Annotated in this window: 107 protein-coding genes, 1 pseudogene and 1 riboswitch (2 of these 109 running past the window's edge); of the genes and pseudogenes, 61 read left to right on the forward strand and 47 right to left on the reverse strand. The window is 67.3% G+C overall.

The window, feature by feature from the left end; genetic code table 11:
* The 3 genes in view from ACM608_RS12055 to rpmF are tightly spaced (at most 29 nt apart) and all read right to left on the reverse strand, a layout consistent with a single transcriptional unit that may run on beyond the window.
* On the reverse strand, positions 1 to 174 hold the 5' portion of the coding sequence (locus ACM608_RS12055) for a beta-ketoacyl-ACP synthase III (RefSeq protein ID WP_419685190.1). Its footprint begins 786 nt before the window's first position; the window shows 174 of its 960 coding nt (coding positions 1–174); its start codon is at positions 172 to 174; its stop codon lies beyond the left edge, outside the window.
* An 11-nt stretch (positions 175 to 185) separates the two neighbouring features.
* Positions 186 to 1232, reverse strand: coding sequence for a phosphate acyltransferase PlsX (plsX, locus tag ACM608_RS12060; protein ID WP_419685192.1), 1047 nt, complete (start codon positions 1230 to 1232; stop codon positions 186 to 188).
* Positions 1233 to 1261: 29 nt separating this feature from the next.
* On the reverse strand, positions 1262 to 1441 hold the full coding sequence (gene rpmF, locus ACM608_RS12065; protein WP_419683459.1) for a 50S ribosomal protein L32: 180 nt from the start codon (positions 1439 to 1441) through the stop codon (positions 1262 to 1264).
* 195 nt (positions 1442 to 1636) lie between these two features.
* Here rpmF and ACM608_RS12070 point away from each other — a divergent pair, with 195 nt between their 5' ends.
* Positions 1637 to 2053 (forward strand): MAPEG family protein, encoded by a 417-nt coding sequence (locus tag ACM608_RS12070; protein ID WP_419683460.1) that lies wholly within the window; start codon positions 1637 to 1639, stop codon positions 2051 to 2053.
* 102 nt (positions 2054 to 2155) lie between these two features.
* Here the strand turns inward: ACM608_RS12070 and ACM608_RS12075 are convergent, their stop codons facing one another.
* A complete protein-coding gene (locus tag ACM608_RS12075; RefSeq protein ID WP_419683461.1) occupies positions 2156 to 2821 on the reverse strand; it encodes an MBL fold metallo-hydrolase in 666 nt (221 codons plus the stop codon).
* Between the two features lie 46 nt (positions 2822 to 2867).
* Here ACM608_RS12075 and pabB point away from each other — a divergent pair, with 46 nt between their 5' ends.
* The 3 genes from pabB to msrA all read left to right on the forward strand — a co-directional run bounded on the left by pabB (position 2868) and on the right by msrA (position 6671).
* Positions 2868 to 4595 (forward strand): aminodeoxychorismate synthase component I, encoded by a 1728-nt coding sequence (gene pabB / locus ACM608_RS12080; protein WP_419683462.1) that lies wholly within the window; start codon positions 2868 to 2870, stop codon positions 4593 to 4595.
* A 36-nt stretch (positions 4596 to 4631) separates the two neighbouring features.
* Positions 4632 to 5834 (forward strand): pyridoxal phosphate-dependent aminotransferase, encoded by a 1203-nt coding sequence (locus tag ACM608_RS12085; RefSeq protein ID WP_419683463.1) that lies wholly within the window; start codon positions 4632 to 4634, stop codon positions 5832 to 5834.
* Between the two features lie 144 nt (positions 5835 to 5978).
* Entirely contained in the window at positions 5979 to 6671 is a 693-nt protein-coding gene (gene msrA, locus ACM608_RS12090; RefSeq protein WP_419683464.1) for a peptide-methionine (S)-S-oxide reductase MsrA, read from the forward strand.
* Positions 6672 to 6675: 4 nt separating this feature from the next.
* Here the strand turns inward: msrA and ACM608_RS12095 are convergent, their stop codons facing one another.
* Complete coding sequence (locus tag ACM608_RS12095) at positions 6676 to 8733, reverse strand: NAD(+) synthase (RefSeq protein ID WP_419683465.1); 2058 nt, start codon at positions 8731 to 8733, stop codon at positions 6676 to 6678.
* Between the two features lie 255 nt (positions 8734 to 8988).
* On the opposite strand from ACM608_RS12095, the gene ACM608_RS12100 reads away from it, so the two are divergent.
* Both ACM608_RS12100 and ACM608_RS12105 read left to right on the forward strand, forming a co-directional pair.
* On the forward strand, positions 8989 to 10353 hold the full coding sequence (locus ACM608_RS12100) for a D-alanyl-D-alanine carboxypeptidase family protein (RefSeq protein ID WP_419683466.1): 1365 nt from the start codon (positions 8989 to 8991) through the stop codon (positions 10351 to 10353).
* A gap of 85 nt (positions 10354 to 10438) precedes the next feature.
* Positions 10439 to 10618, forward strand: coding sequence for a hypothetical protein (locus tag ACM608_RS12105; protein WP_419683467.1), 180 nt, complete (start codon positions 10439 to 10441; stop codon positions 10616 to 10618).
* A gap of 13 nt (positions 10619 to 10631) precedes the next feature.
* Here the strand turns inward: ACM608_RS12105 and ACM608_RS12110 are convergent, their stop codons facing one another.
* Positions 10632 to 11819 carry an MFS transporter gene (locus tag ACM608_RS12110; RefSeq protein WP_419683468.1) on the reverse strand — a complete coding sequence of 396 codons (1188 nt, stop codon included), beginning with the start codon at positions 11817 to 11819 and terminating at the stop codon, positions 10632 to 10634.
* A gap of 99 nt (positions 11820 to 11918) precedes the next feature.
* Here ACM608_RS12110 and ACM608_RS12115 point away from each other — a divergent pair, with 99 nt between their 5' ends.
* The gene (locus tag ACM608_RS12115; protein ID WP_419683469.1) at positions 11919 to 13436 is read left to right on the forward strand and encodes a phospholipase D-like domain-containing protein; all 1518 of its coding nucleotides are present in this window, start codon (positions 11919 to 11921) and stop codon (positions 13434 to 13436) included.
* A 17-nt stretch (positions 13437 to 13453) separates the two neighbouring features.
* Here the strand turns inward: ACM608_RS12115 and ACM608_RS12120 are convergent, their stop codons facing one another.
* Positions 13454 to 13945, reverse strand: coding sequence for a DUF4440 domain-containing protein (locus tag ACM608_RS12120; RefSeq protein ID WP_419683470.1), 492 nt, complete (start codon positions 13943 to 13945; stop codon positions 13454 to 13456).
* Between the two features lie 92 nt (positions 13946 to 14037).
* Positions 14038 to 14733: an endonuclease/exonuclease/phosphatase family protein gene (locus ACM608_RS12125; RefSeq protein ID WP_419683471.1), complete on the reverse strand. Its 696-nt coding sequence runs from the start codon at positions 14731 to 14733 to the stop codon at positions 14038 to 14040.
* Positions 14734 to 15056: 323 nt separating this feature from the next.
* Between ACM608_RS12125 and ACM608_RS12130 the strand changes: the two genes are divergently transcribed.
* Complete coding sequence (locus ACM608_RS12130; RefSeq protein WP_419683472.1) at positions 15057 to 15185, forward strand: entericidin A/B family lipoprotein; 129 nt, start codon at positions 15057 to 15059, stop codon at positions 15183 to 15185.
* A gap of 70 nt (positions 15186 to 15255) precedes the next feature.
* Here the strand turns inward: ACM608_RS12130 and tatC are convergent, their stop codons facing one another.
* The 3 genes from tatC to ACM608_RS12145 are packed head-to-tail and all read right to left on the reverse strand — an operon-like array spanning position 15256 to position 16634.
* On the reverse strand, positions 15256 to 16026 hold the full coding sequence (tatC, locus tag ACM608_RS12135; protein WP_419683473.1) for a twin-arginine translocase subunit TatC: 771 nt from the start codon (positions 16024 to 16026) through the stop codon (positions 15256 to 15258).
* Positions 16023 to 16370 (reverse strand): Sec-independent protein translocase protein TatB, encoded by a 348-nt coding sequence (gene tatB / locus ACM608_RS12140; protein ID WP_419683474.1) that lies wholly within the window; start codon positions 16368 to 16370, stop codon positions 16023 to 16025. Before tatB ends, tatC begins: the two co-directional genes overlap by 4 nt.
* 18 nt (positions 16371 to 16388) lie before the next feature.
* Complete coding sequence (locus ACM608_RS12145; RefSeq protein ID WP_419683475.1) at positions 16389 to 16634, reverse strand: twin-arginine translocase TatA/TatE family subunit; 246 nt, start codon at positions 16632 to 16634, stop codon at positions 16389 to 16391.
* Between the two features lie 100 nt (positions 16635 to 16734).
* Between ACM608_RS12145 and ACM608_RS12150 the strand changes: the two genes are divergently transcribed.
* Positions 16735 to 16965 (forward strand): hypothetical protein, encoded by a 231-nt coding sequence (locus ACM608_RS12150; protein WP_419683476.1) that lies wholly within the window; start codon positions 16735 to 16737, stop codon positions 16963 to 16965.
* Between the two features lie 148 nt (positions 16966 to 17113).
* On the opposite strand, the gene ACM608_RS12155 is transcribed toward ACM608_RS12150, so the two are convergent.
* Positions 17114 to 17818, reverse strand: a complete 705-nt coding sequence (locus tag ACM608_RS12155) for a c-type cytochrome (protein WP_419683477.1) — start codon at positions 17816 to 17818, stop codon at positions 17114 to 17116.
* 171 nt (positions 17819 to 17989) lie between these two features.
* On the opposite strand from ACM608_RS12155, the gene ACM608_RS12160 reads away from it, so the two are divergent.
* The gene (locus ACM608_RS12160) at positions 17990 to 18883 is read left to right on the forward strand and encodes a prephenate dehydratase (RefSeq protein WP_419683478.1); all 894 of its coding nucleotides are present in this window, start codon (positions 17990 to 17992) and stop codon (positions 18881 to 18883) included.
* A gap of 140 nt (positions 18884 to 19023) precedes the next feature.
* On the opposite strand, the gene nudC is transcribed toward ACM608_RS12160, so the two are convergent.
* Together nudC and mutY are read right to left on the reverse strand one after the other, a co-directional pair.
* The gene (nudC, locus tag ACM608_RS12165; protein WP_419683479.1) at positions 19024 to 19878 is read right to left on the reverse strand and encodes an NAD(+) diphosphatase; all 855 of its coding nucleotides are present in this window, start codon (positions 19876 to 19878) and stop codon (positions 19024 to 19026) included.
* A 1-nt stretch (position 19879) separates the two neighbouring features.
* The gene (mutY, locus tag ACM608_RS12170) at positions 19880 to 20932 is read right to left on the reverse strand and encodes an A/G-specific adenine glycosylase (RefSeq protein ID WP_419683480.1); all 1053 of its coding nucleotides are present in this window, start codon (positions 20930 to 20932) and stop codon (positions 19880 to 19882) included.
* Positions 20933 to 20958: 26 nt separating this feature from the next.
* On the opposite strand from mutY, the gene ACM608_RS12175 reads away from it, so the two are divergent.
* From ACM608_RS12175 to ACM608_RS12200, 6 genes are read left to right on the forward strand one after another with little or no spacing between them, the layout of a single operon-like run.
* The gene (locus ACM608_RS12175; RefSeq protein ID WP_419683481.1) at positions 20959 to 21474 is read left to right on the forward strand and encodes a DUF721 domain-containing protein; all 516 of its coding nucleotides are present in this window, start codon (positions 20959 to 20961) and stop codon (positions 21472 to 21474) included.
* On the forward strand, positions 21474 to 22148 hold the full coding sequence (locus ACM608_RS12180) for a thioredoxin domain-containing protein (protein WP_419683482.1): 675 nt from the start codon (positions 21474 to 21476) through the stop codon (positions 22146 to 22148). The genes ACM608_RS12175 and ACM608_RS12180 overlap by 1 nt, the downstream gene beginning before the upstream one ends.
* 11 nt (positions 22149 to 22159) lie before the next feature.
* Positions 22160 to 22912, forward strand: coding sequence for a DsbA family protein (locus tag ACM608_RS12185; protein ID WP_419683483.1), 753 nt, complete (start codon positions 22160 to 22162; stop codon positions 22910 to 22912).
* 22 nt (positions 22913 to 22934) lie between these two features.
* The gene (gene smc, locus ACM608_RS12190; protein WP_419683484.1) at positions 22935 to 26354 is read left to right on the forward strand and encodes a chromosome segregation protein SMC; all 3420 of its coding nucleotides are present in this window, start codon (positions 22935 to 22937) and stop codon (positions 26352 to 26354) included.
* A 42-nt stretch (positions 26355 to 26396) separates the two neighbouring features.
* A complete protein-coding gene (locus ACM608_RS12195) occupies positions 26397 to 29603 on the forward strand; it encodes a PAS domain-containing protein (RefSeq protein ID WP_419683485.1) in 3207 nt (1068 codons plus the stop codon).
* Positions 29600 to 30730 carry an alpha/beta hydrolase family protein gene (locus tag ACM608_RS12200; protein WP_419683486.1) on the forward strand — a complete coding sequence of 377 codons (1131 nt, stop codon included), beginning with the start codon at positions 29600 to 29602 and terminating at the stop codon, positions 30728 to 30730. The genes ACM608_RS12195 and ACM608_RS12200 overlap by 4 nt, the downstream gene beginning before the upstream one ends.
* Here ACM608_RS12200 and ACM608_RS12205 read toward each other — a convergent pair.
* Together ACM608_RS12205 and ACM608_RS12210 are read right to left on the reverse strand one after the other, a co-directional pair.
* Positions 30643 to 32028: a UdgX family uracil-DNA binding protein gene (locus ACM608_RS12205; protein ID WP_419683487.1), complete on the reverse strand. Its 1386-nt coding sequence runs from the start codon at positions 32026 to 32028 to the stop codon at positions 30643 to 30645. The two genes, ACM608_RS12200 and ACM608_RS12205, sit on opposite strands and share 88 nt — an antisense overlap.
* Positions 32029 to 32051: 23 nt before the next feature.
* Entirely contained in the window at positions 32052 to 32504 is a 453-nt protein-coding gene (locus tag ACM608_RS12210; RefSeq protein WP_419683488.1) for a hemerythrin domain-containing protein, read from the reverse strand.
* A 184-nt stretch (positions 32505 to 32688) separates the two neighbouring features.
* Here ACM608_RS12210 and ACM608_RS12215 point away from each other — a divergent pair, with 184 nt between their 5' ends.
* Entirely contained in the window at positions 32689 to 33636 is a 948-nt protein-coding gene (locus ACM608_RS12215) for a GGDEF domain-containing protein (protein ID WP_419683489.1), read from the forward strand.
* Entirely contained in the window at positions 33633 to 34157 is a 525-nt protein-coding gene (locus ACM608_RS12220) for a GAF domain-containing protein (RefSeq protein WP_419683490.1), read from the forward strand. Before ACM608_RS12215 ends, ACM608_RS12220 begins: the two co-directional genes overlap by 4 nt.
* Here ACM608_RS12220 and ACM608_RS12225 read toward each other — a convergent pair.
* From ACM608_RS12225 to ACM608_RS12235, 3 genes are read right to left on the reverse strand one after another with little or no spacing between them, the layout of a single operon-like run.
* On the reverse strand, positions 34130 to 34312 hold the full coding sequence (locus ACM608_RS12225; RefSeq protein ID WP_419683491.1) for a DUF4169 family protein: 183 nt from the start codon (positions 34310 to 34312) through the stop codon (positions 34130 to 34132). The two genes, ACM608_RS12220 and ACM608_RS12225, sit on opposite strands and share 28 nt — an antisense overlap.
* The gene (locus ACM608_RS12230; protein WP_419683492.1) at positions 34312 to 36792 is read right to left on the reverse strand and encodes a ligase-associated DNA damage response DEXH box helicase; all 2481 of its coding nucleotides are present in this window, start codon (positions 36790 to 36792) and stop codon (positions 34312 to 34314) included. The genes ACM608_RS12225 and ACM608_RS12230 overlap by 1 nt, the downstream gene beginning before the upstream one ends.
* Positions 36731 to 36919, reverse strand: a complete 189-nt coding sequence (locus ACM608_RS12235) for a hypothetical protein (RefSeq protein WP_419683493.1) — start codon at positions 36917 to 36919, stop codon at positions 36731 to 36733. The genes ACM608_RS12230 and ACM608_RS12235 overlap by 62 nt, the downstream gene beginning before the upstream one ends.
* Before the next feature lie 104 nt (positions 36920 to 37023).
* Here ACM608_RS12235 and ACM608_RS12240 point away from each other — a divergent pair, with 104 nt between their 5' ends.
* The 5 genes from ACM608_RS12240 to ftsH all read left to right on the forward strand — a co-directional run bounded on the left by ACM608_RS12240 (position 37024) and on the right by ftsH (position 42782).
* Positions 37024 to 38025 carry a ligase-associated DNA damage response exonuclease gene (locus ACM608_RS12240; protein WP_419683494.1) on the forward strand — a complete coding sequence of 334 codons (1002 nt, stop codon included), beginning with the start codon at positions 37024 to 37026 and terminating at the stop codon, positions 38023 to 38025.
* 171 nt (positions 38026 to 38196) lie between these two features.
* On the forward strand, positions 38197 to 38736 hold the full coding sequence (locus ACM608_RS12245; protein ID WP_419683495.1) for a (2Fe-2S)-binding protein: 540 nt from the start codon (positions 38197 to 38199) through the stop codon (positions 38734 to 38736).
* 205 nt (positions 38737 to 38941) lie between these two features.
* Positions 38942 to 39745 carry an RcnB family protein gene (locus ACM608_RS12250; RefSeq protein WP_419683496.1) on the forward strand — a complete coding sequence of 268 codons (804 nt, stop codon included), beginning with the start codon at positions 38942 to 38944 and terminating at the stop codon, positions 39743 to 39745.
* A gap of 60 nt (positions 39746 to 39805) precedes the next feature.
* A complete protein-coding gene (gene tilS, locus ACM608_RS12255) occupies positions 39806 to 40756 on the forward strand; it encodes a tRNA lysidine(34) synthetase TilS (RefSeq protein ID WP_419683497.1) in 951 nt (316 codons plus the stop codon).
* A gap of 79 nt (positions 40757 to 40835) precedes the next feature.
* Positions 40836 to 42782 (forward strand): ATP-dependent zinc metalloprotease FtsH, encoded by a 1947-nt coding sequence (ftsH, locus tag ACM608_RS12260; RefSeq protein ID WP_419683498.1) that lies wholly within the window; start codon positions 40836 to 40838, stop codon positions 42780 to 42782.
* A gap of 134 nt (positions 42783 to 42916) precedes the next feature.
* On the opposite strand, the gene ACM608_RS12265 is transcribed toward ftsH, so the two are convergent.
* Positions 42917 to 44065 carry a DUF3667 domain-containing protein gene (locus tag ACM608_RS12265; protein WP_419683499.1) on the reverse strand — a complete coding sequence of 383 codons (1149 nt, stop codon included), beginning with the start codon at positions 44063 to 44065 and terminating at the stop codon, positions 42917 to 42919.
* Between the two features lie 103 nt (positions 44066 to 44168).
* On the opposite strand from ACM608_RS12265, the gene ACM608_RS12270 reads away from it, so the two are divergent.
* The 5 genes from ACM608_RS12270 to ACM608_RS12290 all read left to right on the forward strand — a co-directional run bounded on the left by ACM608_RS12270 (position 44169) and on the right by ACM608_RS12290 (position 49990).
* Entirely contained in the window at positions 44169 to 45452 is a 1284-nt protein-coding gene (locus tag ACM608_RS12270) for a glutamate-5-semialdehyde dehydrogenase (protein ID WP_419683500.1), read from the forward strand.
* A 263-nt stretch (positions 45453 to 45715) separates the two neighbouring features.
* Positions 45716 to 46753, forward strand: a complete 1038-nt coding sequence (hppD, locus tag ACM608_RS12275) for a 4-hydroxyphenylpyruvate dioxygenase (protein WP_419683501.1) — start codon at positions 45716 to 45718, stop codon at positions 46751 to 46753.
* 149 nt (positions 46754 to 46902) lie between these two features.
* A complete protein-coding gene (gene hmgA / locus ACM608_RS12280) occupies positions 46903 to 48171 on the forward strand; it encodes a homogentisate 1,2-dioxygenase (RefSeq protein WP_419683502.1) in 1269 nt (422 codons plus the stop codon).
* A gap of 2 nt (positions 48172 to 48173) precedes the next feature.
* Positions 48174 to 49463, forward strand: a complete 1290-nt coding sequence (fahA, locus tag ACM608_RS12285; RefSeq protein WP_419683503.1) for a fumarylacetoacetase — start codon at positions 48174 to 48176, stop codon at positions 49461 to 49463.
* A gap of 77 nt (positions 49464 to 49540) precedes the next feature.
* Positions 49541 to 49990: a hypothetical protein gene (locus tag ACM608_RS12290; protein ID WP_419683504.1), complete on the forward strand. Its 450-nt coding sequence runs from the start codon at positions 49541 to 49543 to the stop codon at positions 49988 to 49990.
* A 276-nt stretch (positions 49991 to 50266) separates the two neighbouring features.
* On the opposite strand, the gene ACM608_RS12295 is transcribed toward ACM608_RS12290, so the two are convergent.
* On the reverse strand, positions 50267 to 50998 hold the full coding sequence (locus ACM608_RS12295; protein WP_419683505.1) for an NTP transferase domain-containing protein: 732 nt from the start codon (positions 50996 to 50998) through the stop codon (positions 50267 to 50269).
* A gap of 211 nt (positions 50999 to 51209) precedes the next feature.
* Here ACM608_RS12295 and ACM608_RS12300 point away from each other — a divergent pair, with 211 nt between their 5' ends.
* The 3 genes and pseudogenes from ACM608_RS12300 to ACM608_RS12310 form a co-directional block, all read left to right on the forward strand.
* Entirely contained in the window at positions 51210 to 51548 is a 339-nt protein-coding gene (locus ACM608_RS12300) for a P-II family nitrogen regulator (protein WP_419683506.1), read from the forward strand.
* Between the two features lie 97 nt (positions 51549 to 51645).
* On the forward strand, positions 51646 to 53058 hold the full coding sequence (gene glnA, locus ACM608_RS12305; protein WP_419683507.1) for a type I glutamate--ammonia ligase: 1413 nt from the start codon (positions 51646 to 51648) through the stop codon (positions 53056 to 53058).
* A gap of 115 nt (positions 53059 to 53173) precedes the next feature.
* A pseudogene (locus tag ACM608_RS12310) lies at positions 53174 to 54346 on the forward strand (multidrug effflux MFS transporter); the annotation flags it as partial.
* 69 nt (positions 54347 to 54415) lie between these two features.
* Here the strand turns inward: ACM608_RS12310 and ACM608_RS12315 are convergent.
* Both ACM608_RS12315 and ACM608_RS12320 read right to left on the reverse strand, forming a co-directional pair.
* Positions 54416 to 56473 carry a TonB-dependent receptor gene (locus tag ACM608_RS12315; RefSeq protein ID WP_419683508.1) on the reverse strand — a complete coding sequence of 686 codons (2058 nt, stop codon included), beginning with the start codon at positions 56471 to 56473 and terminating at the stop codon, positions 54416 to 54418.
* A gap of 93 nt (positions 56474 to 56566) precedes the next feature.
* Positions 56567 to 56743 carry a hypothetical protein gene (locus ACM608_RS12320; protein ID WP_419683509.1) on the reverse strand — a complete coding sequence of 59 codons (177 nt, stop codon included), beginning with the start codon at positions 56741 to 56743 and terminating at the stop codon, positions 56567 to 56569.
* A 97-nt stretch (positions 56744 to 56840) separates the two neighbouring features.
* Between ACM608_RS12320 and lepB the strand changes: the two genes are divergently transcribed.
* The 5 genes from lepB (at position 56841) to ACM608_RS12345 (ending at position 61221) form a co-directional block, all read left to right on the forward strand.
* On the forward strand, positions 56841 to 57671 hold the full coding sequence (lepB, locus tag ACM608_RS12325) for a signal peptidase I (RefSeq protein WP_419683510.1): 831 nt from the start codon (positions 56841 to 56843) through the stop codon (positions 57669 to 57671).
* 69 nt (positions 57672 to 57740) lie between these two features.
* Positions 57741 to 58412, forward strand: a complete 672-nt coding sequence (rnc, locus tag ACM608_RS12330) for a ribonuclease III (protein WP_419683511.1) — start codon at positions 57741 to 57743, stop codon at positions 58410 to 58412.
* Positions 58409 to 59302 (forward strand): GTPase Era, encoded by an 894-nt coding sequence (gene era / locus ACM608_RS12335; RefSeq protein WP_419683512.1) that lies wholly within the window; start codon positions 58409 to 58411, stop codon positions 59300 to 59302. The genes rnc and era overlap by 4 nt, the downstream gene beginning before the upstream one ends.
* Positions 59303 to 59304: 2 nt before the next feature.
* On the forward strand, positions 59305 to 60765 hold the full coding sequence (locus ACM608_RS12340) for an ABC transporter substrate-binding protein (RefSeq protein ID WP_419683513.1): 1461 nt from the start codon (positions 59305 to 59307) through the stop codon (positions 60763 to 60765).
* A 36-nt stretch (positions 60766 to 60801) separates the two neighbouring features.
* Positions 60802 to 61221, forward strand: coding sequence for a DUF4112 domain-containing protein (locus ACM608_RS12345; protein ID WP_419683514.1), 420 nt, complete (start codon positions 60802 to 60804; stop codon positions 61219 to 61221).
* 104 nt (positions 61222 to 61325) lie between these two features.
* Here ACM608_RS12345 and nadA read toward each other — a convergent pair whose 3' ends face one another.
* The 3 genes from nadA to ACM608_RS12360 all read right to left on the reverse strand — a co-directional run bounded on the left by nadA (position 61326) and on the right by ACM608_RS12360 (position 63999).
* On the reverse strand, positions 61326 to 62327 hold the full coding sequence (nadA, locus tag ACM608_RS12350) for a quinolinate synthase NadA (protein ID WP_419683515.1): 1002 nt from the start codon (positions 62325 to 62327) through the stop codon (positions 61326 to 61328).
* Between the two features lie 140 nt (positions 62328 to 62467).
* A complete protein-coding gene (locus tag ACM608_RS12355; protein ID WP_419683516.1) occupies positions 62468 to 63160 on the reverse strand; it encodes a DUF4230 domain-containing protein in 693 nt (230 codons plus the stop codon).
* On the reverse strand, positions 63142 to 63999 hold the full coding sequence (locus tag ACM608_RS12360) for an MBL fold metallo-hydrolase (protein ID WP_419683517.1): 858 nt from the start codon (positions 63997 to 63999) through the stop codon (positions 63142 to 63144). Before ACM608_RS12360 ends, ACM608_RS12355 begins: the two co-directional genes overlap by 19 nt.
* A gap of 290 nt (positions 64000 to 64289) precedes the next feature.
* Between ACM608_RS12360 and parE the strand changes: the two genes are divergently transcribed.
* Together parE and ACM608_RS12370 are read left to right on the forward strand one after the other, a co-directional pair.
* Positions 64290 to 66269: a DNA topoisomerase IV subunit B gene (parE, locus tag ACM608_RS12365; protein ID WP_419683518.1), complete on the forward strand. Its 1980-nt coding sequence runs from the start codon at positions 64290 to 64292 to the stop codon at positions 66267 to 66269.
* A 75-nt stretch (positions 66270 to 66344) separates the two neighbouring features.
* Entirely contained in the window at positions 66345 to 67292 is a 948-nt protein-coding gene (locus tag ACM608_RS12370; protein ID WP_419683519.1) for a retroviral-like aspartic protease family protein, read from the forward strand.
* Positions 67293 to 67296: 4 nt separating this feature from the next.
* Here the strand turns inward: ACM608_RS12370 and ACM608_RS12375 are convergent, their stop codons facing one another.
* Genes ACM608_RS12375 through leuB form a run of 6 tightly spaced genes read right to left on the reverse strand, consistent with a single transcriptional unit; the run spans position 67297 to position 73295 of the window.
* The gene (locus tag ACM608_RS12375; RefSeq protein ID WP_419683520.1) at positions 67297 to 68088 is read right to left on the reverse strand and encodes a LysR family transcriptional regulator; all 792 of its coding nucleotides are present in this window, start codon (positions 68086 to 68088) and stop codon (positions 67297 to 67299) included.
* Positions 68085 to 68483: a Co2+/Mg2+ efflux protein ApaG gene (gene apaG / locus ACM608_RS12380; protein ID WP_419683521.1), complete on the reverse strand. Its 399-nt coding sequence runs from the start codon at positions 68481 to 68483 to the stop codon at positions 68085 to 68087. The genes ACM608_RS12375 and apaG overlap by 4 nt, the downstream gene beginning before the upstream one ends.
* Positions 68480 to 69688, reverse strand: a complete 1209-nt coding sequence (gene metZ / locus ACM608_RS12385; RefSeq protein ID WP_419683522.1) for an O-succinylhomoserine sulfhydrylase — start codon at positions 69686 to 69688, stop codon at positions 68480 to 68482. Before metZ ends, apaG begins: the two co-directional genes overlap by 4 nt.
* Positions 69689 to 69720: 32 nt before the next feature.
* Complete coding sequence (locus ACM608_RS12390) at positions 69721 to 71598, reverse strand: AsmA family protein (protein WP_419683523.1); 1878 nt, start codon at positions 71596 to 71598, stop codon at positions 69721 to 69723.
* Positions 71599 to 71601: 3 nt separating this feature from the next.
* Positions 71602 to 72243, reverse strand: coding sequence for a GNAT family N-acetyltransferase (locus tag ACM608_RS12395; protein ID WP_419683524.1), 642 nt, complete (start codon positions 72241 to 72243; stop codon positions 71602 to 71604).
* 8 nt (positions 72244 to 72251) lie between these two features.
* Positions 72252 to 73295 (reverse strand): 3-isopropylmalate dehydrogenase, encoded by a 1044-nt coding sequence (leuB, locus tag ACM608_RS12400; RefSeq protein ID WP_419683525.1) that lies wholly within the window; start codon positions 73293 to 73295, stop codon positions 72252 to 72254.
* 158 nt (positions 73296 to 73453) lie between these two features.
* Here leuB and ACM608_RS12405 point away from each other — a divergent pair, with 158 nt between their 5' ends.
* The 11 genes from ACM608_RS12405 to bfr all read left to right on the forward strand — a co-directional run bounded on the left by ACM608_RS12405 (position 73454) and on the right by bfr (position 83902).
* Entirely contained in the window at positions 73454 to 74947 is a 1494-nt protein-coding gene (locus ACM608_RS12405; RefSeq protein WP_419683526.1) for a hypothetical protein, read from the forward strand.
* A 144-nt stretch (positions 74948 to 75091) separates the two neighbouring features.
* Entirely contained in the window at positions 75092 to 75646 is a 555-nt protein-coding gene (locus ACM608_RS12410) for a F0F1 ATP synthase subunit delta (protein WP_419683527.1), read from the forward strand.
* Between the two features lie 4 nt (positions 75647 to 75650).
* Complete coding sequence (gene atpA, locus ACM608_RS12415; protein WP_419683528.1) at positions 75651 to 77180, forward strand: F0F1 ATP synthase subunit alpha; 1530 nt, start codon at positions 75651 to 75653, stop codon at positions 77178 to 77180.
* 97 nt (positions 77181 to 77277) lie between these two features.
* Complete coding sequence (locus ACM608_RS12420) at positions 77278 to 78156, forward strand: F0F1 ATP synthase subunit gamma (RefSeq protein ID WP_419683529.1); 879 nt, start codon at positions 77278 to 77280, stop codon at positions 78154 to 78156.
* Between the two features lie 115 nt (positions 78157 to 78271).
* On the forward strand, positions 78272 to 79732 hold the full coding sequence (gene atpD, locus ACM608_RS12425; RefSeq protein ID WP_419683530.1) for a F0F1 ATP synthase subunit beta: 1461 nt from the start codon (positions 78272 to 78274) through the stop codon (positions 79730 to 79732).
* Positions 79733 to 79736: 4 nt separating this feature from the next.
* Positions 79737 to 80306 carry a hypothetical protein gene (locus ACM608_RS12430; protein ID WP_419683531.1) on the forward strand — a complete coding sequence of 190 codons (570 nt, stop codon included), beginning with the start codon at positions 79737 to 79739 and terminating at the stop codon, positions 80304 to 80306.
* 1 nt (position 80307) lies between these two features.
* Positions 80308 to 80574 (forward strand): ATP synthase F1 subunit epsilon, encoded by a 267-nt coding sequence (locus ACM608_RS12435; protein WP_419683532.1) that lies wholly within the window; start codon positions 80308 to 80310, stop codon positions 80572 to 80574.
* A 167-nt stretch (positions 80575 to 80741) separates the two neighbouring features.
* Positions 80742 to 82235, forward strand: coding sequence for a CpaF family protein (locus ACM608_RS12440; protein WP_419683533.1), 1494 nt, complete (start codon positions 80742 to 80744; stop codon positions 82233 to 82235).
* Between the two features lie 161 nt (positions 82236 to 82396).
* Positions 82397 to 83059 carry a beta/gamma crystallin-related protein gene (locus ACM608_RS12445; protein WP_419683534.1) on the forward strand — a complete coding sequence of 221 codons (663 nt, stop codon included), beginning with the start codon at positions 82397 to 82399 and terminating at the stop codon, positions 83057 to 83059.
* A gap of 86 nt (positions 83060 to 83145) precedes the next feature.
* A complete protein-coding gene (locus ACM608_RS12450) occupies positions 83146 to 83316 on the forward strand; it encodes a (2Fe-2S)-binding protein (protein ID WP_419685194.1) in 171 nt (56 codons plus the stop codon).
* Positions 83317 to 83416: 100 nt separating this feature from the next.
* Positions 83417 to 83902 carry a bacterioferritin gene (gene bfr / locus ACM608_RS12455; RefSeq protein WP_419683535.1) on the forward strand — a complete coding sequence of 162 codons (486 nt, stop codon included), beginning with the start codon at positions 83417 to 83419 and terminating at the stop codon, positions 83900 to 83902.
* Positions 83903 to 83999: 97 nt separating this feature from the next.
* Here the strand turns inward: bfr and ACM608_RS12460 are convergent, their stop codons facing one another.
* Together ACM608_RS12460 and ACM608_RS12465 are read right to left on the reverse strand one after the other, a co-directional pair.
* Entirely contained in the window at positions 84000 to 84395 is a 396-nt protein-coding gene (locus ACM608_RS12460) for a type II toxin-antitoxin system death-on-curing family toxin (RefSeq protein WP_419683536.1), read from the reverse strand.
* Between the two features lie 9 nt (positions 84396 to 84404).
* Positions 84405 to 84629, reverse strand: a complete 225-nt coding sequence (locus tag ACM608_RS12465) for an AbrB/MazE/SpoVT family DNA-binding domain-containing protein (RefSeq protein ID WP_419683537.1) — start codon at positions 84627 to 84629, stop codon at positions 84405 to 84407.
* 131 nt (positions 84630 to 84760) lie between these two features.
* Between ACM608_RS12465 and ACM608_RS12470 the strand changes: the two genes are divergently transcribed.
* Positions 84761 to 86155, forward strand: coding sequence for an amino acid permease (locus ACM608_RS12470; protein ID WP_419683538.1), 1395 nt, complete (start codon positions 84761 to 84763; stop codon positions 86153 to 86155).
* 53 nt (positions 86156 to 86208) lie between these two features.
* Here the strand turns inward: ACM608_RS12470 and ligD are convergent, their stop codons facing one another.
* The 5 genes from ligD to cysT form a co-directional block, all read right to left on the reverse strand.
* On the reverse strand, positions 86209 to 88794 hold the full coding sequence (ligD, locus tag ACM608_RS12475) for a DNA ligase D (RefSeq protein ID WP_419683539.1): 2586 nt from the start codon (positions 88792 to 88794) through the stop codon (positions 86209 to 86211).
* A 148-nt stretch (positions 88795 to 88942) separates the two neighbouring features.
* Entirely contained in the window at positions 88943 to 89887 is a 945-nt protein-coding gene (locus tag ACM608_RS12480) for a Ku protein (protein WP_419683540.1), read from the reverse strand.
* Positions 89888 to 90211: 324 nt separating this feature from the next.
* Positions 90212 to 90928: a sulfate/molybdate ABC transporter ATP-binding protein gene (locus tag ACM608_RS12485; protein ID WP_419683541.1), complete on the reverse strand. Its 717-nt coding sequence runs from the start codon at positions 90926 to 90928 to the stop codon at positions 90212 to 90214.
* A 4-nt stretch (positions 90929 to 90932) separates the two neighbouring features.
* The gene (gene cysW / locus ACM608_RS12490; RefSeq protein ID WP_419683542.1) at positions 90933 to 91769 is read right to left on the reverse strand and encodes a sulfate ABC transporter permease subunit CysW; all 837 of its coding nucleotides are present in this window, start codon (positions 91767 to 91769) and stop codon (positions 90933 to 90935) included.
* The gene (gene cysT / locus ACM608_RS12495; protein WP_419683543.1) at positions 91766 to 92572 is read right to left on the reverse strand and encodes a sulfate ABC transporter permease subunit CysT; all 807 of its coding nucleotides are present in this window, start codon (positions 92570 to 92572) and stop codon (positions 91766 to 91768) included. Before cysT ends, cysW begins: the two co-directional genes overlap by 4 nt.
* 252 nt (positions 92573 to 92824) lie before the next feature.
* Between cysT and ACM608_RS12500 the strand changes: the two genes are divergently transcribed.
* From ACM608_RS12500 to ACM608_RS12510, 3 genes are all read left to right on the forward strand, one after another.
* Positions 92825 to 93295 (forward strand): RrF2 family transcriptional regulator, encoded by a 471-nt coding sequence (locus ACM608_RS12500; RefSeq protein WP_419683544.1) that lies wholly within the window; start codon positions 92825 to 92827, stop codon positions 93293 to 93295.
* A 136-nt stretch (positions 93296 to 93431) separates the two neighbouring features.
* Positions 93432 to 94091: an RBBP9/YdeN family alpha/beta hydrolase gene (locus ACM608_RS12505; protein WP_419683545.1), complete on the forward strand. Its 660-nt coding sequence runs from the start codon at positions 93432 to 93434 to the stop codon at positions 94089 to 94091.
* 36 nt (positions 94092 to 94127) lie between these two features.
* A complete protein-coding gene (locus tag ACM608_RS12510; RefSeq protein WP_419683546.1) occupies positions 94128 to 95144 on the forward strand; it encodes a sulfate ABC transporter substrate-binding protein in 1017 nt (338 codons plus the stop codon).
* Between the two features lie 395 nt (positions 95145 to 95539).
* On the opposite strand, the gene ACM608_RS12515 is transcribed toward ACM608_RS12510, so the two are convergent.
* Together ACM608_RS12515 and ACM608_RS12520 are read right to left on the reverse strand one after the other, a co-directional pair.
* A complete protein-coding gene (locus tag ACM608_RS12515) occupies positions 95540 to 97645 on the reverse strand; it encodes a M3 family metallopeptidase (protein WP_419683547.1) in 2106 nt (701 codons plus the stop codon).
* 84 nt (positions 97646 to 97729) lie between these two features.
* On the reverse strand, positions 97730 to 98308 hold the full coding sequence (locus tag ACM608_RS12520; protein ID WP_419683548.1) for a hypothetical protein: 579 nt from the start codon (positions 98306 to 98308) through the stop codon (positions 97730 to 97732).
* A gap of 82 nt (positions 98309 to 98390) precedes the next feature.
* Between ACM608_RS12520 and ACM608_RS12525 the strand changes: the two genes are divergently transcribed.
* Complete coding sequence (locus tag ACM608_RS12525) at positions 98391 to 99221, forward strand: lysophospholipid acyltransferase family protein (RefSeq protein WP_419683549.1); 831 nt, start codon at positions 98391 to 98393, stop codon at positions 99219 to 99221.
* Between the two features lie 71 nt (positions 99222 to 99292).
* On the forward strand, positions 99293 to 99466 hold the full coding sequence (locus tag ACM608_RS12530; protein WP_419683550.1) for a hypothetical protein: 174 nt from the start codon (positions 99293 to 99295) through the stop codon (positions 99464 to 99466).
* 67 nt (positions 99467 to 99533) lie between these two features.
* On the opposite strand, the gene ACM608_RS12535 is transcribed toward ACM608_RS12530, so the two are convergent.
* Positions 99534 to 101780, reverse strand: coding sequence for a calcium-binding protein (locus ACM608_RS12535; RefSeq protein WP_419683551.1), 2247 nt, complete (start codon positions 101778 to 101780; stop codon positions 99534 to 99536).
* A 137-nt stretch (positions 101781 to 101917) separates the two neighbouring features.
* On the opposite strand from ACM608_RS12535, the gene miaB reads away from it, so the two are divergent.
* Positions 101918 to 103249 (forward strand): tRNA (N6-isopentenyl adenosine(37)-C2)-methylthiotransferase MiaB, encoded by a 1332-nt coding sequence (gene miaB / locus ACM608_RS12540; RefSeq protein ID WP_419683552.1) that lies wholly within the window; start codon positions 101918 to 101920, stop codon positions 103247 to 103249.
* A 1072-nt stretch (positions 103250 to 104321) separates the two neighbouring features.
* Here the strand turns inward: miaB and ACM608_RS12545 are convergent.
* Positions 104322 to 105890: an ABC transporter permease/substrate-binding protein gene (locus ACM608_RS12545; RefSeq protein WP_419683553.1), complete on the reverse strand. Its 1569-nt coding sequence runs from the start codon at positions 105888 to 105890 to the stop codon at positions 104322 to 104324.
* A gap of 209 nt (positions 105891 to 106099) precedes the next feature.
* Here ACM608_RS12545 and ACM608_RS12550 point away from each other — a divergent pair, with 209 nt between their 5' ends.
* From ACM608_RS12550 to ACM608_RS12565, 4 genes are all read left to right on the forward strand, one after another.
* On the forward strand, positions 106100 to 106687 hold the full coding sequence (locus ACM608_RS12550) for a PEPxxWA-CTERM sorting domain-containing protein (protein ID WP_419683554.1): 588 nt from the start codon (positions 106100 to 106102) through the stop codon (positions 106685 to 106687).
* 281 nt (positions 106688 to 106968) lie between these two features.
* The gene (locus ACM608_RS12555) at positions 106969 to 107646 is read left to right on the forward strand and encodes an HPP family protein (protein ID WP_419683555.1); all 678 of its coding nucleotides are present in this window, start codon (positions 106969 to 106971) and stop codon (positions 107644 to 107646) included.
* A gap of 5 nt (positions 107647 to 107651) precedes the next feature.
* A riboswitch (TPP riboswitch) is annotated at positions 107652 to 107760 on the forward strand.
* Positions 107761 to 107786: 26 nt separating this feature from the next.
* Positions 107787 to 109724, forward strand: a complete 1938-nt coding sequence (thiC, locus tag ACM608_RS12560; protein ID WP_419683556.1) for a phosphomethylpyrimidine synthase ThiC — start codon at positions 107787 to 107789, stop codon at positions 109722 to 109724.
* Positions 109725 to 110127: 403 nt separating this feature from the next.
* A complete protein-coding gene (locus tag ACM608_RS12565) occupies positions 110128 to 110676 on the forward strand; it encodes a hypothetical protein (protein WP_419683557.1) in 549 nt (182 codons plus the stop codon).
* Between the two features lie 391 nt (positions 110677 to 111067).
* On the opposite strand, the gene ACM608_RS12570 is transcribed toward ACM608_RS12565, so the two are convergent.
* The 3 genes from ACM608_RS12570 to ACM608_RS12580 all read right to left on the reverse strand — a co-directional run bounded on the left by ACM608_RS12570 (position 111068) and on the right by ACM608_RS12580 (position 111924).
* Complete coding sequence (locus tag ACM608_RS12570; RefSeq protein ID WP_419683558.1) at positions 111068 to 111304, reverse strand: hypothetical protein; 237 nt, start codon at positions 111302 to 111304, stop codon at positions 111068 to 111070.
* Between the two features lie 102 nt (positions 111305 to 111406).
* Positions 111407 to 111688 (reverse strand): type II toxin-antitoxin system RelE/ParE family toxin, encoded by a 282-nt coding sequence (locus ACM608_RS12575; protein ID WP_419683559.1) that lies wholly within the window; start codon positions 111686 to 111688, stop codon positions 111407 to 111409.
* Between the two features lie 5 nt (positions 111689 to 111693).
* Positions 111694 to 111924, reverse strand: coding sequence for a type II toxin-antitoxin system ParD family antitoxin (locus tag ACM608_RS12580; RefSeq protein ID WP_419683560.1), 231 nt, complete (start codon positions 111922 to 111924; stop codon positions 111694 to 111696).
* Between the two features lie 111 nt (positions 111925 to 112035).
* Between ACM608_RS12580 and ACM608_RS12585 the strand changes: the two genes are divergently transcribed.
* A complete protein-coding gene (locus ACM608_RS12585) occupies positions 112036 to 112947 on the forward strand; it encodes a hypothetical protein (RefSeq protein WP_419683561.1) in 912 nt (303 codons plus the stop codon).
* A 42-nt stretch (positions 112948 to 112989) separates the two neighbouring features.
* Here the strand turns inward: ACM608_RS12585 and ACM608_RS12590 are convergent, their stop codons facing one another.
* Positions 112990 to 113154: the end of a ribose-phosphate pyrophosphokinase gene (locus ACM608_RS12590; protein ID WP_419683562.1), read on the reverse strand. The gene runs 240 nt beyond the window's last position; only the last 165 of its 405 coding nucleotides appear in the window; the start codon falls outside the window, past its right edge; its stop codon occupies positions 112990 to 112992.

Consider the following 113154-nt stretch of genomic DNA (forward strand, 5'->3'; position numbering starts at 1 on the left):
GTTGCGCGCGGCCTCGGCGGCGAGGGTGGAGGTCGTCTCCCCCTCACCCGCGATGTAGCGGGCGCGAATGCCGGTGCGCTCGACGATCCATTCGTCGGTGGTGTCGACGATCGCCTCAAGGTCCTGATTGGTCACCCGCCGCTTCGGCAGAGCCGAGCCGGTGCCGGCGATCATCGCGCGGCGCGTCACTTGGCCGCGACCGCTATACGGGTGGTCTCGACCTGGGTGAGATCCTCGGCGATGCGGCGGGGCAGGTCGGCCCGGGCCAGCTTCGCCGCGACCGCGACCGCCTGTGCGATGCCGTCGGCATTCGCGCCGCCGTGGCTCTTCACCACAATGCCCTTGAGGCCAAGGAAGACCGCGCCGTTATGGTTGTTGGGGTCGAGATGGTGGCGCAGCAGGTGGAGCGCCGGGCGCGACAGCAGGAAGCCGGCCTTCGACCGCAGCGAGCTGGAAAAGGCGCGCTTGATGAGGTCGGTGATGAAGCGCGCCGTGCCCTCCGCCGCCTTCAGCGCGATGTTGCCGGAGAAGCCGTCCGAGACGATCACGTCGGCCTCGCCCCGGCCGAGGCGATCGGCCTCGATGAAGCCGTCGAAGCTGAGATAGGCGGGGTCGGCGGCGCGGAGCTGGGCGGCGGCGTCGCGCAGTTCCTCGGTGCCCTTGCCCTCTTCGGTGCCGATATTGAGCAGCGCGACGCGCGGGCGGGCGACACCCAGGGCGAGGCGCGAATAGGCCGCGCCCATGACCGCGAACTGGACGAGGTTGCGGGCATCGCACTCGGTATTGGCGCCGAGGTCGAGCATGACGAGATCGTTGTCGCCGAGCGTCGGCAAGAGCGCGGCGAGCGCCGGGCGATCGATGCCGGGAATGGTGCGGAGCGCGAGCTTGGCCATCGCCATCAGCGCGCCGGTATTTCCGGCGGAGACCGCCGCGGCGGCGGCGTGGGTCTTCACCGCGTGGATGGAGAGCCCCATCGAGGTCGTCTTGGCGCGGCGGATCGCCTGCGTCGGTTTCTCCTCACCGGAGACGACGCCGTCGACATGCGCGATCTCTGCCGCCGCCTTCAGCGCCGGATGCCGGGCGAGTTCGGCCGCGATCGCCGCCTGATCGCCGAACAGGATGAAGCGGAGCGACGGGTCGCGAGACAAGGCGGTCGCGGCCCCGGCCAAAATGACCGCCGGGCCGCCATCGCCGCTCATCGCATCGATGGCGAGGCGCGGCTGATCGACCACGGGCTTCGTCACTCCGTCTCTAACCGGTCTCAGGCCTCGACCTGAAGAACCTCACGGCCGTTGTGGTGGCCACAGGCGGCGCAGAGGTGATGCGGGCGCTTCAGCTCGCCGCAGTTGCTGCACTCCTGGAACGACTCGACGGTCAGCGCATGATGGCTGCGGCGCATGTTGCGCTTGGAGGGCGAGGTTTTTCTCTTCGGAACGGCCATGTCGGCACCTGTCTCGATCTAATCGTAATGAAAAACGCGGCGAGGCAGACGACCATCGGTCCGGAGGCCAATTGGCCAGCGGACCGGATGAGGTCTGCTTCGTCGCGAGCGACACGCGCCTATAGCGATTTTGACCTTCGTTGCAAGCGCCGAGCGGGCATGGCACCTGTTCGCGCCTCATAAGAAGGATGCCCGATGCTGCCCACCGTCACCCTGATCATCGCCGCCGCTCTGGCCATCATCAACCTGTGGCTGGCGATGCGAATCGTGCCCTTCCGGATGAAGGGGGTGCCGGTGGGCGACGGCGGCAATCCGCTGATCGTCGCGCGGATGCGGGCGCAGTCGAACTTCGCGGAATATGTGCCGGTCGCGCTGATCCTGATGGCGCTGGTCGAGCTGCATGTCGGCGCGGACGGCAAGCTGTGGGGGATCGGCGCGGCGCTGGCGATCGGGCGTGTGCTGCATCCGTTCGGGATCGAGCGGCCGGTGCCGAATGTGATGCGCGCGGGCGGCATCCTGCTGACCTGGGTGGCGACGCTGCTACTGGCGCTCTGGGCGGTGCTGATCGGCTTCGGCGTGACGGGCGGCGTTGCGAGCGTGACGTATCTCTAAGTTAGCACAACGCCGTTCGGGCTGAGCCTGTCGAAGTCCCGGTGCTGCCCGTCGCGCTGGCACTTCGACAAGCTCAGTGCGAACGGCGTTGGGGCCGGGAAGTTACCTGTCCCCGAGCACCGCATCCGCCACGAAGGGGTTGCTCTTCCGTTCGTGGCCGAAGGTGGACATCGGGCCGTGGCCGGGGACGAAGGCGGTCTGGTCGCCGAGCGGCCAGAGGCGGGTGGTGATCGCTTCGACCAGATCGGCATGGTTGCCGCGCGGGAAGTCGGTGCGGCCGATCGATCCCTGGAACAGCACGTCGCCGACGATGGCGAGGCTGGATGGCGCGTGGTGGAAGACGACATGGCCCGGCGTGTGGCCGGGACAGTGATAGACGTCGAAAATGAGGTCGCCGACCGTCACCGTGTCGCCGTTCGCCAGCCAGCGATCCGGCTCGAACGGCTCGCCATGGATGCCGTATTTCGCGCCGTCCTCGCCCAGCCGGTCGATCCAGAAGCGATCGTCCGGATGCGGCCCCTCGATCGGAACGCCGAGTTCCTTCGCCAGCACCGCCGTGGACCCGCAATGGTCGATATGGCCGTGGGTGACGAGCAGCTTCTCGATGGTGACGCCGTGCTGCGCCGCCGCCGCCTTGAGCCGCGGCAGGTCGCCGCCCGCATCGACGAACGCGCCGCGCATCGTGGCGGTGCACCAGAACAGGGTGCAGTTCTGCTGCAGCGGGGTGACGGGGATGATCGCGGCCTTGAGCGGCTGGGTCTCTGACATGCTCCTCAGATGACGCGTCGGCGCGCCGGTTGCAACGGCGGCGCTGTTGGCCGAGAGGGCAGCCATGCTGCCGCGCGACCCCGCCGAGCCCTTCGTGCTGCTGGACGACATGAGCGGAGACGCGGGGGCGGTGGCGCGGCTCTACCGGCATCCGGTGGAGGTCGTGAGCGGCGAGTTCGATGCGGTGCTCGATCGGTTGCGGGGGACGGACTTACACGCTGCGGGGTATCTGCCGTTCGAGGGCGATGGCGGCTGGTTCGGGTTGTTCGATCGTTGCGAGGTGCTGGCGGCCGAGGACGTGCCCGCACTGTTGCCCGATCCGTCCGGGGCATGGGCCGGAGCGCCGAGGCCGCTGATCGACTTCGAGGCCTATACGGCCGCGCTTACCGCCACGCAGGACTGGATCGCGTCGGGCGACATCTATCAGGCGAACGTCACCTTCCCGACCGAGCTGGCGATCTGCGGCCACCCGCTTGCCCTCTACGCGCGCCTGCGGCCGCGCGGCGGCGGGCGCTGGGGCGGGATCGTGTGGACCGGGGAGACCTGGCTGCTGTCCTTCTCGCCCGAGCTGTTCTTCAGCCTCGACGGGCGGACGATCACCGCGCGGCCGATGAAGGGGACGGCGCGGCGGGACGGCGATGACGCCGCCGCCATCGCGCGGCTCTCCGCCGATCCCAAGCAGCGGGCCGAGAACCTGATGATCGTGGACCTGATGCGCAACGACCTGTCGCGTGTCGCCGAGGCGGGCAGCGTGCGGGTGCCGGACCTGTTCACCGTGGAGACCTATCCGACCGTCCACCAGATGACCTCGACGGTGAAGGCGATGCTGCTGCCGGGCCTCCATGCCGCCGACATCCTCGCCGCGGCCTTCCCCTGCGGATCGGTGACCGGCGCGCCTAAGAAGCGGGCGATGGAGGTGATCCGCGCGATCGAGACCGGCCCGCGTGGCGCCTATACCGGCGCCATCGGCCATGTCGCGCCGGACGGAAGCGCCGCTTTCAACGTCGCTATCCGCACGCTGGTCATTCCGAACAATGATGACAAAGCGCGTCTGAACCTCGGTTCCGGGATTGTCGCGGACTCGATCATCGCCGAAGAGTGGCGCGAGTGCCACGACAAGGGTGCGTTCGTGACGTTGAGTATGCCTGCCCTCGACCTGCTGGAAACCATGCGCTTCGACGCGATGGAGGGCATCCAGGACCTCGACCGCCATCTCGGGCGGATGAAGGCAAGTGCGGACACGCTCGGCATCCCGTTCAACCGGCACGACGTCAGGAACGAGATCCAGGCGGCAACCTTCCGCCTGCGCGGCGAGCGAGCAGTGCGGCTGCTCGTCTCCGCCACTGGTAAGATCGCCATCGAGACGCGACCGGTGCCGGCGACGCCCGACATGCCGGTCGATGTCGCGTTGGCACCACTGCCGGTCGATCCTTCCGACTTCCGCCTCCGCCACAAGACGACAGATCGCGACTTCTTCCGCGCCGCGCACAAGGCGGCGGGCACGTTCGAGGTGGTGTTCATCGGCGCGGATGGGGTCGTCCACGAGGGCAGCTTCACCAACGTCTTCGTCGCGCGGGACGGCCGTCTCGCCACCCCGCCCCTGGATCGCGGGGTGATGCCCGGCGTGTTCCGCGCGCGCCTGCTGGACGAAGGACGCGCGTTCGAGGCGGAGTTGAGGCCGGACGACCTTGCCGACGGCTTCCTGATCGGCAACGCATTGCGCGGCCTGATGCGTGCGCGATTGGTTGCGGGGGCGGCGAAGCCGGGGCTATAGGCCCGCCCGTCCGCACCAGAACGGGGTTCCTTGACAATGCCGCATACGTCTCAGGCGCTGGGCCGCATCCAGCCCTCCGCCACGCTCGCCATGACCAGCCGCGTTCTGGAGCTGAAGGCGAAAGGCGTCGATGTCATCGGCCTGTCGGCGGGCGAACCGGATTTCGACACCCCCGACTTCGTCAAGCAGGCCGCGATCGAGGCGATCAACGCCGGCAAGACCAAGTACACCAATGTGGACGGCACCGCCGAGCTGAAGGCCGCGATCGCCGCCAAGTTCAAGCGCGACAACGGCCTGACCTATGCGCCAAACGAGATCAGCGTAAACGTCGGCGGCAAGCACACCCTGTTCAACGCGCTGGTCGCGACGATCGACGCCGGCGACGAGGTGATCATCCCAGCCCCCTATTGGGTGAGCTATCCGGACATCGTCCAGTTCGCGGGCGGCACGCCGGTGTTCATCAAGGCGGCGGCGTCGCAGAACTACAAGATCACGGCCGAGCAGCTGGAAGCGGCGATCACGCCCAAGACGCGCTGGGTGATCCTGAACTCGCCGTCCAATCCCTCGGGTGCTGCATACACCGCCGACGAGCTGAAGGCGCTCGGCGCGGTGCTGGTCCGTCACCCGCAAGTCATGGTGATGGCCGACGATATGTACGAGCATATCGTCTATGACGGGTTCAAGTTCGCGACCATCGCGGAGGTGACGCCCGAGCTTTACGAGCGGACGATCACCGTCAATGGCTGCTCCAAGGCCTACTCGATGACCGGCTGGCGCATCGGCTTTGCGGGCGGGCCGGCCTGGCTGATCAAGGCGATGGCCAAGCTGCAGTCGCAGTCCACATCCAACCCCTGCTCGATCGCGCAGGCAGCGGCGACGGCGGCGCTGAACGGCGACCAGTCGTTCCTCGCCGAGCGGAACGAGGCGTTCAAGCGCCGGCGCGACCTCGTGATCGGGATGCTGAACGCGGTGGACGGCATCCATTGCCCGACGCCGGAAGGCGCGTTCTACGTCTATCCGGACGTCTCGGGCCTGATCGGAAAGGCGACGCCGAAGAGGCAGAAGATCGAGAACGACGCGCAGCTGATCGACTACTTCCTCGACGAGGCGGAGGTCGCGGCGGTGCATGGCGGGGCGTTCGGTTTAGAGCCGGCATTTCGCATCAGCTACGCCACGTCGGAGGCGCTGCTGACCAAGGCGTGCGAGCGTATTCAGACGGCGAGTGCGGCGCTGAAGTAGTTTGTTCACGCGGAGGCGCGAAGGCGCGGAGAAGAAGAGAGAGTGATTGCGCCTTCGGCGCTTGGTGGCTCTTCTTCTCTCTGCGGCTCCGCGCCTCCGCGTGAACCCTCTTCCGGTCTACGAACAGAGCCCCATATCGTGGGCATGACCCTCCCCCGCATCCTCGGGGGCGCGGCTGCCATCGCGCTTTCCATCGGCATCCTCACGCAGATGCCCGCCTCGGCCGAAAGTATCGTTCGCGCGCCCGCGCCAGCCGTGAACCCCGCCTCGCCCGCGAAGACCGAAACGGCGCTGTTCGCGGGTGGCTGCTTCTGGGGTGTGCAGGGGGTGTACCAGCATGTGAAGGGCGTCACGTCCGCCGTGTCGGGCTATACCGGCGGGACCGCGTCGGCGGCGAATTACGACAGCGTTTCGACCGGCGGGACCGGCCATACCGAGGCGGTGAAGGTCACCTTCGACCCTGCCCAGGTGAGCTACGGCCAGTTGCTGCAGATCTACTTTTCAGTGGTGGCCGATCCGACGCAGCTGAACGCGCAGGGGCCGGATCGCGGGCCGCAATACCGCTCCGCGCTGTTCCCGACCAACGCGCGGCAGCTTCAAACCGCCAAGGCCTATCTGGGGCAACTCAGCCAGGCGAAGCTGTGGAAGCGTCCGATCGTTACGAAAGTCGAGCGGGCACAGGGGTTCTTTCCGGCCGAGCGCTACCATCAGGACTACCTGACCCGCCACCCGAACGCACCCTATATCCGCATCAACGACATGCCGAAGGTGGCGGGGCTGAAGTCGCTGTACCCGGGTCTGTACCGGGAGAAGCCGGTGCTGGTGCGGGCGAGCTAGCCCGTCAGTCCGGCACCCCAGCCTCCAACTCCTCCAGCCAAGGCCCGGCGACCCCGTCAGACGGCGCGCGCCAGTCGCCGCGTGGGGAGAGGGCGCCGCTTGTCGAGACCTTCGGGCCGTTGGGGATCGCCGATCGTTTGAACTGGCTGATCTGGAAGAAGCGGAACAGGAAGTCGCGCAGGCGCCGCTTGATCTCGGGCAGGTCGTATTGGTGGCGGATACCCTCCGGGAAGTTCGCCGGCCATTTGCCCGCGTTCACATCGCGCCAGGCGTGCCAGGCGAGGAAGGCGATCTTCGACGGCTTCTGTCCATGCCGCGCGATGTGGTGGAGGAAGAAGTCGTTGAGTTCGTAGGGGCCGATCTTGTCCTCGGTGCTCTGCATCGCGCCGGTTTCGGCATCGGCGGGCACCAGCTCGGGCGAAATCTCCATGCCGAGGATGCGGGTGAGGACGTCATCGGTCGCGGCGTCGAACTGGCCGCTGGATACCGACCAGCGGATCAGGTGCTGGATCAGCGTCTTCGGCACGCCGCAATTGACGGCGTAGTGGCTCATCTGGTCGCCGACGCCATAGGTGCACCAGCCAAGCGCCAGTTCGCTAAGATCGCCGGTGCCGACCACGAAGCCGTCGCGCTGGTTGGCGAGGCGGAAGAGGTAGTCGGTGCGGAGACCCGCCTGCACGTTCTCGAACGTCACATCGTAGACCGGCTCGCCGCGCCCGAAGGGATGGCCCATGTCCTTAAGGAGCTGGGTCGCGGCGGGGCGGATGTCGATCTCCTCGCCTTTAATACCCAACGCGCGCATCAAGTCCCAGGCGTTGCCCTTGGACTCGTCGCCGGTGGCGAAGCCCGGCATGGTGAAGCCGAGGATGGTGTCACGCGGGCGGCCGAGCATGTCGCAGGCCTTGGCAGCGACGATCAGGGCGTGGGTGGAATCGAGCCCGCCCGACACGCCGATGACGAGGTGCTTGGCCCCGGTCGCCTCCAGCCGGTTGGCGAGACCCTGGACCTGGATGTTGAACGCCTCATAGCAGTCCTCGTCCAGCCGCGCGGGATCGTTCGGCACGAAGGGGAAGCGGCGGATCGGACGGCGTAGGCCGATGTCGGCGAAGCTGGGCCGGTGATCGAAGGCAACGCGACGGAAGCGGAGTTCCGGGTGCCCCGCCACCGCCGCGCCGTCGTTGAAGGTCGGGGTGCGCAGCCGCTCGAGCCGGATGCGGGCGAGGTTGATGTCGGCGATCGTCAGGAACGGCTCGGTCGCGAAACGGGGCGAGGACGCCATCTCCTCGCTCAGTTCGTAGATCAGCCCCTGCCCGTCCCAGGCGAGATCGGTCGTGCTCTCGCCCGGACCGGAGGCGGAATAGACATAGGCGGCGACCGCGCGGGCGGATTGTGCCGCGCAGAGCAGCTGCCGCTCCCGCCCCTTGCCGATGACGATGTTGGAGGCGGAGAGATTGGCGAGGACCAGCGCGCCCGCCAGCGCCCCGGCGGAGGACGGCGGGATCGGCGCCCAGTAATCCTCGCACACCTCGGCATGGAAGACGAAGTCGGGCAGGTCGCTCGCGGCGAACAGCAGGTCGGTGCCGAAGGGCGCGGTCTGGCCGGCGACGTCGATGGTGAGGCCGGTCAGCCCTGCCCCGCTGGCGAACCAGCGCTTCTCGTAATACTCGCGGTAGTTGGGGAGGAAGGTCTTCGGCACCACGCCGAGGATGCGGCCGCGCGCGATCACGACAGCGCAATTGTAGAGGCGTCCGTTCCGCTCCAGCGCCGCGCCGACCAGCAGGACCGGCGACAGTTCGGTGCTCGTCGCTACGATCTCGGCGAGACCAGTCTGTGTCGCGGCCAGGATCGCGCCTTGCAGATGCAGGTCGTCGATGGCGTAGGAGGTGACTCCCAGTTCGGGGAAGACGACGAGGTCGCAGCCCTCCTCATGCGCGCGGCGGGCGAGATCGAGATGCGCCGCGACATTCGCCGCCGGCTCACCCGAGGAGGCGCGCGGGGTGGCAGCCGCCACGCGAACGAAGCCGTGGGTGTGGAGGGCGGAGAAGGTCTTGGCGGTGTCCATCTGTTCACTCTATCCCGTTCACACTGAGCTTGTCGAAGTGCCGGTGCTGGTGCTTCGACAAGCTCAGCACGAACGGAGGGCGGCTTTCGTTCCCGGGAGGACAGGGTTCCGCGTGAACGGTGCTCCGACGAACCGACTCCTATTCGCGGTGAGCCGAGTCGCCGTGCCTCGACTGGCGCAGCCGTTCATGAGACCCTAAGATGTGAAATCCTATATAAAACAACGGGTCGTGCGATCCGCTTGCAGGGGTGTCTGATGCGGGGTTTTGGGGTCAAGGTCGGCTTGTGGATGGCGCTGCTCGGCGGTGTCGTGCCGCTGACGCTGGCCGCACCCGCCGCCGCGGCCGAGATGAAGGTGCCGGGTAAGTTCCTGCGCCCGCATTATGCGGCGATCCTGGTCGACCCGTCGAGCAAGGAAGTGCTCTATTCGAACGCGGCGGACCAGCTGCGCCACCCGGCGTCGATCACCAAGATCATGACGCTCTACATGGCGTTCGACGCGATCGAGGCGGGCAAGCTGTCGCTGAACGACCGGGTGCCGATCTCCCGCTTCGCCGCCTCGCAGCGGCCGTCGCGGCTGGGCCTGGCACCCGGCAAGAGCTTGTCGGTCGATCAGGCGATCCGGGTGATCGCGGTCCAGTCCGCCAACGACATCGCGGTCGCGATGGCGGAGAAGCTGGGCGGGACGGAGCGGTCCTTCGCGACGATGATGAACGCCAAGGCGCGGTCGCTCGGTATGACGAACACCAATTTCGTCAACGCGACCGGCCTGCCGAACCCGGACCATGTAACGACGGCGCGCGATCTCGCCACCATGTCCGCCGCGCTGCTGAAGAACCATGCGCAGCGCTACGCCTATTTCAGCCAGCAGAAGTACCAGTACGAGAAGCAGCTGATCGCCAACCACAACAAGATGCTCGGCCGTTTTCCGGGGATGGACGGCATCAAGACGGGCTTCACCAACGACGCCGGCTTTACCCTCGCCGCCTCGGCGATGCGCGGTGGCAAGCGGCTGATCGCGGTGGTGCTGGGCGAGCCGAGTTCGGCGAACCGCGACCGTGACGTGGGGGCGCTGCTCGACGCCGGGTTCAACGTGCTGAAGAGCCGCAGCATGGGCGCGCCGGAGACGGTGGCGAGCCTGCTCGGCCCGATCTCCCACCCGGCGGTGCGGATGACGGAGGGCGTGATCGAGCAAGGCTCCGCCGACAGCCGCCGTCCCTTCGCGCCAGCGCCCGAGCCGAAGCCCGTCGCCGCCAAGATCGAGAAGGCGGAGGCGAAAAAGGTCGAGCCGGTGAAGAAGAAGCCGGTAGCGGTCGCGAGCAAGAGCACGAAGGCTCCGGCGAAGGGCAAGGCGGGCGAAACCAAGCTCGCCAGCGTCAAGTCCGCGATCGAGGACAGCAAGGCCGCGGAGAAGACCGGGACCAAGGCGACCACCAAGAAGGCTGGCTCCGCCAAGGCGGCCGAGACGAAGGTCGCGGAGAAGGATGCGTCCTCTAAGTCGGGCGGCAAATCCTCCACGACCAAGGAAGCCGCCGCGAAGAGCCCCGCTAAGAAGGCGAGCGCGAAGACCGCCGAGAACGACAAGGCCGCGGACAAGAAGAAGGCGGCGGGCAAGGGCTGATCCGCCCGGAAGACGAGGGGCCGCTGGCGTCCGCGCGAGCATCGCGATATCCCGCGCGTCCATCAATGCCCTGAAAGGAACGGCCATGGCGGAACGGTTCGAACGTCATCGGCAGCCCTGGCGTCCTGACGAGCTCCAGAAGCTTCATACGCTCGCCAAGAAAGGCATGGCGTTGAAGGCGATCGCCAAGGCGCTGACGCGCAGCGAGGAATCGGTCAAGGAGCGCGCCAAGCTCGACGGTCTGTCGATCGCCAAGCTGCACTGACCTATCCTACCCGTCAGGCTCGGGCGTCGATCATCCGACCGCGACGATCGAGCGCGACCGACACGCCGAGGATCACAAGGCCGCCGAGCGCGAGGGCGCAGCCGACATAGCCGGTCGAGGTCCAGCCCCAGCCCGCCGCGATCGCCAGCCCGCCTAGCCAGGGGCCGAGCGCGTTGGCGGTGTTGAACGCCGAATGGTTGAGCGCGGCGGCCAGCGCCTGCGCCTCCCCCGCCACATCCATCAGCCGCGTCTGCAGGAGGATCGCCAACGCGCCGCCGCAGCCGATAGCGAAGATGCAGAGCGACAGGGTCCAGATGTTCGCCGCAAGGAGCGGGAACAGCGCGAGCCACACCGCGCTCCACACCAGCAGAGCGGCGGCGACCGGCATGAGGCCGCGACCGGCGAAGCGCGGCACGACGATGCTGCCCGTCGTCATGCCGAGTCCAAAGACGGCGAGCACCGGGGGCAGGGCAGCGGGCGAGACATGGGTCACCGCCAGCAGGGTCGAGGCGAGATAGGTGTAGACCGCGAATAGCCCACCGAACCCGATCGCGCCGATGCCGAGCGTGAGCCAGACCTGCGGACGGGCGAGCGCGCTCAGCTCGCGCAAAGGGCTGGCGGTGCGGGCGGCGGTGTCGCGCGGCGCGAAGGCGGCGATCATCGCGACGGTCAGCCCGGCGAGGATCGCGACCACGCCGAAGCCCCAGCGCCAGCCGAGCGCCTGGCCAAGCCAGTTCGCCGCCGGCACGCCGATGATCGTCGCGACCGTCAGGCCCAGCATCATGCGGCCCACCGCCTGAGCGCGCATGTTCGGCGGCACCAACCCCGCCGCGACAAGCGCCGCAATCCCGAAATAGGCACCATGCGGCAGGCCGCTGAGGAAACGCGTGACCAGCAGCATGTCGTAGGACGGGGCCAAGGCGCCGAGGCCGTTCGCCAGACCGAACATCGCCATCAACAGAATCAGCAGCCACCGCCGCGACAACCGCGCGCCCAGCACGGCGAGCAAGGGCGCGCCGATCACCACGCCAAGCGCATAGGCGCTGATGACATGCCCGCCGGTCGGCGCGTCAATGCCGAGATCGGCCGTGAAGTGCGGCAGCAGGCTCATCGCCGCGAACTCGGTGGTGCCGATGGCGAAACCGCCGACGGCAAGCGAGAGGTGGACGAGCCAGACTGGGATGGTACGCGCTACGATCATCCCTCCCATCTATGCTGCACTGCAGCAACGTTGTCACCTGCCCCGTTGATCCATTCAGGCGCGCCCGCTACCCAGCCCTGACCAACAGTGGAGCCGGGCTTGAGCGACGAACTGCAATCCCCCTTCCGCCCCGGCGAGAATTGCTGGCGGATCGAGAAGGCGGAAAGGTTCGCCGTGATCGTCGATGCGGACGATTATTTCCGCGATGTCCGCGATGCGATGATGGCGGCCGAGAAGCAGATCACCATCGTCGGCTGGGACTTCGACCCCCGCATCAAGCTCGATCCCGACAAGAGCGGAAACGGCGTTCCGAACACGCTCGGCGCCTTCATCCCCTGGCTCGCGAACCGCAAGCCGGACCTGTGTATCCGCATCCTCATCTGGAACATGGGCGCTTTCAAGCTGCTGCTACGGGGGGCGGCGGTGCTGACGATCCTGCGGTGGAAGATGCATAGCAACGTCACCCTCCGCTTCGATTCCCAGCATCCGATCGGGGCAACCCACCACCAGAAGATCATCGCGATCGACGATTCGCTCGCCTTCTGCGGGGGCATCGACATGACGGTGGACCGCTGGGACACCAGCGACCATGCCGATCACGATCCGCGCCGGCGCGGGCCGCTCGGCTTCCCCTACCCGCCCTGGCATGACGTGACGGCGGCGGTGAACGGGCCGGCGGCGGTTGCCTTGGCGGAACTCTGCCGCGACCGCTGGGTAGCGTCCGGCGGGGAGCCGATCGAGCCGGTGCCCGATCCCGAGCCCGGCCGCTGGATCGAGGGCCTGCCCGCGCTGATGACCGACACCACCGTCGCGATCGCGCGGACGCGGCCGGCAGGCGGCGCGGAGGAGGTGCGCGAGATCGAGGCGATGTTCCTCGACCTGATCGGCAGGGCGAAGCGGTTCGTCTACGCCGACAACCAGTATTTCGCATCGCGCCGCATCGCCGAGGCGATCGCGAAGCGGCTGGCGGAGCCCGGCGGGCCGGAGGTCGTGCTGGTGAACCCGGAGAGCGCGGATGGCTGGCTGCAGGAGCAGGCGATGGGCACGGCCCGCGCCGAGCTGATGCGCGCGCTTGCCGAGATCGACGTCGAGAAGCGGTTCCGCATCTACACGCCGGTGACGCCAGCGGGTGTCCCGATCTACGTCCACGCCAAGGTGATGATCGTCGACGACCTGGTCCTGCAGGTCGGATCGGCGAACATGAACAACCGCTCGATGGGCCTGGACAGCGAATGCGACGTGGCGGTGAGCGGCGACGAGCCGGCGATCCGCGCCCTGCGCGAACGGCTGATGGCCGAGCATCTCGGCGTCGAGCCGGCGGAGGTGGCGCGGGTGATGGCCGAGACCGGATCGCTGATCGCGACGGTCGAGGCGCTGCGGGGTGAAGGCAAGACGCTCGTTCCCTTCGAGCCGCCCGCTTTGTCCGGCTTCGCGCGCGCGCTGGGGGCCAGCGAACTGCTCGACCCGGAATCGGCCGAGGAGCGGTTCGAGCCGCTGTCGAAGCGCGGCCTTTTCCGCCGCCGCGCCTGGTGGCGGCAGCTCCACCGCTGGCGGCAGGAGCGGAAGGCGCGACGGCCGTTGCGCACGGCGGCGCGGCGATTCCTGGGACGGCGCTGAGCCCGAGCGAGCGGGGCTCAGGGACGCGTGATGATCGTCGCCTGCCGTGCGGTAAGCTTCCAATCGTCACCGACCTGCTTCCAGAGGTCGGTGAAGCGGCGGTGCACAGCGGCAGCGGAGAGCCCGTTTTGCCCCTTCCGCACCACGATCTCTTCGCCCATCAACAGCACCATGTCGCCGCGTCGGCCGGCATATTCGATCGTTCGATCATAGCGCGAATAGCTGATCTGGCCGGCGGCGCTGCGTCGGCCGGTTGCGCCCCGCACCGACACGCCATTCTGGGGATTGTTGACGGCCAGATCGTCTGCAAGCAGGGCGGCGAAGGCAGCATGGTCGTCCGTCACGGCCGCCCGGTCGAGCTTGCCGACGGCGGTCAAAGCTGCGGCGATGCGATCGTCCTTCGCGGCTGCCTCAACATCCGGATTGCTGGCCTTCCAGTCCGCCGCCGCCGGCGCGGAGACAATCAACGCCGAGACAAGCAGCACCCCCTTCATCAGCCGATCGCGCATCGCCCTTCTCCTGCCATTCTCCGGCAAGCTGCCATCGAAGCCGTCGCGCGTACAGAGCCGCGCGAACCTGCCATCTCAACGATGCGCGATACTCATGCCCTGAAACTCATCCGCGCCCAGACCGGCAGGTGGTCCGACGCGATCCGCGCCAGAGCGGAATGGTGCGAGCCCGCCGCCTCGACGCCCAGATCCCGGCTGACGATGATCCGGTCCAGCCGGGCGAGCGGGCGGCGGGCGGGGAAGCTCTGGCCGGTCGCGGCAAAGTCGTAGCCGCCGCCGAAATCGGCGAGGCAGCCGCGATCGGCACGCCATTCGTTGAGGTCGCCCATCATCACCGTCGGCATTACCTTGCAACCGGTGAGGATCTCCATGATCGCGCGCGCCTGGCGTCGGCGAAACAGGCCGGAGAGGTCGAGGTGCATGCCGATCACCCGCAGCGGCCTTCCTTCAACCTCCAACTCGGCCATCACGGCACCGCGCGGTTCCAGCATCGGCAGGGTCAGCGCGCGCATCGCCGTCACCTCGATACCGCGCCGGACGAGGATGCCGTTGCCGTGCCAGCCGAGGCTGCCCGGGCGCATGTCGAAGGGCACCGGCACGTAATGGGTCCGCTCGGCGATCATCGCCGGAGGGAGCGCCGCGAGCCGCGCGCCGAAGCGGCGGTCGATCTCCTGAAGAGCCACGATGTCGGCGTTCATCTCCAGGAGGACGTCCAGGATGCGATCGGGGCGGCGGCGGCGATCCGCGCCGATCGCCTTGCGTATGTTGTAGCTCGCCACCGTGATCATGCCTTCCGAACCCACTCTGTTGGCCTCGGTTCAGGAGGCGCAAAACTTTTTCGAATATTTTCGAAAGACCCGGAACTCCTGTCGACAAGGGCCGTTCTACACTTCGGACAGCGACCTTTTGCCCCCCCGCTCTCGCTGTTCAACAACATGGGCCCGGCAGCATCGACCTTCCCCCCGGCGATGCTCCCGGGCCCGAAACTGTTCTGGGGCACCTCACCAACGCATTTCACCACATCTTCGTTGCCCCGGCGGAACCAACCCGCCGAGCGGGCATTTACCCGCCGCAGTCGCGCCTCCGCGCGGCAGGGTTTCAGGAGAGTAAGATGGTTCGCAAGATCGTGGCCGTGGCGCTGGTTGCCGGTTCGCTGGTTCTGACCGCGTGCAACACGGTCGATGGCGTCGGCAAGGACGTGTCCTCGGCCGGCAGCGCGGTGTCCGACGCCGCCAAGTAACAAAAGAGAAGAGGGTGCCGAAGGGGCGTCGCGGTCAACGCGGCGCCCCTTCTCTGTTCAACCTAGTTTTCTATTCGGCGGCGGCGGCCTGTTCGCGCGCACGGCGGCGCTCGGTGAACCAGATCGCAATCAGGGTGATCTCGTAGAGCAGCACCAGCGGGATCGCGAGCATCAGCTGCGACACCACGTCTGGCGGAGTGAACACGGCGGCGATGATGAACGCGGCGACGATCGCGTAACGCCGCGCCGCCTTCAGCTGCAGGCGGGTGACGAGGCCGGCGCGCTCCATCAGCATCAGCAGCACCGGCATCAGGAAGGCGATGCCGAACGCCAGGATGAACTGCATGACGAGCGCGAGATAGTCGCCCATCGCCGGCAAAGCCTCCTGCCGAAGCCCGCCGGAGACACCCTGATAGCCCAGGAAGAAGTGGAACGCGGTCGGCATCACCACGAAATAGGCAAGAGACGCGCCCATCAGGAACAGCACCGGCGTCATGATGATGAACGGCAGGAACGCCCGCTTCTCCTTGGCATAGAGGCCGGGGGCGACGAACGCCCAGACCTGCGTGGCGATGACGGGGAAGGCGAGGAAGAAGGCCGCGAACAGCGCGACCTTCACGTTCACGAAGAACGCCTCGTAGAGCTTGGTGTAGACGAGCTTGCCCTGCCCCGGCCCGAACGCCTCGGCGAGAGGGTGGACGAGGATCGCGAAGATCCGGTCGGCGAAGTAGAAGCAGATGCCGAAGCACAGGAACAAAGCCGCGATAGACCAGAGGAGGCGGCGACGCAGCTCGATCAGATGGTCGAGCAGGGGCGCGCGGGTGTCGTCGATGTCCTTCACGGCAGCGGGCGGGGATCAGGCGTCATCGGCGGCCGGGCCTCACCATCTGCCGGCGGCGGCAGGGCTTGCGTCTCGACCGGCTGCATCGCCTCGGGCGGGATCGATTCCGGCGGATGCTCGCGCATGATCCGCTCGTTCTCCGCCTTCCAGCGCGCTTCCATCTCCTCCAGCTCCGCCTCACGGATCATGGTGTCGATGCCGGAGCGGAAATGACGGGCCATGCCCCGCGCACGGCCGACCCATTGCCCCACCACCCGCATCGCGCGCGGCAGGTCCTTGGGCCCGATCACCACCAGCGCGACGATCGCACATAGCAGCAGCTCGGTGGGAGCGATGTCGAACATGTCGGCCCGGCGATCAGGTCAGACGTGCGGCCGGTCGTCCTTCATCGGCTGCAGATTGGGATCGCGGTTCGGCTCCAGTGGCTCCTGCTGCTGCAGGCGCGGCGCGGGACGCTGCGCGGGCTCGTCCTCCTCCGCCATGCCCTTCTTGAAGCTCTTGATGCCCTTCGCCACGTCACCCATCAGATCGGAGAAGCGGCCCTTTCCGAACAGCAGCAGGACGACGACGCCGACGAGCAGCCAGTGCCAGAGGCTCAACCCACCCATCACAGATTCTCCAAATAGCGCGTGGGGCTGATCTAGGCTTAAGCGGCGCGGGCCGCAATGCCGGGGCACTTTTCCCTCCCGGTGCGTTGGATCGCCCACGATGACGACCGACGGCAAGGAACTGGTGGCCGCCGTTCGCGCGGCGGCGCGGCGGCACAACTCGACCTGGGAGGCTCTGGTGCCGACCAGCTTCCTGATCAACCTGGAACATGAGGCGGCGGAAGAAGCCGCCTATGCCGAGATGGCGGCTGTGAAGCGCCGCCTGCGCGATCATATCTGCGAGACGTACGGGATCAGCATCAGGGAGCTGGCGAGCTTGGCGTCGGCCTGATCTAATCCTCCCCCGCCAGTAGGAGGTGGCGCTGCAAGCGACGGAGGGGGAGGGCGGCAGCTACCTCAACAGTAAACCGCCTCCCTTACCTCCCCCTCCGTCAGGCAAGCCTGACACCTCCCCCTTGCGGGGGAGGATGGAAGAAAGCTTATTTCTCCTGCGCGGCGGTGCCCGCAACCGCAGGCGCGGCCTCGCCGGAGATGTTCTTGCTCGGCTGGGCGGCGGCGCCCGCCTCGGTCTGGACCGGCTGTTCCTTGGCGGGGCCTTCGGCATCGGCCGGAGCACCCGTCGTCGGACCCGCTGCCGCCGCATCCTCGGCCGGGGCCGCAGGCATCGGCTTCGGCGCGTCGCTATGCTGGTTGAGGAAGGCGATCACGTCGGCGCGATCCTCCGGCTTCGAGAGGCCGGCGAAGGTCATCTTGGTGCCGGGCGCGAACTTCTTCGGGTTGTGCAGCCAGTCGGACATGTTCTGCCAGTCCCAGGTGCCGCCCTTCGACTTCAGCGCGTCCGAGAACGGGAAGCCGCCGGCACCCTGGCCGATGCCCTCGCCCAGCACATTCCACAGGTTCGGGCCGAGCGCATTCGGGCCACCCTTGTCGGCATTGTGGCACGCGGCGCATTTCTTGAACACCTGCTCGCCCTTCGCCGCATCGGCGTTGGCGAGATAGAAGGCGATCGGCTTCTCAGCCGCCTCGCCGCCGGCACCGGCCTCTTCCTCGACACCCTCGACGACATAGCCCATCTTCTCGGGCCGCTCGGCGTGGAAATATTCTCCGCTGACGATCGACAGGCCGAGGGCCACGATGCCGCCCGCCAGAACCCAGCCCGCGATCGTATTCGTGCGGTCGTCCATGCCCCCGAAACCTCCTGAAGCGCGGATGTTTTCCGCGCGAAGTCAACGCGGGCTCCCTTTAAGGAGCCGCGCCGCGCACCGCAAGCGGCCCTAGCCGCGAACGACTCGCAGAAAGTTCGCAACGCACGGGGCATTGTCCTGATCCGCTTTGGACCTTAGGCGCACGCGGCGATGGAGAACTTTCCCCCCAAGGCCCGCACCCTCGTGGCCGAGATGAGCGCCGCCGCCGCCGCCGAGCCAGCGCGCACCGTTGCGTTCCAGGGCGCGCCGGGCGCCAACTCGCATCTGGCGGTGTCCGAGCATTTCGCCGACCCGCTGCCCCTCCCTTGCTTCGCATTCGAGGATGCGCTGGACGCTGTGGCGAGCGGGCAGGCGGCGTTCGCGATGATCCCGATCGAGAACTCGCTGCATGGCCGGGTGGCGGACATCCACTTCCTGCTGCCCGAATCGGGGCTGTCGATCGTCGCCGAGCACTTCCTGCCGATCCGGCATTGCCTGCTGGGTTTCGCGGGCGAGCCGGTGCGTGAGGCGATCAGCCATCCGCAGGCGCTCGGCCAATGCCGCCGCTGGCTGCGTGAACGGGAGATCACGCCCGTCCAGTTCGCCGACACTGCCGCTGCGGCGGGCAAGATCGCCGACGGCAAGCACCCGGGCGTTGCGGCGATCGCGCCGAAGATCGCCGCCGGGTTGTACGGGCTGGACGTCATCGCCGAGGATATTTCCGACAGCGACGACAACACCACCCGTTTCGTGGTGCTGGCGCGCGAGGCGCTCACGCCGCCGATCGGCCAGCCGAGCATGACCACGCTGACATTCGAGGTGAAGAACGTGCCGGCGGCGCTCTACAAGGCGATGGGCGGCTTCGCGACCAACGGCGTCAACGTGACCAAGCTGGAAAGCTACCAGCGCGGCACCAGCTTCGCCGCGACCGAGTTCTACGCCGATATCGAAGGCGATCCCGCGCAGGCGAACGTCGCCCGCGCGCTGGAGGAGCTGGCGTTTCACACGAAATGGGTGCGGGTGATCGGCAGCTACCAGCAGGCCCGGCCGAGGACAGTGGTGTAATCTTTCTCCTCCCCCGCAAGGGGGAGGTGGCGCCGCAGGCGCCGGAGGGGGAGGACGGCGGTGTCCGTAGCCTTCCTGTCCTCCCCCTCCGCCAGCCCCCGCTTACGCGAGGGCTGCCACCTCCCCCTGGCGGGGGAGGATCAGGAGGCTAGCCACCGTTCGAACAGGCTGTACGCAATCGCGTGCGGCGGTGGCGCGATGAAGGGCGCGTCCGGGTCGCCCGCGAGCGCCGCCGCGACGCCTGCGCGATCCACCCATTTCGCGTCCTCAAGCTCGGTGCGGTCGATGGTCAACGTGTCGTCCGCCACCGGCGCGATGCAGGCCAGCATCAGCTGCGACGGGAACGGCCAGGGCTGGCTGGCGACATAGCGGACGGAGGTGGCGCGCACCCCCGCCTCCTCGTGCAGCTCGCGGGCAACCGCCTCCTCCACCGACTCGCCCGGCTCGACGAAGCCGGCGAGCGCGGAGTAGCGGCGGGGCGGGAACATCGGCTGACGGCCGATCAGCACGCGGCCCTGATGCTCGGCCAGCATGATGACCACCGGATCGACGCGCGGGAAATGCTCCGCGCCGCAGTCGCCGCAGCGGCGACCCCAGCCGCCCCGGAACGGCTCGGTCCCATGGCCGGATCGAGCACAGAAACGATGCCGCGCGTGCCAGTCCACAAGGCTGCGCGCGCCAGCGTAGAGCGACGCATCCGCTGGCGAGAGCGCGAGCACCGCTTCCCAGCGTGCCGGAGCGGGCGGCGGCGCGGGGTCGAAGCGGACGAAGCGCGGCGCGCCATCCTCATAGCCGAGCAGGCCGAGGCTTTCCGGCCCAAGTCCATCCGGCACTGGCGTCCAGGACAGCCGCCCGTCCACCACCACCGGATCGAGTCCCTCCAGGTCGAGGAGCCGCGCGTTTGGGTCGGCGAGTGCGCGGGCGATCGCCTCGGGATCCTGGCGGATCGCGTCCGCGCGGTCGATCGTCGCGCCGGTAAAGCCGATGGGTGTCACCTCACACTCCTTCCCTGATCCCGGCCGCCGCCTTGGCGAACACGGTCGGCAGCCCCGCCTCGTCCAGCCGGTCGATCGGCCACCATTCGTCACCCGAGAGCGGGGGTGAAGGCGACAGGTCCGACGCGCGGGCCAGCGCCAGATCCAGCGAGAAATGGGTGAAGACGTGGCGCACCTGCCCGTCCAGCACCCGCCAGTCGCCGGGCACCGGCGCGCCCTTGATCCCCGGCGGCGCCTCGACCCACGGCCCGGTCGGCAGCGCCCGCATTCCCCCCAGCAGGCCCTTGTTCGGGCGGCGGCGGAGGAGGACGCAACCGTCTCGCTCCGCCCAGAAGGCGGTGCCGTAGCGATGCGGACGTGTCGCCTTCACCGCCTTTTTCGGGAAAGCCGCAGGCTCGCCCATCGCCCGTGCCGCACATCCTTCGGCTATCGGGCAGAGCAGGCATTTCGGGCTACGCGGGGCGCAGATCGTGGCGCCGAGGTCCATCATCGCCTGCGCGAAGTCGCCCGCGCGGGTTTCGGGCGTGAGGCCATCCATTAGCGCGCGGAGGCGGGGCTTGGCGGCGGGCAGCGGCTCCTCGACGGCGAAGAGGCGGGAGACGAGCCGCTCGATGTTCCCATCGACCACGACCGCTCGCCGCCCGAACGCGATCGCGGCGATCGCGGCGGCGGTATAGGCGCCGATACCGGGCAGCGCGCGCAGCCTCTCTTCCGTATCCGGGAAGCGCCCGCCATGCTCGGCCGCGACGATCCGTGCGCAGGCGAGCAGGTTGCGGGCGCGGGCGTAGTAGCCGAGGCCGGCCCAGGCGGCCATGACCTCGTCATCAGGCGCGGCGGCGAGCGCCTCGACCGTCGGCCAGCGCCGGGTGAAGGTCGCGAAGTAACCGCCCACCGCCGCCACCGTCGTCTGCTGCAGCATGATCTCCGACAGCCAGACGCGGTACGGATCGGCCAGCGGCGCACCCGGCGGCGCGCGCCAGGGCAGGCTGCGGGCATGGACGTCGTACCAGGCGAGCAGGCGGGTAGATTCGGATCGCGCGCTATCGACGGCCATCCCGGCGCTATGGCATGGAGGCTGCGATGAAGAAACCGACCCCCCGCCGCCGCAAGGCCGAGGATGCGCCGCGCGCCGGCTATGCCCGCGCCGTGTCCGAGATGGTGCCCACCATCGGCGGGCAGGCGTTCCGCCGCTTCGGCTTCGTCCAGTCCTCGGTGGTCAGCCGCTGGAAGGAGATCGTCGGCGAGCGTTATGCCGAGGTCACCGCCCCCGAATCGATCCGCTTCCCGGCGGGCGCGAAGTCGGGCGGAACGCTGACGCTTACCGTGGACGGCAGCCACGCGCCGATGATCCAGCATGTCCTCCCCTCGATCACCGAGCGGGTGAACCGCTTCTTCGGCTATCCGGCGGTCGCCCGCGTCACCATCCGGCAAGGCTCGATCCGCCCCGCCGCCAAGGTCGCCAAGCCCGAGCCGAAGCCGGTGCCCGAGGAGCTGGGCGACAGCCTTCGCGCCATCGCCGACCCCGAACTGCGCGCCTGCCTCGAAGGTCTGGCGCGCGGTCTCGCCGGCAGTTCCGGCCTGCCCCGGATCGGCTGATGCGCGCGCTCCTCGCCTTCATCCTGCTCTTGTGGAGCGGTGCCGCCATGGCGGCGCAGCGCGACTGGACGCAGGTGGTCACAGTCAGCCCGATCGGCGGCTTCATCCAGGGCAACCCGAACGCCCCGGTGAAGGTGGTCGAATACGCATCCTATACCTGCCCGCATTGCGCGCATTTCTCCGGCGCGACGCTCCCCCGGCTTCAGCAGAGCTATGTCCGGGCGGGCCAGGTCAGCGTCGAGTTCCGGAGCGCGGTGCGCGACCGCTACGACTTCATCGCGGCCGTGCTGGCGCGCTGTGCCGGGTCCCAGGGGTTCTTTCCGACGACGGCCACGCTCTTCGCGCGGCAGGGTGACTGGATGGTCGCGGCGAGCGACTATGAGGCGGGGGCGGAGGTCAGTCTCGACGCCCTGCCGCCCAAGCAGCGCGCCGCCGCTCTGGTGAAGGGCAGCGGCGTCGGCGCGATGGTCGCCGCGACCGTGCCGGCCGCCAAGGCGCAGGCCTGCCTTGCCGACGACCGCATCAGCGACGCGATCGGCAAGCTCAGCGACGATGCGTGGAAGATCCGCAAGATCCCCGGCACCCCCTATGTGCTGGTCAACGACGTGCCGATTACCGGTGTCGCCGACTGGCCGGAACTCGAAGCCCGTATCGGGCAGATCCTGAAGAAGTGAAGAGGTAGAGCGTGCGCCAGTCCCATGTGAAGCTTGCCGCCCCGTTCGCCCTCGCGCTGGCGCTCGCCGCATGCGATTCGGGCGACAAGCCGGCGGAGGGGAACAGCGCCGGCACGACCGCCGGCACCGTGCCCCCACCCGCCGGGCAGGACTGGACCGAGACGGTGGTCGCGACCGAGGACGGCGGCTTCCTGATGGGCAATCCCAACGCCAAGGTGAAGCTGGTCGAATACGGTTCCATGACCTGCCCGCATTGCGCGGAATTCGCCACCCAGGGCGTGCCCTCGATGAAGGAGCGGTACATCAGGACGGGCCAGGTCAGCCTGGAATTCCGCAACTTCGTCCGTGACGGGACCGACACCGTCGCATCACTCCTCGCCCGCTGCGCGGGGGCGGAGCCGTTCTTCAAGCTGACCGAGCAGATGTATGCCGATCAGCCCAACTGGATCAAAAAGGCCATCGACCTGCCCGAGGCGGATCGCGAGCGGATGAGCAAGCTGCCGACCGAGGACCAGCTACCCGCGCTGGCGGCGGCGCTCGGCCTCGACCAGTTCATGCGGATGCGCGGCATCACCAACGACCGCGTCAAGGCGTGCCTGAACGACGAGGCGGCGGTGAACAAGCTGCAGGCGATCAACCAGAAGGCGATTAATCAGTACAAGATCAACGGCACCCCCGGCTTCCTGATCAACGGGGAAACGGTGGAAGGCGTCTACAACTGGGAGACGCTTGAGCCGCGCATCCAGGACGCGCTCGGCGCCTGATGGATAGGTCGGGGGGCCGTTCTTGCGCATCCGGCGGCTGAAGCTCGCCGGGTTCAAGAGCTTCGTCGAACCCGCCGAACTGCATATCGAGCCGGGGCTGACCGGCGTCGTCGGGCCGAACGGCTGCGGCAAGTCCAACCTGTTCGAAGCGATCCGCTGGGTGATGGGCGAGGGTTCGCCGAAGTCGCTGCGCGGCGGCGGCATGGAGGACGTGATCTTCGCGGGCACCAGCACCCGCCCGGCGCGCAACTTCGCCGAGGTGCAGATGCTGGTCGAGGATGCCGGCGGCGTGCATGGCCCCGGCGAGATCGAGGTGGTGCGGCGCATCGAGCGGGGTGCCGGCTCCGCCTACCGCCTGAACGGCCGCGACGTGCGGCAGAAGGACGTCGCCCTCCTCTTCGCCGATTCCGCGACCGGAGCGCATTCCCCTGCCCTTGTCAGCCAAGGCCGTATCGCCGCCGTCATCGCCGCCAAGCCGCAGCAGCGGCGCGAGATGCTGGAGGAGGCGGCGGGGATCGCCGGCCTCCACGTCCGGCGCAAGGATGCCGAGCAGAAGCTGCGTGCGACCGAGGCGAACCTCGTGCGGCTGGACGAGGTGATCGGCGACATGGAGGCGCGGGCCAATGCGCTCCGCCGACAGGCAAAGGCGGCGGAGCGGTACCGGCAGCTTTCAGAACGTATCCGTGTGGCCGAGGCGCGGGCGATCTTCGCCCGCTGGCGCGAGGCGGCGGAAGCGGCGGACAAGGCGAAGAAGGAGGCCGAGGCGGCCGAGGCCCTCGTCGCAGTCACCGCCGAGGCGCAGCGCGATGCGGCGGCGCTGGCGGGCGAGGCGGCCCGGGTGCTGGCCGATGCGAGGGCCTGGGCCGAGCGGGCGCGGGAGAATGCGCTGGCGCTGACCCACAAGCTGCAGACGTTGGCGACCGAGCGGCAGACGTTGACCGCGAGGCTTGACCAGCTGGCGGCATTGGCCCGCGATCTCGCCGCCGACCGGGAACGCGAAGGCGCGCTGGCCAATGACGCGGCGGCGGCGCTGGAGCGGCTGAAGGATGAGCAGGCCGCGCTCGAAAGGGCGATCGTCGAGGGCGAAGCCGGGCAGGTCGCGCAGAAGGAGGCGCTGGCCGGGGCCGAACGGACCCTCCGCGATGCCGAGGTCGCCTTGTCGCAGGCGCTTGCGGCGCAAGCCGCCGAACAGGCCGACGCGCGCGTCGCCCGCGCCGCCGCCCAGTCCGCTCAGGAGCGGCTGCGGCGGGCAGAGGCGGAGGTCGCGCGCGTGGAGCAGGAGCGCGCAGCGATCGGCGACCCAGCCCCGCATGAGGCGGGCCGGATCGCGGCGACGGAAGCCAAGGCCAAGGCTGCTCTGGACAGCGAAGCCGCGCGTGAAGCGATCGCCGTGGCGGAGCGGGATCGCGAGGCGGCGGCGAGCGCGCGCGAGGCGGCGGAAACCGCAGTGGCGGCAGCAAACGCGGCTCTTTCCGCGCTCCGATCCGAACGCACCGCGCTGATTCGGGTCGTGGAAGGCGGCAAGTCTTCGGCCGATGCGGCGCTGTCCCGCCTCACGGTGAAGCCGGGCTACGAGCGCGCTCTGGCGGCGGCGTTCGGAGACGATTTGAACGCGAGCATCGGCGGCAGCGGCGAGCGGCGCTGGGATGGAGCGGCGATCTCCGGCGATCCGGCGCTTCCGACCGGCACGACCGCGCTCGCCGATGTGGTGACCGCCCCGCCCGAACTCGCCCGCCGCCTCGCACAGATCGCCGTCGTGGATAGCGACGACGGACAGCCGCTCGCCGCCGGACAGCGGCTCGTCACGCGCGACGGCGTGTTGCGCCGTTGGGACGGCTTCCGCAGCGCGGGCGAAGGTGCCGCCGCTGCCGACCGCCTGATCCGTGCCAATCGCCTTGCGGAGATCGACGCCGCCCTGCCCGCCGCCGAGCAGGCCGCGACGAAGGCGCAGGCCGAGGGCGCCGCCGCTCGCGAGGCGGTCACCGCCGCTGGACAGGCCGCCGCCGCTGCACGCACCCGCCTCTCGCAGGCGGAGGATGCCGCCCGTCGCGCCGCGCGTGAGGAGGATGCGGCTCAGGCGGCGATCGATCGCATCGCGGTACGGCGCGGCGACCTCGCCCAGCGCGCCGAACGGGTGACCGCCGATCTGGCCGAGGCAAAGGCGGAGGCGGATCGCACCGCCGCCGCCCTCCTCGCCCTCCCCGACGATTCCGCCTCCCGCGCGCGCGTCGACGCACTGAACGCAGCCGCGCGCCATGACCGGCAGAAGGTCGCCGCGCTGTCCGCGGAACTCGCCGCGGCGGGTGAGCGCATCCAGCGCGCGCGGGATCGGATCGCCAACGCGAAGGGCGAGGCGACCGGCTGGCGCACTCGCGCTGGTGACGCCGCCCGCCGCACAGCCGAGATGGCCAAGCGCATCGAGGCGGCGGAGGCGGAGGCCGCACGCCTCGCCGACCGCCCGGATGCGCTCGCCGCCGAGATCGCCAGGGTCGAAGCGGAGACCGCCAATGCGCGCGGCAAGTCGGATGCCGCCCGTGCCGACGAGACCAAGGCGGAGGTCGCGCTTCGTCAGGCCGAGGAGCGCGCCGCCAAGGCGGGCGAAGCCTTCGCCACCGCCCGCGAGGCCCGCGCCGGCTGCGCCGCCCGCGCGGAATCGCAGGAACAACGCCGTGTCGAGGCCAGCCGGCTGTCGGGCGAGCGTTTCGAATGCCCGGCCGTCGTCCTGCCCGAGAAGATCGGCTTCCCAAGCGCCGAGGTGGGCGATGCCGCCGCCGAACAGGCCGCGCATGACCGGCTCTATTCGGAGCGCGACCGCCTCGGCCCGGTCAATCTCGTCGCCGACACCGAACTGGCGGGCCTGGAGGGCGAGGCGACCCGCAACGCCGCCGAGCGCGTTGAACTCGGCGAGGCGGTGAACCGGCTGCGCGGATCGATCGGCAGCCTCAATCGCGAGGGCCGCGCCCGCCTGCTCGCCGCCTTCGAGGCGGTGGACGGCCATTTCCGCCGCCTGTTCACCACCCTGTTCGAAGGCGGGCAGGCGCATCTGGAGCTGATCGATTCGGACGATCCGCTGGAGGCGGGGCTGGAGATCATGGCCCAGCCGCCCGGCAAGAAGCTCGGCTCCCTCACCCTCCTGTCCGGCGGGGAGCAGGCGCTGACCGCCGTCGCGCTGATCTTCGGCCTCTTCCTGACCAACCCAGCGCCGATCTGCGTACTGGACGAAGTCGACGCGCCGCTGGACGACGCGAATATCGAGCGTTTCTGCGACATGCTGGACCGGATGACGCGGGAGACGGAGACCCGCTACCTGATCGTCACCCACAATGCCGTGACGATGAGCCGTATGCACCGCCTGTTCGGCGTGACCATGATCGAACGCGGGGTCAGCCGCCTCGTCTCGGTGGATCTCGGCGGCGCGGAGAGACTGCTCGCGGCGGAGTAAGCCGTTGATGACTTGGGCGCTCTTGCCGCTTATCATCCCGATATGAGCACCACGCTGGAGCCTGTCGCCGATCCCGTCCTCGCCGGAGGGATGAAGCAGGCGATCGCGGATTTCGACTGGGCGACGACGCCGCTCGGCGACATGGAAAGCTGGCCGCAGTCGCTCCGCACGGCCGTCGAGATCATCACGTCGGCGCGGTTCGCGATGTGCATGGCCTGGGGGCCGGAACTCACCTTCCTCTACAACGACGCCTATGCGCCGATCCTCGGCGCGCGGCATCCATCTGCCCTGGGGCGGCGCCTTCCCGATATCTGGCCGGATGTGTGGCCGGACATCGTCGCGCCGGTCGAGGCGGTGATGGCCGGGGAGTCCGTCGCCTTCGAGCGCCTCCACCTCGTCATGACGCGAAACGGCTATGACGAGGATACCTGGTGGGACTTCGCCTACAGCCCGCTTCGGGACGAGAGCGGTGCGGTTGCCGGTCTGCTGGACGTCGTCATGGACGCCACGGCGACCGTCCTGAACGAACGCCGGCTCCAGCAGGAACAGGTTCGCCTGACCGAGAGCGAGCGACGCTTCCGCGCGCTGGTCGATGCCTCCGCGGAGGTGATCTACCGTGCGAATGCCGAGTTCGACGCTATTCAGCACCTCGACGGGGTGGCTTTCCGGCCGGGTGCCGACAAGCCGCTGACGCACTGGATCGACACCTTTATCCATGAGGACGATCAGGCGCTCGTCCGCGCCGAGGTCGAGCGTGCGGTCGCCAGTCGCGAGGAACTCACCGTAGAGCATCGCATGCGCAATGCGGACGGATCGACCAGCTGGATCCTGTCCCGCGCCATCCCGATCATCGGCGACGATGGCGGGGTGGTCGAGTGGTTCGGCACCGCCACGGACGTGACGGCGGCGCATGCCGCGCGCGACGCACTGGCGAGCAGCAAGGAGAAGCTGGAGCTCGCGACCCAAGCCGCCCGGATGGGGCAGTTCGATTATTGGCCGCAGACCGGCGTGCTCGAATGGGACGATCGCTGCCGAGCCTTGTTCGGCCTGACGCCAGGCGCGCCGGTCACTTACGAGAGCGCCTATGTCGCGGGCCTGCACCCGGACGACCGGAAGCGCGCGACGGAAGCGGTGGTGGCCTCGCTCGACCCCGCCGGCAATCACGTCTTCGACACCGAATACCGCACGATCGGCATCGAAGACGGCGTGTTGCGACACATCCATGCGCAAGGCGTGGTGCTGTTCGACGGCGACCGCGCGGTGCGGCTGATCGGCACCGTGCAGGACGTCTCGGCGGAGCGGCAGCGCGAGGCGGCGCTTCGCGAAACGGAGGAGCGGCTCCGCCTTGCCAACCGCGCCACCAACGATGCGATCTGGGACTGGGATTTGCTGGGCGACCACGTCCTATGGAACGAGGCGATCCGCAGCGGCTATGGCCATGACCTGCCCGACGGCACGTCCGATGGCGGCTGGTGGATCGAACATATCCACCCCGATGATCGCCCGCGTATCGACCGGAGCATTCATGCCGTGATCGAGGGGGGCGGCACCGAGTGGCGGGACGAATACCGCTTCCGCCGAGCCGACGGCAGCTATGCGGACATCAAGGACCGGGGATCGCTGATCCGCGATGCGGAGGGCCGCGCCGTCAGGATGATCGGCGCGATGCTCGACCAGACCGATCGCAAGGACATAGAGCGCGAACTCGCGGAGGTCGTCGAGGAACGCACCCGTGAGCGCGACCAGATCTGGCAAGCGACGCCCGACATGCTCTGCGTCGCCACCTTCGATGGGCATTTCCGCGCGCTGAACCCCGCCTGGGAGGAGACGCTCGGGTTCAGCGAGGCCGAGCTTGTCGGCCAGCCGTTCATGAAGTTCGTCCACCCGGACGATGCCGAGGCGACCAGCGCGATAATGAGCGGCCTGGTGGCGGGGCAGAGCATTTTCGGGTTCGAGAACCGCTATCGGGCGCTCGGCGGGCGATATGTCTGGCTCAACTGGAATGCGGTGCCGCGCGGCGACCTCATCTACTCCGTCGTTCGCGACGTCACGGCGGCGCACGAACAGGCGGATGCGCTCGCCGCGGCCGAGGACCAGCTGCGCCAGGCGCAGAAGATGGAGGCCGTGGGCCAGCTGACCGGCGGCATCGCCCACGACTTCAACAACATGCTGACCGGCGTGCTCGGCTCTCTGGAACTGCTGCGCCGCTACATCGCCGAGGGCCGCAGCGACCGGATCGACCGCTATATCGAGGCCGCCGCCACCTCGGCCCAGCGCGCCGCCGCGCTTACCCAGCGGCTCCTCGCCTTCTCCCGCCGCCAGTCGCTCGACGTGCAGCCGGTCGACGTGAACGCGACCGTCCGGGGGATGGAGGACCTGCTGAACCGCACGCTCGGCGAAGCGACGGCGCTGCACCTCGATCTCGATCCCGACGCCTGGGCGGCGGTGACGGATGCGAACCAGCTGGAAAGTGCGCTCCTCAATCTCGCGATCAACGCGCGTGACGCGATGCCGGCGGGCGGACGGCTCACCGTCAGAAGCACCAACGTGACGCTGGACGAGGCGGCCGTCCGCTATCTGGACGACGTCACGCCGGGCGATTACGTGGCGATCGCGGTTGCCGACACCGGCATGGGCATGAGCGAGCAGGTCGTCGCCAAGGCCTTCGATCCGTTCTTCACCACCAAGCCGATCGGCCAGGGCACCGGGCTCGGCCTGTCTATGATCTACGGTTTCGCGCGCCAATCCGGCGGTCATGTCGGCATCGATTCGGCGCTCGGCGCCGGCACCACCGTCACCCTGTACCTGCCGCGCCATGCAGGGGAGGTCTCCTCGGCTCCGCCAAGCGTGGTCGGCCCGATGCCGGCCGGCAGGGGCGAGTGCATCATGGTGGTGGAGGACGATCCCGCCGTCCGGATGCTGATCGTTGATGTGCTGGAGAACCTCGGCTACGACGTCATCACTGCGGCGGACGGACGGCAGGCGATCGCCATGCTGGATGAGCGGCCAGCCATCCGCCTGCTCGTCACCGATGTCGGCCTGCCGGGCGTGAACGGTCGCCAGGTCGCCGCCCATGCGCGGGAGAAGCTGCCGGGGCTGCGCGTCCTCTTCGTCACCGGCTATGCCGAACAGGCGGCGAACCGCGCAAGCTTCCTGGTGGAGGGGACGGACATGATCCTGAAGCCTTTCCCCCTCGACATCCTCGCCGCCAAGGTTCGCGAGATGGTGGAGGGCGCCGCGACCGCGTGATCGGCGCGCTGGCTCTCGCTCTGCTCGCTGTCGCCTCGATCGGCGAGATGCACCGCGTGACGCAGCAGCCGAGCGGAAAGGTCCGCGACGCGCGCCAGGCCACCAGCCTGCGCGTCACCGCCTGGTATCGCGCAGCAGCGGGCGCGCGGGAGACCTCGATCGACATCGGACCGTCCGGCCGTCCGTTCTTCGCCCTCGGTCCGGTGGCAATGGACGGGGCCTTCGCCGACGGGGTCCGCCGGCCGGTCATCCTCCTCTCGCACGGTTTCGGCGGATCGGCGCGCGCGATGGCCTGGTTCGGAAAGGCGCTGGCCGGGCGCGGCTATGTTGTCGTCGCCGTCGATCACCCCGGCAACAATGGCATCGATCAGATGACCGCGCCCGGTGCGGCGTTGTGGTGGGAACGCGCGGAGGATCTCAAGCTCGCTCTCCGCGCGGTGGCCGCCGACGCGGTGATCGGCCCGCATCTCGACACGCGGCGGATCGGCGTCGCCGGCTTTTCGCTCGGCGGGCTGACGGCGCTGATCGCTGGCGGCGCGCGGGTCAGCCCGGAGAATGTCGAGCGGTTCTGCCGCGAGCGGCCGGACGATGGCATCTGCCGCCCGCAGATCGAGTTCGCAGTAAGCGCCGCACAGGCTCGCGACGTGTTCGAAGATCCCAAGCTGAAATCCGAAACCAACGACGCGCGCGCCGATCACTCCGTGCCAGGCGTGCGGGCGGTCTTCGCGATGGCGCCGGTGGTCCAACCGCTCGATCCCGCCAGCCTCCGCCGCTTCGGCAAGCCACTGTCGATCGTCGTCGGGGCGGATGACGTGACGGTGCCGGCCAGGACGCAGGCGGAGGTCGCCAAGGCGCTGGTGCCCGGGGGCGAAGCTGGAGCTGCTGCCCGGCGTTACCCATTACAGCTTCCTCGGCCTCTGCACGGCGGAGGGGCGGCGCGCCGAACCCGCCTGTCGGAACGCGACGCGGCAGGAGGAGGCGCACGCTGGCGCGATCACCGCCGCGCTGGCGCTGTTCGAGGGCGCGCTTCGGTAACCGTCTACGCCACGGCCGCCTGCCGGATGTCCTCGACGAAGCGAGCGAACTCCTCCTCCGCCGCCGCCTTGTCGGGCAGGCGTAGTAGGTAGCTGGGATGCACCGTCACCCAGGCCTTGCCGCCATCGGGCAGGTCATGCGGACGCCCGCGCATGCCGGAGATCGTCACCACCTTGCCGAACAGCGACCGCGCCGCAGTGGCACCCAGCGCCACCGTCACCGGCGGGCGGATCAGCACGCGTTCCTGGTCGATCCACCAGCGGCATGCGTCGATCTCCGGTCCCTGCGGCTTGGAATGGATGCGGCGCTTGCCCCGCTGCTCGAACTTGAAGTGCTTGACGGCATTGGTGACGTAGACGGTCGATCGGTCCACCCCCGCCTGCGCCAGCGCGCGATCGAACACTTGGCCCGCCGGTCCGACGAAGGGCTTGCCCGCAAGGTCCTCCTGATCGCCCGGCTGTTCGCCGACGAACATCACGCGCGCGTCCACCGGTCCTTCGCCGAAGACGGTCTGCGTCGCGTCCTTGTAGAGGTGACAACGCGTGCAGCCCGCCGCCTCTTGCCGGAGCGCCGCCCAGGCACCTTGCGAGTTGCCGCCCGCCACCGCCGCGATTTTTTCTTCCGCCGCCGCGATCATCCCGCTCTCCCGCGCCTGCGCATTGGCGATCAGGCCGGGGACAAGGGCGGTCTCCGGCATGTTCTTCCAGTACTTCTTGGGCATTTCCTTCAGCATCGCGCCGACCTTCACCCGCGCCGGGTTGAAGATCGATGCGTAATAGGTGCGCCATGTGTTCTCGACGGGATCGCCCTCGGGCGCGTCGCCTTTGGTCGCACCCGGCCCTTCGGTCAGCGTCGCGCCGTCCCAATGCACCGACACCTCCGGCGTTAGGATCGACCAGCGCATCGAGGCGAAGCGGCGCATGAAGAAGCCTGCATTGGCGCGGACGATGTGATGCTCGGGCTCGAACCAGGCGACGAAGCGCGGGCCCTCCTCATCGGCGACCTCGCGGAAGCGGAGGAAGGCGCGCATCTTGTGGATGTCGCGGCGGACCTGCTTGGCGAACTCCTCCAGCCGCCGGCGCAGCGGATCGGCTGCGTCGGCGATCAGCCCCGGCTCGGCGCGCAGCCGCCAAAGAAAGGCGTAGAGGAGCGCGAAACGCTGGGGATCGGAATGCAGCACGACGTCACGTGCAAGATCGACAAAGGCGCGCGGCACGGAGAACTGCCCATCGGCCGGCGCCTCCCGCACCGCCTCGTCGGCGAAAAGATCGCCGTTATCACCCGCCTGCCACACGACGTCGCCCGGCGGAACCGCCGCCAAAGCGAGGCTGCGGGCGGCATCGCGCCACCCCTCGAAGTCATCCTCGGCGGCGAGGTGGACGGCCCGCATCTACGTGCTTGATGAGCGGGAGATTACCGCGCCCGCTCCAGCTCGGCCGGCTTCCGCTCGTCGAATTTCTCGCCCAGCTCCGCCTGCGTCTCCGCGTCGAGTTCCTTCGCGGCTTCCGGGAACATCTCCTCCTCTTCCTCATCGATATGGTGCGTGTAGCGATGCTTCATATGCGCATAGCACTCGCGCCATTCATCCGAGTCGGGAGCCATGTCGCTCAGCTTCTTGAGGTAATCCTCGATCTCCTTGTGCTCGGCCACCGAATGCTGTGCCTCGTGGCGAAGCTCCGGATCGGCGAGCATCGTGGCGTAGAGCGACTCCTCTTCCGCCGCGGCATGGGCGGTGACCTCGACCTTGAAGTTCGCGAGCAGGTCGCCCCGCGTCTGGCCATCCGCCGCCGCGTCGATCTCACCGAGCAGGCGGCGGTGCAGGTCGTGGTCCTGCTTCAGCTTCAGAAAGATCTCGGCCTCGGCCATGCGTGCTCTCCTTGGGATCAAGGGATGAACCGGCGGCACGCGTAAACTGTTCCTGTCGCGACGGATTCGCATGCCCCGTTACGAGTTATTCACCAATTTTCGCCATTGGGCGTCTGGTTAACGGAGGCTGATCTTGATCAATCCGAGGCCAAGGGTTTCTCGTCTGTCGAGCCACTTCGCCGAGATGGCGGAGTCCACCTCGCGCCTGTCGCGCAGGGTTGCCTCGATCATTGCTACGCTGGCGCTTCTCCTGACCGGTGCGGTCGATTACGCCACCGGAGAGCACATCTCCCTCCTCCTCCCGTACATGGCCCTGACGGTCTATGCTGCCTGGACGCTGGGCGAGCGCGCCGGCGTCGTCATGGCGGTCGCGGCTGGACTGACCAGCCCGATCCTCAACTACGTTCCCTTGGACATTCCATCCCAGCTTTCTCTGGGTGTGATCGCGTGGAACGCCGCCGCCCGCATGGTCATCATGGTGGTCGTCGCGCTGTTCGTGAACGCGCTGCACGACGCCATACTCCTCGAACGCTGGCGCGCGGAAACGGACACGCTGACCGGCGCCTTGAACAAGGGCGCGTTTCACGCCCGTATGCAGGGCACGATCGAGGCGGCGCGCAGGCGCGGGGCCGCCCTCGTCCTCGGCTATCTCGATCTCGACGGTTTCAAGGGCGTCAACGACGGTCACGGCCACTCTGCCGGCGACCTCGTGCTCAAGGCCTTCGCGGACGGGGTAGGCGGCGCGGTTCGCCATAGCGACCTGTTCGCACGGATCGGTGGCGACGAGTTCGTCGTGCTCCTGACGGTGCCGGAAACCGCAGCCGGCGACGGCGCGGCGGAGGCGCTCCATGCGCGCCTCACCCGTATCCTGCGCGGGACCGGCTTCCCCGTGACCTGCAGCATGGGCGCCATCATCGTCGACGCGCGCCAGGTTTCGAACGGCGACAGCATGCTCGAACTCGCCGACCACCTGATGTACGAGGTGAAGCGCACCGGCAAGAACGCGCTCCGCATCGCGCGTGGCGACATGATGGGCGATGCGCTCCGGACCGCCTTCCCGCCTGCGCCCTTGAGCGACCTCGATCAGCTGCTGATGCGGATCGACCATGCCGAACGGGCGCTGGCCGCATGAAGTTCTCTTTCTACTCACCCGCGCCGCGACCGACTGGCGAGGCGCACCGTCAGGCGATCGTCGATCGGAGCGGCGTGTTCGAACATGCCGACGATCCCGTGCTGCAGGCGCTGGTCGACGAGGCTGCCGCGCTGTGTGGGACACCCCTCGCCGCCGTGTCGATCGTCGACAACGACCGGCAATGGTTCGTGGCGCGCCACGGCCTTGATGCCCGCGAGACCGCCCGCGCTATATCCTTCTGCGCCCATGCTCAGCTGGGGGAAGAGGTCTTCACCGTGCCGGACGCCGCGCAGGACAAGCGCTTCTCCGGCAATCCGCTGGTGACGAGCGGCATGCTCCGCTTCTACGCGGGTGCCCCGCTGGTGTCGGAGGACGGCACCGGGATCGGTGCGCTGTGCGTCATCGACGGCGCGCCGCGAGAGCCGCTGAGCGCGGAGAAGCGGGCGCGGCTTCGGGAGCTATCCGCGAAGGTCATGGCGCGCATCGCCGAGTTTCAGCCGCCGGTCTCGCGCTGCGCCTGATCGACGGCGCCGGTCAGGCGCGCGCGCTCGGCCTCGTCGCGGGCCTTCTCGGCCTTGGTGCGGCCGTGAAGCGCGCGGTTCGCCTGCGCCTCGACCTCCTTGGCCGAGCGCGCCTTGGCTTTGCGCGCCTGACGCAGGTTGACGATCTCGGCCATCAGTCCTCCCCGTCCATCGCCTCGGCGGCGAGTGCCTCGGCCTCGATCAAGAGCGCGTCGTCGGCGCTGCCGGTCGCGACGCGCTCGCGCCCGATCAGCACCAGCACCGGCACGGCGAGCGGAGAAACGCGCGTCAGGTCGGCATGGACGATGCGGTCGTTAGCGGTCTCCAGCAGATGGCCGAGCCGCCCGACATCGGTCATCCGCGCCCGCGCATCCTCCCATGCCGCACGCATCAGCAGATGGTCCGGCTCGTAGCGGCGCAGCACGTCGTAGATCAGGTCGGTGGAGAAGGTCACCTGCCGCCCCGACTTGCGCTTGCCGGGATGCTGCCGCTCGACCAGCCCGCCGATCACTGCCACCTCGCGAAAGGCGCGCTTCAAAAGGTGTGACTGCTGCACCCAGTCCACGAACTCGTCCTCCAGAATGTCTGGCGAGAAGAGCGGGCGCGGGTCGGTCACCGGCTTCAGTGAATAGGTGGCGATCGCGTAATCCGACGCGACGAAGCCGATCGGCTGCAGCCCCAGGGTCTCCATCCGCTTGGTAACCAGCATCCCCAGCGACTGGTTCGCGTTCCACCCCTCGAAGCTGTAGACGACCATGTAGTGCCGCCCTTCACGCGGGAAGGTCTCGATCAGCAGCTGCCCCGGCTCCGGCAGGACCGATCGCCGGTCCTGCATCTCCAGCCATTCACGCACGTCGTCGGGGAAGCGGTCCCACTGGCTGCGATCGTCGAGGAACCCGCGCACCCGGTCCGCGAGGTTGGTGGAGATCGGCATCCGCGCCCCGCCATAGGTCGGGATGCGGGCCGGCCGGCTGGTCGCGCGCACCACCAGGTCGGTCGCGTCGATATGCTCGACCTCAAGAACCAGCCCTGCGAAAAAGAAGGTGTCGCCGGGTGACAGCGTGTTGCCGAAACTCTCCTCGACCTTGCCCAGCCGCCGTCCGTTCTTGAACCGCACCTCCAACATTGTCGCCTCGACGATGATCCCGGCGTTCAGGCGATGCTGCGCCACGAACTTCGGATGGCTGACCCGCCACAGCCCGTCGGGCCCCTTGGTGAGCCGCCGGAACTTGTCATAGGCCTTCAGCGCATAGCCGCCGGTGGCGATGAAGTTCAGGACGCGGTCGAATACCTCATCCGACAGCGCCGAATACGGCGTCGCCGACCGCAGCTCGGCGAGCATCGCATCCTGTTCGAAAGGCTCCGAACAGGCGAGCGCCATGACATGCTGCGCCAGCACGTCGAGCGCGCCCATGCGGAACACCTCATGGTCCAGCTCGCCCGCCTCGACCGCGTCCAGCGCCGCCCGCGCCTCCAGATATTCGAAGCGGTTGCCGGGCACGATCACCGCCCGGCTCGGCTCGTCCAGCCGGTGATTGGCGCGGCCGACGCGCTGGAGAAGGCGCGACGATCCCTTCGGCGCGCCCATCTGGATGACGAGATCGACATCGCCCCAATCGACGCCGAGGTCGAGGCTGGCGGTCGCGACCAGCGCGCGCAGCCGTCCATCGGCCATCGCCGCCTCCACCTTGCGCCGCGCCTCGATAGACAGCGATCCGTGGTGGACGCCGATCGGCAGCTGCTTCTCGTTCACCTTCCACAGATCCTGGAAGATCAGCTCGGCAAGGCTGCGGGTGTTGCAGAAGACGATGGTGGTGCGATGCGCCTCGATCGCGGCCATCACCTGCTCGGCCGCATAGCGCCCCGAATGGCCGGCCCAGGGGACGCGATCCTGCGGCAGGAGGATGTCGACCTCGGCCGGCGCACCCGGATCGCCCTCGACCAGCGTCACCTCCTGGAACAACCCGTCGGGTGCCAGCCAGGCGCGATACAGGTCCGCATCCGCTACCGTCGCCGACAGCGCCACCCGCCGCATCGCGGGCGCGAGCCGCTGCAACCGCGCCATGCACAGCGACAGCAGGTCACCCCGCTTGCCAGCCGCAAAGGCGTGAACCTCGTCCACCACGATCGTCTTGAGATTGGCGAAGAGCTGGTCGCTGTCCGGGTAGGACAGCAGCAGGCTGAGCGACTCCGGGGTGGTCAACAGCATCTGCGGCGGCTTCGCCCGTTGCCGCGCCTTCCGATCCGAGGGCGTGTCTCCGGTCCGCGTCTCGACCCGGATGTCGAGACCCATCTCCTCGATCGGCGTCAGCAGGTTGCGCTGCACGTCCACCGCCAGCGCCTTCAGCGGCGAGACGTAGAGGGTGTGGAGCCCATCCTGCGGCCGCTCGACCAGATCGGTCAGGCTGGCGATGAACCCCGCCAGCGTCTTGCCCGCACCCGTCGGCGCGATCAGCAGGGTATGCGCGCTCACCCGCCCTGCCGCGAGCATCTCCAGCTGGTGCCGGCGCGGTGTCCAGCCCCGGCCGGCGAACCAGTCCGAGATGACGGGCGGCAGACCGCCCGCCGCCGCTTCAGTCTGGCGCGCTCTGGCTCTCGGCTTCGCGGCGGCGCTCGTCGCGGTTTTCGCGGGCATAGAGGTCACGCGCGCCCTGTTCGCTGCGCGCCGCCGACGTCTTGCGGTTGCGCAGGATTGCCCAGATCAGCGCTGCGGCCAGTACGATCGGGCCGACAATGGTCATCAGCGACCAAAGACCTTCCATGATTCAGTCCTCTCTCGATCATCGCGAGACTGGCCAACGCAGCAGGGCGGCGGTCGATCCGGCCAAGATGGAACTTGTGCATCACGCCAACCATATAGGGCGTGATGCCGCGCCTCGCCTCCTGGATCGATCCCCGCCCGGCCGGCATCTATTTGCCGACCGCCGATGCCTGGATCGATCCGTCCCAGCCGGTTGCCCGCGCGCTCGTCACCCACGGCCATGCCGATCACGCGCGCGGCGGCCACGGATCGGTGCTGGCGACGGCGGAGACGCTGGCGATCATGGCCGCGCGCTACGGCCCGCAGAACGGCCAGCCGATTGCCTATGGCGAAAGCCTGAAGGTCGACGGCATCGACGTGAGCTTCGTCCCCGCCGGCCATGTCCTGGGCTCCGCGCAGATCGTGCTGGAAAAGGATGGCGAGCGGGTCGTCGTCTCCGGCGACTACAAGCGCCGGCCGGACCCTACCTGCGCGCCGTTCCAGCCGGTGCCCTGCGACGTGTTCATTACCGAGGCGACCTTTGGCCTGCCCGTTTTCCGCCATCCGGACACGCCTGCCGAGATCGACCGCCTGCTCGCCGCCCTCCACGCCAATCCCGATCGCTGCGTGCTGGTCGGCGCCTACGCGCTCGGCAAGGCGCAGCGCGTCATCGCAGAGGTCCGTGCGCGCGGCCATCATGCGCCGATCTACATCCACGGCGCGCTGCAACGGCTTTGCGACCTCTACCGCGACCACGGTGTTGAACTGGGCGAGTTGATCGCCGCGACCGGCGTGCCCAAGGCGGCGATGGCCGGCCACATCGTCATGGCCCCGCCGTCGACCCTGAACGACCGCTGGTCCCGCCGCCTCCCCGATCCGATCACCGCGATGGCGAGCGGCTGGATGCGCGTGCGCCAGCGTGCGCGGCAGAAGAATGTCGAACTTCCCCTCGTCATCTCCGACCATTGCGATTGGGACGAGCTGACCACGACCTTGCAGGAGGTCGCCCCTTCCGAAGTCTGGGTCACCCACGGCCGCGAGGACGCCCTCGTCCACTGGTGCATGACCCGCCAGATCAAGGCCCGCGCACTGGAACTGATCGGGCGCGAGGACGAGGACGAGGGATGATTCGATCCTCCCCATCGCAGATGGGGAGGGGGACCAGCGAAGCTGGTGGAGGGGCGGCGACGCCGGTGCGCACCCTCCCCTCCACCACTCGGCTGCCGCCGAGCGGTCCCCCTCCCCATGCTGCGCACAGGGAGGATGGATGACGCCGACGCCTTCCCCTAAAGCCCACCCATGACCGCCTTCACCGTCAACGGCCGCCCGGTCCGCTACAAGCTCGCACCCGAAACCCCGCTCCTCTGGGCGCTGCGCGATGCGTCCAACCTCACCGCCGCCAAATACGGCTGCGGCATCGGGCAATGCGGCGCCTGCACGGTGATCGTCGACGGCAACGCCACCCGATCCTGCCAGGTGACGATCGGCGCGATCGAGGGAAGTTTCGTCACCACCCTCGAAGGCCTGTCGCAGGATCGCAGCCACCCGCTGCAGCAGGCCTTCGTCGCGGAGAACGTGCCGCAATGCGGCTACTGCATCCCCGGCATCATCATGGCCGCGCAGGCGCTCCTCGCTCGCAACAGCGACCCCGCCGATGGCGACATCGACGCGGCGGTCACCAACCTCTGCCGCTGCGGCATCTACCCCCGCCTGCGCGAGGCGATCCGCCGCGCCGGTCGCGTGATGCGCGGACAGGAACAGATCGCCGCCGCCCCGCCCCCCGGCATCACGCTGAAGGACGCGGCACAGGCGGTGCCCGCGCTGAAGCCGGGGAAGTAATCAATCCACAGTCACGTCATCCCAGCGAAGGCTGGGATCGCTGTCTACTTGCCCGCCCGATTCCAGCCTTCGCTGGGATGACGCTTCGATCACAACCCTTTCAGTTCGCTGACCATCCAGTTCAGCACCTCGACAGTCCGCATCGCGCATTGAACCATTCGAGGGCGATCCGCATTGAGGCTGCGCCCGGAGAGGATGACAAGAGATGAGGACGTTACTGCTCGGCATGCTGCTCGCCGCGACCGCGGCGACCCCCGTCCAAGCCGATCCCGGCGACCGGCGCCCCCGCGCCGAACGGCAGGAGTATCGCCGCGAAATCCGCGAGTCCCGCCGCGACGTGGCGCAGGCCCGGCGTGAGGTGGTGCGCGAACAGCGCGACGTGAACCGCGCCGTCCGCCGCGATGCGCCGCGCCGGGTCGTCGCCGCCGAACGCCGCGACGTGGTGCAGGCCCGCCGGGACCTGCGCGGCGAACAGCGCGATCTCGCCCGCGACCGCCGCGACTATCGACAGGATCGCGGCGTCAACGTCGCACGCGGCAACTGGCGCGACGACCGCCGCTGGGACAATGACCGCCGTGGAAACGATCGACGCGATTGGGACCGACGCGATAATGACCGCCGCGACTGGAACGACGGCCGTCGCTATGGCGACAACCGTAACTGGAACAACGGCTATCGCTGGTCCGGGCAGGGCAACTGGAACCGCGGCTGGCGTGATGACCGCCGCTACGACTGGTACGGCCACCGTGCGCGCTATGGCAGCTACTACCGCCTGCCCCGCTATTATGCGCCGCGCGGCTACAATGCCGGATACCGCGCCTGGTATCGCGGCTACCGCGCCGATCCGTATTTCTACGGCCGCACCTACTGGATCGAGGATCCGTACTACTACCGCCTTCCCCCGGCCTACGGCTCCTATCGCTGGGTCCGCTATTACAACGACGTGGCGCTGGTCGACATCAGCAGCGGCGTCGTCGCCGACCTGATCGCGAACTTCTTTTTGCAGTGAGTTCAATCTCCCTCTCCCCTTGTGGGAGAGGGCTTTTACGCTTTGTGTTAGACAGATGGAGTGAACGCCCCATCCACCCAGCCCGTCGATCGTTTCACTCGCGCTCTCAGCGGCATCGACCGCCTCGCGCTCGCGGTCTCGGGCGGGCCGGACAGCCTCGCCCTCCTCCTTCTCGCCGCCGAGGCGCTACCCAACCACATCGCCGTCGCCACCGTCGATCACGGCCTCCGCCCCGAGGCCGCGCATGAAGCCGCCTACGTCTCCGCCATCTGCGAAGCGCGCGGCATCCCGCACGACACCCTCCGCGTGAGCGTCGAGACGAACGGCGAAGGCACCCAGGCGGCCGCCCGCACAACCCGTTACGACGCCCTCGCCCGATGGTGTGCCGACCGGGGCTTCGCGCATCTCGCCACCGCCCACCATGCCGACGATCAGGCGGAGACCCTGCTCATGCGCCTCGGTCGGGGTGCGGGCCTCCCCGGCCTCACCGGCATCCGCTCCAGCCGCCCGCTGACAGACAGTGTCACCCTGATCCGCCCCCTCCTCGGCCACAGCCGCGCCGAACTCCGCGCCATCGTGGACACCGCTGGCATCGCGCCGGTCGATGACCCCTCCAACCGCGATCCGCATTACGATCGCACGCGGGCCCGCGCGCTTCTCTCCAACGGCTACCCCGATGCCCACCGCCTTGCCCAATCCGCCTCCCATCTCGCGCAGGCCGAGGAGGCGCTCGCCTGGGCCGCCGCGCAGGAATGGTCCCGCCGCGCCGCGCAGGACGGGTCCGGCGTCTCGCTTGACCCCGCTGGCCTGCCCGACGAACTCCGCCGCCGCCTCGTGCTCTTCGCCTTCGAGACCCTGGGCGCGTCGGCGCCGCGTGGACCCGACCTCGCCCGCCTCATCGCCACCCTCGCCGCCGATAAAATCGCCACGCTGGGCGGTATCCGCGCCGAAGGGGGGCCGCTCTGGCGCTTCCGCCTTGCGCCGCCTCATCGAAGCGGGCGATCATCGTGACGGAAAGAAGTCACCGAACGTCGCATTGTCTTTAACCTGATCCGGATTATCTATCCGACTCGGGCAGAGTGGATCGAGAATGAGCGAAAACAAGGAACCGTCGGGCAACCCCTGGATGAAGAGCCTCCTGATCTGGGTGGGCATCCTCGTCGCGCTCGTCCTGTTCGTGTCGATCTTCGACAGCTCCAGCCGCACGCAGGCGGGCGACGCGATCGCCTATTCCGACTTCCTGCAGAAGGTCGACGAGGGCACCGTCAAGCAGGTGCAGATCGCGGGCGAGCAGGTGACCGGCAAGTTCACCGACGACACCAGCTTCCGCACCTATGCGCCTGCGCAGGAGAACGTGACCAACCGCCTCGTCGGCAAGGGCGTCAAGTTCGCCGCAGCGCCCGAGGAGCAGGCCAGCTTCTGGATGATCCTCCTCTACCAGTCGCTCCCCTTCATCCTGATCCTCGGCATCGCCTTCTTCGTGATGCGCCAGATGCAGAAGGGCGGCGGGGCCGGCGGCGCGATGGGCTTCGGCAAGTCCAAGGCCAAGCTGCTGACCGAGAAGTCGGGCCGCGTCACCTTCGACGACGTCGCCGGCATCGATGAGGCACGCGAGGAATTGCAGGAGATCGTCGATTTCCTGAAGGATCCGTCGAAGTTCGCGAAGCTCGGCGGCAAGATCCCCAAGGGCGCGCTGCTGGTCGGATCGCCCGGCACCGGCAAGACGCTCCTCGCCCGCGCCATCGCGGGGGAGGCGGGCGTACCGTTCTTCACCATTTCCGGTTCCGACTTCGTCGAGATGTTCGTCGGCGTGGGCGCCAGCCGCGTGCGCGACATGTTCGAACAGGCGAAGAAGAACGCGCCCTGCATCGTCTTCATCGACGAGATCGACGCCGTCGGCCGCCATCGCGGTGCCGGCCTCGGCAACGGCAATGACGAGCGTGAGCAGACCCTCAACCAGCTTCTGGTCGAGATGGACGGGTTCGAGGCGAACGAGGGCATCATCATCATCGCGGCGACCAACCGCCCCGACGTGCTCGATCCCGCGCTGCTGCGTCCGGGCCGCTTCGACCGTCAGGTTGTCGTGCCGCGCCCGGATATCGAAGGCCGCGTAAAGATCCTCGAAGTCCACATGAAGAAGGTGCCGCTCGCCCCCGACGTCGTCGCCCGCACCATCGCGCGCGGCACGCCGGGATTCTCCGGCGCGGACCTCGCCAACCTGGTCAACGAGGCGGCGCTGATGGCCGCCCGCCTCGGCAAGCGCCTCGTCGCGATGAGCGAGTTCGAGGCGGCCAAGGACAAGGTCATGATGGGCGCCGAGCGCAAGTCGATGGTGATGACCGAGGACGAGAAGCGGATGACCGCCTATCACGAGGCCGGGCACGCGCTGATCGCGCTCGTCGAGCCGGCGTCAGACCCGATCCACAAAGCGACGATCATCCCGCGCGGCCGCGCGCTCGGCATGGTCATGCGCCTGCCGGAGCGGGACAGCTACAGCTATCACCGCGACAAGATGTACGCGAACCTGTCTGTCTCGATGGGTGGCCGCGTCGCCGAGGAGATCATCTTCGGCTACGATAAGGTTTCCTCCGGCGCCTCGGGCGACATCGAATACGCCTCCAGCCTCGCCCGCGACATGGTGACCCGCTGGGGCATGTCGGACGCCCTCGGCCCGCTCCAGTATTCGGAGCCGCAGGGCGAGACCTTCCTCGGCTATTCGGCCAACCAGCCGATCCGCATGTCGAACGAGACCGCGCAGCTGATCGACGCCGAGATCAAGCGCATCGTCGAAGGCGGGTACGAGCGGGCGAAGGAAATCCTCACCACCCGCATCGACGACCTCCACGTCCTTGCCAAGGCGCTCCTCGAATACGAGACGCTGTCGGGCGAAGAGATCAAGAAGATCATCGACGGCGGCACGCTCGACCGTGGCGAGGAAGCCCGCAAGCGCAACCCGCTGCTCCCCACCGCCGGCTCCTCGATCCCCAAGAGCAAGCGCCCCGGCGGCTTCGGAGACCCCGCACCGCAGGGAGCGTAATGAAGCAGGAAAGTCGTCCATCCCGAGCGAAGTCGAGGGACGGCGGCCGAGCGTAGGCGAGGCCTCTACGGTCGCCATCTCGGCTTCGCTCGATGATGGTCCCTCGACTTCGCTCGGGATGGACGGGGCTGAAGCTACCCCGCCAGCCCCAGATACAGCAGCATCAGGAAGAACAGCGTCGTCGTCACCGACGTCATCACCAGCAGCGTCGCCGTCCGCGCCGCCGCCCCCCAGCGGCCCAGCCCATAGGCGCCCTTCAGCTGACGGTACATGTGGACCGTCACGCCGCCGATGAACACGACCCACAGCCAGTCGCCGCCCGCCCCCGCGAAATAGACCAGGGTCAGCCCGATCGCGAACAGCGTCACGAAGGCGAGCGAGTAGGTCGCGAAGATCGCGTGGTCGTACATGCCGACATCGCGCCGGAGCGGGAACAATAGCCAGATGAACGGCAGGGAGATCGGGATCAGCGCCCAGCTATACTTGTACGCGGCGCTCTTCACCTTGTAGAAGGCGAGGTCCGGGTTCTCCTTCAACACCTTCAGCTTGGCGTCGAGATAGCTGGATCTGGTATCCACCGGCATGCCGTCATCCCTCCCGACGACCCCCACCGCCGCCGCAGCGCGGTTGAGGTTGGCGAGGTCCTCATTCGCCTCGGCCAGATCGGCGGCGATCTTCTCCTTCTCCGCCGCATTGCGCCCGCTCTCCGGCCGGGCGGCGCTCGCCGCCTGCCTCTGCAGGGTCGCGACCCGCGCGCGCAGGCGCACCTGCTCCTCCGCCATCTCCCGCTTCATCGCGCCGGAACCCTCCAGAGGGCCGAAGTTCCAGTGCTTGGTCAGCGAGGATGTCACCGCAAACAGCAGGAAGACCGAGAACAGGAACAAGGCCATCGGCGACACGAACTTCGCCCGCTCGCCCTTGGCATAGCGTCGCGTCAGCTCGCCGGGCTTGGCGAACAGCATGGGGAGCGTGCCCCAGACCTTCCCCTCGAAATGGAACACGCCGTGGCCGATGTCGTGGACCAAGGCCATGACGGTGCGGTGGACATGCCCGTGCTGCCCGCACATCTGGCAATAGGGCCCGGCCAGATGCGCGCCGCAATTGGCGCAATCGTCCGAATGGTCGTGCCCCGGCGCATGCGCCCGCTCGACCTCCCGCGCCAGGATCCCTCCCGCCGCGATGCTCCCCATTGTCTCGGCCGCGTCTTCCATCGCCGCATCATGCCGCAGCGCGGGAGATTGTCGAGGGCCGGGCTCCCGCGCACCCAATGCTTCAATCGTCATCCCAGCGAAGGCCGGGATCGCTCGGGACGGGTAGCGTCCGCTGACAACGATCCCAGCCTCCGCTGGGATGACGGAAATGGCCGGGTGTGATACGCTGCACCTCATGGCCACCGCAGCACTCGACCGCGCCGACACGCTGGACGCCGAAGCCCTGATCTTCGACATGGGGCGTCGTGCGCGCGCCGCTGCCGCCGTGCTCGCCGCCACCCCGACCGCGCGCAAGGCCGAGGCGCTGCGCCATGCCGCCGCCGCTCTCCGCGCGACGCAAGCCGACATCCTCGCCGCCAATGCCGAGGATGTCGCCAAGGGCAAGGCGAACGGCCTCACCGCCGCGCTGCTCGATCGCCTGACCCTCGACCCGGCCCGCCTCGAAGGCGTGGCCAAGGGGCTGGAGGCGGTCGCCGCCCTCCCCGATCCCGCCGGCGAGGTGATCGACGAGCGCACGCGCCCCAATGGCCTGATCCTCCGCCGCGTCCGCGTGCCCTTGGGCGTGGTCGGCATTATCTACGAGAGCCGCCCGAACGTGACGGCCGACGCCGGCGCGCTCAGCATGATGGCGGGCAATGCCTGCATCCTGCGCGGCGGGTCGGAGGCGATCGCCAGCAGCCGCGCGATCCACAAGGCTCTGGTCACGGGCCTCGAACAGGCCGGTCTTCCCGCCGATGCGATCCAGCTCGTTCCCGTCACCGATCGCGCTGCCGTCGGCGCGATGCTCGGCGCGGCCGGTCTCATCGACATCATCGTGCCGCGCGGCGGCAAGGGCCTCGTCGCCCGGGTGCAGGCCGAGGCGAAGGTGCCGGTCCTCGCCCATCTCGACGGCCTCTGCCACACCTATATCGATGGCGCGGCCGACGCAGAGATGGCGCTCACCCTCGCCGTCAACGCCAAGATGCGCCGCACCGGCATCTGCGGCGCGACCGAGACGCTGCTAATCGACCGCGCCTTCGCCGATCCCCGGCCGATCCTGTCGGCGCTGATCGACAAGGGCTGCGAACTGCGCGGTTCGGACGAGGTTCGCGCGCTCGATCCCCGCATCCTCTGCGCCGACGAGGCGGATTGGGATACCGAATATCTCGACGCGATCCTCTCGGTCGCGTTCGTCGATGGCGTGGACGCGGCGATGGCGCACATCGCCCAACACGGCTCCCACCACACCGACGCGATCGTCACCGAAGATGCGGAGACTGCCGCCACGTTCCTGAACGGCGTCGATTCCGCGATCGTGATGTGGAACGCCTCGACCCAGTTCGCCGATGGCGGCGAATTCGGCTTAGGCGCGGAAATCGGCATCTCGACGGGTCGGTTGCATGCGCGCGGGCCGGTCGCGCTGGAGGGGCTGACAACGTATAAGTGGCAGGTCATCGGCACAGGACAGGCGCGCGCGTAGGGAGCGCTATCCCCTTAACGTCGTTCCCGCGAAGGCGGGAATCCACCGACCAACGCCTCCGCAGCGCCGATCAGGAAGCGGAACGGTGTAGCATACCGCTCGGAGGATCGATCGCCTGGACGGATGGATCCGCCTCCGCGGGATGAGGGGAGCGCGGGGGACGTTCGCCCTCGCCACCAACCTGTCGCCCGCGCGTTCCTGTGCTAGATAGAGCGCATGAACCGCAGGGCTGGACAGGCCCGCGACATGACATGGAGATGGACATGACCGACGAGAGCAACCCTCTCGGCCTGAATGGATTCGAGTTCGTCGAATTCACCTCGCCCGACCCGCTGGCGATGGGCGAGCAGCTGGAGGTGCTGGGCTTTACCCCCACGCACCGCCACCCGACCAAGAACATCACCCGCTACAAGCAGGGCCGCATCAACCTGATGCTCAACCGCGACGCCGACGGCCGCGTGGCGGCCTTCCGGGGCGTCCACGGGCCCTCCGCCAGCGCGATGGCCTTTCGCGTCTCCGATCCGGCGGCCGCGCTCCGCTGGGCGCTCGACCACGGTGCCGAGGCGACCGAGGAGGACGACACCGTCATCATGGGCATCGGCGGGTCCTACCTCTACTTCATGCAGGACGGGGTGGACGCCTATGCCGATTGGGCGGAGTTCGCCGGCTGGCGGGAGGCGGAGGCGCGCAACAGCGTCGGCCTCGACCTGCTCGACCACCTCACCCACAATGTCCGGCGCGGGCAGATGCGGGTGTGGAGCGAGTTCTACGCCGGCCTGTTCGGCTTCGAGGAGCAGAAGTTCTTCGACATCAAGGGCAAGGCCACTGGCCTGTTCAGCCAGGCGATGATCGCCCCCGACCACGCGATCCGCATACCGCTCAACGAGAGCCAGGACGAGAACAGCCAGATCGAGGAGTTCATCCGCGACTATAACGGTGAGGGCATCCAGCACCTCGCGCTCACCACCGAGGACATCTACGCCACGGTCGAGAAGCTCCGCGCGCGCGGCGTCCGCCTGCAGGACACGCCGGAGACCTATTACGAGCTGGTCGACAAGCGCGTGCCCGGCCATGGCGAGGACCTCGAACGCCTTCGCCGCAACCGCATCCTCATCGACGGCAATGTCGGCGAGGAAGGCCTCCTCCTCCAGATCTTCACAGAGACGATGTTCGGCCCGATCTTCTTCGAGATCATCCAGCGAAAGGGCAATGAGGGCTTCGGCAACGGCAATTTCCAGGCGCTCTACGAAAGCATCGAACTCGACCAGATCCGCCGCGGCGTCGTCAAGGTGGACGCGTGAGGGACACCCCCCATCCTCCCCAGCAGAGCTGGGGAGGGGGACCAGCGAAGCTGGTGGAGGGGCCGCCGTCACAGACGGCGGTTGCACCCCCGTCCCTCCACCATCCTTCGGGTGGTCCCCCTTCCCGAGCTTCGCTCAGGGATGATTACATGTCCGGCTTCGGCAACCACTTCGCCAGCGAGGCGATCCCCGGCGCGCTTCCAGTCGGGCGCAACAGCCCGCAACGCCCGGCCTTCGGTCTCTATGCCGAACAGCTCTCCGGCACCGCCTTTACCGCGCCCCGCCACGAGAACCGTCGCTCCTGGCTCTACCGCCTCCGTCCCAGCGCCAGCCACCCGCCCTTTGCCCGCTATGACGGCGCAAAACTCTTCGTCCCCGGCACCGACCCCGAACCGCTCGCACCCAACCGCCTGCGCTGGAGCCCGATCGCCGACCCCGCCCGGGGCACCGACCTGATCGACGGCCTCGTCACCATGATGGCGAACCGCGACCCGGCCGATCTGGAGGGCGTCGCCGTCCACCTCTACGCCGCCAACGCAGACATGAACGACCGCGCCTTCTTCAATGCGGATGGCGAGATGCTGTTCGTGCCGCAGGCGGGCCGCCTCACCCTCCTTACCGAACTCGGCCGCATCAACCTCGCACCCGGCCAGATCGCGTTGATCCCCCGCGGCATCCGCTTCCGCGCACTCCTCCCCGACGGTGCGGCACGCGGCTATGTCGCGGAGAACCACGGCGCGCTGTTCCGCCTGCCCGAACTCGGCCCCATTGGCTCGAACGGCCTCGCCAACCCCCGCGACTTCGAGACGCCGGTCGCCTGGTTCGAGGATGAGGACCGCCCCTTCACCCTGATCCAAAAGCATCTCGGCTCACTCTGGCAGACCACGCTCGACCACAGCCCGCTCGATGTCGTCGCCTGGCACGGCAATCTCACACCCTGGCGCTACGACATGAGCCGCTTCAACACGATCGGCAGCGTCTCCTTCGATCATCCCGACCCGTCGATCTTCACGCTGCTCACCTCGCCCTCCGACGTGCCCGGCCGGGCCAATGCCGATTTCGTGATCTTCCCGCCGCGCTGGTCGGTGGCGGAGGACACCTTCCGCCCGCCCTGGTTCCATCGCAACGTCATGTCGGAGGCGATGGGTCTCATCCACGGCGCTTACGATGCCAAGGCGGAAGGCTTCGTGCCCGGCGGCCTGTCGCTCCACAACATGATGGCGGGCCACGGCCCCGACGTCGTCAGCTGGCGCGGGGCGAGCACGGCCGAGCTGAAGCCGCAGAAGATCGCCGATACGCTGGCCTTCATGGTCGAAAGCTGCTGGCCCTATCGCCCGACGCGCTTCGCGCTCGACCACGCCCAGCCGGATTACGACGCCGCCTGGGCCGACTTTCCCAAGGCAAGGCTGCCGGAGTGACGATGATCGACGAGACCCACGACCCCGCCCGCACCAGCTGGGTCGCCTCCGCGAACGGCCATCCCGACTTCCCGATCCAGAACCTGCCCTTCGGCATCTTCTCTCCCGAAAGCGGGGAAGCGAGACCCGGCGTGGCGATCGGCGACGCGATCCTCGACCTGGGCCTGATCGCCAGCCTTCTGCCGGAACGCGCCGCGACGCTGCTCGGTGGCAAGACGCTCAATGCCCTGCTCGCCCTTCCCGCTGACGAGCGGATCGGCCTGCGCCGCCGCCTGTCCGAGCTGCTGTCGGATGAGCGTCACCGCCGGACGGTCGAACCGGCGCTTCACGATGCCGCGTCCTGCCGCCTGCACCTGCCCTGCGCGATCGGCGACTACACAGACTTCTACGTCGGCATCCACCACGCCAACAATATCGGGCGGCAGTTCCGCCCGGACAATCCGCTGCTGCCGAACTACAAATACGTGCCGATCGGCTATCACGGCCGAGCCTCCTCAATCCGCCCCTCCGGCGAGCCGCTGACCCGCCCGAACGGCCAGCGCAAGGCACCCGATCAGGAAGCACCGACCTTCGGCCCCAGCCGCCGCCTCGACTACGAACTGGAACTTGGCGTTTGGATCGGAGCCGGCAACGAGCTCGGCCAGCCGATCCCCATCGCCGAAGCCCTGTCGCATATCGCCGGCTTCTGCCTGCTCAACGACTGGTCAGCCCGCGATCTCCAGGCCTGGGAGTACCAGCCGCTCGGCCCCTTCCTTGCCAAGAACTTCCACAGCACCATCTCACCCTGGGTCATCACCCCTGAAGCCCTCGCCCCTTTCCGCATTCCCCAGCCCGCCCGAGCCGAGGGCGACCCAGCGCCGCTCCCTTATCTCCGGAACGAGAACGATCAGGCCACCGGCGCGCTCGGCCTGATCTTGGAGGCGGCGATCAGCACCCCCACGATGCGGCAGGACAACCTCCCCCCGCATCGCATCAGCCACGGGCCGGCCGCCAACATGTACTGGACGGTTGCCCAGATCGTCACGCATCACGCCTCGAACGGCTGCAACCTGCGACCCGGCGACCTGCTCGGCACCGGCACGATCTCAGCGCCGGACCGTAGCGGCTTCGGCAGCATGACCGAACTGACGCGCGGCGGCGCGGAACCGCTCGCTTTGCCGAACGGTGAGACACGCGGCTTCCTGGAGGATGGCGACGAGATCATCCTCTCAGCGCGCGCCGAGCGGGAAGGGTATGTCCCGATCGGCTTCGGTCCCTGTCACGCCATCGTGCGGCCGGCACCCGTGATCTAGGCCGTAGACTCATAAAGCGGACGATCCGCGCTCGCCCAACTAGCGGATACAACCGCGATGGCCAATAAGATGCTCCCGTGACACGAACCGCACTCGCCCTCGCTCTCCTTGCTTTTGCACTCTGCGGTTGCGAGCCGCTGCGAGGCGTCGTTTCACAGAAAGACGTTGGCACGGCGGTCGATACAAAATGCATAGATAAGACGCTCCGGCAAGCTTTCGGCAAGGTCGAGCGATGGGACTACGTTGCTGACGGTAACACCTTCCCAAACGGCACGAGCGTAGCTCAGTTTGCCTACTACAACTGGAATAGTGCGGGATGGGTGACTTTGGATGTTGGGCGCGTGAACGGAAAAACGCGCGTAAGCCATTCCTTCACCGGCATTGGTCCGGAGCTTCCTCAACAGTCATTCCCGCCCGCTATCCGCGCGATGCAGAAGGCGGGTGAGGTGTTGAGAATGGCATGCAACCTCGATCTGTCTAGCATGAAGCTAAGGGCAGTCGGGCAGAGCGTCGAAGCGTTAAATTAAAAGCTCAACGTCCGCTAACCACCAATTCCGGCCGTTCGTCCCTCGTGCCCGCGAGCGACGTTTGATGGGTTCACGACCTGAGATTTGTCGGCTCCGGTTTGGGATGTCCCTTTTTCCTTCCAATGTAGGAAAAGAAGTGCTTTCCCGCCGATGGCTCTTTCGATCGTTTATCATCCGCTCTCGCGTGCGGGCGCGCGCAGGCGGGCGCGCACGCGCACGTTGAAGCTGGACCTTTGAGACTTTCCGGCTCCCACGAGCCTTCGGTGCAAGCTCGACCTAGCCGGCCCAGCCCTTCGCCAGGGCCTCGGCGCGCGGCAGATCCTCCGGGAAGTCGACCTCGCCCCATTCCTCGCCGTGGATGCTGGTCGTTTCCACGCGGCCGGTCTGCGCGATGGCGTGGATTGCCTTCAGATACCAGTTGCCGGTCCCCTCGGGCGTCCTGAGCATCGCCTCGACCTCGGCCCGGAACCGCGCCGCCCCGTCGCCGCGATAAGCGATGAAGCCGATGCTCTCGGCATTCACCGGCGCATTGCCGAGCCGCTTGCCGATCTGGCGCAGCCGGCCATCGGGATCGCGCACCACCTTCATGTCGTCCGCGTCGTAATCGTCCTTCTCGTCGACGCTCACCGTGATACCCGGCTTGGCATTGGCCAGCACCTTGGCGACCAGCGCCTCGCTGATCAAAGTGTCGCCGTTCAGCGTCAGGAGGTCGCCCTCCAGCCAGTCCCGCGCGATCCACATCGATCCGAGATTGTCCGCGACCTTGTAGAAGGGGTTGAACAGGGTCGTAACCTTCGGCCCGCCGGTCCGCCGCGCCAGCGCCGCCGTCACCTGATCGTCGCGGAAGCCCACCACGACGACCACCTCCGTCACTCCGTTGGCGGAGAGCACGTCCAGCTGCCAGTCAAGCAGCGTCCTGCCGGCAAACTCGATCAGGCATTTGGGGCGGTCGGCGGTCAGCGGCAGGAGGCGCGATCCCTGCCCGGCCGAAAGGATGATGGCTCGCATCAGTGGGCAGTTACCGCAGACTTGGCCGCGCTTCCAGCCGCCTGCGTGTCGATCGGGGAAGCATTTCGGTGCCTATAATCGCGTCAGTTGATCGGAACTGCCCGCAATCTTGGCATTCGCATTCGGTTCACGGCCAAGCCGCCGTGTTCGCCTTGCGACTCGTCCGGGGCCGCGCCTATGACAGCCGGGTTACTACGCGACCGGGGGCAGCGTGAAGAAGATCGAAGCGATCATCAAGCCGTTCAAGCTGGACGAGGTGAAGGAGGCGCTGCACGAGGTCGGCGTGTCCGGCATCACCGTGACCGAGGCGAAGGGCTTCGGCCGGCAGAAGGGCCATACCGAACTCTATCGCGGTGCGGAGTACATCGTCGACTTCCTGCCCAAGGTGAAGCTGGAGGTGGTCGTCGACGACAGCCTCGCAAGCCGTGTCGTGGAGGCGATCGCCGCCGCCGCGCAGACCGGCCGCATCGGCGACGGCAAGATCTTCGTCTACGCGGTGGAGGATGCGATCCGCATCCGCACCGGCGAACGGGGCAGCGACGCGATCTAAGAAGGACGGCGCTCCGGAAGGCGCCGCAGACGGAAGAGGCCTGAAGACAGGTTTTGATTCGCCGGTCAGCGCCGGCAAGAGCGAGGGAAGACAAGATATGGCCAACAAGGCGTCTGACGTCCTGAAGATGATCAAGGACAAGGAGATCGAATGGGTCGACCTCCGCTTCACCGACCCGAAGGGCAAGTGGCAGCACCTGACCATGGTGTCGTCGGTCGTCGGCGAGGACGAGCTGAACGACGGCTTCATGTTCGACGGCTCCTCGATCGAAGGCTGGAAGGCGATCAACGAGAGCGACATGATCCTGAAGCCGGATCTGGACGCGATCTGGGTCGATCCGTTCTCTGCTACCCCGATGCTGATCCTCGTCTGCGACATCGTCGAGCCGTCGACGGGCGAGCTCTACGCCCGCGATCCGCGCTCCTGCGCGAAGCGGGCTGAGGCCTATGTGCAGACGCTGGGTATCGGCGACACCGTCTATGTCGGGCCGGAAGCCGAGTTCTTCATGTTCGACAACGTGCAGTTCGCGACCGAGTACAACGAATCGTACTACAAGATCGACGACATCGAACTGCCGACCAACACCGGCAAGGAATATGAGGGCGGCAACCTCGCCCATCGTCCGCGTGCCAAGGGCGGCTACTTTCCGGTCGCCCCGGTCGACAGCGCCGTCGACATCCGCGCCGAAATGGTCTCCACCATGCTCGAAATGGGCCTGCCCTGCGACAAGCACCACCACGAGGTCGCGGCGTCTCAGCATGAACTGGGCCTGACCTTCGGCACGCTCGTCACCACCGCCGACCGCATGCAGATCTACAAGTATGTCGTGTGGCAGGTGGCGCAGGCCTACGGGAAGACCGTCACCTTCATGCCGAAGCCGATTGCCAAGGATAACGGCTCGGGCATGCACACCCACATGTCGATCTGGGACAAGGGCAACCCGCTCTTCGCCGGCAACGGCTATGCGGGTCTGTCGGACACCTGCCTGTACTTCATCGGCGGCGTCATCAAGCACGCCAAGTCGCTGAACGCCTTCACCAACCCGTCCACCAACAGCTACAAGCGGCTGGTCCCGGGCTATGAGGCGCCGGTGCTGCTCGCCTATTCGGCGCGCAACCGCTCCGCCTCCTGCCGCATCCCCTACGGCACGGGCGCGAAGGCGAAGCGGGTCGAGTTCCGCTTCCCGGATGCGATGGCCAACCCGTATCTCTGCTATGCGGCGCTGCTGATGGCGGGCCTCGACGGCATCCAGAACAAGATCCATCCCGGCGAGGCGATGGACAAGAACCTCTACGATCTGCCGCCGGAAGAGCTGGCTCAGGTCCCGACGGTCTGCGGTTCGCTTCGCGAGGCGCTCAACAGCCTGGAGGCCGATCACGAGTACCTGCTGAAGGGCGACGTGTTCACCAAGGACCAGATCGAATCCTATATCGAGCTGAAGTGGCCGGAGGTCGCCCGCTGGGAGATGACGCCGAGCCCGGTCGAGTTCGACATGTACTACTCGGCCTGATCCTTTCCACAGGTCCGAACGGGGGAGGCGGCGTCCGGCGACGGGTGCCGCCTCTTTTTGTACTGAAGGGTTGCCAAGGGTTGATTGTGCGCTGCGGCAAGCGCAGTTGGGCACCATGTCCCCAGCTGTGCAAACGGTCCCGGGCGCACCGACGTTGCGCATCGGCTTCCCGACTTTCGTCGCACTCGTCGCGGCCGTCATGGCGCTCAACGCGCTCGCCATCGACATCATGCTGCCCGCCTTGCCGCATATGGCGGAGGACTTCCGTCTGCCGAATCCCAGCACGGCGCAGTGGATCATCGCGTCGTACATGTTCGGCTTCGGCGGCGCGCAACTGATCTACGGGCCGCTCGCCGATCGCTATGGCCGCCGCGGCCTGCTGCTTGGCGGGATCGTCGCATACGGGATCGCGGCCGGCGTGGCCGCGGCCGCCAAGACCTTCGAACTGATGCTGGTCGCCCGTGTGCTCCAGGGCATTGCCGCCGCGTCCACACGAACGCTTGCCGTCGCGGTCGTCCGCGACTGCTTCGCCGGGCGGCAGATGGCGCGCGTCATGTCGCTGACCTTCATCGTCTTCCTGATCGTCCCGATCCTGGCGCCGTCGATCGGGCAGGCCGTGATGGCGGTCGCCCCGTGGCACTGGATCTTCCTGTTGCTGGTTGCCTATGCGGCGATCGTGGCCGTGGCCGTCTGGGCGTTCCTGCCCGAGACGCTGCACCCGGAGTACCGACAGCCCCTGCAGTTCACGCGCATTCGGGACGCCGCCAAGCTGGTCGTCACCGATCGCCTGTCGCTCGGCTATACCCTCGCCAGCACCTTCCTGTTCAGCATGCTGATGGCGTTCATCAATTCGTCGCAGCAGATCTTCGGCACCACCTTTGGCGAGCCTGACCTCTTTCCGATCATCTTCGCCTGTGCGGCAGGCACGATGGCACTTGGTGCCTTCCTCAACTCCCGCATCGTGGAGCGGCTCGGCACCCGCCTCGTTTCGCATAGCGCGCTGATCGTCTTCTGCGTTATCGTCGTCGTTCACTTGGCGATCGCTCTCTCCGGTCTGGAGACGATCTGGACGTTTTCGGTCGCGCAGGCCGCGATGATGGGCGCTTTTTCCCTGTGCGCCTCAAACTTTTCCTCGACCGCGATGGAGCGGCTCGGCGCGATCGCCGGCACCGCGGCCTCGATTCAGGGGTTCATATCGACGATCCTCGCCGCGCTCATCGGCATCGTCATCGGGCAAGCCTTCGACGGCACCAGCCTGCCGCTGGTCATCGGCTATTGCGTGGTGGCGTTCGCTGCCCTGATCACCGTCCTTCTGACCGAGCGGGGCCGGCTGTTCCGGCCCCACAACGCGCCCGCCCTACAGGCTCACCCGCGCACTGATGCGGAAGTCGCGACCGGCAAGTGGGGCATAGTCCTTCAGGAAGGACGCATGCCGCCGGCCGACGACATCGAAGATGTTGTTCGCCGATGCCGTGATCGTCACCGGGCTATCGGACGGCTTCCATGACAGGGACGCGTTGACCAGGGTGAAGCTGTCGGTCGGCGTCTCCACGGCCGCGACGCGATCCTGCTTGTCGTTCCACTCCGCCTCGACACGGCCGGTCAGCATGTCGGACTGCGCCTCGATACCGCCGAGCACGCGCAGCGGCGGAATGCGCGGCACTGGTCCCTGATCGGTCAGCGTGGCGCGCGTGTAATCGGCACTGGCGTTTGCAAGGATACCGAAGCCGCCGACTTGGCCGAGCTTGGCCGAGCCCTGCACCTCGAACCCCCAGAGGCGCGCCTTGCCCTGGCCACTCTGGTAGACGGGCAAGCCATCTTCGACCGCGCCGGTCTGCGCCTCGTAGATGAAGCTGGAAAACCAGTTGTGATAGGCGGACAGTTCCAGATGGAGTGGGCCAGCGTCGCCACGCAGCACCGCCTCCACGCCCCAACTCTTTTCCTTGCCGAAGTCCGGATCGCCGATCTCGAACGCCTGCGTGCCCGCATGGGGGCCGTTGGCGAACAGTTCCTCGGCCGTGGGCGTCCGCTCGGTGCGGCTCACATTTGCGCCGAGCCGCCACCGACCCAGACCGTAGCTCGCACCGATAGATCCGGAGACAGCATCGAACGACCGGGAAAGCTCAGGATTGCCGAGATCCTGGTCGGCGTGAGCGCTGACCTTGCTGTGCTCGTACCGCGCAGACGCCTCCGCCCGGAACGCACCGAAGTCGACCTGCTGCAGCGTGAAGACACTGACCTGCTCGGTCGAGTTCTTGGGCAGGAATTTCTCCTCACCGATGACATTGAAGTCGCGGATGAAACCCTGAGCGCCGAAGGATCCCGACCAGACCCCCTGCTTGGCCTGAAGCAGGTCGAGGCGCGCTTCCATCGATTTGTTGTAGAAGGTGGTACCGACCTCGCCCGTCTCCTCCAGTTCGGAATGGCGGTAATTGGCGAAGCCGCCGCGGAACTTGATCGACTGAAGGAAGCCGCCACCGGTCTCGACCTCGCCGCGCGTATCGACGCGGGTCTGCTTGACGTCGAGCCGCACCTCCTCCGCCTCTTCGTCCGGCGCAAGCGCGTAACGAACGGGCACGCCATAGAGGCTGTCGTAGCGGGTGACGGAGAAGCCGAAATTTCCGGTTTCCGTGATCACCGCAGCACCACCCGAGACATCCCAGGTCCGCGCCACGCTGTTCGGAAGTCGTCCTTTCAAATCGGCGAGACCTGCGATCTCCGCATCTCCGCTCGCCGCCGCTGCGGCGCGCTGCGGCCGGGCAAGCACATGGCCGCCGATGTCGAGGTCGCCGGTCTTTGAATAGCTGCCGTCGACATGCAGCACGATCTTGTCGCTGGCCGGCACGTCGATCCGGCTGGAGATCGACCGCTCGTCCGCCGCCGAGCCGTAGGTCGCGATGGCATCAACATGGGCGATGTCTTCCGGCACGCGGCGGGGAATGCGGCTGTCGATCACGTTGACCACGCCGCCGATCGCCGATGGGCCGTAGAGGAGAGCGGATGGCCCGCGCAGCACCTCGATCCGGTCGGCAGTCAACGGATTGATGACGACGGCGTGATCCACGCTCGTCGCGGACGCGTCGAAGCTGCCGATGCCGTCCGTCAGGATCTTCACCCGATCGCCTTGCAGACCGCGCAGGACCGGACGTGAGGCGTTCGGTCCGAAGCTGGTCGCCGACACGCCCGGCTGTCGGGCGAGGGTCTCGCCAAGCGTCGTGCGCAAGTCGCGGGTCAGTTCCTCGCCGGTCAGGACGGCCGTGCCGGCGTTGATGGCGAAGCGATCCTGCGGAAGGGCGGCGGTGACGACGATGTCGGCGTCCTGCGCAGGATGATTGTGGTCCCCGCTCGCTTGGGCGCCCCAGGCGGGAGCCGACAAAGCCGCCGCCGCCACACTCGTCAACCACGCAATACGCATACACAGCTCCCTTTAAGGTCCCGCTGATATCCGTAATGTTATACTATCACAACCGATTTGTGCGCTGCTTCATCAGGGCGCATTCGGAACCGATCAGATCCCTGTGTCGCCCTTGGACCTGCGGCTCCGCCTGCCCGCACTGATACCGATGAACAGCGCCAAACCGATCATCACGCCGATCCCGGCGCGCGTGGACAGAAAGTCCGGAACGAAGCTCGCGAGGTAGTCCACCACAGTCCGCATCCACTCCACAGCCTTGACGAACTTCATGCAGGTCGATGCGTGACCGTAAGATTAAGAAAACTGTGCCGCGAACGGTTCGTCGCACCCTTGACCCGCCACGTCGCGCCCCTCAAACCCTGCCGCCATGCTGAAGCCGCGCCGCGCCCGATCGACCAAGCCGAAGAAGGAAGAGACCTTTCTGGGCAATCTCCGCTTCACCCTGATCATGGTGATCGTGGTGGTGCTGGTCCGCAGCCTGATCTTCGCGCCGTTCAGCATCCCCTCCGAATCCATGGTGCCGCGCCTTCTGGTCGGCGACCATCTGATCGTGACGAAGTGGGATTTCGGCTGGTCGCGCTACAGCTTCCCCTTCGGCATCGTGCCCATCAAGGGCCGCATCTGGGGGAGCCCGCCGGAACGCGGCCAGGTTGTCGTGTTCAAGGCCCCGCCGGGGAACAGCAGCGATTATATCAAGCGGGTGATCGGCCTGCCGGGGGACCAGATCCAGATGAAGAACGGGCGGCTGTTCATCAACGGCACGGGCGTGCCGAAGGTGCGGATCGCCGATCTGGTCATTCCATTCACCCCGACGATGGCCTGCCGCCAGCCCTCGCCACCCCGCTATGAGAAGCAGGACGAGGCGGCGGGCGTCTGCCGGTACACCCGCTTCCGCGAGACGCTTCCGAACGGGAAGAGCTACGAGGTGCTCGACATGGGCTACTCACCTCAGGCCGACGACACCGGCGTCTATATCGTGCCGGAGGGGCACTACTTCATGATGGGCGACAACCGCGACAACTCCGCCGACAGCCGGTTCGAGGCGATGGACGGCGGCGGGATCGGCTTCGTGCCCTTCGAGAACCTGCTCGGCCCGGCGCGGGTGATGTATTTCTCGACCGACGGCAATGCCGAGTGGCTGAAGCCTTGGACCTGGTTCACGGCGGCGCGGTGGGACCGGATCGGGGGAACGTTCTAGGCGACGTAGGAGGGCTGCGGAGCACCTCGGTGCTTGACCCGAGCTTGCCTGCCGCCGCAAAGCCCTCCCATGACGGCTGAACACGACCTCACCGGGTGGATCGAGACGCATTTCGGCCATACGCCCGGTGACCTGGCGCTGTTCGAGCGCGCGCTTACGCATTCCAGCACCGGCCGTGCGGATTACGAGCGTCTGGAATTCCTCGGCGACCGGGTTCTCGGACTGACTTTTGCCGCCTGGTTGTACGAGCTGTTTCCCGACGAGCCTGAGGGGAAGCTCTCCCGCCGATACAACGTCATGGTCTCCGGCGAGACCTGTGCCGAGATCGCCCGGGAAGTGGGCCTGCCCGCCCTGGTCCGCCTCGGCAAGCAGGCCCGCGACGATGGCGCGGTCGATAGCGACAACGTGCTGGGCGACATCGTCGAGGCGATGATCGGCGCGCTATTCCTGGATGGCGGGCTGGACAAGGTGATCGCCTTCGTCCGATCGGCCTGGGCGGATCGGGTCCACCGCCAGACGAAGGCACCGAAGCACCCGAAGTCCGCGCTGCAGGAATGGGCCGCCGCACATGGCTGTCGGCCGCCCGTCTACACCCTCGCCGGGCAATTCGGCCCCCATCATGCGCCGAAGTTCCGGGTCGGCGTGACGATCCCGACGCGGGGCAGCGCCGAGGCGGAAGGCTCGACCAAGCAGGAGGCGGAGACCGAGGCCGCCGCCGCCCTGCTGAAGCAGCTGGCATGACGAAGCGCTGCGGTCTCGTCGCCGTCGTGGGCGCGCCCAACGCCGGCAAGTCGACCTTGGTCAACGCCCTCGTCGGGCAGAAGGTCGCGATCGTCAGCCCCAAGGCGCAGACCACCCGCACCCGCCTGATGGGTGTCGCGATCGAGGGCGAGACCCAGATCCTGCTGGTCGATACGCCCGGCATCTTCGAGCCGAAGCGGCGGCTGGACCGCGCGATGGTCGCTGCCGCCTGGGGCGGCACGCAGGACGCGGACCTGATCGCCTTGGTCGTCGATGCGCAGGCGGGCATGAAGCACCGGCACGAGGCGATCCTGGAGAATCTGGGTGCGCGGCCTGAGCCGAAGCTGCTGATCCTCAACAAGGTCGATGTGACGCCGAAGGAGAAGCTCCTGACCCTGGCGCACAGCCTGCATGAGACGCTGAAGCCGGAGGCGATCTTCATGATCTCCGCCACGACCGGAGATGGCGTCGCCGACATCAAGGCAGATCTTGCGGCGCGGATGCCGGAGGGACCGTGGCACTTCCCGGAGGATCAAGTCTCCGACGCGACAGACCGGATGCTGGCGGCCGAGGTCACGCGCGAGCAGCTCTACCTGCAGCTTCACAACGAACTGCCCTATGCCTCGGCGATCGAGACCGAGAAGTACGAGGAGCGGAAGGACGGTTCCGTCGCTATTCACCAGCAAATACTGGTGGCGCGGCCGACGCAGCGCGCCATTGTGCTCGGCAAGGGCGGCGCGCGCATCCGCCAGATCGGCGAGCGGGCGCGTGACGAGCTGGCGAAGCTCCTCGACCGCAAGGTGCACCTGTTCCTTCACGTGAAGGTCAACGAGAAGTGGGAGGACGATCGCGGGCTCTATCGTGAGATCGGGCTGGACTGGGTCGACTGAGGATGCGCGCGCGTGCCTTTCTCCTGCTCGCGCCTCTGCTGCTCGCCGGGTGCGACGCGCTGGAGGTGGACGATCACCGGGTCGTGGTTTCGGTGATCGGCAGCGACCTTTCCGAGGGTGATCCGGGTCGCGGACCCGTCGATCCGGCGCGCGCCGCCTATGTTTCCGCCACCGCCCAGGGGCTCGTCTCCTTCGATGCCGCGGGGGAGATCGCGCCGGGCCTGGCCGAGCGCTGGATCGTCTCCGACGACGGCCTTGCCTACGACTTCCGCCTGCGCCGCACAGCCTTCGCCGGCGGGCGCGAGGTCGATGCGGAACGGGTCGCGCGCCTCCTCCGCGCAATGGTGGCGAAGAACAGCCGCAACCCGCTGCTGCCTGTGCTGGGGGCGGTCGATCGGATCGTCGCCATGCCCAATCAGGTGGTGGAGATTCGGCTTCGTGGTCCCCGGCCGAACCTGCTCCAGCTTCTTGCCCAGCCGGAGATGGCGCTAACCTATGACGGGCGGGGCACCGGCCCGTTCGCGGCAGAGATCGACGGCAAGACCGTCGCGCGGCTAACCCTGCCCGCGCCCAACGCGGTCGGAGAGGATGGCGGGGCCGCGCCCGCGCTCGATCCCGTGATCCTGCACGCCGAGCGGGTCGGCAGGGCGATTGCTCGCTTCCGGCGGGACGAAAGCGATGCCGTGCTGGGCGGCACCTTCCTGAACCTCGCCGTGGGCCAGGCCGCCAAACTGCCGCCGACCGCCTGGCATTTCGATCCGGTCGAAGGGTTGTTCGGACTAGTGGTTGCCGACACCTCCGGCTTTCTCGCTTTGCCCGGCAAACGCACGGTGCTGGCGATGGCGCTCGACCGGGCGGCCCTGCTCGCGCCCTTTTCGGCGCAGGGCTGGACCGCGCAGACGGCTATCGTGCCGCGCGGCATGCCGGATTTGCCCACACCGGCGGAACCGGGCTGGGCCAATCTGGACCTCGCCGTTCGCCGGGCGATCGCGGTGCAGACCGTCACTCGTTGGCGGGAGGAGCATGAGGGGGCGGCACCGCACCTGCGCGTCGCCATCCCTCAGGGTCCGGGTGCGACCGTGCTGTTTGCGTTACTCGCCCGGCAGTGGCGGGAGATCGGCGTCACCGCCGAGCGCGTCGCGGCTGATGCTGATGCCGACCTTCGACTGGTCGACAGCGTCGCGCCGGCGGACAACGCCGCCTGGTACCTCCGTCATTTCAGCTGCGACCGCAGCCCGGCCTGCGACCCGACTGCGGATGCGGCGCTGGTCGCCGCGCGCTTCGCCACCACCCTGCCCGCCCGGGCGGCGGCGCTGGCGCAGGCGGACCGAATCCTCGTCGGCACGGTGCCGTTCATCCCCCTCGCCCGGCCGCTCCGCTGGTCGCTTGCCTACAAGCTGGACGGTTTCCAGGCGAACCGGCGGGGCGTCCATCCGCTCAGGCCGCTGGTCGATACCGACTGAACGGAACCACGGAGCCATCGCATTCGTCTGAGCGGCATGGCGATCAATCCGCAGGCCTTTGACCGTGTTGCCGATACGCTGAAGCTCGGCCGCGACCCCGCCTCCGTCCGGCGGCGGATCGAGGCGGCGGAGGGTGTGCTGGAGCGGATGTTCACGATCCCCGGCACCAACCAGAAGTTCGGCCTCGACGTGATCCTCGACCTTGTGCCGGTGGGCGGCAGCGTCGCGGCGGCGGCGATGGGCGGCTGGCTGGTCTGGGAAGCCCGCAACCTCGGCATGTCCAAGTGGCAGATGGCGCGGATGGGCGGCAATGTCGGGGTGGACATGCTGCTGGGCGCAATCCCCTGGGTCGGGGCGATCCCTGACTTCTTCTTCCGGTCGAACAGCCGCAACCTGAAGATCATCAGGCGGCATCTGGACCGGCACCATCCGGCGACGGCGGTGGTGGAGGGGTAGCGATCAACGGTCAGCAAACCACACCACGGTGGTTGTGCTCCTGCGAAAGCAGGAGCCTATGAACCCGAGGCTCCTGCTTTCGCAGGAGCACGGCCAAGCGGCGCTTAGTCCCCGGTCACCTTGCCGCGACCCACATCACCCTTGCCGACAGTACCTGACGCCATTTCCAGCATACGGTCCAGCGAGCGCTTGGCGGCAACGCGGGTTTCCTCGTCCACCTCGATCTGCGGGGTGAGGTCACGCAGGGAGAGGTAGAGCTTCTCCATCGTGTTCAGCGCCATGTACGGGCACATGTTGCAATTGCAGTTCCCGTCCGCCCCCGGCGCGCCGATGAAGGTCTTGTGCGGGGCCGCTTTCTCCATCTGGTGGATGATGTGCGGTTCGGTGGCGACGATGATCGTCTCGGCGGGGCTCGCCAGCGCGAACTCGAGGATGGCGCGGGTCGAGCCGACCTGATCGGCGTGGTCGAGGATATAGGCCGGGCACTCCGGATGCGCGGCGACCGGCGCGTCGGGGTACTGCGCCTTCAGCTTGAGAAGCTCGGTCTCGCTAAACGCCTCGTGGACGATGCACGCCCCCGGCCAGAGCAGCATGTCGCGGCCGGTCTTGCGGTTGAAATAGGCGCCGAGATTCTTGTCCGGCGCGAAGATGATCTTCTGGTCCATCGGCAGCTGGGCGAGGATCTGCTCCGCCGAAGACGAGGTGACGATGATGTCACTATGCGCCTTCACCGCGGCCGAACAGTTGATGTAGGTCAGCGCGATGTGATCCGGATGCGCCGCGCGGAAGCGGGCGAACTGTTCCGGCGGGCAGCTGTCCTCCAGCGAACAGCCGGCGTCCATGTCGGGCAGGATGACGGTCTTCTCCGGCGACAGGATCTTCGCCACCTCCGCCATGAAGCGGACGCCGCAAAAGGCGATGACGTCGGCATCGGTCGCCGCCGCCTTGCGGCTGAGGTCCAGGCTGTCGCCGACGAAATCGGCGAGGTCCTGGATCATCGGCTCCTGATAGTAATGCGCAAGGATGACGGCGTTCCGTTCCTTGCGGAGGCGATCGATCTCGGCGCGGAGGTCCAGCCCCTTCAGGCTCTCGGTGACGGCGTTCATGGGCGGTGAGATAGGGGTTCGGACGACCGGGGCCAACCCTTAACGCCGCTTCGTTCGTACTCCTGCGAAAGCAGGAGCCTTGGTGCTGCGGTGGCCCCTGGGCTCCTGCTTTCGCAGGAGCACTCGGCAGGGGAGCGCATTTACTCGCTCATCACCTCGTTCAGCGAGCGGGAGCGGTCCATCTGCTCGTCGTTGCGGGCCGGAAAGTCGGGTTCGTCGGGGAAGCGGACGCGGACCGTCGCCTCCACCCCCGCCGCCTGCAAGGGCAGCGCGAAGCTGCGTTCGATGGCGCGGCGGGTGGCGTCCTTGGCCATGCGCATAGGTGCGGGCTGCTTCGCCTGGCGGAGGAGTTCCGCCTGTCCCGCCTTGCGGTTCGCCATGTCTAGGCGCTGGCCCGTATCCGAGAACCGCATCAGCAACCCGCCCGCGTCGTACTCGCGGATGCGAGTGAGATCGACCTGAGGGCCGACCACCTCGATCGGCGGCAGGACGACGCGCAGTTCCTTCGCGGTCCCGTCCCAGCGGAGATCGCCGGGGGCGAGCTTCGCCAGATCGACCTCATAGCGGACGGTGCCCGGCATGATCAGCGTCTTCTGCGCGGTGAGGCCGAAGCGCGATTGGCGGGCGGTGACCACCGCCACATAGTCGGCGACGAGCGCGGAGAGGCGGTTCTGCTCCCGGATGCCTTGCAGGCTGGCGTCCACGATCGCCTGCGGCTCCGGCCCGCTCCACCAGCGATCCGACGCCTCGCGCACGGCCAAAGCGACGAGTGCGAGGCCGACGAACAGCGCGAGCGCGATGATGACGATACGTTTCAGGCCGCGATCCGCCATGCGTCTCCATCGCGCGCCACAAGGCCGCGATTGTCCATGTCGATGAGATGCGCGAGCACCGAGCGGCCCGCCGCCGGGTGCAGGCGCGGATCGACGCCGACATACATCTTGGCGACGAGATCGGGGATCGGCTTCTCCCCCTCGCGCAGCAGGCGGAGGATCTGGCCCTCGCGCTGCTTGCGGTGGCCGAGCAGGCCGCGGGAGTGACGCTGGGGCCGATCGATCGGTTCGCCATGCGCCGGGTAGTAGACGGCGTCGTCGCGAGCCATCAGCTTCTCAAGGCTCGCCATATAGGCGGCCATGTCGCCGTCGGGCGGAGAGACGACGGTGGTCGACCAGCCCATGATGTGATCGCCGGTGAACAGCGCCTTCGCCTCCGGCAGCGCGAAGCAGAGGTGGTTGGAGGTGTGGCCGGGCGTCGCCACCGCCTGCAGCGTCCAGCCGGGGCCGCTCACCGCCTCCCCATCCTCAAGCACACGGTCGGGGGCATAGTCGTCGTCGAAGGATGCGTCGGCGCGCGGGCCATTGTCGGAGAGCGTGAGCGGCGCGCAGCCGATGATCGGCGCGCCGGTCGCGGCCTGCAGCGCGCGGGTCGCCGGACTGTGATCGCGATGCGTGTGGGTGCAGAGGATCGCCGTCAGCCGGTCAGCGCGGATCGCCGCAAGGATCGCCTCGACATGCTCGGGCAGATCGGGACCGGGATCGATCACCGCGACCTCGCCCCGGCCGACCAGATAGGTCTGCGTGCCGGTATAGGTGAACGCCGAGGGGTTCGCGGCGAGAACGCGGCGCACCAGCGGGTCGAGGTTCTGCGCGGCACCGGGGGTCTGGTCGGTCATCGGGCGCGATGTGGCATCGTGCGGACGCGATGTGAAGGGCGGGCGCTTCCTGAATAAGTTGCGGAAGTTGCGGCTCGCACGCGAAATACGGTCGGATTGCGCCACGTACGCGCCAGCGACGCGGCACTGACGCGGCGGCCAAGCGGTAGGTGAGACGCGGACGGTGAGACCAGACGGATTTGAGGTGGCTCATCCGGGAGGGTGAACCAGAAAAGCGCCGTGTAGGACAGCGTGGTGTCGTCGACCGCGTGCCGTTGTGCGCGCCCCGTCCGCATGCCTATAACCCGCCGATGTCCGACGACCTCTTCGCCAAGGCGCCCGCCACTAGCACCGATTACGACGCCTCCTCGATCGAGGTGCTGGAGGGCTTGGAGCCGGTGCGCCGCCGCCCGGGCATGTATATCGGCGGCACCGACGAGCGGGCGCTTCACCACCTCGCCGCCGAAGTGCTGGACAATGCGATGGACGAGGCGGTGGCCGGGCACGCCAACCGCATCGAGATCACGCTCGACGCGGGCAACCGCCTGACCATTGTCGATAACGGGCGCGGCATGCCGATCGACCCGCATCCCAAGTTCCCCGGCAAGTCGGCGCTGGAAGTGATCCTCACCATGCTCCATTCCGGCGGCAAGTTCTCCGGCAAGGCTTACGCCACCTCCGGCGGCTTGCACGGCGTCGGGTCGAGCGTGGTCAACGCGCTCTCGACCGATACCGTCGTGGAGGTGGCGCGCGACCGCAAGCTCTACCGCCAGACCTTCTCGCGCGGCCTCGCCACGTCGAAGCTGGAAGAGATCGGCGCGGCCCCCAACCGGCGTGGCACCAGCGTCGCCTTCACGCCCGATCCCGAGATCTTCGGCGAGAGCGCCTATTTCAAGCCCGCCCGCCTCTACCGCCTCGCCCGATCCAAGGCGTATCTCTATGCCGGCGTCGAGATCCGCTGGCGCTGCGACCCTGCGGTCATCGGCGACGGCACTCCGGCGGAAGCGGTGTTCCAGTTCCCCGGTGGCCTCGCCGACCATCTCCGCGAACAGCTCGGATCGCGGGAATGCGCCACCAGTGACTTCTTCGCGGGCAAGCAGGCGTTCCCCAACGATCAGGGTTCGGTCGAATGGGCGATCGCCTGGCCGCTCTATTCGGACGGCAGCTACAGCTGGTACTGCAACACCATCCCGACCCCAGACGGCGGCACTCATGAGAACGGCCTGCGCGCCGCGATCACCAAGGGCGTCCGCGCCTTTGCCGACCTGATCGGGCAGAAGAAGGCGAAGGACCTGACGCCCGAGGACGTGATGACCGGATCGGAGCTGATGCTCTCCGTCTTCATCCGCGATCCGCAGTTCCAGAGCCAGACTAAGGACCGGCTCACCTCGCCCGAGGCGGCGGGCCTCGTGGAAAAGGCGGTGCGCGACCATTTCGACCACTTCCTCGCCGACAATATGGAGCGGGGCCGCGCGCTTCTCGGCTACTGCCTCGACCGCATGGACGAGCGCCTGCGGCGGAAGGCCGAGCGCGAGGTCAAGCGCAAAACCGCGACCGGCGCGCGCAAGCTGCGGCTGCCGGGCAAGCTCACCGACTGCTCGAACGACGATCCCGCCGGGACCGAATTGTTCATCGTCGAGGGCGATTCGGCCGGCGGTTCCGCCAAGCAGGCCCGCGACCGCAAGACGCAGGCGATCCTGCCCATTCGCGGCAAGATCCTGAACGTCGCCTCCGCCAACGCCGCCAAGATCGGCGCCAACAGCGAGATCGCGGACCTGATCCAGGCGCTCGGTTGCGGCACCCGCGACCGGCACCAGCCTGACGCGCTCCGCTACGAGCGGGTGATCGTGATGACCGACGCCGATGTCGACGGCGCGCATATCGCCACGCTCCTGATGACCTTCTTCTTCCAGGAAATGCCGGAGCTGGTGAAGCGCGGGCACCTGTTCCTCGCGCAGCCGCCGCTCTACCGCCTGACCTCCGGCTCGAAGTCGCTCTACGCCCGCGACGATGCCCACCGCGCGGAGATCGAGCGCCGCGAATTCAAGGGCAAGAAGGTCGAGGTCGGGCGCTTCAAGGGCCTCGGCGAGATGAACCCGAACCAGCTTCGCGAGACCACAATGGACCCGAAGACCCGCACCCTCATCCGCGTCACTTTGCCGCAGGAGTACGAGGAGCGGTCGGGTGTGAAGGATCTCGTCGAGCGCCTGATGGGCAAGAACCCCGAACACCGCTTCGCCTTCATCCAGGCGAACGCCGCGCATCTGGACGAAGAGGCGATCGACGCGTGAGGCTTCCAGCGCGGGGCGCTTGCATCCTCGCGCAATCGGCGTAGCCTCCGACAAAACGACATCGGAGAGGATGTCATGCGCTACCTGCCGCTTACCGTCCTGGCGCTCGCCGGCGCCGCTCATGCCACCGAGGTGCCGGTGCCAGCCGTCGAGCCGACGCCCGAAAGCACCGTTGCCTTCTACTCGGACCCGTCCGCCCGGCTGACCCTGCCGATCGCGATCGGCGGCAAGGGACCCTATCGCTTCCTCGTCGACACCGGTTCCGAACGCACGATCCTTTCGCAGGAACTCGCCGCCGTCCTCGCGCTGCAGGCGGGCAAGCCGGTCCGCCTTCTCACGGTCACGGGATCGTCGGAGGTCGGCACCGTTACCGTGCCCACGCTCGATTTCGGCAAGCAGCAACGGATGAAAGGCTTCTCCGCCCCGCTCCTGCGCGCCCACGCCATCGGCGCGGTGGGCCTGCTCGGCATCGACAGCCTCGAACAGCAGCAGGTGATCTTCGACTTCAAGGCGTTGACCATGTCGATGTCCCGATCCCGCCCGAGCGACATGCGGCGGCACGACCCCGACGAGATCGTCGTCACCGCCCGCAAGCGCCTTGGCCGCCTGGTTCTCGGCGAGGCCTCGGTCGAGCGCCAGCGGGTCGAGGTCGTGCTCGATACCGGCGCGGAGCTGACCATCGGCAACGAGGCGCTCCGCCGCAAGCTGATCGAGCGGCGAAAGCTGACGCCGATCGGCAAGGTCGTTCTCACCAGCGTCACCGGCGAGCCGCTGACGCTCGACTACGGCATCGTGCGCGATTTCGCGCTCGGCAATGTGCGGATGAAGAACGTCCGGATCGCGTTCGGCGACGTGAAGCCGTTCGCCGCGCTCCGCCTCGACGACCGCCCGGCCGTCCTTCTCGGCATGGAGACGCTGAAGCTCTTCTCCCGCGTCTCGGTCGATTTCGCCAACCGCCGCGTCCGCTTCCAGATGCCGGGCATGTCGCAGAGGGGGATCGAGACCCAGTTGGCAGGTCTCTGACGGTTCAGGCCGTCAGCGCCGCGACCAGCGCCTTGACCTTCTTCTGCCGCCATTGCGGAAGAGGTGCGACGAGCCAGTAGCCCTTGGGCGACGGCGCTGCAGCCTCGACGATCTCCACCCGGCCTGCCGCCAGATCGGCCTCGACGAGGAGCGCAGGCACGCATGCGCGCCCGAACCCGGCGGCCGCCGCATCGACGGCGAGGCCCGCATCGGCGACCCGCAGGACGCTCTCCGTCCCCTCATCGCCGGGGCAGCCCGGCCAGCCGATCATCGCTGGCGCGCCGCCGGCCCGGCCGACGGTGACGAACGCACCCTCGGCGAGGGCTACGCCCTCATGCCCGCCCGCGCTCTCCGCCAGGCAGATGGCGAGGTCGAGATTGGCCTGGGTGAAATCGAGATTGTCGTCGGCCGACAGCAGCACGAAGCGCAGTTCGGGATCGCTCTTGCCGTAAGCCGCCAGCCGGGGGGCGAGCCACTTCGCGGTGAAGTCGCGGGGCGCGGCGATGGTCAGCGTCTTGGACGATTGGCCCGCCTGCATGGCGCGCACCGCCTCCTCGAACTGCAGGAACCCGGCGCGCAGGCCTTCCAGCCCCGCCTCGCCCTCCGGCGTCAGCTCCAGCCCCTTGGCCGTCCGCCGGAACAGGACGACGCCGAGCGTATCCTCCAGCGCGCGGATCTGCTGGCCGACCGCCGCCGGCGTCACCGCCAGCTCGTCCGCCGCGCGCGTGAAGCTCAGATGCCGCGCCGCCGCGTCCAGCACGCGCAGGCCGTTCAGGGGAAGATGCGTCCGCTTCATCGCGCCGCCACCGGGCCGATCAGGGGGAAGCGGGGGATGTCGACGTCGAAGGTCGCGCCGCTCTCCGTCACCATACGGTAACTCCCCTGCATGGCGCCGGTCGGGGTCGGCAGCGGACAGCCCGAGACATAGTCATAGGTCTGGCCCGGATCGATCACCGGCTGCTCACCGACGACACCGTCGCCGCGCACCTCCTGCCGGTGGCCGCGCCCGTCGCTGATCGTCCAGTGGCGGGTGAGAAGCTGGATCGTCTCCGCGCCGCCGTTCTCGATGCGGATGTGGTAGGACCAGAACCACTGTCCCCGATCCGGCGCGGACTGTTCGGGCAGGAAGCTGACGGCGACGCGCACCGTCACCCCGCGCGTCGTCGCCGAATGTGGGAAGAACGCCTTCACAGACCCGCCTTGGCCAACGCCTGATCGAAGTCGGCGATCACGTCCTCCGGATCCTCCAGCCCGACGTTCAGGCGCAGCATACCCTCGGTCACGCCCATCTCCTCCCGCACCTCGGGCGAGAGGCCGGCATGGGTGGTGGACGCCGGATGGGTCATCAGCGAACGCGAGTCGCCGATATTGTTCGAAATGTCGACCAGCTCCAGCGCGTCCAGCAGGGCATGGGCCTGCGCCCGCCCGCCATCGACGTAGAGCGAGAAGATCGGCCCGCCCGCCTCCATCTGGCGCATCGCAAGCTCGTGCTGCGGATGGCTGGGCAGGCCCGGATAGTTGAGCCGCGGCACACGACTTTCCAGGAAGGATGCGACCTTGACCGCATTCTCGCACTGACGGCGCATCCGGAGGTCGAGCGTTTCCAGCCCTTTCAGCACCACCCAGGCATTGAAGGGCGACAGGTTCGGCCCGGTGTTGCGGGTGAAGGCGAGCAGCGTCTTCTCGATGAACTCCTCGGAGCCGGCGACCGCACCCGCCAGAACGCGCCCCTGCCCGTCCATCATCTTGGTCGCGGAATAGGCGACGATGTCCGCACCCATCTCCATCGGCCGCTGCAGCACGGGGGTGGCGAAGGCGTTGTCCACCACGGCCACCGCGCCCGCGTCATGGGCGATGTCGCAGACGGCGCGCACGTCCACGATGTCCATCGTCGGGTTGGCCGGCGTTTCGAAGAAGAACACCTTGGTGTTCGGCTTCACCGCCCGCTTCCAGGCGTCGGTGTCGCGGCCGTCCACGATCGTCGTCTCGATGCCGAAGCGGGGCAACAGCGTGTCGGTCAGCCAGCGGCAGGACCCGAACGCCGCCCGCGCGCCGACGAGGTGATCGCCCGCCGATAGCTGGCAGAGAAGCGCCGCCGTCATCGCCGCCATGCCCGTCGCCATCGCGCGGCACGCCTCGGCCCCCTCCATCAGGGCGATCCGCTCCTCCAGCATCTCCACGGTCGGGTTCTGCAGGCGGGAATAGGTCATCCCCTTCTGCTCGCCCGCAAAGCGCGCGGCGGCATCGGCGGCCTTGTCGTAGGTGTAGCCGGAGGTGAGGAACAGAGCCTCCGAGGTCTCGCCCCATTCCGAACGCGCCGTTCCGCCGCGCACCGCGATGGTCGCGGGACGCCAGTTCCTGGTGACGCTGCGGTCCTGCCCGGTCTTCCTCTTCATGGCCCTGCTCATGCGAGCGAGGGCGCGCGCCGTCAACCGCCCGCCAGCACCCGGCGGCCGAGCGCCTGGCAGTCGGCATCGGTCGCCAGCGGCCCTTCATGGCCGCTGATCTTACGGCCGATCGCCTTCAGGATGTTGCCGACCGACTTCACCTCCGGCGGGATGTCCAGATCCGGCTGCCGCATCGTGCCGATCAGCCGGGCATTGCCGGGGATGCGGAGCAGCGACCGTCCTTTCGGCGCGCCGGTCAGGTTGAGCGCGATGGTTTCGCCCGGAAAGGCCGCGTCGCCGGTGCCGTGCAGCTGGCTCTCGCTCGTATCGACCACGAACGGATCCACCGTGCCGCGCCCATTCTTCAGCACCAGTCGCGCGCCGAGGCAGCGGAGCCGCGCCTGATCCCCGGTCTCCGCGCGGATCGCCTTGCCGATGTCGAAGCCGAGCGCTGCGGCATAGCGGAGCGGCAGGGCGCCATCCCGCACAAACAGGCCGAGCGTCCCGTTGGATCGCCCGACCGCCTCACGGATCGTCTCGCCCACGCCGCTCAGTCGGGCGCGGGCCGAGACCTTGCCGGTGACGGCACCGATGTCGCTTTCGAATGACAGATAGGTGCCGTCGCTGAGCTTGAGGTCGAGCGTCAGGCGCGGCTCCGGCGGGCCGCCGCGCTGGTCGATCACCGCGCGGCCGGTCACCACGCCGCTCGACAGCCGCACCGCGACGGGCTCGATGGTGAGCAGCCGGTGGTCGAGGGTCAGCCTGCCCTTGGCCGCGACGATCGGCGACGGCCCCCTCGCGCTGACGATCGGGCCGATGGCGAAGCGGATCGTGCCGTCGGTGCGGTCGATCTTGCCGATGTCGATGCGCGTGTTCGGCACCATGCGCGGTCCGATCCGGCGTTCCAAGGCGGCGGCAGCGGCGCGCGCCTGGGCCGAACTGAGATCGTCGGGATCGAGCTGCGCCATGCGGAGGTCACCGTCCAGCTTCGTGCGGCGCTCCACGCCGCGCCCGCCGGTCTTCGTCACGGTCAGGTTGGCGGCGAATTTGCTGTGGCCCACCGTTCCGGTCATGCCGGTCACGACCCAGCGGTGGAAGTCATGGCGGATATGCGCCTTCAGCGTTACCGGGCGCGTCCGGAACAGTCCTGCTTCGATCACCGCGTCGATCAGCTTCAGATCGTGGGCGCGGGCAGTGACGTCCAGGGTCATGCGGTCGGTGTCGAGCGGGCGGTCCATCGTGCCGCGCGCCTCCATCCGCAGCGCCGGCCCGTCGATCAGCGCATGGAACGGCCAGGGTTGGCGCTCTCCGGAGAGGATAGCGGGACCATCCACGCTCAGCCGCACGGGCGCCCCGCGCACCGTTCCCGTGCCACGCGCCCGCACGCCGCGCGCATCCGCGGCGACATTGGCCACCAGCCGCCGGTTCTGCCGCGCATCGTCATAGCTGATCCGCGCGCGTCGAATGATCAGGTTGCCGAGGTCCGTCGATCGCGCCCCCGGCTCCCGCTCGCCCGGCCGATCCCAGTTGGTGCGTCCCTGTTTGTCCCGCGCCAGCGCGAGGGTGAGACCCTCGACGACGATATCGCGCGGCTTCAATCCGCCCGAAAGCAAGGTCCGGAGCGGCAGGGTCGCCTCGGCGCGCTCGATCCGCGCGAAATCGCCGCGCCCTGCCCAGTCCGCCTGCGCCACGCGCACGCCGCTGATCCGCACGCGCGGCGACAGTCCGAAGAAGTCGACGCGTTCGACGGCGGCGATGCTGACCGGACGCCCGAAACGTTCCGCCAGCCGGCTCTCGATCACGCTGCGCAGCACGCTCCAGGGAAATGCCGCCACGCCGATCAGCAGCAATACCGCCACCGCCGCCGTGATCCCGGCGGCCAACGCCCAACGCCTGTCCATCCCGGCGATGACGCCCACCGGCTAGGGATGGTTCCCGGGCGGGATGATCGCCGTCGCGTAGGGCGAATAGTCCCGCCAGCCCATCGCATGGTAGAGCGCGCGACCCTCGGGGGTGGCGGTCAGGACATGGCGCGCGGCGGCTGAGGCGCATCGTGCCGCCAGCGCGCGGATCAGCAGGGTGCCGAGGCCGCGCCGCCGATGCGCCGGATCCGTCGCGATCCGGTCGTAGATGAATACGCCGTCATGCTCGACCGCGTATCCGCTCGCGGCGACGAATCCGGCTGCATCCGTTATCACCGTCCGATAACGGTCGCCCTCGGCCAGGATCGACAGCCGATAGCCCTGCGGTACCTGGCACTCCGCCGCTGCCGGCTCGTCCCAGACCATCATCCAGTTGTCGGAGCCGATCCGCCATCGCGCCGGCAACTGCGCCAGCAACGCCTCGCCCGGCGCGCAGAGTTTCAGCGCGATATAAGGAGCCTTGATCTCGCGCCCCAGCTCCCGAAGGCCCTCGGCCGCCGTTGCGAACAGATAACGCCGCTGCTCATCCGGCGCGCCGCTGTCCACGCGCCAGCCGCCATGATCGTCCACCGGCAGCGGCAGCCCGCGCGAGATCGATCGCGCGGCGAGCCAGGCGCGGACGATATGCGGATCGACGCTCACGCTGTCCGCTAAAGGCCCGCGAGCACCGCCTGGCCCATCTGCGCCGTCGTCATCGCGCCGCCCAGATCGGCCGAACGCGCGCCGCGCGCCAGCGCCTTCGCCACCGCCGCTTCGATGCGGTCGGCCACGTCCGCCTGCCCCAGCGAATAGCGCAGCATCATCGCCGCCGACAGGATCGTCGCCAGCGGATTCGCCTTGCCCTGCCCCGCGATGTCCGGGGCGGAACCGTGGATCGGCTCGTACAGGCCCTTCTGGTTCGCATCGAGGCTGGCCGAGGGCAGCATCCCGATCGACCCCACGCACATGCTCGCCTGGTCGGACAGGATGTCGCCGAACAGGTTGCCCGTCACGATCACGTCGAACTGGCCGGGATCGCGCACCAGCTGCATCGCGGCGTTGTCGACATACATGTGGCTGAGCGCGATGTCCGGGTACTCGGCCGCGACCTCGATCACCACGTCCCGCCAGAGCTGAGACGTCTCCAGCACATTCGCCTTATCCACCGAGCACAGCCGGCCGCGCCGCGCCCGCGCCGTCTCGAACCCGACACGGGCGATGCGGGCGACCTCGTCCTCGTTATACGACATGATGTCGTATCCCTCGCGGCGGCCGGCACCGGTCTTCCGCATCCCCTTCTCGCCGAAATAGACGTCGCCGTTCAGCTCGCGGACGATCACCAGGTCGATGCGCGTCGCCACCTCCGGCCGCAGCGCGGAGGCATCGGCGAGTTCGGGGAACAGCTTGGCGGGGCGGAGATTGGCGAACAGCGCAAGTTCCTTGCGGAGGCCGAGGATCGCCTGCTCGGGCCGCAGATGCCGCTCCAGCGAATCGCAGGTGGGGTCCCCCACCGCCCCGAACAGGATCGCATCCGCCCGGCGCGCGAGGTCGAGCGTCGCAGGCGGCAGGGGGTGGCCCTCCGCCTTGTACGCCGCGCCACCGACCGGTGCCGCCTCGAACGTCAGGTCGCGCGCGCCCGCCGCTTCCAGCACGCGCACCGCCTCGGCCACCACCTCCGGCCCGATCCCGTCACCGGCCAGCAAAGCGATCAGCATGTCGAACTCTCCCCACGAAAACCGCGCGAGGCCATGCCCGCAGCAACACTGCGGTTCAAGCCGGGGCTTGGCGGCTGGAAGTACACCGGATAGGCTTTTCCATCAGCTTCCGGGGGGACGCCTTGAGACAATTTCTTTCCATAGCGATCGCGTCGCTGATGCTCGTCACTGTGCCCGCGCATGCCGCGTGGATGGAGGCGAGCAGCAATCATTTCGTGATCTACGCCGATGCTAAGGAGACCTGGATACGGGCTTTCGCCGAGAAGCTCGAATCCGTCGACGCCGGCATCCGTACGCTGATGAGCCTCGGCAATCCCGAGAGCGAACGTTCGAACCGCCTTCGCATCTACGTCGTCAACAACGAGGCCAGCGTTCAGCGGCTATGCGGCAAGAGCTGCAAGAACGTGTCTGGCTTCTACACGCCGCGTGCAGGCGGCTCGATCGTGTTCACGCCGAAGCGGACGGACGGCGGGGATGTTTTCGACGAGGATGTCGTCCTCTTTCACGAATACGGCCACCACATGCTCTTCCGCAATTGGGCCGCGGCCTATCCCGCCTGGTATACCGAGGGCTTCGCCGAGTTCGTGTCGACGGCGACGGTAGGCAAGGACAAGAGGGTGACGATCGGCGCCGCGGCTCAGCATCGCGCCTACAGCCTGTTCAACTACACCATGCCGGTCTCGGATCTGCTGGAAAAGGGCGTCCAATTCGGCAAGAACGGCCTGGACAATGACGCGCTCTACGGGCGCGGCTGGCTACTCACCCATTATCTGACGATGGAGAATGCGCGCGCCGGGCAGCTTGGCCGCTACCTCGGCCTGCTGAATGCCGGAACGCCCAGTTTAAAGGCGGCCATGCAGGCGTTCGGAGACCTGAAAGCGCTCGACCGCGATCTGAACAGCTATCTCCGCCGTAGCCGGATCAGCGTGTTCGCTCTCCCGGCCAAGATGCTGACTGTCGGCGAGATCCGCGTCCGCCCCCTCTCCGCCGGAGCCGGAGCGATCATGCCGACGCGGATGCGGTCCGATCGCGGTGTAAACGAGGTGGAGGCGGCTGAAGTCGTCAAGGAAGCGCGCCGCATTGCGGACGCCTTCCCCACTGACAGCTTCGTGCAGTCCGTACTCGCCGAGGCCGAGTACGACGTCGGAAATCTGGACGCGGCCGACGCCGCCGCCGATCGCGCGATCGCCGCCGACCCGAAGAATGCCGACGCATTTATCTACAAAGGCCTTGTGGCGCACCGCCGCGCGACGGCGGCTCACGCCGACGCGGCCGTTTGGAAGGCGGCACGCGGCTGGTACATCAAGGCGAACCGCATCGACACTGGCAATGCGAAAGCACCGTTCCTGTTCTACAACTCGTTCTATACGGCTGGGGTGGAGCCGACGCCCAACGCCGTGGACGGGCTGCTCGCTGCCTTTCAACTTGCGCCGGAAGATCCGGAGTTGCGATATGCGGCCGCCTACGAACTGCTCCGGCGAAAGGAAGGCTCGACCGCGAAGGCCGTTCTTTCAGTGCTCGCCTTCGATCCGCATCGCCCCCCGAGCAAACGCCTCCAGAGCGCCCTATCACTAATCGATGCAGGCAAGCTTGATGACGCGAGCGCTGCCCTGCGCAGCACCGCCGACGCCGGGGAAGAGAACGAGGGCTGAGGCATGCACATGCGCAACCTTGCATCCCGCCGAACCCCCTGCTAACCGCCCCACGACAGGCCGGGACGCCCTTGTGGCGCCCCGTTTTTCGCATGAGCCGAAAGACGAGCGCCTCAGGGGAACATCGAGAGGGAACGCGGGCGCGTGGAGATTTCCAGCGGCATTCAGGCCAGTCTTTCAGGGCGTTACGCCCTGGCCCTGTTCGACCTTGCCCGCGAATCGAAGGCGGTCGATGCCGTTTCGAAGAGCCTCGCGACGGTGAAGGCCGCGCTCGCCGAATCCGCCGACCTCCGCCTGCTGACCGCAAGCCCCGCCGTTTCCCGCGATGACGCCGCCCGGGCGATCGCCGCCGTCGCCAAGTCGCTCGACCTCGACGAGCTGACCGTCCGCTTCCTCGGCGTACTGGCAACGAACGGCCGGCTGGCCGCGCTGAAGAACGTGATTCGCGACTTCGCCGCGCTCGCTACCGCGCATCGCGGCGAGACGACGGCCGCCGTCACCTCTGCCCACGCGCTGGATGACGAGCAGGTCGCCGCCCTCAAGCAGCAGCTTCGTACCCGTTTCGGCCGCGAGGTCGCCGTCGACCTCACCGTCGACCCCGCCATTCTCGGCGGCCTGATCGTCAAGGTCGGCAGCCAGCAGATCGACAGTTCGATCCGCACCAAACTGAACGCCCTCGCGCACGCGATGAAAGGATAAGAAGTTGGATATCCGCGCCGCAGAAATCTCCAAGGTCATCAAGGACCAGATCGCCGGCTTCGGCACCGATGCCGAGGTGTCGGAGGTCGGCGCCGTGCTCTCCGTCGGTGACGGCATCGCGCGCATCCACGGCCTCGACAACGTCCAGGCGGGCGAGATGGTCGAGTTCGCGAACGGCACCAAGGGCATGGCGCTCAACCTCGAAGCCGACAATGTCGGCGTCGTGATCTTCGGCTCCGACGCCGAGATCCGTGAGGGTGAGACCGTCAAGCGCACCAACACCATCGTGGACGTGCCGGTCGGCAAGGGCCTGCTCGGCCGCGTGGTCGACGGCCTCGGCAACCCGATCGACGGCAAGGGCCCGATCGCCGCGACCGAGCGTCGCCGCGTCGAGGTGAAGGCCCCCGGCATCATCCCGCGCAAGTCGGTGCACGAGCCGGTGCAGACCGGCCTCAAGGCGCTCGACGCGCTCGTGCCCGTCGGCCGTGGCCAGCGCGAGCTGATCATCGGCGACCGCCAGACCGGCAAGTCGGCCGTCGCGATCGACGCCTTCATCAACCAGAAGACGGCGAATGCCGGCGACGACGACACGAAGAAGCTGTTCTGCATCTACGTCGCGGTCGGCCAGAAGCGTTCGACCGTTGCCCAGCTGGTCCGTACGCTGGAAGAGAACGGCGCGATGGAATACTCCATCGTCGTCGCCGCGACCGCGTCTGAGCCGGCCCCGCTGCAGTTCCTGGCGCCCTATACCGGCTGCGCGATGGGCGAGTATTTCCGCGACAACGGCATGCACGCCGTCATCGTCTATGACGATCTCTCGAAGCAGGCGGTCGCCTATCGCCAGATGTCGCTGCTGCTGCGCCGTCCGCCGGGCCGCGAGGCCTATCCGGGCGACGTGTTCTATCTCCACTCGCGCCTTCTGGAGCGTGCGGCGAAGCTGAACGACGCGAACGGCAACGGCTCGCTGACCGCGCTGCCGATCATCGAGACGCAGGCGGGCGACGTGTCGGCCTACATCCCGACCAATGTGATCTCGATCACGGACGGCCAGATCTTCCTCGAGACCGACCTGTTCAACGCCGGCGTCCGCCCGGCCATCAACGTCGGCCTCTCGGTCAGCCGCGTTGGTTCCGCCGCGCAGACCAAGGCGATGAAGAAGGTCGCGGGCTCGATCAAGCTGGAGCTGGCGCAGTATCGCGAGATGGCCGCCTTTGCGCAGTTCGGGTCGGACCTAGACGCCTCGACGCAGAAGCTGCTCAACCGCGGCGCGCGGCTGACCGAGCTTCTCAAGCAGAAGCAGTTCTCGCCGCTGCCCTTCGAGGAGCAGGTCGTGTCGATCTTCGCCGGCACCAACGGCTATATCGACAGCGTGCCGGTGGCCGACGTCACCCGTTACGAAGCGTCGATGCTGTCGGAGATGCGCTCGCGGTACAGCGATGTCCTGAAGGGCATCCGCGAGACCAAGGACCTCGGCGACGACCTCAAGTCGAAGCTGAAGGACGCGCTCGCCGCCTTCGGGAAGACGTTCGCGTAAGCAGTTCGCTCAATTAGGGTGTCACCCCAGCGAAGGCCGGGGTCGCTCGATGTCAGGGAGATGCCAGCCTTCGCTGGCATGACGCTGAAGGGACAAGATGGCCAGCCTCAAGGCACTCAAGATCCGCATCGCTTCGGTGAAGTCGACGCAGAAGATCACCAAGGCGATGAAGATGGTCGCCGCGGCGAAGCTGCGCCGCGCGCAGGCGGCGGCCGAGGCCGGCCGTCCCTATGCCGAGCGGCTGGCGATGGTGATGTCCTCGCTCGCCTCCAAGGTCACCATCGGTCCGGAGAGCCCCAAGCTGCTCGCCGGCACCGGGCGCGACCAGGTCCACCTCCTGGTCGTCGCGACGTCGGAGCGGGGCCTTGCCGGCGCGTTCAACGCGAACATCGTGCGCGCGGCGCGCAAGAAGGCGGATCAGCTGATCGCCGAGGGGAAGACGGTCCGCTTCTACCTGATTGGCAAGAAGGGTCGGCCGGTGATCGCCCGTACCTTCCCCGGCACGATCGTCCATCAGGTCGACCAGACCCACATCAAGAACGTCGCCTTCACCGATGCGCTCGAAGTCACGCAGGACCTCACCGCCCGTTTCGAAGCCGGCGAGTTCGACGTCGCGCATCTGTTCTACGCCAAGTTCCAGTCGGCGCTGGTGCAGATCCCGACCGAGCAGCAGATCATCCCCGTCCAGATCCCGGCCGCGAGCGAGGCCAGCGGCGTATCGGCGGTGACCGAGTATGAGCCGGATGAGGAGTCGATCCTCGCCGAGCTGCTGCCGCGCAACATCGCAATCCAGCTGTTCCGCGCCTTCCTGGAGAATGCCGCGTCCGAACAGGGCAGCCGCATGACCGCGATGGACAACGCGACGCGCAACGCCGGCGACATGATTAACAAGCTGACCATCCAGTACAACCGCACCCGCCAGGCCGCGATCACGACCGAGCTGGTGGAAATCATCTCGGGCGCGGAAGCGCTCTGAATTCAGCCGTCACCCCAGCGAAGGCTGGGGTCGCGTCGAAACGAAGGACATGGCCCGCGACGGGCGATCCCAGCTTTCGCTGGGATGACGAAGGTAGAAGGCAGGAAGAACGAGCATGGCAACCGATCTCTCATTCGCCACGAACAACGTGGGCCGCATCAGCCAGGTCATCGGCGCCGTCGTCGACGTGACCTTCCCCGACGCGCTGCCGGCGATCCTCTCGGCGCTGGAAACCACCAACCAGGGCCAGCGCCTCGTCCTCGAGGTCGCGCAGCACCTCGGCGAGAACACCGTCCGCACCATCGCGATGGATTCGACCGAGGGTCTGACCCGCGGTCAGGAGGTCACCGACACCGGATCGCAGATCCGCGTGCCCGTCGGCCCGAAGACGCTCGGCCGTATCCTCAACGTCGTCGGTGAGCCGATCGACGAGCGCGGTCCCGTCGGCACGGACCTCTCCGCCCCCATCCACGCCAAGGCCCCTGAGTTCGTCGATCAGTCGACCGAAAGCTCGATCCTCGTCACCGGCATCAAGGTCATCGACCTCCTCGCCCCCTATTCGAAGGGCGGCAAGATCGGCCTGTTCGGCGGCGCGGGCGTCGGCAAGACCGTGCTGATCCAGGAGCTGATCAACAACATCGCCAAGGGCCATGGCGGCACCTCGGTGTTCGCGGGCGTCGGTGAGCGGACCCGCGAGGGCAACGATCTCTATCACGAGTTCCTCGACGCGGGCGTCATCGCCAAGGATGCCGAGGGCAACGCCATCTCCGAAGGCTCCAAGGTCGCCCTCGTTTATGGCCAGATGAACGAGCCGCCGGGGGCCCGCGCCCGCGTTGCCCTCTCCGGCCTGACCATCGCCGAGTACTTCCGCGACCAGGAGGGCCAGGACGTGCTCTTCTTCGTCGACAACATCTTCCGCTTCACCCAGGCGGGCGCGGAAGTGTCGGCGCTCCTCGGCCGCATCCCCTCGGCCGTGGGCTACCAGCCGACCCTGTCGACCGACATGGGGGCGCTGCAGGAGCGGATCACCTCGACCAACAAGGGATCGATCACCTCGGTGCAGGCGATCTACGTCCCCGCCGACGACTTGACCGATCCGGCGCCGGCGACCTCCTTCGCCCATCTCGACGCGACGACCGTGCTCAACCGCGCGATCTCGGAGCTGGGCATCTACCCGGCCGTCGACCCGCTCGATTCGACCAGCCGCGTGCTGGAGCCGCGCATCGTGGGGCAAGAGCATTACGAGACCGCCCGCGCGGTTCAGGAGACGCTGCAGAAGTACAAGTCGCTGCAGGACATCATCGCCATCCTTGGCATGGACGAGCTGTCCGAAGAGGATAAGCTGACCGTCAGCCGCGCCCGCAAGATCCAGCGCTTCCTTTCTCAGCCGTTCCACGTCGCCGAGGTCTTCACCGGCATCAGCGGCAAGTTCGTGCAGATCGAGGACACCGTGAAGTCGTTCAAGGCGGTGGTCGAGGGCGAGTACGATCACCTGCCGGAAGCCGCCTTCTACATGGTCGGCGGCATCGACGAGGCGGTCGCGAAGGCGCAGAAGCTCGCGGCCGAGGCCGCCTGACACGATGGCATTCGGCGGCCTGATTGCTCTGGCGGCTGCGGCGGCGAACACGCCCGCCGCGCTGCCCGTGCATCAGGTCTCCGCAAGGCCGCTGGTGGCGCGCCTTTCCACCGCGATCGGCGCCTGCATGGCGCGGATGGTCACGCCGGCGGGCTTCGCCGTCTCTGCGGCCGATGGGCTGCATAGCGGCGGCGCGGTGCCGATGCTGGCGAACGTGCCCGCTCCGCCGGACTGGGGCCAGGCGAGCGACTATCGGGTGGACGGCGGCGATGGCGTGGTCTGGGTCACGAGCTATGCGGACAGGGACGTCTGCCGCGTCTTCGCCGGCGACAATCCCGGTGTCCCCGCCGCGCGTGGCCTCCTGGCGGCATCGTTGCTGCAATCCGGTGCCTGGACGTCGGAGAGCCCGCTGAAGCTGGCGCAAGGCACTGGCCAGGTGGCGCTCGACAGGTTCCGGTCGGTCGCCGTGCCCGGCGTGAAGATGATGTTCAGCGGCCCTGCCCGCTCCATGAACGACGGCAGCGGCCTGCAATTGCTGGTCGTCGTCAGCAAGTCAGAGAAAGCGAATCACTGAGATGGCCGACCTTCATTTCGAGCTCGTCACCCCGGAAAAGCTGGTCCGTGCCGAAGACGTCTACATGGTCGTCGTGCCTGGCACCGAGGGTGATTTCGGCGTCCTGGCCGGCCATGCCCCGCTGATGTCGGTGGTGCGCCCGGGCGAACTGGCGATCTATTCGAGCGCGAACGCCGCCCCGGTGCGCATCCATGTCGAGGGCGGCTTCGCCGAGGTCAACGAAAAGGGCCTGACCGTGCTCGCCGAACAGGTCGTCGAAGCGGCCTGACGCGCAACGTCATCCTGACGGACGTCAGGATCCATTCGCGCAACGCCCGGCTTTTCCCCTCCCCCGCAACATCTGTTTGCGTGTGCGATTAGGAAGTTATCAAGCCTAAGCGCCTATTCACCGTTCCACCGGCGTGACGAAGCGCCGGCTCTGAGCGGCGGGACGAGATGAGCGCATTTGGACGGAGGGGTGGTTTGACTGGCGGCGCGGCGGCACGGCCGGCCTTCGGCGTGGCCCGCCCGATGCAGGCCGATGCGCCCGCGACACCGTCCGGGCCGCTCGACGCCGACAAGCTTGCCAGCGAGATCGCCGAAGTCGCGCCGCATATGGACGCGATGGCCCGCCTCGCCAGCCGAGAGGCGTCGTCGGGCGACGCCGGATCGAGCCGCGCCGAAGGATTCGAGGCGTCGGTCCACCGCATCAAGGAACAGGTCCTCCCCCGCCTCCTCGAACGCGTCGACCCGGAGGCGGCGGCGACGCTCAGCAAGGACGAGCTGGCCGAGGAGTTCCGCCCGATCATCGGCGAGGTTCTCGCCGAGCTGAAGTTCACCCTCAACCGCCGCGAGCAGTTCGCGCTGGAAAAGGTACTGGTCGACGAGCTGCTGGGGCTCGGGCCGCTCGAAGAGCTGCTGGCCGATGCCGAGATCTCGGACATCATGGTCAACGGGCCGGACCAGACTTACATCGAAAAGAAGGGCAAGCTGGTCCTCGCCCCGATCCAGTTCCGCGACGAGGAGCATCTGTTCCAGATCGCCCAGCGGATCGTGAACAAGGTCGGTCGCCGCGTCGACCAGACCACCCCGCTTGCCGACGCCCGCCTGCCGGACGGCAGCCGCGTCAACGTCATCGTGCCGCCGCTGTCGCTGCGCGGCACCGCCATCTCGATCCGCAAGTTCTCGGCCAAGCCGATCACGCTCGACATGATGGCGGGCGGCGGATCGATGTCGACCGCCATGGCGACCGCGCTCAAGATCGCCGGCGCCTGCCGCTTCAACGTCGTTATCTCCGGCGGTACAGGCTCGGGCAAGACGACGATGCTGAACGCGCTGTCGAAGATGATCGATCCGGGCGAGCGCGTCATCACCATCGAGGACGCCGCCGAGCTCCGGCTCCAGCAGCCGCATTGGCTCCCGCTCGAAACGCGCCCGGCCAATCTGGAAGGCAATGGCGCGATCACCATCCGCGATCTCGTCATCAACGCGCTGCGTATGCGGCCCGACCGCATCATCCTGGGCGAAATCCGCGGCAGCGAGTGCTTCGACCTGCTCGCCGCGATGAACACCGGCCATGACGGATCGATGGCGACGCTCCACTCCAACTCCCCGCGCGAATGCCTCGCGCGTATGGAGAACATGGTGATGATGTCCGACATCAAGGTGCCGAAGGAGGCGATCAGCCGCCAGATCGCGGATTCGGTAGACCTCATCGTCCAGGTCAAGCGCCTCCGCGACGGCTCCCGCCGGGTCACCAACATCACCGAGGTGATCGGCATGGAAGGCCCGGTGATCGTCACCCAGGAACTCTTCAAGTTCGAGTATCTGGACGAGACGACCGACGGCAAGATCATCGGCGAGTACCGCGCGATGGGTCTGCGGCCGTACACGCTGGAAAAGGCCAAGCAGTTCGGCTTCGACGCGCCGTACCTTGAGGCGTGTCTGTAAGTACCTTCCAGCCCCGCTCCGGCTGAGCTTGTCGAAGCCCCGGGGCGACCGTTGTCCCTGCCCCTTCGACAAGCTCAGGGCGAACGGCGTCGGACGAGATTGAAACCAATCCGCCCTGCAAGCGCTCCTGACCGAGGATAAACTGCAGGAGCCGAAGACACATGCGCGCAACCCTGATCGCGATCGCCGCGCTCACCGCCACTCCCGCGCTCGCCCAGACGGCGGGTCAGGTCACCCTCTACGAACTGCCCTTCTTCGCCGGCCGCAGCGTCACGGTGACCACCGCCACCCCCGATCTCAACAGCGTCGGCTTCGCCCGTCGCGCGCAATCCGCGCGGGTCTCCGGTTCATGGCAGGTCTGCCCCGACGTGAAGTACGCCGGCACCTGCCAGACGCTGACCAGCGATCAGAAGGCGCTCGCGCTCTTCGGCCTCGGCGGCAACATCGTGTCCCTGCGCACCTCTGCGGAGGCCGCGGCTCCGACAACCAGTACCGCCACTACTACCGGCACGACGGCGACCACCTCGACGGGGACCGCCACAACCGCCGGTCCGGTGAAGGTCGATCTCTCCGCACTCGACGCGGGCAAGGGCACGGTCGGCCAGGACACCGCCTTCTTCGCGCGGCCGACACTCGGCCAGCTGGAGATCGCGGCCGGCAGCAACGACAAGACCACCGCCGATACCTTCTGCAAGCAGGCGGGTTACTCCAGCGCCGCCTACGCCTCACGCGCCCGCGTGCAGGTGTCGAACCTCGTCGATCTCACCGCCGCCACCAAGGGCAACCGCAGCTTCCCGCTCCGCGACGTCCTCTGCGCCCGCTGACCTGAAGAGACCCTCTCCGAATCTATTGCGACACACTCGCATGAGTGTTAGGAACGATTCGCAAGATCGGAGAGGGTCGTCGTTTCATGGTCGTTTGCGTCTGCAATGCCATCAGGGAAAAGGATGTACGGGCCGCGGCCCGGACCGGCTGCGCGGATCCGTGCAGCGCCTATGCCAGCCTTGGGCGGCGCGCCCGTTGCGGCCAGTGCTTTCCGTTCGCGCGCGAGATCATCGCCTCGGAACGTGCGAACGCCTAGCAAAAGCGGCTGAAAATCAAACATTTCGCGAGTCGTTCGCGCTTCGTTTCTCAAGCATTCAGGTGTATCCGGCCGTCATCCTACAGGCCGGAGACAGACCATGAAGGGTGACGCCAAGGTCATCGACTTCCTCAACGAGGCGCTCAAGAACGAGCTGACCGCGATCAACCAGTATTTCCTGCACTATCGACTGCTCGATCACTGGGGCGTGCAGAAGCTGGCGAAGTTCGAATATGGTGAATCCATTGACGAGATGAAGCACGCCGACAAGCTGGCGGAGCGCATCCTGTTCCTGGACGGCCTGCCCAACTTCCAGCTGCTCGGCCGGTTGAAGATCGGCGAGAATGTCGAGGAAGTGCTGAAGGCCGACCTGGCGCTCGAAAACGAGGCGATCCCGCTGCTGCGCGATGCGATTGCCCATTGCGAGACGGTGCGCGACTACGTCTCCCGCGACCTCTTCCTCCACATCCTCGACAATGAGGAGGAGCATGTCGACTATCTCGAAAAGCAGTTCGACATGATCAAGCAGATGGGCCTGCCGAACTACATCCAGCTGCAGAGCAAGTCGGCCGGCGAGTCGGAATAGTTTGGACTGAGATGGGCATTGCGAGCTTAGCGAAGCAATCCACTGCGGCCCTGATTGCTTCGCGACGCTCGCAATGACGGTATCTGCCACTCGGAACTCATGCCAGATGCTGGCGGAACCAGTCGGCTAGTTCCTCCTCGGACAGCTCACCAGCCGATAGCCGGAGCATAACGTCGATTGCATCTTCCTTTGCGAAGGCGAGTTCCACCCCGTCCAACGCCAGGAACACGCGCGCCAAAACCCAGGCGGTGCGCTTATTGCCATCCACAAAGGGATGGTTGCGCGCGACGCCGAAGGCGTAGGCGGCCGCAAGCGTGCAGCGGTCATCCTCCCCATATACCCAGCGATTGACCGGCCTTGTAAGCGCTGACTCCAGCAGGCCCGCGTCCCGAACACCCGATCCGCCCCCATGTTCTGCAAGTTGGCGATCGTGGATGGCCAAGGCCACGGCCGCATCAAGCCAAGCCGGCTCGGTCCGATCAGGCGCCGTCACCTTCGCCGGTCACTGTGCCAGCACGCGGAGGATATCTCGATCCTCACGCATGATTTTCTCCGCAACCTTCATCTTCGCTTCGAAGTCAGGATTGGAGGCGGTCAGTCGCACTCCGTCCGGTGCTTCGCTGGCGTACAACGTATCCCCCTGCCCGACCCGTAGCGTGGCCAACAGTTCCTTGGGCAGGATCACGGCAGACGAATTGCCGACTTTGACGATCTTCAGTGCGTTCATACGTACGTTATAACGACGAGAGAGCGGTAGCGCAAGTGTATGCGCTTGCGGCCACGCCGCTGCGCTCACCCCTTGTTACCAGTTGTGGGATCGGGAATGAAGAAGGGGAGCGACGAGGAAAGAACGACCGCATGGCAAACTGGAATCGGCGCAAGTCCTTCGCCGCTGCCCCTCACGCCGATCGTCTTCCCGCGACCCTCTCCTGGCCGCACCTCCTGGCGCTCGGCGTGGGGTCGATCGTGGGGACCGGCATCCTGACGCTCATCGGTGTCGGCGCGGATCGGGCGGGGCCGGCGGTCCTGCTGTCCTTCGCGATCGCGGGTGCGGTCTGCGCCTGCGCGGCACTTGCCTATGCCGAGATGGCGACGATGATGCCGGCGGCGGGCAGCGCCTACAGCTACTCCTATGCGGTACTCGGGGAGCTGATCGCCTGGGTGGTGGGGTGGAGCCTGATCCTCGAATATTCGCTGGTGGTGTCGACGGTCGCGGTCGGCTGGTCGGGCTATGCCGCGCCGCTTCTCACCTCGATCGGCTTTCCGCTCCGCCTGACGCAGGGGCCGGAGCTCGGCGGCCTCATCAACCTGCCAGCGATCCTGATCATCGCGGTGGTCGCCGCCCTCCTCTCCTTCGGCACCAGGGAGAGCGCGCGGCTCAATACGATCCTCGTCGTCATAAAGATCGCGACGCTCGCGCTCTTTGTCGCCGTCACCCTGCCCGCCTTCGATGCGGCGCATCTGCAGCCGTTCATGCCCCACGGCTTTGCGAAGAGTACCGACCCGGATGGCGTCGCGCGGGGGGTAACGGCGGCGGCGGCGATCATCTTCTTCGCCTTCTACGGCTTCGACGCGATCTCGACCGCGGCGGAGGAGGCGAAGAACCCGGATCGCGATCTCGCGATCGGCATCGTCGGATCGATGCTCGCCTGCACCGTCATCTACGTCGCCGTGGCCGCCTCGGCGGTCGGTGCGGTGCCTTACCTGAACTTCGCGGACAGCCCCGAGCCGCTCGCCCTGATCCTGCGCCAGATGGACCAGAACGGTATCGCTAAGATCGTCGCCATCGCCGCCGTGATCGCGTTGCCGACCGTCCTGCTCGGCTTCCTCTACGGCCAGAGCCGGATCTTCCTGGTCATGGCGCGCGACGGCTTCCTGCCCACCGGCCTCGCCCGCATCTCGCGACGCGGAACCCCGACGCGCATCACGATCATGACCGCAGTTCTGGTCGCGATCATCGCCGGCGTCCTGCCGATCGACCAGATCGCAGCACTCGCAAATGCCGGCACCCTGCTCGCCTTCTCGGCGGTCGGCCTCTGCCTGATCGTCATGCGCCGCCGCGCGCCCGACGCGCCGCGTCCCTTCCGCGCTCCCCTGGGTTTGCTGGTAGGGGCCGGCGCGGTCGCCGGCTGCGCCTATCTGTTCCTCAGCCTGCCTACAAAGACGCTGACCTGGTGCCTGATCTGGAACGCGATCGGCCTCGTCATCTACTTCGCCTATGGTCAGCGGCGCGCGGTGCTCGGGCGGCAATAACGCTCCGGCCGCGAGGGCTGAACCCTCTCGTCATGCTGCCGCCCCGTGACTGGTCAGTAGTCCGGCAAAGCCTGGTCCGCCACGCCCCACCCCGCCAGCGCCTCCGAATTGGCGCGGGCGAGGAGGTCGTCGCCCATCTTCACGGTGAAGGCGGCGGGGCTGTCAAAACCGTCCAGTTCGTTCCAGTTGACCGGCACCGCCACCGGCCCGTTCGGCCGCGCGCGGGCGGACCAGGGCATCACCGCCGTCGCCCCGCGCTGGTTGCGCAGCCAGTCGAGGAAGATGCGGCCCTTGCGCTCGACCTTCTTCATATTGGCGGTGAAATGCTCGGGATCGGCCTGGCCCAGCGCCTTGGAGAAGCGGCTGGCGAAGTCCTTCACCGCCACCCAGTCCGCCGACATGTCCAGCGGCACGACGACATGGATGCCCTTGCCCCCCGACAGCATCGGAAAGCTGACCAGCCCCAGTTCCGCCAGCAGATCGTGCAGCCTGACGGCCGCCTTCTTCACATCGCCGAAGTCGAGGCCCTCATCGGGATCGAGGTCGAACACCATGCGATCGGGATGCTCCAGCGGGTCGACCGGCGATCCCCAGCCGTGGAACTCGATCGTCCCCATCTGCACGCAGGCGAGCACCGACTTCGGATCGGACAGATACAGATAGTCCTCGACCGACCCGTCCTTCTCCTTGACCGGCACCTTGGCCACCGTCTCGCCGAACGACCCGCTGTCATGCTTCTGGAAGAAGCATTGTTTTCCTCGCCCTTGAGGACAGCGCACCAGCGTCATCGGCCGCTTCGCCGCCCAGCGCAGGAAAGGCTCGGCCATCTGCGCGTAATAGTCGGCGAGGTCGCCCTTGGTGATCTTCGCCTCCGGATAGATCAGGCGATCGGGGTTGGAGAGCTTCACCCCGAAGTAAGCCCCCTCTCCCTTTGCGGGAGAGGGCTGGAGAGAGGGGTTGCGCGCCGCAGGCGAGCGCGCCTTCGTCTTCGGAGGCGCTTCGCCCGGCTCCTCCCGGACCACATCCTCCGCCGCCTTGTCCTCGCGCAGCCCCAGGAAGCTCGGATGCCGCAGCACCCCCTCCCCCGTGAACTCGGTAAACGCGATCTCCGCCACCAGCTTCGGCGCGACCCAATGCACGCCCCGGGCCGACGCGCGCGGCACCTCCAGCGCAGGCGTCTTCCGCGCGATCTTCGCCAGCTTGCCGCCGATCTCCTCCAGCGTGCGGGCGTTGAACCCCGTCCCCACCCGGCCGGCATAGCGCAGCGCCCCGCCCTCGTTCACGCCCAATAGCAGCGACCGGAACGACCGCCCCTTGTCGCTGCCCGACCAGCCGACGATGACGAATTCCTGCCGTTTTATGCACTTGACCTTCAGCCAGGCCTGCGTCCGCCGCCCGCGATAGGGTGCCGCCGCCTTCTTCGAAACGACACCCTCGTACCCCTGGCCGCAGAGCGTCTCGAACAGCTTCTCGCCCTCGCCGGCGATATGCTCGGCATAGCGGATCACGCCCGCCCCGGGGCCGATCAGCGCCGACAGCCGCCGCTTGCGCTCGACATTGGACAGGCCGGTCAGATCCTCGCCATCCTGCTCCAGCAGATCGAAGGCGAAGAAGGCGAGGGCGCCGCCATCCTTCAGCGCCTCCTGCAGAGCCCCGAAGCTCGGCCGCCCCTCGCCGTCCAGCGCCACCACCTCCCCGTCGATCAGCGCGCTGCCGACGTCGAGGTCCTTCGCCGCCGCGACGACGCTCGCGAACTTGTCCGACCAGTCGAGACCCGAGCGGGTATACGCCTTCGCCTTCCCGCCCCCGACCGCGATCAGCGCGCGGTAACCGTCATACTTTACCTCATGGATCCACTCGGACCCGCTCGGCACGGAGTCCACGAGGGTAGCAAGCTGCACGTCCTGAAAGGCCGGGAGCTTGCCACTCTTATGCCTCTTGTTTCCGTCATCCCCGCGCAGGCGGGGATCGCTGTCAGCAGGAGTATCCCTTGTGGACCGCGATCCCCGCTTTCGCGGGGATGACGAGGCAGCTGCGGGTGACGAAGAAGAGGCGGATGGCACCACCTTCCCCGCCGCGATCTCCGCCATCGTCCGCCCGGTCGCAACGCTCGTCAGCGCCGTCTCGACCAGCCCGTTCCCCTCGGCGGAATACGCATCCGCCACCTTGCGCAGCAGCCAGTTCTCGCCCTTCTCGCGTCCGCGCGGCTTCAGGCGGATCATGATCCACTCCCCCTTCATCCGCTCGCCGTCCAGCGTGAAGTGGAGGTGCCCTTCCTCGATCGTCTTGCGCGGGTCCTTCCCCGGATGCGGGGTCCATGTGCCGCGATCCCACAGCATCACCGTGCCGCCCCCATACTGCCCCTTGGGGATCGTCCCCTCGAAGGTCGCGTAGGACAGCGGATGGTCCTCCGTCCGCACCGCCAGCCTCTTGTCGTCGGGGTCCAGGCTCGGCCCCCGCGTGACCGCCCAGCTCTTCAGGACCCCGTCCAGCTCCAGCCGGAAATCCCAGTGCAGCCGCGTCGCATCATGCTTCTGCACCATGAAGACGTGGGTGTCGCCCTCCGCGGCCTTGCCGGCGGGCTCGGCGGTCTTCGCGAAGTCGCGCTTGGCGTTATACCGGGCAAGCGGATCAGCCACTCAAATCCTCCCCATCGCAGATGGGGAGGGGGACCAGCGAAGCTGGTGGAGGGGCCGGCGAACCCGGTGCTGCGCACCGCCCCTCCACCACCGCCTGCGGCGGCGGTCCCCCTCCCCATGCTCGCATGGGGAGGATGAATACCGCACCCTACGCACGCTTCCGCGCCGCCGGCTTCGCCGCCGCATTCCGCGCCGTCCGCCGTGGTGCCGGCTTCTTCTCCGCCGCCGTATCGTTCGCCGCCGTCTCCGCCTTCTTCCGCGCCGGTGCCTTGGCCGGGGCCTTCGTGGTCGCCGGCTCGCTCGCGCCGCCCTTCTCCAGGCTCTTCTTCAGCGCCGCCATCAGGTCGATGACGTTCGACTTGCCGCTCGGCGCGTCGCTCTTGTCCTCGACGATCTTCTTGCCCTTCGACTTCACCTTCTTCTCGATCAGGCCCTTCAGCGCATCGACATAGCGGTCATGGAACTCGCTCGCGTCGAACTTGCCCGCCTTCTTGTCGATGAGGCTGGTAGCGAGGTCGAGGAGATCCTCGTCCGGCTTCGTATCGCCGATGTCGCGGAAATAGCTCTGCGCCTTGTTCAGCTCGTCGGCGTAGCGGAGCGTCTCCAGCACCATGCCGCGCCCGCAGGGCTTCAGGCTGACGACATGCTCGCGGCCCCGCATGGCGAGCTGCCCCAGCCCGATCTTGCCGGTCTTACGCAACGCCTCGCGCAGCACGACGAATGCCTCCTCGGCCAGATCGTCGGCCGGCACGACGTAATACGGCTTGTCGAAATAGATCATGTCGATCTCGTCGCGATCGACGAACTGCATCAGCTCCAGCGTCTTCTTGCTCTCCAGCTTGACGCCTTCGATCTCGTCCTGGTCGAGCAGGACGTACTCGCCCTTCGACACCTCGAAACCCTTTACGATCTCGTCGAGATCGACCGGTCCGATACCGGGCACGACCTTCTCGTACTTGATGCGCTTGCCCGACGGTTCGTGGATCTGGTGGAAGGCGACGCTCGCCCCGCTCCGCGTCGCCGAATAGATCTCGACCGGAATCGACACGAGCGCGAGGCGGATCTGCCCCTGCCAATATGCGCGCGCCGCCATGAACCGCCTCCTGACCGTTACCGGGGCGATTCAATCCACAGCCGGGGGAGTCGTTCCGAAGCGAAGCGTACCAGCCAAGCCCGTTCGGGCTGAGCCTGTCGAAGCCCCAGCGCCACCGTTACCGCTGGCCCTTCGACAAGCTCAGGGCCAACGGCGTGGGGAATTTCGGTACGACTTTGGAAAACCGCCCATCCCGAGCGAAGTCGAGGACGATCATCGAGCGAAGTCGAGATGCTCCACCCGCTGCACGCCTCGGCTCCGCTTGGCGGACATCCCTCGACTGCGCTCGGGATGGACGGCTCAACCAATATCGGGATGGACAGCCTAACTTATAAACGCCCGAACGAAGTCGTTCGCTGGTGCCCGCTCGATCTCGCCCGGCGCGCCGTATTGCTCGATCCGCCCATCGTTCAGGATCGCCACCTTATCGGCGAGCGCGAACGCCTCCTCGCGGTCATGCGTGACGAAGATCGAGGTCAGGCCCACCCGGTCGTGGATCTCGCGCAACCCATCGCGCAGTTCCCGCCGCACCTTGGCGTCGAGCGCACCAAACGGCTCGTCCAGCAGCAGAATCTTCGGCTCCCGCGCCAGCGCACGGGCCAGCGCGATGCGCTGGCGCTGACCACCGGACAACTGCGCCGGATAGCGCGCGCCGAGGCCGGGCAGCTGCACCAGCCCGAGCAGTTCCTCCACCCGCGCCGCGATCTCCGCCTTGCCCGGCCGCTGCGACCGCTTCATCACATTGAGGCCGAAGGCGATGTTCTTCGCCACCGTCATGTGGCGGAACAGCGCATATTGCTGGAACACGAAGCCGATGCCCCGCTTCTGAACCGGCCGGTCGGTCACGTCCTCACCGTGGAACAGGATGCGGCCCGCATCCGCGCTCTCCAGCCCCGCGATGATCCTGAGCAGCGTCGTCTTGCCCGAACCGGAAGGACCCAGCAGCGCGACGAAGGCCCCGTCCTCCACCTCCATGCTGACCCCGTTCAGCGCGCTATGCGCCTGAAAGGTCTTGGCGACATTCTCGATGGTGATGGTCATCTGGTCAGTGGCCCGCAGCGGCGATGGCGTCGCGATGCCGCCATTCGAGGAAACTCTTGAGCGCCAGCGTTACCAGCGCAAGCCCCGCCAGCAGTGAGGCGACCGCGAAGGCGGCGACGAAATTATACTCGTTGTACAAAACCTCGACATGTAGCGGCATGGTGTTGGTCTCGCCCCGGATATGGCCGGACACCACCGACACCGCGCCGAACTCGCCCATCGCCCGCGCGTTGGTGAGGAGGATGCCGTAGAGCAGGCCCCAGCGGATGTTGGGCAGGGTCACGCGGCTGAAGGTCTGCCACCCGCCCGCGCCGAGCGTGATCGCCGCCTCCTCCTCATCCCGCCCCTGCGCCGTCATCAGCGGGATCAGTTCGCGCGCAACGAAGGGGAAGGTGACGAAGACGGTGGCGAGCACGATGCCAGGCACGGCGAAAACCACCTCCACGTCATGCGCGCGCAGCCACGGCCCCAGCCACCCGTTCATCCCGAAGACGAGGATGTAGATCAGGCCCGCCACCACCGGAGAGACCGAGAAGGGCAGGTCGATCAGGCTGACCAGGAAGTCCTTGCCGCGAAAATCATGCTTGGCGATCGCCCAGGCGGCCGCGATCCCGAACACCGTGTTGAACGGCACCGCGATTGCCGCGACCAGCAGCGTCAGCTTGATCGCCGAAACCGCATCCGGCTCCAGCACCGCATTCTGGTACGCCGCCCATCCGTTGCGGAACGCCTCCACGAACACGGAAACGAGCGGCAACAGGATGATCAGCCCCAGCCAGGCGAGCGCCAGCAGGATGAGCGTGATGCGGACGGGCCGCGGTTCGCCGGTCGCCGCCCTCATATCCCGCCCAGCCTCCGCCGCTCGCGTCCCTGGATGACGTTGATGATGAGGAGGAGGGCGAAGGACGCCAGCAGCATCACCGTCGCGATCGCCGTGGCGCCCGCATAGTCATACTGCTCCAGCTGGGTGATGATCATCAGCGGCGCGATCTCCGACACGAAGGGGACGTTGCCCGCGATGAAGATCACCGACCCGTATTCCCCCACCGCCCGCGCGAAGGCGAGCGCGAAGCCGGTCAGCAGCGCCGGCGCGATCTCCGGCAGGATCACCGACAGGAAGATCCGCCCCCGCCCCGCGCCGAGCGTCGCGGCCGCCTCCTCGATCCCCTTGCCGAGGTCCTCCAGCACCGGCTCCACCGTCCGCACCACGAAGGGCAGGCCGATGAAGATCAGCGCGATCACCACGCCCAGCGGCGTATACGCCACCTTGATCCCGATCGCGGCGAGCGGCGCACCGATCCAGCCGGTATCCGCATAGATCGCCGTCAGCGCGATGCCCGCAACCGCCGTCGGCAGGGCGAAGGGCAGGTCGACAAAGGCCGACATCAGCTTCTTGCCCCAGAAATCGTAGCGGACGAGCACCCAGGCGATCAGCAGCCCGAACACCGCATTGATCGCGGCGGCGAACAGCGACGCGCCGAAGCTCAGGCGATAGGCATCCAGCGTCCGTTCCGAAAAGGCGACCCGCGCGAAATGGCTCGGCCCCAGCCCGAAGGACCGGATGAACACCGCGCTCAAGGGGATCAGCACGACCAGCGCCAGCCAGAGCAGCGTCATGCCCATCGTCAGACCGAAGCCGGGCATGGCGGAACGCCGGCCGCGCCGACGGCGTGGGGGCTCGACCATACGGACACCCTGCGCCGGGACAGGGTCGAGGCGGGTGGACAAGAACGGAACCCTTTTGACGATTGGCCGTCCCTTCACGAGGGCACGAAGACGGTCAAGAGGCCCTAGCTATTCTCAAGCCGCCGTGTAGTGAAACATGGAAATGATTGAGCGCGCGGAAGCACCGCTTCGCCGCTCGCCCAAGGGTCGAAGAAGGGGCAGGCGTCAGGAATGTTGTCGCAACGGACCCGCTACACCATGCGCGCCTTGAAGCACCTCGCTGCCCGCTACGGCCAGGGTCCGGTCCAGTTGAGCGAGATCTGCGGCGCGCAGAACATCCCGGCGAAGTTCCTGACCGTCATTCTGTCCGAGCTGTCGCGGGCCGGCATGGTGGCAACGCGGCGCGGGCGAGAGGGCGGATACTGGCTCGCCGTTCCCCCGGTCGACGTCAGCTATGGCGACATCGTCCGGATGACGCGCGGTTCGCTCGCCCTCGTCCCCTGCGCCAGCCGCTACAACCACAAGCAATGCGACAATTGCCTGCCCGAAAAGGATTGCTGGCTCCACCGCATCATGCTCCAGGTCCGCGACGAGACCGCCCGCGTCCTCGACGGCATCACGCTCGCCGACCCTCTCCCCAACCCGCCCGACGACCCGGCCGAGGAGGAAGGCTCCGCGGCGAGGGAGCACGCCGAGGGCTGACGTTCATCCTGCCTTCATCTTGCCGCAAGGCTGAACCGCCCGGACGCACGCCCCACTGCGGCCCGGTTGTCTACCGGTGAACTAGGCATAGCTTCTCTCCAGCCGGCCGATGAGTCGCCGGTCGGGAGAGCGAGCGATGATCCACGGCGACCTCGACGATCGCGCCGGCGCGCCGGTGGTGCTGACGATCCCCGGCCTGAACAATTCCGGCGCGGATCACTGGCAGACCCTGTGGGAGCGGGAGCGTGGCGATTGCCAGCGCGTCGAACTCGGCATGTGGGCCGATCCGCGCCGCAATCCCTGGGTGACCAAGCTCGATCACGCGATCGCCTCCGCCCGCCCGCCGGTGATCCTCGTCGCGCACAGCCTCGGCTGCCTCGCCGTCGCCTGGTGGGCGGCACTCTCCGGCCAGCCCTACGGCGCGCCGGTCGCGGGCGCCCTCCTTGTCGCGCCGCCCGATGTGGACGGCTGCGGCGGCCGCGCGCTCGGCGATTTCGCCCCCACGCCGCGCCACGCGCTGCCCTTCCCTTCCTACCTCGTCGCCAGCCGCAACGATCCCTACGCCGCCTTCCAGCGGTCGCGCGACATGGCCTCTTTCTGGGGCAGCACGCTGATCGACGCGGGCGATCTCGGACACCTCAATTCGGAAAGCGGCCTCGGCAACTGGCCCGAGGGTCAGGCGTTGCTGGATGGACTGATCGAGGGGCGTCTGCGGCCATCCGCCGGCCGCAACATCCCGCGTGAAGGGCAACTCGCGCCGGCCAAAGCAATTCTTCATAGTCTATACACACAGTAGACTTTAGCCCGGATCGCACTAAAGGATCTGGTCTGAATGAACCTGCGGCCCATCAAGACTGCGTTTCTGCTCGCCCTGGCGGCCACGGCACCGCTGGTGGCCCGTCCGGCTGCAGCCGTCGAACTGCTCAACGTCTCCTACGATCCGACGCGCGAGCTTTACAAAGCCATCGACAGCGCCTTCGCCGCCCAGTGGAAGGCCAAGACAGGCGAGACCCTCTCGATCAAGCAGAGCCATGGCGGCTCCGGCAAGCAGGCCCGGTCGGTGATCGACGGCCTCCCCGCCGACGTCGTCACCCTGGCCCTCGCCTATGACATCGACGAGATCGCGGAGAAGGGGAAGCTGCTGCCCGCCAACTGGCAGGCCCGCCTGCCGCAGAACTCGACGCCATACTACTCGACCATCGTGTTCCTGGTGCGGAAGGGGAACCCGAAGGGCATCAAGGACTGGGGCGATCTGATCCGTCCGGGTGTCGGCGTCATCACCCCCAACCCGAAGACCTCGGGCGGCGCGCGCTGGAACTACCTCGCCGCCTGGGGATACGCGCGCAAATCCTCCGGCTCGGATGCGGGCGCCCGCGCCTATATGACCAAGCTCTTCAAGAACGTGCCCGTCCTCGACAGCGGCGCGCGCGGTGCCACCACCACCTTCGTGCAGCGCGGCCAGGGCGACGTCCTCCTCGCCTGGGAGAACGAGGCCTTCCTCGCGGTGAACGAGTTGGGCGGCGGCAAGTTCGACATCGTCGTCCCCTCCGTCTCGATCCGCGCCGAGCCGCCGGTCGCCCTCGTCGATCGCAATGTCGACAAGAAGGGCACGCGCAAGCAGGCCGAGGCCTATCTGCGCTTCCTCTACACGCCCCAGGCGCAGGACATTATCGCGAAGAACTACTATCGTCCGCGCGACAAGGCTGTCGCCGCCAAATACGCCGGCCGCTTCCCGCGCCTGCAGCTCTTCACCATCGATCGCAATTTCGGCGGGTGGAAGCGGGTTCAGGCCGCGCATTTCGCCGATGGCGGCGCCTTCGATCAGATTTTCGCAAACGCCAAGCGCTGACTCCCTGGCGTAACCTGAGGCCCGTCTCCCACTCGGAGGCGGGCCTCTCCTTTATCTACTCCGACTAGATGCAAAATTTGCAATCGTCATCGTTAATTTTGCACTTGCCATCTGCCGTGCTGCGATGCACAAAGGACGTGCCTTTCAGGCATCCTCTCCTAAGACTTCAGGGCTGGCCTCCGGGCCGGCCCTTTTTTTGTCTTCGCGATATGGTCGCGCGCTTTTCCGCGCTAATCCGTCGCAAGTCGCTGCCATCGACTGAAGTTAATCCCGCCCGTACGATCTCGACGCGCACGTTTCGTTCGAAGTTCGATCACGTCGGACCCCGGGGCGCTCCTTCGCACCTGCGACGAAAGGAGCGCCCGTCGGCTCAGCAAATCACAAGGAATCCCGGCCTATTCCGTCGGAAAGCCGCGCTGCTTCAGCAACGCCTTCACATCCGGGTCGCGCCCCCGGAACGCGCGATAAGCTTCCGCGCGGTCGGTCTCGTTGCCGGTCGAAAGCAGCGTCTTCTTGAACCGCTCCGCCACCGTCTGATCCCACGGCCCGCCCGCCTCGTTGAACGCGGCCCAGGTGTCGGCGTCCATCGTCTCCGACCAGAGGTACGAATAGTACCCCGCCGAATAGCTGTCTGACGAGAACAGATGCCCGAACTGCGGCAGTCGGTGGCGCATGACGATCTGCCTCGGCATGCCGATCGCCGTCAGCGTCTCCCGCTCGAACCGGTCGGGATCGACCACGCCGTCCGGCACCGTGTGCAGCTTCATGTCCACGATCGCGGAGGACAGGTACTCCACCGTCGCGAAGCCCTGGTTGAAGGTCAGGCTCTTCTGGATCTTGTCGACCAGGGCCTGCGGCATCGCCGCGCCGGTCTTGTAGTGGCGGGCATATTTGTCGAGCACGTCGCGGGTCAGCACCCAATGCTCGTTCACCTGGCTCGGAAATTCGACAAAGTCGCGCGGCGTCCCCGCCAGCCCCGGATAATAGACGTCCTGCAACAACGCATGGATCGCATGGCCGAATTCGTGGAACAGGGTCCGCGAATCGTCCAGGCTGATCAGCACCGGCTCGCCCGCCGGAGCCTTCACGAAATTGTTGTTGTTGGAAGACAGCACCGTGGACTTGGGCGGCATCCGCTGCTGCCCGCGATACGCCATCGCCCATGCGCCGGAACGCTTGCCCGTGCGCGCGAAATAGTCGCCGTAGAACAGGCCGACATGGCCACCCGTCTTGGCGTCCGTCACCTCCCAGACGCGCACGTCCGGGTGGAACACCGGCACCTTGCCCGAAATCTCGGTGAACTTGATCCCATACCGCCGCTCCGCCGCGTAGAATGCGGCGTCGATCATGTGGCCCAGCTCGAAATACGGCTTCAGCTCGGCCTGATCGAGGTCGTAGCGCGCCTTGCGGACCTTCTCCTGATAGTAGCGATAGTCCCAGGGCTCGATGGTGATCTTCGCGCCCTCCGTATCCGCGATCGCCTGCGCGTCGGCCACTTCCTCCTTCACCCGCGCTACGGCGGCGGGCCAGACGCGCATCATCAGGTCGGTCGCGGCGGCGGGCGTCTTCGCCATCGTGTCCTGCATCCGCCAGTCGGCATGCGTCTTGAACCCGAGCAGATGAGCGCGGTCCGCCCGCAGCTTCACGATCTGCGCGATCAGCGCGTTGGTATCGTTCGCATCGCCATTGTCGCCGCGATTGACGAAGGCCCGCCAGACCTTCTCCCGCAGCGCCCGGTCGCTGGCGAAGGTCAGCACCGGGTCCACCGCCGAACGCGTGTTCACCACCGCCCATTTGCCCCCCAGCTTCCGCTCCGCCGCATCGCCCTTCAGGCTGGCGACGACCGACGCAGGCAGCCCGGCGAGCTGCTTCTCGTCATCGATCACCACCCATGTGGTCTCGTCGGCGAGAAGCTTGTTGTTGAACTCGGCGAACAGGCTGGCGAGCTGCTGGTTGTATCCCGCCAGCGTCGCCTTGTCGGCCGGCGACAAATTCGCACCCTGTCGCACGAAGCGGTCGTAGATCCGCGTCGTCAGCCGCTGCTGCTGCGCGTCCAGCCCGGTCATGTCGGCATGGACTGCCTTGACCCGCGCGAACAGCACGGGATCGAGGTTGATCGCATCCTGTGCGGCGGCGAGCTTGGGCGAGAATGCCTTCTGCAACGCGCGATAGGCGTCGTTGCTCATGTTGCTCGTCATCACCGAATAGATCGCGGTCGCGCGGTCCAGCGTCTCGCCCGCATTCTGCATCGGCGCGATGGTGTTGGCGAATGTCGGCTTGGCGGTCTGCGCGGTGATTGCCTTGTAGTCCGCCGCCTGCGCCGCGATCCCGGCGTCGAGCGCAGCCGATAGCCCCTCCGGCGTCACCTTGTCCCAGGGCGGCACCCCGCCATAGCCGCCGTTCCACTCGGTAAGGCTGGCCCCCGGTGGCTGCGCGGCAACCCCCGCGATGGGTGCGATGGCGAGGAGGACGGCGGTGGTCGCGAAAAGGATGCTCTGCAAGGATACGCTCCGATCAGGGGGCAACGGCCCGGAACGCCACAGACTGGCAGAGCCGAGCCGGAAAGAGAAGGCGATGACGACAGGTCAGGGGCCGCAGGTCCAGCTGCCCTCGTAGGTCCGGCTCTCCCCACCCGCTGGCGTAAAGGTCAGTGTGGCGGGCTGCGGCGGCGACTCCATCTTCGACGTGGTGATTTCGGTCGTCACGCGGACTCGCACCGTCACGCCCGCGCCGGTGAAGGTCGCGCCCCGGATCATGCCGTCGAAGCCGCCCGGTGCCGACACGCGGACGATCCGCCCGCCGGCCCGAACGGCACCCCAGGCTGCGCTGCCGCTCGCCACGTCGCCGCGCGCGATGAGCAGCGGCACGTCCCGCCCCTCGACGCCCAAGCCGCAGGCGAGTTCGCCCGGCAGATCGGCCGTCTCGATGTCCCGGCGCGACAAGCCGGCCAGTCCGCGCGGCGGTGATGGACGCCGCTCTGTCGTGGCGGGCGCGGCTGGACCAGCAGGAACGGCGGGCGGTGGCTGAACCACGTCCCGCTTCGCCGGCTCCGCGCGCATTACCTGCGTCGGCCGAGGACGCGCCTCCCGCTCCGGCTTGCGCTCAGGCTCCGGCGAGCAACCCGCCGCCATCACCAACACCAGCAGGATCCCTTTCGCGCGCATCCGCCGCCAACGCCGCTTCCTGCCGTTCGCTCCGCTTAGCCCCCGGATTGCCCTTCCCCGCGCCCCGCCTTAACCCGGCCTGATGACGGCACGCCCGGACCCCGCCCCGCTCCTACCGCTCGTCACCGTCACGCTGGTGGTGCGCATCATCGCGATGCTGGCCTTGCTCCTCGGCATCCTGCCCCTGCACCTGTTCCTGCGCGCGATCCGCCGCCCCTCGCCGGTGCCGCGCATCTTCCTCAGCGGTGTCACCCGCATCTGCGGCATCCACCCGACCGTCATCGGCACGCCCTCCTCCGGCCCGGTCCTCTACCTCGCCAACCATCTCAGCTGGATCGACATCCTGCTGATGGGCGGCGTGCTCGACGCGCGCTTCGTCGCCAAGGCGGAGATTGCGCGCTGGCCGCTGATCGGCTTCCTCGCCCGCCAGAACCGCACCATCTTCGTCGAGCGGGAGGCGCGCCGCGACGTCCGTGCCCAGACCGACACCGTGGCCAGCGCGCTCGCCCGGCCCCAGCCCGTCGCCATCTTCCCCGAGGGCACCACCGGCGAAGGTTACGCCGTCGCTCCCTTCCGCGCCTCCCTCCTCGCCGCCGTCACCCCCGGTGTCACCGTCCAGCCGGTCGCGATCGACTACGGCCCCTGCATGGCGCTCGTCCGCTGGCCCAAGACCGAGGGCGCGCCCCACAACGCCATGCGCCTGATCGGCCGGCGCGGCACCATCCCGGTGACCCTCACCCTCCTCCCCCCGTCCGCACCGACCAGGACCGCAAGGCGATCGCGGCCGAGGCTCATGCGGCGGTGGCAAGGGTGCTGGATGCGTCGGGATCGATTCCGCTTCCGCGGTGACGTGCGCGGCCTCCGCCTGATTTCGCGGAACCGCCTGTTCCGAAAAGATATTCTACAAAGCTGATCCATGTGCGCGCTCCCTGGCTGGAATCGGCGCACAACCCTGTCCCATTACAGGACAACAGGGGTGTGGTCATGTACGAGTGGATCTACGAAGCGGACATCAGGCGTCTGCGCGAACAGCTGCAGCGGGAGACGGACGAACGCCTCTGCCGCAAGCTCCGCCACTATATCGGCGTCGCCGAATGGCGCCTGGAAATGGCCCGGCAACCGGCGCTCGGCCCGGCCGAGGGCTGTTTGGTTGATTGACGGCCAACGGGACCCTCGCCGCACCGGGCGAACCAGCGGCTGGTGACAGCCTGCTTCCGTTCCCCGGCTAGATGATGAAGTCTGCCCGGTCGATCTTCTCCGCGGACGCGTTCAGCAGGTTGAAAGTCCACTGGCCGTAGGTCACCGTCAGGTCATCGATCTGCCCGTCACCGTCCACATCGTCCTGGTCGGTGACGATGTCCTCGAACGCACCGGAAACGCCGGTCAGGTCGACCTTGTCGATGCCGTTTTCGAAGTCGATGACGGTATCCGTCTCTTCGAAGCTGCTTCCGATCAGGACGAACAGGTCCTTGCCGGATCCGCCGGTCAGCTCGTCGATGCCGTCCCCCGCGACCAGGGTGTCGTTGCCACCGCGCCCGTGGAGGAAATCGGCGCCCTCCCCGCCATCGATGCGGTTGGCGACGTTATTGCCGCGCAGGCTGTCGCCGAAGTCCGATCCGATCAGGTTTTCGACATTGCGGATCTTGTCGCCGGCCGCATCGCCCTTGTTGTTGTAATAGCCGTTCTGAAGATCCGCGCGCACCGCGCCCGATGCACCGGCATAGGTCAACGTGTCGGTCCCGGTGCCGCCGTCGATCGAGTCCTTTCCCGCACCGCCGTCGAGCAGGTCGTTGCCGCTGCCGCCCAGTAGCGTGTCGGTCCCGTCCCGGCCGATCAGCGTATCGTTGCCCGCCCGTCCATCGAATTGGTTCGAAGCCGCGTTGCCCGCGAACATGTCCTTCCACTCGCGCCCGACAAGCCCCTCCACGTTCGACAGCGGGCTGTTCGCCGGGGTGTCGTTCTGCAGGTCATAGGTCAGGCGCGGACGGTATCCGTAATAGGCCGCGCTGAAATCGACGATGTCGATACCCTCACCGCCATCGATCCCGGGAACGCCGCTGAATTCCGCGTCTCCGGCCAGGATGATGCGGTCGTCTCCGCTTCCGCCGTCGATCGTCGTATCCTCGTTGGAGGTGTCCTGCGTGCTGCTGACGGTGATGGTGTCGTCGCCTGCATCACCGGCGATCACGAACACACCCGTGCCGGACACTTCGATGGTATCCGCCCCGTCACCGCCGATCAGGCTGTAGCTGCCGCCGCTTTCCGGCCCGCCCGCGACGATGAGGTCGTCGCCAACTCCCCCGTCCATGACGTGGTTGCCGGCCGAGAATTCGTCGTTGAGGACATCGTCGCCGCCGCGCCCATATACTTCCCGTCCGGTCAGGAGGTTGGCGGCCGCGTCACCATAGGCGATCGTCGCGGTGACGTTCTCGATGGACTTGAGGAAGTCCTCGAATGCCGCGCCGCCGTTGCGATCACGGTCCTCCAGATCCACGGTCGCCTCTGCATCGTAGATGACGGTGTCGATCCCGTCGCCGCCGTCGAAGCTGTTGTAGGAATACTGGATGACGTCATCATCATCCTCTTCGGAGAAGATGTCCGCGCCGCCGCCCTTGAAGACGTCGTCGCCCGTCCCGCCATACAGGTCGTTCCCGTTGCCGAAGCCGCCGTCGATCGTGTCGTCCCCCGCGCCGCCCGAGAGCGTGTCGTCGCCCCAGATACCCGCTGCGGAGATGAGGTCGCCGCCCAAGCCTCCGGTCACCACCGCACCGTCGCCGGGGCCGTCCCATTTGCCTATGTTGATCGTCAGGTCGCCCTTCGATCCGGTAAGGTCGATCGTCGGCCGCGCCGTCGTGGCGATCTTCGTCGCCTGGTCGATCGCCACCGCAACCGCGTCCGTGCCCTGGATGGTGATCGTGTGGACCTTGGCCGTGCTCACCGCCCCGACATGGGAAAATCCGTCGAGAAGCTTGCCCGCGATGCGCACGTCACCGTTCAGGACCAGCGTCTCGACGGAGCGGAGCGTCAGCCCCGCGACGTTCGTCGTGCGTGCGCCATCGTCCGGAAGCAGCAGGCTGTCGTTCCCGGTCCCGCCATCCAGGATCACCGACCCCTTCTGCTTGCTGTTCTCGACATAGACGAAGGTGTCGTTGCCGCTCTCGCCCTTGGCCAGGACGGAGGCCGCATCGAACACCCGCACCTGGATCCTGTCGTTGCCCGAATTGCCGTGCACGACATTGTCCTTCGTGCTGCCCTGGCGGACCCAAAGGGTGATGTCGTCATTCCCGCTTCCAGCCGCGACCTTCGCCTGGTGGGTATAGACCCGGATCCGGTCGGCACCCGCGCCCGTGCTGATGCTGTCGATGCCGCCCGAAAAGAGCAGTGTTCCGCCCGAACTGACCTTCCCATAAACGATGTCGGCGGACTTGGTCCCGTGCACCTTGTCGTTCTTCGACGTGAGGCGGTACAGCATCGATCTCTCCCGAATCGGCCATTTGCCGAAAATACCTGTCTTTACAGCACAGTGCAGCGGAGCGTGCCACGCGTCGCCCTCGTGTCCGGGGCGGCCTCGCTTTCCCGTTCTCCCGCATTCCCCTATAGGCGCGCCGCATGAACAAGCCCGCCGCGCCCAGAACCTTCCACGTCAAGTCGTTCGGCTGCCAGATGAACGCTTATGATGGTGAGCGGATGGGCGAGTTGCTCGCCGCCGAGGGCATGACCGCGACGGCCAGCGCGGAGGACGCGGACCTCGTCGTCCTCAACACCTGCCACATCCGCGAAAAAGCCGCCGAGAAGGTCTATTCCGACATCGGCCGCATCGTGAAGAAGACGCGCGCCCGCGAAAAGCCGATGATCGCCGTCGCCGGCTGCGTCGCCCAGGCCGAGGGGCCGGAAATGGCGGCGCGCGCCAAGGCGATCGACATCGTCGTCGGCCCGCAGGCCTATCACCGCCTGCCCCAGATGGTCGCCGCCGCCGCGAACGGTGCCCGCGCTTTCGACACTGACATGCCGGCGATCTCGAAATTCGACAGCCTGCCCAAACGCATCCACCGCCGCCCCTCCGCCTTCCTGACCGTGCAGGAGGGGTGCGACAAGTTCTGCACCTATTGCGTCGTCCCCTATACGCGCGGCGCGGAGATCAGCCGCCCCTGGGCCCAGGTGATGGACGAGGCCCGCGCCCTCATCGACGCCGGCGCGCGGGAGATCACGCTCCTCGGCCAGAACGTCAACGCCTGGACCGGCGATGACGAAGCTGGCCGCACCCAGGGCCTCGACGGCCTGATCCGCGCGCTCGACCGCCTGCCCGGCCTTGACCGCATCCGCTACACGACCAGCCACCCCAACGACATGACCGACGGCCTCATCGCCGCCCATGCCGATGTCGAGAAGCTGATGCCGTTCCTCCACCTCCCTGTGCAGGCCGGCAGCGACCGCATCCTGAAAGCGATGAACCGCAGCCACACCGCCGACAGCTACCGCCGCGTGATCGATCGGGTGCGGAAGGCGCGCCCCGACATCGCGATCAGCGGCGACTTCATCGTCGGCTTCCCCGGCGAGACCGACGCCGACTTCGAAGACACCCTGTCGCTGGTGGCGGAGATCGGCCACGCTCAGGCCTTCAGCTTCAAATACAGCCCCCGCCCCGGCACCCCCGCCGCGACGATGACCGACGCATTCGTGGCAGAGGAGGTCATGGACGAGCGCCTCCAACGCCTCCAATCCCTCCTCGCCACCCAACAACACGCCTTCAACGCCGGCACGGTGGGCAAGACAGTCGACGTCCTCCTGGAGCGCCCCGGCAAGAAACCCGGCCAGATGATCGGCAAGTCGCCGTGGCTGCAATCGGTGGTGGTGGAGACGGCAGAACCTGCCGGAGCAATGATCCGCGCGGAGATCGTCCACGCGGGGCCGGTGAGCGTGAACGGGGTGGCCACGTCTTAGCCCTCACCCGACTTCGCCGACATTACGTAGCAAACGCACCAACGAGATTGCACCCGTCCGCGTCTGCGATTTCCAGTGCCTTCTTTTGGAGTGCGGGGCGTGATTAGTGCCGCCGCAGGTCTCCTAGCCCTTTTCTTTCCATGCGAGCATGATGCTCTTCATATCTCTGGATTCCGTGCACACGGTGAATCTGTCGAACTGCCAGTCGGAGGGTATGCAGCCGAAGTTCTCACGGACTTTGTAGGCTCCTCCGAAAACATCCTCGAAGGTGACAGTGGCACCTAACGACCAACTGCCAATTATGAGCTGCAATATTCCTGTAATAGCAGGTCGTCAGGTAAGCCTCCTCATTGGCACCCACCGACTGCGGAAGATGGTCAATCGACCAGTCTGGAGCGACTCCACCCGGGTCGTAGAACTTGAGCGCAAGATGGGCTTTGAGAGCGGGAGATTGGCCAGAGTTCTTTACTTTGACGCGGACCTCCAACCCGTTGTCAAAGAGACTTCCTTCCATGCTCATAATGGTCACGTAGCATCGCGTCTGCGCTTCTCCGATGCGGCGGGTCTCAGCAACAGCCCCCTTTGCAGCTTCAGCCGCAACCACTGTAGCGTCCAAGGTCCGCTTGATGAAAAGCAAACCAATAAGGGTGAGCACCGCCCCGATGATGCTGAGCCGATTAGCCCACTGCGCCGAGTACGCGCTCTTTTCAGCGGCAATAGCAGCGCGCCATTGGGCGCATAGATCGGCGCTATCGTGGTTCTTAGCGCCATAGCAGGCGTTTGACTCCCCGAAGGGGTAAGCAGCAAATGTGTTGACGCGGTCGGCCGCAGCATATTCCTCTACGGAGGCACGGGGCTTACCGGATGGCTCGTATGGCTGACTGGTCCAATCGCCTCCTAACGTCAGCCCGATCCCGAAGCATATCGCTGCTAGTCCGAAGATAGCCGCAACGATAAGGCTCCGATCGCTTCCAGGCATTGAATCAGAAACACCGTTGTAAGTTTTCCCGCGCCGGTCTGTTACGGATGTTCGGATCAAAGTCTATGGCGCCAATGCCTGCGAACTCCCCGACTACGGCGTCGCCGCTCGCAGTGCTCGTCGATGGAGGTGGCTCGACCTGATCATTCCCCCCAACCACCCCGCCGCCTCGGCCGGGCTGCGCTTGTCCGCATCCCGGTCCACCATCAAATTCGCCGCCCGCATCCGCTCCACCGAAATCGCGCCGATCAACGGCCGCAACGCCGCCACCACCGCCGCGTCCCGCCCCGCCCCCGGAGACATCAGCAGCAGCGCCTCGTACCCCGGCAACGCCCCCCTCCTATCCTCCGGCGTCACCAGGTCCATCGCCGCGATCCGCCCGTCGGATGAAAAGGCGGAGATCACGTCCGCCGCCCCGCTCGCCAGCGCCCGGTACATGAAGGTCGGGCTGTACGGCCGCGCCTCGGCGAACCGCATCCCGTATACCCGCTCCACCGCCCGCCATTCCGGCCGGCTCAGGAATTCCAGGTCGCTCGCCAGCCGCAGCTTCCGCGCCGCGCGCGCCAGATCGTCCAGCGTCCTGATCCCCAGCGCCTCGGCCCGGTCCCGCCGCATCGCAAAGGCATAGGCGTTCTCGAACCCCAGACCGCCCAGCACGCGCACCCCGTCCCGCGCCGCCAGCGCCCGCGAAAGCTCCGCCACCGGCACCCGCCCCCGCCGCCCCAGCACATTGGCCGACAAGGTCCCCGCATAATCGACATACACATCGACATCCCCACCCGCCGTCGCGCGATAGGCGATGGCCGAGCCGAGATCGTCGCGCCGCTCCGTGGCGAAGCCCGCCGCGCGCAATCGCGCCTCGATCAGGCTGGCGAGGATGTATTGTTCGGAAAAGTTCTTCGCCCCGATCACCACCACCCGCCCGCCGCGGGCCGGCGCGGGGGCGAGCGCCACCACCAGCCCCGCCGCGATCAACCCCACGCCAGCCCACGCCCGCCGCCGCGATCCCCGCGCCAGCCCGCTCTCCACCGCCCCCAGCAGCCCGTCCGCCAGGATCGCCAGCGCGGCGGAGGCGGCGCAGCCGATCAGCACCCGCCGCCAGTCCTCCAGCTGCAGGCCGGAGAAGATGAGGTTGCCCAGGCTCGGCTGACCGATCGTGGTGGCCAGCGTCGCCGTGCCGATCGTCCACACCGTCGCCGTGCGGATGCCCGCCAGGATGACGGGGCCGGCGAGCGGTAGTTCCACCATCAGGATCTGCTGCAACCGCCCGGCGCCGAGGCTGGCGGCCGCCTCGCGCAACGCAGGATCGACCTCCTGCATCGCCGCCACCCCGTTCCGCATCACCGGCAGGAGCGCGTAGAGCGTCAGGGCGATGAACGCCGGCAGGAAACCGAGCGCCGGGATCGCCAGCCCCGTCGCCTGCCCGAGCAGCAGCAGGAGCGGGTAAAGCAACGCCAGCAAGGCAAGCCCCGGCACCGTCTGCAACAAACCCGCGCCCGCCAGCAGCGGCCCCCGCAAGCGGGGTCGGTCGCTGGCGAAGACCGCTAGAGGCAAGCCGATCGTTAACGCGGTTCCGACCGAAAGCCCGCTCAACAGCACATGCGCGCGCAGCAGCGGCATCAGCTCGCGCATGGCCGGGATCAGTTCGCCTGCCGTCATCATCCACCGATGCTCGACCGAAACGACAAGCCGCGCAATGACTTAGCGGAACCTTTTCGGCGCGGACGAATCTCCCTCTGCAAACGGTCCCATTTTGGGGCGGAAGCAGGGTAAAAATTCCGTTACGCAGTCGCGTTAAAATCGGAACTTCGAAGCTCCTGTTCCGTCTTCGCATCAACCGGCAGGTCCGGTCTTCGCGCAAAGGGGTTCGTATGACTTTCAAGGCTCTGGCCCTCGCGGCCGTCTCGCTCTTCGCCACGGCGATGCCGGCGCAGGCCGCCGTCCTGTTTCTCGATTCCGTGGTTCAGGAAGGCGAGTACTACCGCTTCAACTACAACATCCGCTTCGTCGAGGAGGAGGGCGTGGCGAACGGCTCGACCGTCTCGATCTTCGACTTCGACGGCTATGTCGCCGGCTCGGTGGCCAGCACCAATCCGCTGATCACCGCCACGACGGAGCTGACCAGCGCCGATCTGCCTTCGGTGCCGAACTTCAACGATGCGGCGGACATCACCAACCTTCGCTTCACCTACAACGGGCCGGACCTGGACCTGTCGAACCAGACCTTCACGGGCTTCAGCGCTCTGTCGCTCTACGGCAACGTCAGGCTCGACGGTTTCAGCGGCATCAGCATCAAGACGGCCGGCATCACCGCCGGCCAGACGGTCTACACCCAGGGCCCGACGGGCGTTCCGGCCGTGCCGGAAGCGTCGAGCTGGGCCATGCTCATCGCCGGCTTCGGCCTGGTCGGCGCCACCGCGCGCCGCCGCCGCCCCGCCTTCCGCGTGGCAGCGATCTGAACGGAAGGCCGCGGTTGCGTCAAATGCAACCACGTTTACCAACTCTGCACTTGCGCTAGACATTGCTGCAGTGCACAAGGGGCGTGCCTTTCAGGCATCCTCTCCTAAAACTTACACGGGCCGGCTCAGCCGGCCCTTTTTTTATGCGGTGAACGGGTGCATACCCTGACCGCTGCGGTCCAAAGAGACCATACGCGGGAAAGAATGCCTCCGGTTCAAACCGGGCTTCCAGGGCCGCAGCACCCTTGCCTCTCCTCCGGAACTTGGCCGATAGGCGCGAAATGCGTGCGCTGTTCGCCCCGATCCTTGCCGGCGCCACCCTGCGCGACCGCCTGTTCGCCTGCGCCGGCGCGTTGTTCGGCATCCTCGTCACCGGCGTGATCGGTACGCTCGTCCTGGGCAGCGCCGCTTTGCCCTGGCTCGCCGCACCGATGGGCGCCGCCGCCGTCCTCGTCTTCGCAGCACCCGCGAGCCCCTTGGCCCAGCCCTGGCCGGTGATCGGCGGCAATACGCTGTCCGCGCTGACCGGCGTCCTCGCCGCGCGCCTCATCCCCGATCCGCATCTCGCCGCCGCCGTCGCAGTCGCCGCCGCGATCCTCGTCATGTCGCTCACCCGCTCGCTCCACCCGCCGGGCGGCGCCTCGGCCTTGTCGGCGGTGATCGGCGGGGAGGCGGTGCGCGCCGCCGGCTTCGGCTTCGCGCTCCTTCCCATCGGCCTGAACGCGGTGGTCCTGGCGCTCTGCGGCGTCCTCTTCCACCGCCTCTCCGGCCACAGCTACCCGCACCGCCCCGCCCCCGCTCCCGGCCCGCCGATCGCCGAGGACATCGACCGCGCGCTCGCCGAGACCGGCGAAAGCTTCGACATCTCCCACGAGGATCTCGAAGCCCTCTTCGCCCGCGCCGCCCGCCACGCGGCCGAGCGCCGGAAGTCCATCGACAGACGCAAGCGGCTCCTTTAGACTCCACCCATCCCCGGGGGAGCGCTGATCCGCGCTTGAGAGGGAGGCTGGAGCCTCCGACCCGCTGAACCTGATCCGGTTGACACCGGCGTAGGGAGGGAGCGGCCGAAACGCTCTCCTTCCGTATTGGAGTGAAGACGATGGCCGACATTCCCGCCCGCACCGAACTCAAGGTTACGACAGGCCCGATCCGCGGCTCCAAGAAGATCCACGTCGGCCCGCTCGGCGTCGCCATGCGCGAGATCAGCCTCGAACCTTCATCCGGCGAGCCGCCGATCCGCGTCTACGACTGCTCCGGCCCCTACACCGATCCGAACGCCCGCATCGACATCATGGCCGGCCTGCCCGAGCTCCGCCGCGACTGGATCCGCCAGCGCGGCGATGTCGAGGAGGTCGCCCAGCGCGAGGTCCGCCCGGAGGATAACGGCCAGCTCGGCCCTGACCGCTCCGGCGGTGTGCAGCCCTTCCCCAATGTCCGCCGCAGCGTGCTCCGCGCCAAGCCCGGCGCGAACGTCAGCCAGATGCACTACGCCCGCCGCGGCATCATCACGCCGGAGATGGAATACGTCGCCGTCCGCGAAAATCTCGGCCGCGAACGCCTGTCCGAGTACAACCGTGACGGCGAGTCCTTCGGCGCCGAGATCCCCGACTACGTCACCCCGGAGTTCGTCCGCGATGAGGTGGCAAGAGGCCGCGCCATCATCCCCTCCAACATCAACCATCCGGAATCGGAGCCGATGGCGATCGGCCGCAACTTCCTGGTCAAGATCAACGCCAATATCGGCAATTCCGCCGTCGCCTCCAACGTCGCGAGCGAGGTCGACAAGATGGTGTGGTCGATCCGCTGGGGCGCGGACACCGTCATGGATCTGTCGACCGGCCGCAACATTCACGACACCCGTGAATGGATCCTCCGCAACTCCCCCGTGCCGATCGGCACCGTCCCCATCTACCAGGCGCTCGAAAAAGTGGGCGGCATCGCCGAGGACCTCACCTGGGAGATCTTCCGCGACACCCTGATCGAGCAGGCCGAACAGGGCGTGGACTATTTCACCATCCACGCCGGCGTCCGCCTCCCCTACATTCCGCTCACCGCCAAGCGCGTCACCGGCATCGTCTCGCGCGGCGGCTCGATCATGGCGAAATGGTGCCTGGCGCATCACAAGGAGAGCTTCCTCTACGAGCGCTTCGACGAGATCACCGAGATCATGAAGGCCTATGACGTCGCCTACAGCCTCGGCGACGGCCTCCGCCCCGGATCGATCGCGGACGCCAATGACGAGGCGCAGTTCGCCGAGCTCTACACTTTGGGCGAACTCACCAAGCGCGCCTGGGAACAGGACGTGCAGGTGATGATCGAAGGCCCCGGCCATGTGCCGATGCACAAGATCAAGCAGAACATGGAAAAGCAGCTCGCCGCCTGTGGCGAGGCCCCATTCTACACCCTCGGGCCGCTCACCACCGACATCGCCCCCGGCTACGACCACATCACCAGCGGCATCGGCGCCGCGATGATCGGCTGGTACGGCACGGCGATGCTCTGCTACGTCACGCCGAAGGAGCATCTGGGCCTCCCCGACCGCGACGACGTGAAGGTTGGCGTCGTCACCTACAAGCTCGCCGCCCACGCCGCCGATCTCGCCAAGGGCCACCCCGCCGCCAAGGTCCGCGACGACGCGCTGAGCCGCGCCCGCTTCGAATTCCGCTGGCGCGATCAGTTCAACCTGAGCCTCGACCCGGACACGGCCGAACAGTACCACGACCAGACCTTGCCCGCAGAGGGCGCCAAGACCGCCCATTTCTGCAGCATGTGCGGCCCGAAATTCTGCAGCATGAAGATCACCGCCGAAGTCCGCGAATTCGCCGCCAGGCAGAACCAGCCGGCCGACACGTTCCTCGCCGCAACACCCTCCCCGAGCTTGCTCGGGGAGGGGGACCATTCGGCAAAGCCGAATGGTGGAGGCGCCGCGCCGCAGAGCGCCGAAGAAGCCGAAGCCGGCATGGCCGCCATGAGCACCGTCTTCAAGGAAACGGGGAGCGAGTTGTACATGGGTGCGGGTGGACGAGAGCGGGATTGACAAAGCGGTTTACTTTGAGGATTTTGCCTGCTCACCTACTACTAGGTTGGAACTAACTCTCCCATACTTGGGGATTTCTACTTCATTCATTGACAGATTAAGCGTTGTGAGGGAGTGATGAGCAATGCGCCTACCTAGACTCTGGCTAGTCTCGGCCGGTGTATTCGTTTTCTTGACGCTTATGCTCGTTCTTCTACTCTGGCTAAGTGTCTCTCATGCATTTCTGAAAACCTGCTCAGAAGGTGTTTCGCCAAGTGTGCTTGAGAATTGTCGTACAGATCGAACTTACGGATCGGAACAAGCTACACTCCTGATTTCCATATTTAGTGGTTCAGTGTCGGCCGTAGGCACAATCGCCCTTTTAGTAACTATATATTTTACGTCGAGAGCGACGGATGCCGCGGTGGAAGCCGCGCATTCCGCGAAGTTGGCAATAGGTCTAGCACGCGACTCGATGAACTTGGAGTTGCGACCCTATATCGCCGTCGAAACTGTGAACATGAGACATGTTCTCGACGCTCAGGGGCGTGTTGTAGAACGCTGGCTACAGATCGAGTGGGAGAACGTCGGTAACACGCCAGCAACCCACTTGATGGTGACGGCAAACTGCCTGGTGTCGGACGGGTCTCTGCCGGATGATTTTGCCTTTCCTGAGCGGCCCGGGCGGAATGAAGGGGGAGCTCTAGGAAGAGAGAAAAAGGTTTGGTCTAACGCACCCTCCATTCCACTCAACGAGTGGCAACTCGTACTGGACGGAAAAAAGGTACTACATCTGTGGGGCATCGCTCGGTATCAAGGAAGCACTTCCACAGAACGTTTCGAAACTAAATACTATGTAACTATAACACTCTGGAATTCTCAAGAAGCCGATGATCCTGGAATTAATTTTACTACCTGGATTGGCGCCATGTTCAATGAGTACATCACATTGACACCGACACTCACAAGCTGAACATCGTTTGTCTTGTGCATGGAACATACTGTGCGGAAGGATTCCAGAGCTGTGCCAACCTATCCGTCCATCACATACTGCCATGCCACATTCCGCCTGCTGGCCGCGCCACTACACCGCCTCATCCCAGTAGACGGTCCAATCCGGCAGCGCCGCCTTCACCACCCGCGCGATCGCCAACCCTCCGCGACAACAGCGCGAGTCGAAGCTTTAGTCTCCGTCCCAGATGCGGTTCTGTTCGTACCACTCGCTCCACGCATGCAGCCACTGCCGCAGTGCCGCACCAATCGCAAATCGTCCAACTCAGCCATGAGATCGTCTCGATCCCGGATCGGCTCGCAACTGTGGTCCGCCATGATCTTGACGAACCCGTCCGCCGCAAAGTCTCCCGTCATTTCCGTAGCCATCGCGCTTCGGGCTCGGCCAGCCATTGCTTGCCGTCCTTGTCGCTGCTCCACGGATTGGTCAGCGACCAGCGCTTCTGCGGCGTGGCGTCGCCGTCCACCTTGTCGTGCAGCGACTGTCGAGTCGCCCGCCGCTGCCGCCGCGACGCGCGTTGCTTCCATTCCTTGTCGGACTCCGCCGTGGTGTAGCCGATAACCGGCGTCTTCTTACGGCTACGGCTCACCTGCTCCTCCATCGCCGTGCGATGCTGAGCACAGCCGCGTAAAGTAACCGATCGCAGATACGCGCTCAATCCTGACGAACCGGTCCGCTACGAAGTCCGTCATCAAAGCCACCGCTCCAAATTCATCGACTTGTGCAGCATCCGCTGCACCACCACCCCATTATCGAAGACATCGTACAGGTTGTAATGACTGCCATGCGGCAGGCTGCGGATCGGCGGCCGCACCTCGTCATGCATCGAACCGATGGGCGAAAACTCCGCAATCAACGCCAGCGCGCCGTCGAACCCGCGCACATAGGCCTCGGCCGTATCCTCGCCGAACTGTTCAATGCCGTATGCCAGAATGCCGTCGAGATCGGCATCCGCCGCCTCGCTCAACTGCACCGGCATCACCCCGCGCGACGCTTGCGGGCGTCTGCGATGATGTCCTCGATCGATCGCTTCGAAATCCCCGAAGCGCGCCCCTCGTCGATCGCCGCCTGCAGGCGCGCCAGCTTCTCCGCCTGTTCCTGGTCCCGCCGCACCAGATCGCGCACATAGTCGCTGGTGCTGCTGTACCGGCCCTCCGCCACGCGGGCTTCGGCCCAGCGCTTGAGCTGTTCGGGGATGGAAATGTTCATCTGTGCCATACGCGCCTTCATACAATTCTGCGCTAAACTTGTCGATCTCTCCGCTCCCAAGTTCCACATTTGTTCTGTCCTACACGCCCGAAATCTGATCCACCCTGCCGGATGAGCAGGTCCAGACCCCCGAAGCGGTCGCGTCGCCGCAAGGCCGCCCGCCCCGCGCGCGCATCCACCCCCGCCGCCAGCGCGCCCCCGCCCGCGCACCCCACGCCGCCGCCCGACGCGCCAACATCCTTCCCCATGCCCGACTTCGATCCCGTCCCCGTCCGCGCCCGCCATGACGGCTGGACGCCCGAGCGGCAGGTCGCCTTCATCGAGGCTTTGGGCGAAAGCGGCTGCGTCGATCACGCCTGCGCGGCGGTCGGCATGTCCTCCGCCTCGGCCTATGCGCTCCGCCGCCGCGTCGATGCGCAGAGCTTCCGCGTCGCCTGGGAGTTCGCGCTCGACTATGCCGTGCGCCGCCTGTCGGATGCCGCGTTCAGCCGCGCGCTCCACGGCGTCTCAAGACCCATCTTCTACAAGGGCGAGCAGATCGGCGAGCGGCGTCACTATGACGAGCGGCTCACCATGTTCATCCTGCGCTACCGCGATCCGGTCCGCTACGGCGCCTGGCTAGACAAGATGGCGTCCGAACGCCACCCGGACGGCGCGGCGCTCGGCCTCGCCCGCGCGGTGGATCGCGTCGCCGACGATGCCTGGGCCGATGAACTTGGGGAAAAGCGGCGCAGCGATCACCCGCCTTTGCCCTTCACCCATGTCGAAGGCTCGAAGAACGCCGACCTCGCCCTCCGCCTCGTCCCCGATGAGCCGGAGCCGCCTGCACCCGAGCCGGATCGCGAGGCGGTGGATGCGGACGGCATTCCCCTCTACGATCCTGACGGCCGCAAACGCACCCGGCAGGAGCGCTGGGAGATCGGCCAAGCGGAAGAGGCGGCCACGCGCGCAACGATCATCGCAAAGCTGGACGAGCTTCAGGCGCGGCGGGACGCAGCAGCAGCGATTCCCGGCCTGACGTAGCGCAAACTTGGCAAACTTCCGCGCGGGCGAAGGCCCTTCCGGCTACCGTCCGCGCCAGTAATCGAACGCCGCCTGCTGCACCCGCCGGACCAGCGCAGCCGCTTGCGGACCTTCCCAAGGGCCCTTGTGCCCCAGCGCCTCGGCATGGCCGCCCGCCCACCAGCCTTGTCCCGGCAGGCGGTCGCTTTCGCGCACCACCAGCACGGC

This window comes from Sphingomonas sp. ID0503, assembly GCF_048565625.1.
Classification (GTDB): domain Bacteria; phylum Pseudomonadota; class Alphaproteobacteria; order Sphingomonadales; family Sphingomonadaceae; genus JBLZUR01.

Excerpts from the sequence above, each read along its gene's own strand:
- bfr (WP_419683535.1), top strand. The coding sequence starts at position 83,417 with ATGAAGGGTGACGCCAAGGTCATCGACTTCCTCAACGAGGCGCTCAAG.
- mutY (WP_419683480.1), bottom strand. The coding sequence starts at position 20,932 with ATGGCCGTCGATAGCGCGCGATCCGAATCTACCCGCCTGCTCGCCTGG.
- ACM608_RS12250 (WP_419683496.1), top strand. The coding sequence starts at position 38,942 with ATGAGGACGTTACTGCTCGGCATGCTGCTCGCCGCGACCGCGGCGACC.
- msrA (WP_419683464.1), top strand. The coding sequence starts at position 5,979 with ATGACCCTCCCCCGCATCCTCGGGGGCGCGGCTGCCATCGCGCTTTCC.
- ACM608_RS12110 (WP_419683468.1), bottom strand. The coding sequence starts at position 11,819 with ATGATCGTAGCGCGTACCATCCCAGTCTGGCTCGTCCACCTCTCGCTT.
- ACM608_RS12520 (WP_419683548.1), bottom strand. The coding sequence starts at position 98,308 with ATGCGCGCGAAAGGGATCCTGCTGGTGTTGGTGATGGCGGCGGGTTGC.
- ACM608_RS12265 (WP_419683499.1), bottom strand. The coding sequence starts at position 44,065 with ATGACGATTGAAGCATTGGGTGCGCGGGAGCCCGGCCCTCGACAATCT.
- hppD (WP_419683501.1), top strand. The coding sequence starts at position 45,716 with ATGACCGACGAGAGCAACCCTCTCGGCCTGAATGGATTCGAGTTCGTC.
- hmgA (WP_419683502.1), top strand. The coding sequence starts at position 46,903 with ATGTCCGGCTTCGGCAACCACTTCGCCAGCGAGGCGATCCCCGGCGCG.
- ACM608_RS12205 (WP_419683487.1), bottom strand. The coding sequence starts at position 32,028 with ATGCGGGCCGTCCACCTCGCCGCCGAGGATGACTTCGAGGGGTGGCGC.
- ACM608_RS12070 (WP_419683460.1), top strand. The coding sequence starts at position 1,637 with ATGCTGCCCACCGTCACCCTGATCATCGCCGCCGCTCTGGCCATCATC.
- ACM608_RS12530 (WP_419683550.1), top strand. The coding sequence starts at position 99,293 with ATGTACGAGTGGATCTACGAAGCGGACATCAGGCGTCTGCGCGAACAG.
- glnA (WP_419683507.1), top strand. The coding sequence starts at position 51,646 with ATGGCCAACAAGGCGTCTGACGTCCTGAAGATGATCAAGGACAAGGAG.
- ACM608_RS12480 (WP_419683540.1), bottom strand. The coding sequence starts at position 89,887 with ATGGCGGCGCGCGCATATTGGCAGGGGCAGATCCGCCTCGCGCTCGTG.
- parE (WP_419683518.1), top strand. The coding sequence starts at position 64,290 with ATGTCCGACGACCTCTTCGCCAAGGCGCCCGCCACTAGCACCGATTAC.
- tatB (WP_419683474.1), bottom strand. The coding sequence starts at position 16,370 with ATGTTCGACATCGCTCCCACCGAGCTGCTGCTATGTGCGATCGTCGCG.
- ACM608_RS12510 (WP_419683546.1), top strand. The coding sequence starts at position 94,128 with ATGAACCTGCGGCCCATCAAGACTGCGTTTCTGCTCGCCCTGGCGGCC.
- leuB (WP_419683525.1), bottom strand. The coding sequence starts at position 73,295 with ATGCTGATCGCTTTGCTGGCCGGTGACGGGATCGGGCCGGAGGTGGTG.
- era (WP_419683512.1), top strand. The coding sequence starts at position 58,409 with ATGACGAAGCGCTGCGGTCTCGTCGCCGTCGTGGGCGCGCCCAACGCC.
- ACM608_RS12085 (WP_419683463.1), top strand. The coding sequence starts at position 4,632 with ATGCCGCATACGTCTCAGGCGCTGGGCCGCATCCAGCCCTCCGCCACG.
- ACM608_RS12375 (WP_419683520.1), bottom strand. The coding sequence starts at position 68,088 with ATGAAGCGGACGCATCTTCCCCTGAACGGCCTGCGCGTGCTGGACGCG.
- cysT (WP_419683543.1), bottom strand. The coding sequence starts at position 92,572 with ATGCCCGGCTTCGGTCTGACGATGGGCATGACGCTGCTCTGGCTGGCG.
- ACM608_RS12450 (WP_419685194.1), top strand. The coding sequence starts at position 83,146 with ATGGTCGTTTGCGTCTGCAATGCCATCAGGGAAAAGGATGTACGGGCC.
- ACM608_RS12370 (WP_419683519.1), top strand. The coding sequence starts at position 66,345 with ATGCGCTACCTGCCGCTTACCGTCCTGGCGCTCGCCGGCGCCGCTCAT.
- ACM608_RS12470 (WP_419683538.1), top strand. The coding sequence starts at position 84,761 with ATGGCAAACTGGAATCGGCGCAAGTCCTTCGCCGCTGCCCCTCACGCC.
- ACM608_RS12315 (WP_419683508.1), bottom strand. The coding sequence starts at position 56,473 with ATGCGTATTGCGTGGTTGACGAGTGTGGCGGCGGCGGCTTTGTCGGCT.
- ACM608_RS12465 (WP_419683537.1), bottom strand. The coding sequence starts at position 84,629 with ATGAACGCACTGAAGATCGTCAAAGTCGGCAATTCGTCTGCCGTGATC.
- ACM608_RS12345 (WP_419683514.1), top strand. The coding sequence starts at position 60,802 with ATGGCGATCAATCCGCAGGCCTTTGACCGTGTTGCCGATACGCTGAAG.
- ACM608_RS12585 (WP_419683561.1), top strand. The coding sequence starts at position 112,036 with ATGAGCAGGTCCAGACCCCCGAAGCGGTCGCGTCGCCGCAAGGCCGCC.
- ACM608_RS12580 (WP_419683560.1), bottom strand. The coding sequence starts at position 111,924 with ATGAACATTTCCATCCCCGAACAGCTCAAGCGCTGGGCCGAAGCCCGC.
- metZ (WP_419683522.1), bottom strand. The coding sequence starts at position 69,688 with ATGAAGAGGAAGACCGGGCAGGACCGCAGCGTCACCAGGAACTGGCGT.
- ACM608_RS12155 (WP_419683477.1), bottom strand. The coding sequence starts at position 17,818 with ATGGACGACCGCACGAATACGATCGCGGGCTGGGTTCTGGCGGGCGGC.
- ACM608_RS12545 (WP_419683553.1), bottom strand. The coding sequence starts at position 105,890 with ATGATGACGGCAGGCGAACTGATCCCGGCCATGCGCGAGCTGATGCCG.
- ACM608_RS12355 (WP_419683516.1), bottom strand. The coding sequence starts at position 63,160 with ATGGCGGATCGCGGCCTGAAACGTATCGTCATCATCGCGCTCGCGCTG.
- ACM608_RS12270 (WP_419683500.1), top strand. The coding sequence starts at position 44,169 with ATGGCCACCGCAGCACTCGACCGCGCCGACACGCTGGACGCCGAAGCC.
- ACM608_RS12130 (WP_419683472.1), top strand. The coding sequence starts at position 15,057 with ATGGTTCGCAAGATCGTGGCCGTGGCGCTGGTTGCCGGTTCGCTGGTT.
- ACM608_RS12500 (WP_419683544.1), top strand. The coding sequence starts at position 92,825 with ATGTTGTCGCAACGGACCCGCTACACCATGCGCGCCTTGAAGCACCTC.
- ACM608_RS12175 (WP_419683481.1), top strand. The coding sequence starts at position 20,959 with ATGAAGAAACCGACCCCCCGCCGCCGCAAGGCCGAGGATGCGCCGCGC.
- ACM608_RS12295 (WP_419683505.1), bottom strand. The coding sequence starts at position 50,998 with ATGCGAGCCATCATCCTTTCGGCCGGGCAGGGATCGCGCCTCCTGCCG.
- ACM608_RS12245 (WP_419683495.1), top strand. The coding sequence starts at position 38,197 with ATGACCGCCTTCACCGTCAACGGCCGCCCGGTCCGCTACAAGCTCGCA.
- ACM608_RS12160 (WP_419683478.1), top strand. The coding sequence starts at position 17,990 with ATGGAGAACTTTCCCCCCAAGGCCCGCACCCTCGTGGCCGAGATGAGC.
- ACM608_RS12075 (WP_419683461.1), bottom strand. The coding sequence starts at position 2,821 with ATGTCAGAGACCCAGCCGCTCAAGGCCGCGATCATCCCCGTCACCCCG.
- thiC (WP_419683556.1), top strand. The coding sequence starts at position 107,787 with ATGGCCGACATTCCCGCCCGCACCGAACTCAAGGTTACGACAGGCCCG.
- ACM608_RS12195 (WP_419683485.1), top strand. The coding sequence starts at position 26,397 with ATGAGCACCACGCTGGAGCCTGTCGCCGATCCCGTCCTCGCCGGAGGG.
- ACM608_RS12125 (WP_419683471.1), bottom strand. The coding sequence starts at position 14,733 with ATGATCACGGTGGCGAGCTACAACATACGCAAGGCGATCGGCGCGGAT.
- ACM608_RS12100 (WP_419683466.1), top strand. The coding sequence starts at position 8,989 with ATGCGGGGTTTTGGGGTCAAGGTCGGCTTGTGGATGGCGCTGCTCGGC.
- fahA (WP_419683503.1), top strand. The coding sequence starts at position 48,174 with ATGATCGACGAGACCCACGACCCCGCCCGCACCAGCTGGGTCGCCTCC.
- miaB (WP_419683552.1), top strand. The coding sequence starts at position 101,918 with ATGAACAAGCCCGCCGCGCCCAGAACCTTCCACGTCAAGTCGTTCGGC.
- ACM608_RS12225 (WP_419683491.1), bottom strand. The coding sequence starts at position 34,312 with ATGGCCGAGATCGTCAACCTGCGTCAGGCGCGCAAAGCCAAGGCGCGC.
- ACM608_RS12360 (WP_419683517.1), bottom strand. The coding sequence starts at position 63,999 with ATGACCGACCAGACCCCCGGTGCCGCGCAGAACCTCGACCCGCTGGTG.
- ACM608_RS12405 (WP_419683526.1), top strand. The coding sequence starts at position 73,454 with ATGCTCGTCACTGTGCCCGCGCATGCCGCGTGGATGGAGGCGAGCAGC.
- lepB (WP_419683510.1), top strand. The coding sequence starts at position 56,841 with ATGCTGAAGCCGCGCCGCGCCCGATCGACCAAGCCGAAGAAGGAAGAG.
- ACM608_RS12320 (WP_419683509.1), bottom strand. The coding sequence starts at position 56,743 with ATGAAGTTCGTCAAGGCTGTGGAGTGGATGCGGACTGTGGTGGACTAC.
- ACM608_RS12505 (WP_419683545.1), top strand. The coding sequence starts at position 93,432 with ATGATCCACGGCGACCTCGACGATCGCGCCGGCGCGCCGGTGGTGCTG.
- ACM608_RS12210 (WP_419683488.1), bottom strand. The coding sequence starts at position 32,504 with ATGGCCGAGGCCGAGATCTTTCTGAAGCTGAAGCAGGACCACGACCTG.
- ACM608_RS12535 (WP_419683551.1), bottom strand. The coding sequence starts at position 101,780 with ATGCTGTACCGCCTCACGTCGAAGAACGACAAGGTGCACGGGACCAAG.
- ACM608_RS12095 (WP_419683465.1), bottom strand. The coding sequence starts at position 8,733 with ATGGACACCGCCAAGACCTTCTCCGCCCTCCACACCCACGGCTTCGTT.
- rpmF (WP_419683459.1), bottom strand. The coding sequence starts at position 1,441 with ATGGCCGTTCCGAAGAGAAAAACCTCGCCCTCCAAGCGCAACATGCGC.
- ACM608_RS12555 (WP_419683555.1), top strand. The coding sequence starts at position 106,969 with ATGCGTGCGCTGTTCGCCCCGATCCTTGCCGGCGCCACCCTGCGCGAC.
- ACM608_RS12420 (WP_419683529.1), top strand. The coding sequence starts at position 77,278 with ATGGCCAGCCTCAAGGCACTCAAGATCCGCATCGCTTCGGTGAAGTCG.
- ACM608_RS12220 (WP_419683490.1), top strand. The coding sequence starts at position 33,633 with ATGAAGTTCTCTTTCTACTCACCCGCGCCGCGACCGACTGGCGAGGCG.
- ACM608_RS12145 (WP_419683475.1), bottom strand. The coding sequence starts at position 16,634 with ATGGGTGGGTTGAGCCTCTGGCACTGGCTGCTCGTCGGCGTCGTCGTC.
- ACM608_RS12445 (WP_419683534.1), top strand. The coding sequence starts at position 82,397 with ATGCGCGCAACCCTGATCGCGATCGCCGCGCTCACCGCCACTCCCGCG.
- ACM608_RS12240 (WP_419683494.1), top strand. The coding sequence starts at position 37,024 with ATGCCGCGCCTCGCCTCCTGGATCGATCCCCGCCCGGCCGGCATCTAT.
- ftsH (WP_419683498.1), top strand. The coding sequence starts at position 40,836 with ATGAGCGAAAACAAGGAACCGTCGGGCAACCCCTGGATGAAGAGCCTC.
- ACM608_RS12105 (WP_419683467.1), top strand. The coding sequence starts at position 10,439 with ATGGCGGAACGGTTCGAACGTCATCGGCAGCCCTGGCGTCCTGACGAG.
- ACM608_RS12435 (WP_419683532.1), top strand. The coding sequence starts at position 80,308 with ATGGCCGACCTTCATTTCGAGCTCGTCACCCCGGAAAAGCTGGTCCGT.
- cysW (WP_419683542.1), bottom strand. The coding sequence starts at position 91,769 with ATGAGGGCGGCGACCGGCGAACCGCGGCCCGTCCGCATCACGCTCATC.
- ACM608_RS12430 (WP_419683531.1), top strand. The coding sequence starts at position 79,737 with ATGGCATTCGGCGGCCTGATTGCTCTGGCGGCTGCGGCGGCGAACACG.
- ACM608_RS12120 (WP_419683470.1), bottom strand. The coding sequence starts at position 13,945 with ATGCGCGATCGGCTGATGAAGGGGGTGCTGCTTGTCTCGGCGTTGATT.
- atpD (WP_419683530.1), top strand. The coding sequence starts at position 78,272 with ATGGCAACCGATCTCTCATTCGCCACGAACAACGTGGGCCGCATCAGC.
- ACM608_RS12525 (WP_419683549.1), top strand. The coding sequence starts at position 98,391 with ATGACGGCACGCCCGGACCCCGCCCCGCTCCTACCGCTCGTCACCGTC.
- ACM608_RS12550 (WP_419683554.1), top strand. The coding sequence starts at position 106,100 with ATGACTTTCAAGGCTCTGGCCCTCGCGGCCGTCTCGCTCTTCGCCACG.
- ACM608_RS12180 (WP_419683482.1), top strand. The coding sequence starts at position 21,474 with ATGCGCGCGCTCCTCGCCTTCATCCTGCTCTTGTGGAGCGGTGCCGCC.
- rnc (WP_419683511.1), top strand. The coding sequence starts at position 57,741 with ATGACGGCTGAACACGACCTCACCGGGTGGATCGAGACGCATTTCGGC.
- ACM608_RS12440 (WP_419683533.1), top strand. The coding sequence starts at position 80,742 with ATGAGCGCATTTGGACGGAGGGGTGGTTTGACTGGCGGCGCGGCGGCA.
- ACM608_RS12215 (WP_419683489.1), top strand. The coding sequence starts at position 32,689 with ATGGCGGAGTCCACCTCGCGCCTGTCGCGCAGGGTTGCCTCGATCATT.
- ACM608_RS12340 (WP_419683513.1), top strand. The coding sequence starts at position 59,305 with ATGCGCGCGCGTGCCTTTCTCCTGCTCGCGCCTCTGCTGCTCGCCGGG.
- ACM608_RS12150 (WP_419683476.1), top strand. The coding sequence starts at position 16,735 with ATGACGACCGACGGCAAGGAACTGGTGGCCGCCGTTCGCGCGGCGGCG.
- ACM608_RS12235 (WP_419683493.1), bottom strand. The coding sequence starts at position 36,919 with ATGGAAGGTCTTTGGTCGCTGATGACCATTGTCGGCCCGATCGTACTG.
- nadA (WP_419683515.1), bottom strand. The coding sequence starts at position 62,327 with ATGAACGCCGTCACCGAGAGCCTGAAGGGGCTGGACCTCCGCGCCGAG.
- ACM608_RS12485 (WP_419683541.1), bottom strand. The coding sequence starts at position 90,928 with ATGACCATCACCATCGAGAATGTCGCCAAGACCTTTCAGGCGCATAGC.
- ACM608_RS12230 (WP_419683492.1), bottom strand. The coding sequence starts at position 36,792 with ATGCCCGCGAAAACCGCGACGAGCGCCGCCGCGAAGCCGAGAGCCAGA.